Raw genomic sequence first — 112878 nt, forward strand, 5'->3', positions numbered from 1 at the left:
GCTGCGCGCGGCGCCGCTGGCGACCGCCGCGGCCAACGGCGGCGCCGGCTTGCGCGGACCTCCGACCACGCCGATGAACTGCCACAGCACGCCGGCCGCGAGCGCCGCGGCGGCCAGCAGGCCGGCGAGTTTCGCGCCGCGGCGCGCCGGCGCCGCTGCTGCCGCGGGTAGCGATGCGCTTGCAGGCCCGGCGTCGGCCGCAGGCGTGGTCGCGCGCGCAGGCGGAACGTACGTCGGCGGCGGCGTGCCCGGCGGGGTCGAGCGCATCGGCGCGGCGCCCGATGGCGCAGCCGGCGGCCGCGCCGCGGCCAGCTTCTTCGCGAGCTGCGGCGGCGCGGGCGGGTTCATCGGCTCGGTCGGCTGATGGGCCCGGTCCAGCGGCGTCGGCGGCTCGATCGGCGCCGCCGCGGCAGCGCCGCCCGCCACCGTCACGCCGCGCCACGCGCTCGACGGGATCGGCAACTCGCCGTCCAGCGCCGCACGCAGCGCGGCGACGCTCTGCGGCCGGTCCAGCGGGCGCACACCGAGCATCCACGCGACCGTGCTGACGAAGCGCGGCGAGACGCCGGCCACGGCGCGCTGCTCGATCGGTTCGGCATCGGGCTGCACCGCGCGCGCGGTCGCAGGCGCCGGCGGCACGCCGAACAGCAGGTAGTGCAGCACCGCGCCGAGCGCGTAGAGATCGGTCCACGGGCCCTGGCGCATCGTCGCCATCTCGGCGTACTGCTCGATCGGCGCGTAGCTGGGCTTCAGGATCGCGGTCAGCGACTGGCTGCGGTCGCTGATGACGCGCCGCGCGGCGCCGAAGTCGAGCAGGATCGGCGCGCCGCCGCGCGGCAGCAGGATGTTGTCGGGTGCGATGTCGCGATGGAACACGCCTTCGCGGTGCAGCAGCTCGAGCGCGTCGAGCACCGGTGCGAGCACGGCGCGGATCCAGGCCTCGTCGGGCGGTTGCGCCATCGCGCGGCGCGCGTCGCGCAGCGTGCGGCCCTGCAGGTAGGGCATCACCATGTAGGCGGTGCCGTTGTCCTCCCAGAAGCGGTAGACCTTCACCAGCGACGGGTGATCGAAGCGCGCAAGCAGCCGCGCCTCGTTGATGAACGAGCGCAGCCCGGCCGCGTAGGTCTCGGCGAACGCACTCGCGCGCACCGTGACCATCGCACCGGCACCGCGCGCCGCGAGCGCCGCCGGCATGTACTCCTTCAGCGCGACCTGGCGTTCGAGCGAATGGTCCTGCGCGAGGTAGACGATGCCGAAGCCGCCGACACCGAGCACGTGGATGATCTCGAACTCGCCGAAGCGGGTGCCGGCCGGCAGCGCGTCGTGCTCGTTCAGCGCGAGCCCGGCCACAGGCGGTTTCGGCGGATTCGGGTCGGCGCTCATGAAGGGTGCTGCATCTCTTGCGCGCGGCAAGCTTAACGCAGGGCCTGGACGACAGCGGCGGTCTCGGGGCCAAGGCCGGGCGCTTCAGCGCCATGCACCTAAAATCGCTGCTCCCCTCGCCCGAACTTCACCCAGTCCTCCCATGGCAACCATTCTTCAGCACCTGCCCGTCGGCCAGAAGGTCGGCATCGCGTTCTCCGGGGGGCTGGACACCAGCGCCGCGCTGCACTGGATGCGCAACAAGGGCGCGGTTCCCTACGCCTATACCGCGAACCTGGGCCAGCCGGACGAGGCCGACTACGACGAGATCCCGCGCAAGGCGATGGAGTACGGCGCGCAGGCCGCTCGGCTGATCGACTGCCGCTCGCAGCTCGTCGCCGAAGGCATCGCGGCGCTGCAAAGCGGCGCGTTCCACATCTCGACCGGCGGCCTGACCTACTTCAACACGACGCCGCTCGGCCGCGCGGTCACCGGCACGATGCTGGTCGCGGCGATGAAGGACGACGACGTCAACATCTGGGGCGACGGCAGCACCTACAAGGGCAACGACATCGAGCGCTTCTACCGCTACGGTCTGCTCGCGAACCCGGGCCTGAAGATCTACAAGCCCTGGCTCGACCAGCTCTTCATCGACGAGCTCGGCGGCCGCGCCGAGATGTCGGCGTTCATGAGCGCCGCGGGGTTCAAGTACAAGATGTCGGCCGAGAAGGCCTACTCGACCGACTCCAACATGCTCGGCGCAACGCACGAGGCGAAGGACCTCGAGCACCTCAGCAGCGGCATGAAGATCGTGCAGCCGATCATGGGCGTCGCGTTCTGGCGCGACGAGGTCGACGTCAAGCGTGAAGAGGTCACCGTGCGCTTCGAAGAAGGCCACCCGGTCGCGTTGAACGGCATGCGCTTCGCGAGCCCGGTCGAGCTGCTGCTCGAAGCGAATCGCATCGGCGGCCGCCACGGCCTGGGCATGAGCGACCAGATCGAGAACCGCATCATCGAGGCGAAGAGCCGCGGCATCTACGAGGCGCCGGGCCTCGCGCTGCTGTTCATCGCCTACGAGCGGCTCGTGACCGGCATCCACAACGAGGACACGATCGAGCAGTACCGGATGAACGGCCTGAAGCTCGGCCGCCTGCTCTACCAGGGGCGCTGGTTCGACCCGCAGGCGATCATGCTGCGCGAGACCGCGCAGCGCTGGGTCGCCAGCGCGATCACCGGCGAGGTCACGCTCGAGCTGCGCCGCGGCAACGACTACTCGCTGCTGAACACCGAGTCGGCGAACCTGACCTACAAGCCCGAGCGGCTGAGCATGGAGAAGGTCGAAGGCGCGTTCTCGCCGCAGGACCGCATCGGCCAGCTGACGATGCGCAACCTCGACATCGCCGACACGCGCGAGAAGCTCGGCATCTACGCCGGCACCGGGTTGCTCGCCGCGGGCGGCGCGGCCGATCTGCTGCGGGTCGCGAAGCCAGGCGGGCGCTGACGGCCACGTCCGGCACGCGGACATTGACCACCCCGCTCGCGCGTCGAACGCTTGAGCGACACTGCCGAGGTGCCTACCCCCAGCGCCGAACGAGTTGCGTTCCTGCGGGCGACCTGCCTCTGTCTGGCAGCCGCCGTGCTGGGCTTCGCAGCGTTGTCCGGCCTGCTGTTGAAAACAGGCGCGGCGTGGACCCTGCTCGATGCGTTGACCCATCGCAAGGTTGCCTGGCTGGGCATAGGTGCTGTCATGGCGCTGGGCTGGCTGGCGGTCGCCACCCTCGAAGGGGGTGAGACCCTGCGTCGTCGAGTCCTCGGGCTGGGACTCGCCGTACTGGCCGACAGCCTGCTCTTTGCGCCGGTGTTCGCGCGCGTCCACGCCACTGCGCTCGGCCTCGGCGCGGCCATCGGCATGGTGTCCGTGGTGATCGCTGGCGGCGTCGCGTGGGCCGTCTTTGGCCCGCGGCACGCGCCGGTCTGGCTCGACGAAACACTGTCGCTTACCGGGTTGGCGGCGCTGGCGGGGGTTGTCGTCGGCGTTGCGCTCGGGCATCCGCCCGGCCCGTGGGCACTTGGCGGGCTGATCGCATTCGGTGCCGCGACCTTGGTGCTGCATGCCGCGCAGTTGCTGCGCCACCTGCCGACCGATCGCCCGGCCGGCGCCGCGCTGAACCTGTTCGCGTCGACGGCGCTGGCGCAGTGGGCGCTGCACGGCCTGCTGCGACTGTTGGCCCGCGCCGCGGGCCGTTAGACTCGACGGATGCGTTCATCGACGCCCCTGCTGAAGAACGTTCTCGCCCGCGCCGGGCTCGGCAGGGTGTCGACACGCGCCGTGCTCGGGCATCTGGCGGCGCGCACCCTGCTCGCGCTGGCGTTCCTCTTCGCGCAGGAGACGGCGGCGCTGCACTGGCTGTCGCATGCGATCGAAGCGACGCATGCAAAGGCCGGCAATGGTTCGGCGCCCGCCGACCATTGTGATGAGTGCCTGACGCTCGGCGCGCTCGGCGCCGCTGCGACCGGCCACGCCGCCGCGCCGCCGATCGCGGGCGCGCAACACGCGCTGCTCGCGCTGCCCGACGCGACGTCCTCGCCGGCCGCGCTGCGGCTCGCGTTCCAGTCCCGAGCCCCACCGATCCTGAGCTGAGCCCCGTTCGCGCGAGCGCGGTGCCTCTGGGCACGCGCTCGCCCTTCCCGCTCTTCGATCAGGATCATCCATGTTCAAGTTGACCGTCCTGGCCAGCGCCGCCGCGCTGGCTTTGTCCTCCGGCGCGCCGGCGCGCGCCGCCGATGCGCTCGTCGCGCAAGCCGCGCCGCCCTCCCCCGCTTCGTCGGCCAGCGCCCCCGCAGCCGCCACCGCCCAACTCAAGCGCGTCGAGGTCACCGGCGCGCGCCTCGACGCGGCGCGCAGCTCGCTCTCGCCCGAGACCGGCAGCACGGTCTATCGCTTCGACAAGAACGACATCGCGAAGCTGCCGCTCGGCGATGCGACCCCGCTGAACCAGGTGCTGCTGCGCGCCCCCGGCGTCGTCGGCGATTCGTACGGCCAGCTGCACGTGCGCGGCGACCACGGCAACCTGCAGTACCGCATCAACGGCGTCGTGATCCCCGAATCGATCAGCGGCTTCGGGCAGGCGCTGGACACGCGCTTCGCCGACAACATCAACGTGCTCACCGGCGCGCTGCCGGCGCAGTACGGCTACCGCACCGCCGGTGTGGTCGACATCCGCACCAGGGGCCACGAAGAGGCCCCTTCGGGACCCCAGAGCGCAGGTCTCACGAACGCCGGCAGCGTCGACCTCGTGCTGGGCGGCCGCGGCCACCGCGAGACGAGCCTGAACATCGGCGGCACGGCCGGCGATCTGCAGTACTTCGTCACCGGCTCGTACCTGCAGAACCAGATCGGCATCGAGAACCCGACGCCGGCGAAGAACGCGATCCACGACGACACGCACCAGGGCAAGGGCTTCGCCTACCTGAGCTACCTGCTCGGCGACGACAGCCGCGTCAACCTGATGCTGGGCACGGCGACCAGCCGGTTCCAGATTCCGAACCTGCCGGGCGAAACCCCGAGCTTCGCGCTCGCCGGCGTCACGCCGCCGGATTCGACGAATCTCGACGCGAACCAGCGCGAGCGCAACAACTTCCAGGTGCTGAGCTTTCAATCGACCCTGGGCGACGGCACCGACTACCAGGTCGCGCTTTTCAACCGCAGCAGCAGCGTGCACTACCGGCCCGATCCGGTCGGCGACCTGGTCTACAACGGCGTGGCCGCCGATGTGACGCGGCGCAACGTCGCGAGCGGCCTGCAGCTCGACGCGAGCCGCCCGCTGGGCGAGCAGCACACGCTGCGCGCCGGGTTGTTCGCGCAGCGCGAGCGCGGCTCGGTGGCGAACGCGTCGACCGTGTTCCCGGCCGATGCCGACGGCAACCCAACCAGCGATGTGCCGCTGACGATCCAGGACGACAGCCGCCTGAACGGCCACCTGTTCGGCGCCTATGTGCAGGACGAATGGCAGCCGACGAAGGCGCTGACGATCAACTACGGCCTGCGCTACGACAAGGTCGACACGGTCGTCGCCGAGTCGCAATGGAGCCCGCGCGTCGGCCTGGTCTACGACCTGAGCCGCGACACACGCGTGCACGCCGGCTACGCGCGCTACTTCACGCCGCCGCCGACCGAGAAGATCGACACCACCTCGGTCGAGAGGTTTCTCGGCACGACGAACGCGCTGCCGTCGGACGCCAACACCGCGGTGCGCTCCGAGCGCTCGAACTACTTCGACCTCGGCATCTCGCACCAGCTGACGCCGCAGATCACGATCGGCGCCGACGCGTACTACCGCCAGGTGCAGCACCTTCAGGACGAAGGCCAGTTCGGCAACGCGCTGATCTACTCGGCCTTCAATTTCGAGAAGGGCAGGATCTTCGGCCTCGAGCTCTCGGGCTCGTACAAGGACGAGCGTCTCTCCGGCTACGCGAACCTGAGCTTCACCGCGGCACGGGGCAAGGGCATCGAAACCGGCCAGTTCAACTTCGACGACGACGAGCTCGCCTACATCCAGAGCCACTGGGTGCACCTCGATCACGAGCAGAAGATCGCGGCGTCTGCCGGCGTCTCATACCGCTTCGGCGACAGCACCGTGGTCGGCGGCGACGTGCTCTACGGCAGCGGCCTGCGGCGCGGCTTCGCGAACACCGAGCACCTGCCGAGCCACGTGCAGGTGAATGCCTCGGTCGCGCGCTCGTTCAATGTCGGCGGCTTCGGCAAGTTCGACCTGCGCGTGTCGGCGCTGAACCTGTTCGACCGCAGCTACGAGCTGCGCGACGGCAGCGGCATCGGGGTCGGCGCGCCGCAGTTCGCGCCGCGGCGCACGCTGTATGTGGCGCTGAGCAAGCCGTTCACGTTCTGAGATCAACGCCCCGGGCGGGGCCATGCAAGAATCTCCGGATGGAGCATTCGGCACGGCATCGGCGCGAGTTTTTCGGCATGGCCGCGTCGGCCTTGCTGGCTGCGCTAGCCATGCAGCCGGCGTTCGCGCTCGAAGCGCCCGCCGGCAAGGTGCTGCTGACCGTCAGCGGGACGCTCGCGAACCCGAACGACAACGGCGCGGCCTCGTTCGACCTGGCGCTGCTGCAGAAGCTGCCGCAGCACAGCTTCTCGACCCGGACGCCCTGGTATGCGCAGCCGCGCAAGTTCACCGGCGTGCCGCTGCGCGATCTGCTCGCGGCGGTCGGCGCGGCACCGGGCGCCGTGCTGAAGGCGGTGGCGCTGAACGACTACCGGGTCGACATCCCGAGCGATGACCTGACCCGCCACGGCGCGATGCTCGCGTACCTGCTCGACGACAAGCCGATGTCGGTGCGCGAGAAGGGCCCGCTGGTGATCATCTACCCGTTCGACGACATGCCCGAGCTGCGCAGCGCCGTGCACTACAGCCGCGCGATCTGGCAGCTTCGAAGCCTCGAACTCCGATGACGAGCACGCGGCCCGCCGACCCTCGGCCGCAGCCGCGCGCGTGGCTGTTCGCGGTGGTCGGCGTGCTGGTGCTGGTGCTGCTCGCCGTCGCGTACGTGCAGTGGCGCCAGTTCAAGCTGCTCGACACCGCGTCGCACTTCCAGAACGACGCGCTCGGCTGGAGCTTCTCGCAGCTCGAGACCGAGCAGCTGCGGCTGCGCAACCAGCTGCAGCTCTATCTCGACGATCCGCAGCAGCATGGCGCCGACAAGGTCCAGCTGCGCTACGACATCTTCGTCAGCCGGGTCGGCCTGGTCGACCACGAGCGCGCCGCCGGCATCATGCGCGACCAGCCGGCCTATGTGCCGGCGATGGCGCAGGTGCGCGCGTTCGTCAAGGCCGCCGACCGCACGCTGGGCGAATCGCCGGCGCGGCCGTTCGACCCCGGCGCCGGCGCCGAACTCGTCGGCCTGCTCGATGCGCTGAACGTGCCGCTGCACGACCTGTCGCTCGGCGCCTCGCACCTGCTCTACCAGCGCGCGACCGAGCGCAACAACGCGGTGCGCCAGCAGAGCCAGCTGAGCATCGCGCTGACCGCGTTCCAGTGCGTGCTGCTGCTCGCGCTCGCGGTGATCGTGCTGCGCCAGCTGCGCGCGTTGACCGAGCGCCGCCGCACGCTCGAGGCGCTCGCCGACAACCTCGGCGCCGCGCGCCAGGATGCCGAGGCCGCGAGCCGCGCGAAGAGCGCGTTCCTCGCCAACATGAGCCACGAGATCCGCACGCCGTTCCACGGCATGCTCGGCATGATGTCGCTGCTGCAGGAGGGCGGACTCTCGCCGCAGCAGGCCGTCTACCTCGACACCGCGCGCGAGTCGGCGCACCACCTGCTGACGATCCTGAACGACATCCTCGACATCTCGCAGCTCGAATCCGGCCGCCTGCACGTCGCGCCGCAGACGATCGACCTGCCGCAGCTGATCGCGCAGGTGGACGCGCTGATGCGCGTCCAGGCGCACGCCAAGGGGCTCGCGCTGCACGTCGACGTGGCGCCCGACGTGCCGCGCTGGGTGCGTGCCGATCCGACACGCGTGAAGCAGATCCTGTTCAACCTGCTCAGCAACGCGCTGAAGTTCACCAGCGCCGGCAAGATCCTGCTCGGCGTCACGATCGGCGCCGGCGGCCGGCTCGATTTCAGCGTCACCGACTCCGGCATCGGCATGGACGAGGCCACGCTCGCCCGCCTGTTCCAGCGCTTCATGCAGGGCGACCAGAGCCCGTCGCGTCGCGCCAGCGGCACCGGCCTGGGTCTCGAGATCTCGCGCGACCTCGCGCGCCTGATGGGCGGCGACATCGCCGTGCACAGCCAGCCGGGCGTGGGCAGCACCTTCGTGGCCTCGCTGCCGCTGCCGTCGGTGAGCGCGCCGATGATCGCATCCGACGACGGCGAGGCGCTGCACGCTGCCGACTTCAAGCCGCTGCGCGTGCTGGTTGCCGAGGATCACGCGGTGAACCGCGCCTACATGGAAGCGGTGCTCGACAAGCTCGGCCACCACGCGGTGTTCGCGGCCGACGGCGATGGCGCGTTGCGCGCGATCGAGGACCAGCCGGCCGGCACCGACTTCGACATCGTGCTGATGGACCTCCACATGCCGGGAATGGACGGCTTCACCGCGGCACGCGCGATCCGCGCGATGGCGCCGCCGCGGGGCCGCGTGCCGATCGTCGCGTTGACGGCCGACGCGTTCCAGGCCTCGCGCCACCTGGCGCGCGAGGCCGGGATGGACGGCTTCCTGACCAAGCCGGCGCACCTGCCGCAGCTGCGCGACGCGCTCGCGCGCTACGGCGGGGGTTCGACCGCACGCGGCCCGGCGGCGCCCGCCGACGCCGAACCCGCCGAACCCGGCTCGCTGCTCGATCTGGCGACCGTCGACGACGTGCGCCAGGCGCTGTCGCCGGGCAAGTACGCGAACCTGCTCGCGAACTTCCTGGACGGCCAGGCGAGCGCGATCGGCGAGTTGCGCAACGCGCTGCACGGCCACAGCCGCGCCGAGCTGCGCAGCCGCGCGCATGCGCTGAAAGGCGCGGCGCTCAGCCTCGGGCTGCGCGGCCTCGGGCAGATCGCGGGTCAGCTGCAGGAGAAGGCGCCCGACGCACCGGCCGCGGAACTGGCGGCGCTGATCGATGCACTCGCGCGGCAGGTCGACGCGAGCGCGGCCGAATGCGGCGAACGCGCGCTGCTGACCGGCGTCACACCACCAGCGGCTCGGGCTCCAGCCTGATCCCGAAGCGGCCGTAGACGCTTTCCTGGATCGCGCCGGCGAGCAGCATCACCTCGGAGCCGATCGCGCCGCCGCGGTTCACCAGCACCAGCGCCTGCCGTTCGTAGACACCGGCCTGGCCAACGCTCTTGCCCTTCCAGCCGCAGGCATCGATCATCCAGCCGGCCGCGAGCTTGACGCTGCCATCGGGCAACGGGTAGTGCACGATCTCCGGGTCGCGGCCGATGATGTCGCGGCATTGCTCGGGCGTGACGACCGGGTTCTTGAAGAAGCTGCCCGCGTTGCCGAGCACGGCCGGGTCGGGCAGCTTCGCGCGCCGGATCGCACAGATCCAGTCAGCCACCTGCTGCGGGCTCGGCGCGTGATTGCCGGTCTCCGCCATCCTGCGTTCCAGATCGAGGTAGCCAAGCACCGGGCGCCACGGCTTGGGCAGGCAAAAGCGCACGCGCGTGATCACGGTGCGGTTCGCGAGCGAATGCTTGAACACGCTGTCGCGGTAGCCGAACGCGCAGAGGTCGGCACGCAGTGTGACGGTGCGGCCGGTGACCAGATCGACCGCGTCCAGCGACTCGAAGCGATCCTTCAGCTCGACACCGTAGGCACCGATGTTCTGCACCGGCGCCGCGCCGACGGTGCCGGGGATCAGCGCGAGGTTCTCGAGCCCGGGCCAGCCCTGCGCCAGCGTGTGGGCAACGAACTCGTGCCACGGCTCGCCGGCACCGGCCTCGACGATCCAGGCATCGGCGCGCTCTTCGACGAGCCGCATGCCGCGCACCTCGACCTTCAGCACGACCTGCGGCATGTCGCGCGTCAGGATGATGTTGCTGCCGCCACCGAGCACGAACTTCGGCGCCGTGCCCAGCGTCGGGTGATCGACGACGCGGCGCACGTCGGCGTCGCTCGTGATGCGCACCAGCGTGCCGGCCACCGCCGGCAGGCTGAAGCTGTTGTAGGGTTTCAGGCTCACGCCCGTCTCGATTTGCATGCCACAATTTTCGCCTATTGCTCATCGTGAGCACCCGCCTTTTCATCAGGTCACGAACATGCCCAGCTTCGACACCGTCCTCGAACCCAACCTCGTCGAGGTGCGCAACGCCGTCGACCAGACCGCGAAGGAAATCGGCACCCGGTTCGACTTCAAGGGCTCGTCGGCCAAGGTCGAGCTGAAGGAGAAGGAGCTGACGGTCTGGGCCGACAGCGACTTCCAGATCGGCCAGGTGCTCGACATCCTGATCGCCAAGCTGACCAAGCGCAGCGTCGACATCCGCTTTCTCGACCGCAGCGCGAAGATCGAGAAAATCGGCGGCGACAAGGTCAAGCAGCTGATCACCGTGAAGAACGGCATCGACAGCGACACCGCGAAGAAGATCCAGAACTTCGTCAAGCAGAGCAAGATGAAGGTGCAGGCGGCGATCCAGGGCGATGTCGTGCGCGTCACCGGCGCGAAGCGCGACGACCTGCAGGCGGCGATGGCGCTGATCCGCAAGGAGATCGCCGACGCCCCGCTATCGTTCACGAACTTCCGCGACTGACCCGATGAGATTGCTCGCCGCCGCGCTGCTGCTCGCGGCGCCCGCGTTCGCGCAGACCGTCTCGATGAGCGGCAGCCTCGGCGACAAGGCGCTGCTGATCATCGACGGCACGCCGCGCACCGTCGCGGCCGGCGGCACGGTCCAGGGCGTCAAGCTCGTCAGCGTGAGCGGCAGCGATGCGATCGTCGAGGTCAAGGGCAAGCGCATCGCGCTCGCGCTCGGCGGTGCGCAGGTCAACATCGGCGGCGCGAACAGCGACGGCGGCGGCACGCAGATCGTGCTGTCGGCCGGCAGCGGCGGGCACTTCTTCACCGCGGGCTCGATCAACGGCAAGGCGGTGCGCTTCATGGTCGACACCGGCGCGACCTATGTCTCGATGGGCGCCGACGAAGCCGAGCGCCTCGGCATCGACTACCGCAGCGGCCAGCGCGGCATGACGAGCACCGCGAACGGCGCGATGGCCGCCTACAAGGTCTCGCTCGCCTCGGTGCGGATCGGCGACGTGCAGGTCTACAACGTCGACGCGCTGGTCGGCCAGGGGCCGATGAGCCAGGTGCTGCTCGGCAACAGCTTTCTGACGCGCTTCCAGATGAAGCGCGAGAACGACACGCTGACGCTGAGCAAGCGCTACTGAGCCGCGCTGACCACCGCCGGCTTGCGCGCCAGCGCAAACGCGACGACCGCCGCGGCACCGACGCCGGCGAGCACCAGCAGCATCTCGCGGTAGCCCGGCAGCGCCAGCAGCAGCCAGGCCGTGATCAGCGGCGCCGTGGCGCGCGCGAGCAGCGCGATGCCGGTCATCGCGCCGCTGATGCGGCCGACATGCTCGCGGCCGAAGTACTCCGGCACGAGGCCGCCGCGCACGATCGTCACGAGCCCGTTGGCGACGCCGAACAGCAGCGCGAACACGAGCAGCGCCGCGGTCTGATCGGCGAGCGCGAAGATCGCGAGCGAGATCGGCAGACCGGCGAGCACCACCAGCCCGAGCCGGCGCGGCGCGACCCAGCGGCCGAAGCCGAGGTAGGCGAGCCGGCCTGCGACCTGCGCCGGTCCGAACCACACGACCACCGCGAGCGCCTGCGCCTCGCTGCGCCCCTTCGACGCGAACGCCGGCATCATGTGCGCCCACATCGCCGCGGCCGCGAACGAGTACAGCGTGAAGGTGGCGGTCAGCAGCCAGAACGAACGCTCGCGCAGCGCCTCGTGCAAGGTCGCGTCGTTGGCCGCGTCGTCGATCGCGCCAGCCCGCGCACGCACGGCGCGCTTCGGCGTGCCGCGCAGCGCCCAGGCGTGCAGCGGTGCGACGAGCAGCAGCAGGATCGCGCCGATCGTCGCGAGCGCGACGCGCCAGTCGTGATGCGCGATCAACCATGCGACGGCCGGGAACGCCAGCGTGCTCGCGAAGCCGCCGACCAGCGTCAGCGACGTGATGCCCTCGCGGTAGCGCTCGGGAAAGCGCTTCGTCAACACGTTGAAGGCCGGCTCGTACAGCGTCATCGCCATCGAGGCCCCGAGCAGCGCCCATGCGGCATAGAACAGCGCCAGGCCGTCGACCTGCGACCAGAGCAGAAAACCCGCGCCGGCAAGCGCCGCGCCCCAGCTCATCACCGCGCGGCCGCGGCCGGCGTCGATCGCGGCGCCGGTCGCGTAGGTCGCGGCGCCCCAGACCGCCAGGCCGAGCGTGAACGCGCCCATCAGCTGCGGCTTGGTCCAGCCGAAGGCCCGCTGCATCGGCAGCACGAAGGACGAGAAAGCGTAGTAAAGCGCGGCCCAGCACAGCAATTGACCGGCGGCCAGTGCTACAACGGTGGCGCGAAAGCTGGGTGGATTCATCCGAGGGATTATCGGGAGCCACTTTCGCTGTCACGGCTGGGACACGGCAAAAACGCACGGTCGTGCTAAAACACCCGTTGCTTCGAAGACTGGAGACGCTCGATGGATCTGAATTTCACGCCCGAGGAACAGGCCTTTCGCGAACAGATTCGCGCCTGGGTGGCCGAGAACCTGCCGAAGGACATCAGCCACAAGGTCCACAACGCACTGCGCCTGACGAAGGACGATCTGCAGCGCTGGGCGAAGATCCTCGGCGCGAAGGGCTGGCACGGCTGGGCCTGGCCGAAAGAGTTCGGCGGGCCGGGCTGGAACGCGATCCAGAAGCACCTGTTCGAAGAGGAATGCGCGCTCGCCGGCGCGCCGCGGGTCGTGCCGTTCGGGCCGGTGATGGTGGCGCCGGTGATCATGGCGTTCGGCACGCCGGCGCAGCAGCAGCGCTTCCTGCCCGACATCATGAGCGGCAAGGTCTGGTGGAGCCAGGGCTACAGCGAGCCGGGTTCGGGCTCCGACCTCGCGTCGGTGAAGACCAAGGCCGAGCGCAAGGGCGACTACTACCTCGTCAACGGCCAGAAGACCTGGACCACGCTCGGCCAGTACGGCGACTGGATCTTCTGCCTCGTGCGCACCAGCAACGAAGGCAAGCCGCAGACCGGCATCAGCTTCCTGCTGATCGACATGAAGAGCCCCGGCGTCTCGGTGCGGCCGATCATCACGATGGACGGCGAACACGAGGTCAACGAGGTCTGGTTCGACAACGTCGAGGTGCCGGCCGACCAGCTGATCGGCGAGGAGAACAAGGGCTGGACCTACGCCAAGCACCTGCTCGCGCACGAGCGCACCAACATCGCCGACGTGAACCGCGCGAAGCGCGAGCTCGAGCGGCTCAAGCGCATCGCGAAGGCCGAAGGCCTCATGGGTCAAGGCCGCGACGACACGCGCTTCAAAGACGAGATCGCGAAGCTCGAGGTCGACATCGTCGCACTCGAGATGATGGTGCTGCGCGTGCTGTCGGCCGAAAAGGGCGGCAAGCAGGCGCTCGATGTCGCGGGCCTGCTGAAGATCCGCGGCAGTGAGATCCAGCAGCGCTACAGCGAGCTGATGATGCTCGCGGCCGGGCCGTCGGCCGTGCCCTTCATCGCCGAAGCGATGGAGGCCGGCTGGCAGGGCGACTACGTCGGCGCCGCACACGTCGCGCCGCTCGCCGGCACGTACTTCAACATGCGCAAGACGACGATCTACGGCGGCAGCAACGAAGTTCAAAGGAACATCGTCGCGCAGACCGTGCTCGGCTGAACGGAACAAGGAATCGACATGGACTTCGACTTTTCAGACGACCAGCAGATGCTGCGCGAGACGGTTCGCAAGTGGGTCGAGAAAGCCTACACGTTCGAGCGCCGGCGCGCGATCGTGAAGGCCGGCGGCTACTCGAAAGAGGCCTGGAACGAGATGGCCGAGCTCGGCCTGCTGGGCCTGTACGTCGCCGAAGAGAACGGCGGCATGGGCTTCGGCCCGGTCGACGCGATGGTCGTGATGGAAGAGCTCGGTCGCGGCATCGTGGTCGAGCCGTTCGCGGCCGTCGCGCTGGTCGCGACCAGCCTGCTGAACGCCGGCGACGCGCCGTCGACGGCGCTGTGGCTGCAGGGCATCGCCGAGGGCCGCGAGCGCGTCGTGCTCGCGCACCAGGAGCGCGCGGCGCGCTACCGGCTCGCGCATGTCGAGACGAGCGCGAAGAACGTCGGCGGCACCTGGCAGCTGACAGGGCTGAAGAGTGTCGTGCCGGCCGGTGCGCATGCCGGCGCGTTCATCGTGCCGGCGCGCGTCAGCGGCGCGGTCGACGACCCGGCGGGCGTGGCGCTGTTCCTGGTCTCGAAGGGCGAGAGCGGCGTGAACGTGCGCGGCTACCCGACGCAGGACGGCGCCTGCGCGGCCGACCTGACGCTGGTCGACGCCGACGCGATCGAGCTGCTGCCGCCGGGCGTCGCCTTCGGCGCGCTCGAGCACGCGATCGACATCGGCATCGCCGCGCTGTGCGCCGAAGCGGTCGGCGCGATGGAGCAGCTGGTGGCGGTCACGGTCGAGTACATGAACACGCGCAAGCAGTTCGGCGTCGCGATCGGCACCTTCCAGGCGCTGCGCCACCGCATCGCCGACGTCAAGATGCAGCTCGAACTGGCGCGCTCGATGAGCTACTTCGCGAGCCTGAAGCTGAACGAGCCGGCACCGGCCCGGCGCCGCGCGCTCGCGCAGGCGAAGCTGCAGCTCGGGCAATCGATGCGCTTCGTCGGCCAGCAGTGCATCCAGCTGCACGGCGGCATCGGCGTCACCGACGAGTACATCGCGAGCCACTACTTCAAGCGCCTGACGGTGATGGAGATGAGCTACGGCGACACGATGCACCAGCTCGGCGAGGTGTCGGCGCGGATGCAGAACGCCGCAGGTGTTTTTGCTTGACGCACCGCGGGTGTCTTTGCTTGCGCACCGCGGGTGTTTTTGCTTGATGCACGCAGGCGTGTCGGCGTGATGCGCGCGGCGGCGCTGCTGCTCGCGGGCCTGCTGCACGGCGCGCTCGCGCAAGCCGCTGATCCGCTCGTCATCGCGCACCGCGGCGCAAGCGGCTACCTGCCGGAGCACACGCTCGCCGGCTACGAGCTCGCGGTGCGCATGGGCGCCGACTACATCGAGCCCGACCTGCAACTGACGCGCGACGGCGTGCTGATCGCGATCCACGACGACAGCCTCGCGCGCACGACCAACGTCGCCGAACTGTTCGCGCCGCGGAACAGGGACGACAAGAGCAGCGGCTACAAGGTCGCCGACTTCTCGCTCGCCGAGATCAAGACGCTGACCGTGAAGCCGACCGGCACCGGCGCGACCGCCTACCCCGGCTTCACGCCGACGCACGCCGAGCTGCGCGTGCCGACCTTCGACGAAGTGATCGCGCTCGCGAAGGCCCAGAGCGCGGTCGCCGGCCGCACGGTCGGCATCTACCCGGAGGCCAAGCAGGCCGACCCGGGCATGGAAGACAAGATCCTCGCGACGCTCGCGCAGCAGCACTACGCCAGCGCCGCGGACAAGGTCTTCGTCCAGGCGTTCAGCGACACGACCGTGCAGAGCCTCGCCGCGAAGCAGCGCGCGCTCGGCCTGAAGCTGCCGTTGATCCTGCTCGGCCACGCGATCACGCTGCCCGACGGCACCGCGATGATGGCCGCGCCGGCCGGCCGCATGCTGACCTTGCGCGAGGTCGCGGCCTACGCGAACGGCGTCGGCGTCGCGATCGGCAACGCCAGGTACCCGCTGACGAAGAGCTTCGTCGACCAGGCGCACGCCGCCGGTCTGGCCGTGCACGGCTGGACCTTCGCGAAGGCCGATGCCGCCGCCGCTGCCGACGAGTACAAGACCTTCCTGGACATGGGCCTGGACGGCCTGTTCAGCAACTACAGCGACCTGGCCGTGAAGGCTCGCAACGCCTTCGTCGCCGCACGCCGATGACCACGCCCGCAGCCCCGCGCATCGACAGCCTCACCGATGTGCGCGGCCTGCGCGTCGGCCACCACACCGACACGCGGCGCCCGACCGGCTGCACCGTGATCCTGACCCCTGACGGTGCGGTCGCCGGCGTCGATGTGCGCGGCGCGGCGCCGGGCACGCGCGAGACCGAGCTGCTGTCGCCGCTGAACGCGGTCGAGAAGGTGCACGCGGTGCTGCTCGCGGGCGGCAGCGCGTTCGGCCTCGACGCGGCCGGCGGCGTGATGCGCTGGCTCGACGAGCGCGGCTTCGGCGTACCGGTCGGCCCCGCACGGGTGCCGATCGTGCCCGCGGCGATCCTGTTCGACCTGTGGATCGGCGACACCACGATCCGGCCCGATGCGGCCTCGGGCCATGCGGCCTGCGAGGCGGCCAGCGACGCGCCGGTCGTGCAGGGCAATGTCGGCGCCGGCGCCGGCTGCTCGGTCGGCAAGCTCTTCGGCATTGCGCGCGCGATGCGCGGCGGCCTCGGCAGCGCATCGGTCACGGTCGACGGCATCACGGTCGGCGCGCTGGTCGCGGTCAACGCGATCGGCGATGTCGTCGACCCCGCCAGCGGCCGCGTGATCGCCGGCGCGCGCACGGCCGACGGCGGCGCACTGTTCGGCACGATGCAGGGCTTGCTGCGCGGCGAGCTGCCGGCGCCGCTGCAGGTCGGCGCGGCCACGACGCTGGGCATCGTCGCGACCGACGCGGTGCTGACCAAGGCGCAGGCCAACAAGATCGCGCAGATGGCGCACGACGGCTTCGCGCGTGCGATCAACCCGGTGCACACCTTGACCGACGGCGACACGATCTTCGCGCTCGGCACCGGCGCGAGCGGCCGGGCGGCGAACACCACGCTGCTCGGCGCGCTCGCCGCCGAGGTGACCGCGACCGCGATCGTGCGCGCGGTGCGCGCCGCCACCCGGCTCGACACGCCCGGCCTGCCCGCGCTGCCGGCCGCGAACGACCTCTGACGGAGACCTCGCGATGACCCCGAACCTGACCCGCCGCGACATCCTGATCGGCGCCGCCGCGTCCACGCTGCTGGCCGCGTGCGCGACCGGCCCGGCATCGAACGCAGCGCTGCCGCCGATCGTGTTCGTGCACGGCAACGGCGACACCGCCGCGCTGTGGATGGCGACCTTGTGGCGCTTCGAGTCGAACGGCTGGCCGCGCGAGCGGCTGCGCGCGATCGACATCCCCTACCCGCTTGCGCGCGACGACGACACCAAGCCGCAACCCGGCCGCAGTTCGAGCGCCGAGAACATGGCCTATCTCGCCGAGCAGATCGACGGGATGCTGGCGGCGACCGGCGCGCGCCAGCTCGTGCTGATCGCAAGTTCGCGCGGCGGCAACGCGGTGCGCAACTACCTCGCGAATGTCGGCGCGCCGGGATCGGGCGCGAGCAGGGTCTCGCACGCGATCCTCTGTGGCACGCCGAACCATGGCGTCTACGCCGACCCGAAGCGTGGGCCGAACAGCGAATTCAACGGCGCCGGCGCGTTCCTGACCGGGCTGAACAAGCCGCAGGGACCGAACGGCGACGAGGTCACGCCACTCGTCAAGTGGCTGACGATCCGCTCCGACAACAACGACAAGTTCGCGCAGCCCGACGGCGCGTGGATCGGCGCGAAGGGCCTGCCGACGAACGTCGGCTTCGACGGCCCGGCGCTGAAAGGCGCCGAGAACGTCGTGATCGCCGGCATCGACCACCGCGAGACGGCGTTCAGCGCGAAGGCCTTCGAGGCGATGCACCGCTTCATCACCGGCAAGCCGCCGGTCGCGCTCGCGATCCTGCCCGAGGCGGAGGTCGTGCTCGATGGCAAGGTCAGCGGCTACCTCGCCTACGCGGCGCAGGGCGTCGTGCCGACGAACCTGCCGCTGGTCGGCGCGAGCGTCGAGATCTTCGCGACGAACCCGACCACCGGCGAGCGCCTCGGCGCCGCACTGCACCGCCGCACGGTCGGCGCCGACGGGCGCTGGGGCCCGTTCGCGGCCGACGGCCTGGCGCACCATGAATTCGTGATCGTCGCGGCCGGCTACGCGACGACGCACATCTACCGCTCGCCGTTCCCGCGCTCGTCGGCGATCGTGAACCTGCGCGCCGAGAAGGTCCTCGAGGTCGACCAGGACGCCGCGGCGATCGTCGTGATGACGCGACCGAGTGGCTACTTCGGCGTGCCGCGCGACCGGATCAGCCTCGACGGCCAGAGCCCGCCGCCCGGCGTGCCGCGCGGCGTGGCCGGCGTCGCTTCATCGAAGCTGAAGCTGCCCGACGCCGCCGGCCGCGCGGTCGTCGGCGTGTTCAACGACGAGCGCATCGTCGGCCGCACCTGGCCGGTCGCGAACAACGAGCTCAGCCACCTCGAATTGACGTACTGAACCGCGCCGGGCGCCTGCTACCAAAGGCCGGCGAAGAAGGCGTCGGTCGTGAGGCGCGGGTCGGCGGGGTTGGCGGACAACAGACCCGGGGCATGCACCGCCGCGCGATAGGCGCTGTACGCCTTGTAGCTGGCGCGACCGCTGCGGTACGTCTCGTCGCCGTTCGTGCCGCCGAAGATGGCCCAGTCGGTTTCCTTGTCCTGGTTGAACCAGACGATCATCCGTGCCCCGGTGGTCGACGCGGTCGCATAGTTGAACAGTTGCGTGATCCACTGCGACTTCGCGGCGACGTTCACCCCGCCGGGTGTCGATGACGACGACCCGGTCTCGGTGAGGGCCAGCGGTTTCGCGGTCAGGCCACGCAGGCGCGCGGCCATCGGCGCGAACACCTGCTCCGGCGTGCTCCAGGACGACCAGCTCTGGCTCGCGCCCCAGTTGTAGCCGTCGATGCCGATCCAGTCGACATACGCGTCGCCGGGGAAGTAGTCTTCCGCGCGCCCCGCGCCGACGTCCTGGTTGTTCACGGCCCAGATCCATTGCACGGTGCGCGCATCGAGGCCCTTCTGCGAGAAGATGGCTCGAACGCGCTGCCACATCAGGACGTAGGAGCCGGCCGAGGCTCCGCCCCACGGATACCAGTTGCCGTTCATCTCGTGAGCCAGCCGGATGTAGACCCGGCGATCGTCCGCCGTGCTGAGATTGCCGTCGGGCCCACTCACGAACGCCTTCATCCGGTCGGCCCAGGCATTCACATAGGCGTCGTAGTCGCCGCGCGCGATCCGGGCCGTGACATCGCTCGGCGTCGCCGATGGCGAGCACAGGTAAGGCTCCCAGCTGACGACCGGCACGTTGCCGTTCGCCCAGACATTGGGCAGCTGCTGCTTGAAGAGGTTGTCGAGCGTCTTGCTGCGGTTGCACCAGTCGGTGAAGAGGTTCACCACGGCGTGGCCCTTGGCCTGCCAGGCTTCCATCGCATGGACCTGATCCATGTTCCAGCCCTGGTTGCCGTAGTAGACGCCCAGCAGGGCCTGGCCCTGCGCGTGGGCGCCTGCCGCGAATTGAACCGCCACCATCGCGACGGCCGCGCGGACGAGACGGCCGAGGGAGCGGGAGGACAACATGGACATCGCTATTCCTTTTCGTTCGTGCGTTCAGTCCATCAGCTTCGACACGGCCAGCTCGCCGACCTTGCGGCCCAGCGCGGTACCGACCTCGGTCGAGTTGCGGTAGTGCACGCCATCATAGATGCGCGCGTTCGACACTTCCTGCACGAACTCGGCGACGCTGTTCCATGAGCGGGTCGCGCCGGGCAGCGTCGGGCTGGTGCTGATCAGGCGCGGGGCCGGCCCGCTGCCGATCTCGGCCTGCAGCACCGCGCCGTACGCGCCGGCGGTGGAGCAGTGCGCGCACGGGTACTCCGGGTGCATCGGCGTCTCGATGAAGGGCAGCCAGGACGGGTCGCGCTCGGTCGCGTCGTTGCCGTCCTGATCGCCGTTGCGGATGGCCGTGAGCGGGCGCCAGAACTGGTAGGCGTACTTGGCGTCGAAGACGGCGTCGATCGCGTCGACGCCGGCTTGCGCGAACACCGCGAGGAAGCGCGCGTTGCGCGTCACCTCGCGCCCCGGCTGGCCCGAGACCGAACGCGCGAGCGGGAAATAGACCGCCGGGCCGGTGGTGGTCCAGAAGCGTGCGATGTCGGTCTGCTCCGCCGTGCGCCGGCTGCCGGTGCGTGCACCCATGACCTTGATCTCGTTGTAGTCGCGCGCCCATAGCGCGCTGTTCAACTCGGGCGGCGGGCCCGGGCGGAACTGGTCGACGCGGTCGAGCACCCAGCACTGGGTCACCGGTACGGCGTCGCCGCCGATCGGCACGACCGTCGGCAAGTACATGCCGGCGCGCGTGACCGGCCGGTAATAGACCATGTCCGCCGCCTTGACGGCGCGGCGCGCCACCAGCTCGGCGACCGCCTGCTCGCCGACCGCGATGCCGTCCGCCCTGGCCTTGGCATCGGGAATGCCGGCGAGTGCCGTCTGGTACGCCGCCTCGACCGCGGCCTGCTGCGACGGCGCCAGCTTCAGCAGCACGGTGCGGTTGACCGCCGCGACCGCGGCGTCGACCGACGCGCCTGGCGCCGGCTTCAGCGTCTTGCTCGCGGCCGTCGGGTAGCGGCGCGTGATCGCGTTGACGGCGTCGAATACCGCGGTCTGAACCAGCACCAGCGTCGCGCTGCCCGGCGGCCCGGGCTGATGGGCCGCGACGATCTCGCTGGCCTTCAGGCTCCAGTCGGTGACCACATCGGCCCGCGACGCGAACGGCAGCACGGCAAGCAGCGCCATCGGCAGCAGGCGGCACGAGACGACTTGCGAGATGGTGTTCATCGTTCCCTCCCGATCGAAGAATGGTCCCGGCCCTCGCGCCTCCCAGCACGAAGCAGCGTTCGGAGTCTGTTCGCACCGGCGGTGCAAATCAATCGCGTTTCTAGGGGCGGGTGGCACGCAGCGGCCATGCGATTGGCGCGCTGCGGCCATCCGATCGTTCCGCGCGCGCCTAGATTGACTCCCGCCACGACCGCCCGTGTCCCGTGTGTGACGGCGCGGCGATATCGGCACCCCACAACGACAGGAGACATCGACATGCAACGCAGAAACTTCATGCATCGCGCCGTGATCGGCAGCGCCGGTGCCGCAGCGACCCTGGCTGCCACCGGCGCACGCGCGGACGGCCGGCGCCGCGATCGCCCCACGTTCGTCTTCGTGCACGGCGCCTGGCACGGCGGCTGGTGCTGGTCCGAGGTCGTGCGGCTGCTCGCCGAGCGCGGCTACCCGGCCATCGCGATCGATCTGCCCGGACACGGCATCACGGCGCGCTTGCCGCAGGCCTATCTGCAGCAGCCCCAGAATCCTGCGGCTCTCGCGACCGAAGTGTCACCGCTCGCGGCGCTGACCCTGGACGACTACCGTGACCACACGGTGAAGATGTTGCGCGGCCTCGTGGCCGACAGCGACGATCGCGTGATCCTCGTGGGGCACAGCCTGGGCGGCGCCACCCTCAGCGCGGTCGGCGAAGCGGCGCCCGAGCTGGTGAAGCGGCTCGTCTACCTGACGGCGTTCGTGCCCGTCACGTTCAACAACGTGCTGGCCTATCTGCAGCAGCCGAATTTCGCGAGCTCGCAAGTGCCGCCCCTGTTCGCGGCCGATCCCGCGGTCGTGGGCTGCGTCCGCATCAATCACCGCTCGGCCGACCCGGCATATGTCGCAGCCGACAAGAGCGCCTTCTACGGTGATGTGGCCACGCCGGCGTTCCAGGCGGTCGCCAATCTGCTGACGCCGGACGAGCCGATCCAGGCCTTCACGACCCCGGTCGTGGTGACCCCCCAGCGCTGGGGCCGCCTGCCACGGACCTTCATCCGCTGCACCGAGGACCGGGCCATCCCGATCGTCGTGCAGGATCAGATGATCTCGGACGCGGATGGCTTCACGCCCCGAAATCGCTTCCAGCAGAAGACCTTGCACACCAGTCACTCGGCGTTCGTCGCGGCGCCGCAGGCATTGACGGACCTGCTGGTCGATCTCGCTTGAAGCGAGCGCAACGCGTCGGAGCCAGCGTCAAGCAGTCAGTGCGCGACACCCGGCTCGGTTCCGTCCGGGCTTCTCAGCAGGCTGACCACTCCGCCGGCCAATGCGGCCAGCGCCGCGAGCGTCAGGCCCCAGTGCACAGCGCGCGGCGACGGCAGCAGCGCGAACATGAGTCCCATCGACAGGCTGCCGAGCGTCAACCCGGTCAGCCGCGCAGTCCCCTGGGCACCTCCGGCTGCCCCGCTGCGTTCTTTCGGTGCGGCGAGCAGCATGTTCTGGTTGTTGGGCGTCTGAAAGAATCCGAAGCCGAGACCTGCCAGACTCGTGAAGATGGCCATCGGCAGCCGCGGGTCGCCGTGAAGCGGCCAGGCCGCACACAGTGCCAAGCCGATCGCGAGGCACCCTCCCCCGGCGGCGCAAAGCCACGCGGTCGGCACTCGTTTGGCCAGGTGCGCCGACAACGGCGCGGCCACCATCACCGCCAGGGGCCACGGCGTCATCAAGAGACCGGTGGCCATCGCGTCCAGGCCCAGCTCGTGCTGGAAGTAGAACGGCAGCGCCACATAGCCCATCATCTGCCCGGTGAAGCAGCACACCGACGCGACGATCGACACCCGAAACGATCGCACCCGCAGAAGATCCAGCGGGATCAACGGCGCCGCCTTCGGCATCTCGCGCCGCACCAGCAGAACCATGGATGCGGCCGACACGCCGAGCAATGCACCGCCGTACCATGGAGACGACGGCAGCCAATCGCTGCCCAGCACGAAGGCAGCGAACATGATCGCGTTGAGCGCGATGCTCCGCAGGTCGAGGCGACGCCCGGTGCCTTGCGGACGTGGCAACCCGGCACAAGCGACCAGTACCAGCGCGCCGACCGGCAGGTTCACCGCGAAGAGCCACGGCCAGCTCGCGACGGACAGCAAGGCGGCGCCGACAGCCGGCCCGGCCGCTGAGGCGCCTGCGATCGTCAGCGCGTTCCATGCGATCGCCTGACCCAGCAGCCGACGCGGATAGGTGAAGCGCAACAACGCAAGACCCAGTGGCATCACCGCAGCGCTGCCCAGGCCCTGAAGGCATCTTGCGGCCACCAACCAGGACAGCGACGGCGCCAGCGCACACAACACTGACGCCACGGTGAACAGCGCGATACCTGCGGTGAACACACGGCGATAGCCCAGTCTCTCGCCGACAGCGGAAGCGGGCAGCAGGAACATCACGATGGCGAGCTGATAGGCGGTGACGATCCAGACGGTGTCGGCCGGCGCAGCCTGCAACTGCTGCGCAATGCTCGGCAGTGCGACGTTGGCGATCGCACTGTCGAGCACCACCAGCACGATCGCGCCGAGGATCGCGGCGACGGCTGCGTAGCGCCGCGGCAGTGGCAACCCATCAAGCTCTTCGGCCGCGCCGGCTTCGGTGCGGAGAGAGATGGTTGGAGCGTTGGACTCGAGGACAGGTGACAGCATGCGTGGAGGACTGGAGGGCACGCTCGATCGCGCCACATCAGCATAGGTTCACGATGCCCGCCGAAACAGAGCGTGGCGCGCATCTTGTTCCTGCATGCGGCGCCGGCCCCGCGCCTGCGAACCGTGCTAGGTTCAGCACATGCCCACGGACGCTGACCTCAACCTTCTCATTGCGTTGAACGCCCTGCTCTCCGAGGGCAGCGTCTCAAGAGCGGCCGAGCGTTTGGGTCTGAGCGAATCGGCCATGAGCCGCACGCTGGCGCGACTGCGTGAAACGACGGGCGACGAGCTGCTGGTGCGTGCGGGCCGGGCCATGGTTCCCACACCGCGGGCGCTGGCGCTGCGCGACCGAGTCAAGGAGTTGGTCGAGGAGGCAAGTGCTGTGCTTCGGCCGGCCGGTCCCGACCTGAACCTGGGCACGCTCGAGCGGATGTTCACCGTGCGGGCCAACGACGGCTTCACCGAGGCCTTTGCGCATCGGCTCGTGGCACGCACCGCGCGCGAAGCGCCCGGAGTGCGTCTGCGCTTCGCGCCCAAGCCCGACAAGGACGTGCGCCCGTTGCGGGAGGGATTGATCGATCTCGACGTCGGTGTTCTCGGCGAGTCGGGCCCCGAGGTGCGCGTTCAAGCGCTCTACCGCGACCACTTCATCGCCGTCGTGCGACAGGGGCACCCGCTGCTGGCCGAAGGCGAGATCACACCCGAGCGATATGCGGCCTGCGACCATGTGGTCACGTCACGCCGGGGCCGGATCACCGGCCCCGTGGACGACGCGCTGGCCGCCGCTGGGCTGACGCGCAATGTCGCGGTCGTCGTTCCCAGCTTCGGCACCGCGCTGTCGACCGCGGCTGCGACCGACATGGTGGCGCTGATACCCGCGTCGTACTTCGAACACCTGAGAGCAAGCAACGCACTGTGCTCGTTCGAGCTGCCGGTGCCGACCGAACACATCACCATATCGCAGATGTGGCACCCCCGGCTCGATCGAGATCCGGCGCACCGATGGCTGCGCCGTGTCGTGCTCGAGGTGTGCCGGGATCGTCGCGCGAGGGCGTCTTGACATGCGATCGCACCCGCGCCGACAGCACCGGACACGCGCGCGCACAAACTGTGTATGATGCGCATCATGCCAAGATCGAGCCCCAGCGCCAGAGCACTCGCCAAGGAAGCATCGCACGAGCGCATCGTGTCTGCCGCCGCGCGGGCGATTCGTCGCAGCGGCTTCGACGGTACCGGAGTCGCCGACATCATGAAAGAGGCCGGCCTGACCCATGGCGCCTTCTACGCGCACTTCGCGTCGCGCGAAGCCATGTTGGCAGAGGCCGCCGATCGGGCGTGCGCCGAGTCGGCCGCTGCCGCTGCGGGCGCTGTTGCCAGCGTGCCACCCGGGCAGGCTTTGGCATCCATGCTTCGCGCATACCTCTCGCAGGAGCACCTGGCGCAAATCGAGCTGGGATGTCCCCTGGCCGCGCTGGGCTCGGAGACACCGCGCCAGGCACCCGAAGTGCGCCGCGTGACCACCCGGCACATCAAGGAAATGGTCGATCTTCTCGCCCGTCAGTCGCCTGACTGGGGGCGGCCCGATGCCCACGAGCGAGCACTCGTGACCGTTGCCACCATGGTCGGCGCATTGGTGCTGGCTCGCGCAGTCGACGAGCCTGCGTTATCGAAAGCCTTGTGCCAGGCGGCCTTGAAGCACCTCGCTCCCAGCTGACGCTACCGAAACACGCTGCCGCTTTTTCGTCTGTAAATATGATGAACATCATGCGACATTGATCCAGGGCCACGGTCGTCGATGTCAACGCGTGATCGCGTCCACCAAGGAAACCATGAAAGCACTCACCTTCAAACGCTATGGCAAGTCGCCCGAGATCGGGTTCGCCGATGTTCCCCGCCCCACGCTGAAGCCCAACGAACTGCTGGTCCAGGTCCACGCGGCGAGCGTGAACCCGATCGACAACGTGATCCCGACCGGACTCTTCAAGGCGGTCGTGAAGTTCCAACTGCCTGCCACGCTCGGCAGCGATCTGGCCGGTGTGGTGACGGAGGTCGGCAGCCGCGTGACTCGCTTCAAGCCGGGCGATGCCGTCTTCGCCAACATCTTCGACCTGGGTACCGGCTCGATCGCCGAGTTCGCGGCGGTACCGGAGAGCGCCGCCGCGATGAAGCCGGCCAACCTGGATTTCGTGCAGGCGGCGTCGATCCCGATGGTCGGGCTGACCTCGTGGCAGGCGCTGAAGGAACGCGTGAATCTTCGCGCCGGACAGAAGGTGTTCATCCCAGCAGGCTCCGGCGGTGTTGGCACGTTCGCGATCCAGCTGGCAAAGCACCTTGGCGCCAAGGTGGGAACGACCACCAGCACGGGCAACGTCGAGCTGGTGAGCACCCTGGGCGCAGACGAGGTGGTCGACTACAAGAAGCAGGAATTCGAGAAAGTGCTGCGCGGCTACGATGCCGTACTCGGCACTGTCAGGGGTGACGCGATCGAGAAGTCCCTCGGCATCCTCAAGCCGCGGGGCACGCTCGTCTCCCTGGTCGGGCCGCTGGACGTCGCGTTCGCTCGTGCTCGACGGCTCAACTTCGTCCTGACGTTCGTGTTCGCGATGATGAGCCGCAAGATCATGCGCCTGGCGAGAAAGCGAGAGGTCTCTTACTCGTTTCTCTTCGCGCGCCCCGATGGCGATCAACTCGCCGAAATCGGCGAGCTGCTCAGGACGCAGCGCATCCGGCCCGTGATCGACAAGGTGTTTCCGTTCGAGCAAGCAAAGGAAGCGCTGACCTATCTTGCTCAGGGGCGTGCAAAGGGCAAGGTGGTCGTGCAGATGAGATAGCGGCCCACTGAAGGTCCTGAAATCCTGCAGCTGAATTTGTTTGTACCTGTCTTGGAGATTCCCATGAAGATTGAAAACGCTGTTGCCCTCGTCACGGGCGCCAATCGCGGCATCGGCCTGGCATTCGCGCGCGAGTTGCTCGCCCGCGGTGCGCGCAAGGTCTACGCCGGCGCACGCGACGCTGCGGCCATCACCCAATCCGGCGTTCAGCCCTTGCGCCTCGATGTCACCAAGCCGGAAGAGGTGGCGGCTGCCGCAGCGCTGGCTTCGGATGTCACGCTGGTGATCAACAACGCCGGCATTGCCCAACCGGGCGGCTTTCTCGCCGCCGACAGCGAAGACGTCGCGCGACGCATCTTCGAAACCAACTTCTTCGCCATGTTGCGCATGAGCAAGGCCTTCGCGCCGATTCTCAAAGGCAATGGCGGCGGTGCATTTCTCAATGTCCTGTCGGTCGCCTCGTGGGTCAACGGCGGCGAACTGGCCGCGTATTCGGCGAGCAAATCGGCAGCCTGGTCGCTCACCAATGCGCTGCGCAACGAACTGGCGGCACAGAAGACGCAGGTGCTGGCGCTGCACATGGCCTACGTCGACACCGATCTCACGCGCGGGTTCGATGTCCCGAAGTCCAGCCCCGAGGAGATCGTCAGACGTGCGCTCGACGGACTCGAATCGGGCGTCGATGAAGTGCTGGCCGATGAGCTCACCCTGCAGGTCAAGCGCGGGATGACCGCAGCCAGGCCCAGCTACCTTCCGCAGCAGGCGTCAGCGTGACCCAGGTGGCGAACCCGCCGGCGGGCGTGGAGGTGGTCGGCCCGACGGCCGAGCCTTGCCCCGGTGAGATGTACACCGACTCGCAAGGCATGCACCGACTATCCGGCATTGGCCGCCTGATCGGGATGAGCGCGTCGCAGCAATTGAAGGTCAGCTGGAAGGACGTTCCAACGCAGACGGTGTTCCAGTTCCATGCCGACTTCGTGCTCAAGGCGCTTGCGTTCCTTTCGCGCAGACCTGCCGATTCCTTATTCGTCGGAGCGCGGCAACTCTGATCTCCCGCGGCGGGCCCGCAGTTCCTGAGGCGTGCAGCCCGAAAGACGCCGGCAGACGCGAACGAAGTGGGACGGATCGAGAAGCCCGGCACGGCGTCCGATCTCTGCCGTGGTCACGCGATCGAACGCAGGCGACTCGAGCATGCGCCTCGCACATCGGATGCGATGCTGCATCAGGCGGTCGGCGAAGGTCTGCTGCCGCGATGCGAGCGTGCGGTGCAGTGTGCGGACCGAGATGCCGAGCATCGCCGCGATGCCGCTGGCGCAGAGATCGGGCTCGGTGCAGCGGCCGGCCAGCGCCTCGTCGATGCGCGCGGCCAAGTCCCGATTCGTCGGCTGTACGCTGCGCTCGCGATCGAGCGCCAGCGTCAGCAACGAACCCAACTGGTCGGCGACGAGGTGCGCCGGCAGCGCGCCGATCGGCATCGACAGCTGTCGCACATAGGCGCTCAATGCGAAGCCCCAGCCCAGCCCGCCATCGATGCGGCGGCCGAGGTGCGACCGCGGGTCGGGCAGCCAGGTCTCGAGCCACTCGGTCGGCAACTGGATCGAGAAAATGTCGACGGTCTCGGGGAAGTGCAGCTCGTAGCACCGCCGCGAGTCGATCAACGCGAGATCGCCGGGGAGCAGGCGGTCGGCATGCGCACCTTGCTGCGCCACATGGCACGGCGTCGATTCCTTGCACAGCAGGTAGTAGAAGTTCTCTCGACTGCGGGAAATGCCGGTCCGCGTTCGGAAGACATCCTGCGCGCTGCCGCGAACACGGTTGACGCGCAGGCTGTGCAGCGGTGCAGAGAGCAGCTCGCATCCGAAGCGACCCGGGGCCGGCGAGCTGGCCTCCATTTCCAGGAAGCATTCGCAGATGGCGCCGACCCAGTAATCGAGCCGGTTGCGCGGCTCCACCGCGTCCGTGGACCAGCGAAGCAGGTCCGTGGTCGCGGGCAGCGGCGCGGCCGGTGTCGCCATCACATCATCCGGCGTCCGGCTGCACGGCCGGTGCGGCGCTTCGGAAGGGCTCGAGTTGCCCGCAGGCCTCGTCGATGGTCACGAGACGCGGCCAGCGCGCCATGTCGACCTTGAAGCGCCGCGCGCTCTCGATTTGCGGCACCAGGTAGACATCGGCCAGCGTCGGCCGCTCACCGCAGGCGAACGGGCCAGGACGCCCTCTGGCCTCGACCAGAGACTGGAACGCATCGAAGCCGGCACCGATCCAGGTGCCGCACCAGTCGTTCACGGCCGCCTCGTCGGCACCGAAGCGATGGCGCAGCGCCTCCAGGATGCGCCGGTTGTTCACCGGATGGATGTCGCAGCCAACGATCGCGGCAAGCGCGCGGACGTGTGCGCGGTCGTTGGCATCGGAGGGCAGCAACGGCGGATCGGGGTAGCGTTCCTCGAGCCACTCGATGATCGCCGGCGACTGGGTCATCAGCTGCCCGTCGACATCGAGTGCCGGCACCAACTGCTGCGGGTTGATCGCCTTGTACGCGTCGGTCAGGTGCTGCTCGCGCCGCAGGTCGACAGCGGCCTGCTCATAGGCAATGCCTTTGAGGTTCAGCGCGATGCGCAGACGATGCGACGTGCCGCTGCGGAAGAAGCTGTAGAGCTTCATTTCAGTGGTGCCTGCTGTCGGCCCGTCCCGGTCGTTCGTTGGAGCGGCAAAGGCGAGAGCGGCCGGGCCGACGAGGGCTGAGGGTGGGCTTCGCGGCAGGCGGTGCCCGGTGCGGGCGATTTCTGTGGCGACGAGCAGCGCAGGGCCGGGGTCGGCACGCGCGCAGCGCGTGCTTCGTGGTCTGACTCGCCGCGGCTGTCTGAACGCAGCGAACGAAGTGAGCGCAGTGAGTTCGGCGGCGCGACCCCGGACCGAGCAGCGCAGTGCAGTCGGTGCGCAGCACCGACCGCCACAGCATGAGCCCGCACCGGGTGCCGCCTGCCGCGACGCACCGAGCGTCGCATGTGGGCGAACAGCCGCAATGGGCCGAGAGCAGCCACATCCTCATGACTCAATGAGGCAAGGTTCATTTCAGACTCCCAGGTACTGATGGACGATCTCCGGCTGCGACCGCAGCGCATCCGAGTCGCCCTGCCACACGACGCGCCCCTTCTCGATCACAACATGGCGGTCGGCCAGGTGCAACAGACGCCCGACGTTCTTGTCGATCACGATCTGTGCGAGGCCCTCGCGCTTGAGTTCGGCGAGCGTGCGCCAGATCTCGTCGCGGATGACCGGCGCGAGCCCTTCGGTCGCCTCGTCGAGCACGAGCAGCTTCGGGTTCGTCATCAGGGCACGACCGATCGCGAGCATCTGCTGCTCGCCACCCGACAACTGCCAGCCGAGGTTGCTGCGCCGCTCACGCAGTCGCGGAAAGAACGCGTAGACGCGGGCCAGCGTCCAGGCGCGGCCGCTCGCGCCCTTGCCGTCATCGCGCGCCGTCGCGACCAGGTTCTCCTGGACGGTCAGCTCGCTGAAGATCTGCCGGCCTTCGGGGACCAGCGCCAGCCCCTGACGCGCGATGCGGTGCGCAGGCCAACCGCGCGTACGCAGCCCGCCGACCTCGATGTCGCCGGCGCTGCTGGCGAGCATGCCGAACAGGCACTTGATCGTCGTCGATCGCCCCATGCCGTTGCGGCCGAGCAAGGTGACGACCTCGCCGGGCCGGACGTCGAAGGAGATGTCGAACAGCACCTGCGCACGGCCGTAGCCGGCCCGCAGGCCGCGCACCGAAAGATAGGGATGGTCCATCGTGTTGCCTCGCCGTGCTCAGGCTGCCTCTTCGCCGAGGTAGACCGCGCGCACCTCGGGGTGCGCGCGGATCTCGTCCGGGGTGCCGGTGAACATCACGCGGCCATAGACGAGCACGCTGATGCGATCGGCGAGCGCGAACACCGCGTCCATGTCGTGCTCGACCAGCAGGATCGTGTAGCGCCCCTTCAGGCCGCGCAGCAACGCCGTCACCGCAGCCGACTCCTGCACGCTCATGCCGGCCATCGGTTCGTCGAGCAGCAGGAACTTCGGCTGTGCCGCCAGCGCCATCGCGAGCTCGAGCTGGCGCCGCTGGCCGTACGCCAGCTCCCCGGCCAGCGCGTCGGCATGCTTCGCGAGCCCCGCTGCGGCCACGGCCGACTCGGCGGCTCCGCGCGCCGCCACGTCTTCCAGCATCGGCGCCCAGAAGCGCCACGCGTTGCGCTTCGCGGCCAGGGCCGCGAGCACGGCGTTCTCGGCGACCGTGAACTCCTCGAAGATCGACGTGATCTGGTACGAACGCAGCAGGCCCGCGCGTGCGCGCCGGTGCACCGGCAGCGCGCCGATGTCCTGCCCGCCGAAGACGATGCGGCCCTCGTCGGCGGCCAACTCGCCGCTGAGCTGGTTGATCAGCGTCGTCTTGCCGGCACCGTTCGGCCCGATCACGGCGTGCAGCTCGCCGCTGCGGATGTCGAGCGAAACATGGTCCGTGACCAGCAGCGCGCCGTAGCGTTTGACCAGCCCTTCGGTCTGCAGCGCGGCCATCAGGCACCTCCTTCGGAGACGACCGCGGGGTTTGCGGCAGGCCCCGCCTTCGGCCACAAGTCGGCCAGGCCGACGATGCCGCGCCGGCCGACGAGCGCCATCACGACGATCAACGGCCCGAAGATCACCATCCAGTGCTCGGTCAGTCCCTTCAGCACCTCCTCGAGGCCGAGGAACACGAGCGCGCCGATGACCGGGCCGGCCACGGTGCCGATGCCCCCCAGCACGACCATCACGATCAGCTCGCCCGATACCGTCCAGGCCAGCGAACTCGGTGATGCGAACGCATTGAGGTTCGCGAGCAGCAGGCCCGACACCCCGCAGATCGCGCCGGAGATCACGAACGCGACGAGTTGCAGGCGCCGCGCCTCCAGCCCGATCGCGTTGATGCGGCGCGCGTTCTGCCGCGCACCGCGCAGCGCCATGCCGAAGGGCGCGACACGCAGCCTGGCCATCCACCCCGTGACGAGCGCCAGCACGACGAGCGCGGTGGCGTAGAGCGGCAGCGTCGAGCCCAGGTCGAAGCTGCCGAACTGGCTCGTGGCTGCCACCGGCAAGCCGTCGTCGCCGCCGTACTGCTTGAGGCTGACGAGCAGGAAGTAGCCCATCTGCGCGAACGCGAGCGTGATCATGATGAACGCCATGCCCGAGGTGCGCAGGCTGATCCCGCCGACCGCGAGCGAGACGAGGCTTGATGCGCCGACGCACAGCGCCAGATGGGCCCAGCCGCTGGCGATGCCGTGGAACGCCGGCAGCGCGACCGCATAGCTGCCCAGGCCCATGAACAGCGCGTGACCGAAGCTGACCAGCCCGCCGTGGCCGAGCGCCAGGTTCAGCGCCGAGGCGGCGATCGCGTAGATCAGGATGCGTGCGAAGAACGAAATCCAGAACGGTTGCCCGATGGCTGTCGCCACGAACGGCACCGCGGCGAAGCCGGCGAGCAGCAGCAGCGAGAGCAGCGCGGAACCGCGCCAGCGTGAGGTCAGCGAGCTCATCATCATCGACTCCTTCATCAGCCGCGCCGGGCCGGGAACAGGCCGTGCGGACGCAGCGCGAGCACCACGGCCATCAGCAGGTAGACGAGCATCGAGGCCAGCGCCGGGCCGGCGGCATCCGCGACCGAGCGCTCGGCCACCTGCCGCAGCACCAGCGGCAACAGCACGCGGCCGAGGGTGTCGACGACGCCGACGATCAGTGCCGCATACAGCGCGCCGTTCACCGAGCCGATCCCGCCGATCACGATCACGACCAGGGTCGTGATCAGCACCGGCTCGCCCATGCCGGACTGGACCGACAACAGCGGCCCGGCCATCGCGCCGGCCAGGCCGGCCAGCATCGCGCCGACGCCGAACAGCATCGCGTTCAGCAGACCGATGTTGACGCCCAGCGCGCCGACGAGCTGCGGGTTCTGCGCGCCGGCGCGGATCAGCATGCCGACGCGTGTCTTGTGGATCAGCCCGTACGAGCCGACGGCGACGAGCAGGCCCACCGCGATGATCGCGAAGCGGTACGACGGGTAGTTGAAGCCGAACAACTGCACCGTGCCGGCGAGCACCTCGGGCACCTGCACGAAGAGCGGCTGCGGACCCCAGACGAGCCGGACCCCCTCGTTGAAGAACATCACGAGGCCGAAGGTCGCGAGCACATGGTCGAGGTGGTCGCGCCGGTACAGGCGCGAGACGATGCTGACCTCGAGCAACCAGCCCACGACCAGCGCCGTGCCCATCGCCGCGAGCACCGCGAGCGCGAACGAGCCGACCGCTGCGTAGGTGAGTGCCGCGGCGTAGGCACCGACCATGTACAGCGAGCCGTGCGCCAGGTTCACGAAGCTCATGATCCCGAACACCAGCGTCAGCCCGGCAGCCAGCAGGAACAGCAGCACGCCGTACTGCAAGCCGTTGAGCAGCTGAACGAGCAGCAGAGCGGCGCTCATGGCCGGGTCCTCAAGGCAGCTTGCACAGCGCCGCGTACGAGTCGGCGTGTGCGGGCAGCGGTGTGCCGATCGGCCTGGTCGCGACCTTCCCGCCCGCGCGCACGGTCTCGAAGGCGTAGTAGTTCTGCACCGGCATGTTGTTCTTGCCGAACTGGAACGGGCCGCGCACCGACTTGAATTCGCCGCCTGCCGCCTTCACGCCGGCCGCGAGCTTCTTCGGGTCGCCGGCCGCCTTGCGCAAGCCGAGGTCGAGCACGTTGGCCGCATCGAAGCCCGCGGCCGCATACAGGCTCGGCGTGCGCTTGTACTTCGCCTCGAAGGCCGTGACGAACTTGCGGTTCTCCGGGGTGTCGAGCGAAGCGTCGTACATCGCCGCGCCGATCGCCCCGGCGGCCGTGTCGCCCAGCGAAGGCAGCGTGGTGCCGTCGACGGTGAACACCGAGTACAGCGGCAGCTTGCCGCTCAGGCCCGCCTGGCTCATCTGCTTGACGAAGTTGATGCCCATGCCGCCCGGGTAGAAGACGAACAGCGCATCGGGCTTGGCAGACTGGAGCTGCGCGATCTCGGCCGAGTAGTCGGGCTGGTTGACCTGGGTGTAGACCTCGTCGACGACCTCGCCCTTGTAGTAGCGCTTGAAGCCGGCCAGCATGTCCTTGCCGGCCTGGTAGTTCGGCGCCATCAGGTAGACGCGCTTGATGCCGCGGTCCTGCGCAAACTTGCCCATCGCCTCGGCGGCACCGTCGTTCTGCCAGGCCACCGAGAAGATGTTGGCCTTGCACTGGGCGCCGGCGATCGGCGACGGGCCGGCGTTGGTCGCGATCGCCACCACGCCCGACTCGGCGAGCCGCGGCAGGCTGCCCATCAGCACGTTCGAGAACGACAGGCCGACGATGGCGTCTACCTTGTCCTTGTCGATCAGCTTGCGCACGATCTGCTGCCCGACCTCGGGCTTGAGCTGGTCGTCCTCTTTCAGGATGCTGGCGGCCTGGCCACCGAGCTTGCCGCCGAGTTGCTCGACGGCGAGCATGAAACCGTCGACCTGGTCCTGGCCGACGAGCGCCTGGGGTCCGGACAGCGGTGCCATCAAGCCGATCGTCGCCGCCGGCGCGGCGAAAGCCGATGTTGCCAGCATGGCGGCGAGCGCCGTGGCGCGAAGGGTGTTTCTGTTCATCGTTGTCTCCTGGAAAAATGTGGGCGAAGCCCTCCTCCGGATGCCGTCGGGCACGGCACCGATGGAAGCGGATCCGCGAAGCTCAGTCGATCTGCAGGTACACGCGCTGCCCGTCGACCTTGACGGGGTAGCTGCGAAGCGCGTCGGTCACCGGCGCGCAACTCGGCATGCCGTTGCGCACGTCGAACTTGCCCTGGTGCAAAGGGCATTCGATCTCGTGGCCATCGAGGAAGCCGTCGCACAGGCGCGCCTGGCCGTGCGTGCAGGTGTTGTCGGTCGCGTAGACCGCGTCGCCGACGGTGTAGAGCGCGATGTCGCGGCCCGCGACGACGACGCCGATGACGTCGTCGGTGGGGAGTTCGTCGGCCGACAGTGCGTCGACCCAGTTGGTGGTGATGCTCATCGATGGCCTCAGATCGGGTAGATGATCGAGTTGGGGATCATTTCGCTGTCGTAGATGCACTCGCGCGACGCGAACTTGAGCCCCGCGGGCGTGCGCACCACCGTGTCGAGGTAGCGGCCGACGTTGAAGACCGTCGACGCGTCCGACAGCTTGGTGCGGAACACCGCGTAGTTCGCCTCGCACCGGAAACTGGCACCCTCTGCGCTGCGCACGACCGGCGTGCCGACGATGTGCCGCTGGTAGTAGGGATCGTGGAACAGCGTTTCCTTGATGCCGTAGATCCTGTCCTTCAGCATGCCCTTGCTGGTGAACGACAGCGTCGCGAGCGGGAAGCCGCGCTCGTGGTTCTCGCGCGGCTGGAGCCGGTACACGCACTGCTCGGTGAAGAACTCGGGCCAGAGATCCCAGTCGCCGGAGTCGACCGCGCTGGCGTAGTCGGCGTAGAGCTGCGTCAGTGCCAGCCAGTCCTCGAAGTTCAGGTTCGTGCTCACGCTCAGGCCTCCATCACATCGCGCCAGTAGCGGTACATGCCGCGGATCAGCGTCTCGGTGACCATGTGCTCGGTGTCTTCGACCTCACGCCCGCCGAGTTCGGCCAGCGTGCGGTGGAAGGGCTTGGACTCGAAGGCCTGCTGCGAGAACTCGATCACCTCGCCGTCGTCGGCCGAGACGAAGCCCGCCGGGCCGAACAGGTTGGCCTGGCGGAGGCGCCGCTGCGTCATCTCTTCGGTGTCGTCGTCGAAGCCGAAGTGCGTCCAGACGAAGTCGAAGCTGCCGTGCCCGTTCGGCTGGATGTGGCGTGTCGAGACGCTGTTGACCTGCTGCTGCAGGATCACGCTCGGGAAGATCGTCGTCATCACCGCAGTCGGGCCGCCCCACCAGGGCTCGGGCACGATGTCGAGGAAGCTCGGGTCGTTGAGCTGCATGCTTTCCTTGAAGCTCGACACCTGCGTGACCTGGTCGGACTTGCCGGCCGTGCCGCGCGTCGAGATCATCGCCGCGTGGCGGTGCTTCTCGTCCATGCGCAGCTGCGACTTGTTGTCGGCGCGCCAGAGGCCGAAGGTCACGAACCAGGTGTGCAGCAGCCCCGGGTGATACGGATCCTTGATGTTCTCCTGCATCAGCTTCCAGTTGCCCGGAATGCGCTGGCGGTTGTAGCCGAGGATCGTCAGCTTGCGCCCATTGAACAGGCGATCGAAGTAGCCGAGGATCGTTGGCCCGAGGAAGTCCTCGAGCGGTTCGACATCGGGGTCGAACGAGGCGAAGACGACGCCGCCGCGCGTGGCGACCTTCAGCTTGGTCAAGCCGTGCTCGCTGGTCTTGAAGTCGGCCGGCATGCCACCGTGCACCTGCCCGTCCTGCTTCACGCCGCGCCGGAACGGCACGCCCTGCAGGTCGCCCTTGAGCGTGTAGCTCCACTGGTGGTAGGGGCAGACGAACTCCTTGCGATTGCCGTGGCGCTCGCGGCAGAAGCGCATGCCGCGGTGCGCGCAGACGTTCTCGACGACGCTGATGCCGCCCTCGGCGTCGCGGGTCATGATGACCGAGCGTTCGCCGACCACGGTGCGCTTGAAGTCGCCCGGCATCGGTACCTCGGCTTCGAGCCCGACGTAGCACCAGTGGTTCTTGTAGAAGAAGCGCTCGAGCTCGCGCTTGTAGAGCTCGTCGCTGGTGTAGGTCAGGAACGGGATGCGCGAGGTTCCTTCGCTTTCCCAGTGCGCTTCGGTCGGAAACACGGTCGACGTGTCGCTCATGCTGGTCTCCTGCTTGTGGATGGGAACGACCGCATCAGCCCTCGACGCTGACCTCGATCTCGCCCAGGCCTGCGATCGCGCCGCGCATGACGTCGCCCGCCACGACCGCGTTCACGCCCTCGGGGGTCCCGGTCATGATGATGTCGCCGGGTTCCAGCGTCTCGTACTCGGACAGGTAGGCGATGCACTCGGACACCGACCAGATCAGCTTGGCGATGTCGGACGACTGGCGTGGCTGGCCATTGACGGTCAGTGTGATCGCCGCAGCCGATGGGTGGCCGATGTCATCGGCGCGGTGCAGCGGCCCGACCGGCGCGGACAGCGCAAAGGACTTGCCGAACTCCCACGGCCGGCCCTTGTCGCGCGCTTCGAGCTGCAGGTCGCGCCGGGTCATGTCCAGCCCGACCGCGTAGCCGTAAACGTGCTTCAGTGCGTCGGCGATCGCGATGTCGCGGCCGCCGGTGCCGAGCGCGACGACGAGCTCGATCTCGTGGTGGTAGTTCTTCGTCTTCGGCGGGTAGGGCACGCTGGTCGGGTTGGTCGCATTCACGACGGCGTTGGCCGGCTTCATGAAGAAGAACGGCGGCTCGCGGTCCGGGTCCTTGCCCATCTCGCGGGCGTGGGCGGCGTAGTTGCGGCCGACGCAGAAGACGCGGTTGACCGGGAACTGTTCATCCCGTCCGGCGACGCCGAGGGTGTGAAGCGGCGGGGCCGCGATGGCAAGTTTCATGGGGGTGGTCCTGGGGGATGAGTGATCAAAGGCGCTGCTCGCGCATGGCCATCAAAGGCGCTGCTCGCGCATGGCCATCAAAGGCGCTGCTCGCGCCACAGGCCGAGCGCCTGCTGCACGGGGCGGTCGGAGAAGCTGAAGAACAAGGCGTCGCGGTCGGCGCGCAACTGCAGCGTTTGCCACGACGGCACGACGAAGACGTCGTTCTCCTGGACGCGCCAGGTCGCTTCGCCGACCTTCGCCTCGCCGCCGCCTTCGAGGCACACGACCACCGTGCCGTCGGTCGAACGCAGCGGCTTCGTCTCGAAGCCGGCCGGCAGCCACTGTGCGAACGCGCCGATCGTCGGCATCGGCGACGCACCGGTGGCGGGATTCACGTAGCGCAGCTTGAAGCCGTGGTGAGCGTCCGGCGTGCCGTGTGCGATCGCCCGCAGCGAGGCGCGGGTGCGCTCGAACGGGTAGACGAACACCCGCGTCGGGTCGGCCGGCTTCGGCGCGTAGTCGATCGGCACCATGTTCGCGCCGTAGCGCGCGAGCGCGTCGCCTTCGGGCCGCAGCGGCTGCTGCGACGACTGCCCGCTCTTCTCGGAAAAGCCGGCGTCGAGGAAGCGCACGATCGGGATGTCGAGCCCGTCGAGCCACACGACCGGCTCGTCCCCGAGGTTGCCATGGTCGTGCCAGGTCCAGGCCGGCGTGATGATGAAGTCGCCTCGGCGCATCGTCGTGCGCTCACCGTCGACCGCCGTGTACGCGCCTTCGCCGTCGAGCACCAGCCGCAGCGCCGACTGCGTGTGGCGGTGGGCGGGTGCCACCTCGCCGGGCAGGATCAATTGCAGCCCGGCATACAGCGACTGCGTGATGCACGACTGGCCCCGCAGGCCGGGGTTCTCGAGGATCAGCACGCGGCGCTCGGCCTCCTCGGCACTGATCAGGCGGCCGGCCTCGAGCACCTGCCCGCGCAGTTCGGCGTAGCGCCAGATCGCCGCTTGCACGGGCGACTGCGGCTGGGTCGGGACGAGTGCGTGCAGCACCTCCCACAGCGGCGTCATGTGGTTCGCGCCGATGCGCTCGTAGTAGGCGGCGCGTTCACTGGTGTACCTTCGCGCTGCGCGCTCCGGTATGAGCCCTTCGGGCGGCCGGGCGGGCTCATGCAGCGCGTCGGGGGCAAGCTTGGCGGTGGGCATGGAGCGCTCCATCAGGTCGGTTGGGTGTAGAAGGCGTCGGCATAGATGCGCGCCGGGGCGATGCCCTTCTGGCGTGCGAGCACGGTGGCGGCTTCGACCATCGGCGGCGAGCCGCACAGGTAGGCGCGCCAGCCGTCGAGATCGCCCAGGTCGTGTTCGATCACCTCGGTGACCAGGCCACAGCGCTGCCCGCGCGGATCGCCGCCGGACGTGACGACGACGTGCAGCTTGAACGCCGGGTGTCTGCGCTCGAGCTCGGCCAGCCACTCGAGGCCATACACATCGCGCGGCGAGCGCACGCCGAAATACAGGTGGACCGGGTTCGGCATGCCCTGCGCGACGGCGCCGCGCAGGATCGACAGGATCGGTGCCAGCCCGGTGCCGCCCGCGACGCACAGCACCGGACCTTCGTGCCTGCGGCGCAGATACGCACTGCCCAGCGGCCCGCTGACGCGGACGGCGTCACCGGGCTTCAGCTCGTTGGCAACATAGCCCGACACGCGCCCGCCGGGCACGACGCGGACATGGAACTCCAGGGTCGCATCTGCCGCCACGCCCGCCATCGAGTACGGCCGGATGTGCTCGGGCGTGAACTGAAGTTGCGCGTACTGGCCCGGCGAGAACTCGAGCGGCTTGGCCGGCTTCAGCACGACCCGCTTGATGTCGTGCGTCAAGGTCTCGACCGCCTGCACGGTCGCCTTGATGATGCGCGCCGGGTGCACGACGATCTCGTCCGGCTCGGGGATCTCGATCGTGCACGGCTCGGTCAGGAAGGTCTGGCAGGCGAGCACGTAGGAGTCGTGGCCATCGAGCGGGTTCTGCTGCGCGCCGCCCGAGTCGAGCACATCGCCTGCGACCACCCGACACCGGCAGGTGCCGCATCGCCCCGCCATGCAGCTGTACGACATCGGCACCTGCGCGTTGCGCAGCGCATCGAGCAGGTTCGCGCCGGGCTCGACCTCGATGACCTTCTGCAACGGTTGGATCAGCACTTCCATGTCGGCAATGTTCGGTGTCGGCGCCCGATCAGCCAATGGGATTTCAGATATAAGTCGTATCACTCAAAGTGATACGCATAGGAATCCGGGACGAGCGATGGAACTGCACGAACTCGATCTGAACCTGCTCGTCGTCTTCAACCAGCTGCTGATCGAGCGGCGCGTGTCGAAGGTGGCTGACAACCTCGGTGTTTCGCAGCCTGCGGTGAGCAACTCGCTCGCCAAGCTGCGCAAGCTGCTGGGCGACGAATTGTTCCTGCGCACGCCGAAGGGCATGGAGCCCACGCCCTACGCGGACCAGCTCGCCGAATCGGTGAGCTACGCGCTGGCAATGATCCACAGCGGCGTCAATCAGCGCACCAGCTTCGAGCCGTCGAGTGCGAATCGCTCGTTCACGATCGGCATGACTGACATCGGCGAGATCTACTTCCTGCCGGCCCTCGTCGATCGGCTGCGGCGCGATGCACCCGGCGTGACCCTCAGCACCGTACGCAACACGATGGTCAACCTGCGCGATGAGCTGGAGGCCGGCAAGGTCGACATCGCGATGGGCCTGCTGCCGCAGCTCAAGGCCGGGTTCTTCCAGCGCCGCCTCTTCATGCAAAGCTATGTGTGTCTGATGCGGCGCGGTCACCGGCTCGACAAGCGAAAGATCTCGCGCGCGGAGTTCTCGGCCGCCGAGCACCTGGTGGTCGTCTCGGCGGGCACCGGGCACGGCAAGGTGGACGAGTTGCTCCAGCGCAGCGGCGTCGAGCGCACGGTTCGCCTGACCGTGCCCCACTACGTGAGCGTCGGCCACATCCTTCAGGGTTCGGACCTGATCGCGACCGTGCCCGAACGTCTCGCGGATCGGCTGCTCGGCCCCTTCGGTCTCGCGAAGGTTCCGCATCCGGCAAAGCTGCCGGATATCGCGATCAATGTCTTCTGGCACGCGAAGTACCACCGCGCGCCGGCCAACCGCTGGCTGCGGGGGGTGCTTTTCGAGCTCTTCAGCGACGGGACGTCGGGCGCATCGGGAGCGTGACCGGCGATCGCGCGGCGAGTTCTCTCAGTCGCTCGCTCCAGCCATGCGAAGGCCGTCAGATTTGCAAGCGTCCTTTCAAAGCCTCGCCACAAATTAAAGAATGCTTTAGTATGCCGGTCGACCATCCAAGATCACTTTCATACGATGCGCTCCACCGGCACCTACGTCACCACCACCACGCTCGGTGAGGCGGTGCGCGCCTTCGTGCCGCGTTCCCTGCCGCCGGCCCGCCCGGTGCTGACCCCCGAATCCTGCGAGGCCGGCGCGCGCGCCGCCGAGCTGGCGCTGGCGCGGTTGTCGGGCGTGTCGGGCCTGGTGCCTTCGGTGGAGTGGCTGCTGTACAGCGCCATCCGCAAGGAGGCACTGCTCACTTCGCAGATCGAAGGCACGCAGGCCACGCTGACGGATCTGTTCGACGACGAGGCCGGCCTGACAGTGGCGAACACCGACGACGTGGAGGAGGTCAGCAACTACCTGCGCGCCTTTCGTCTGGTGCGCGAGAACCTGCACAAACCGCGCGGCCTGCCGCTTTCGGTGCGCCTGCTCTGCGACGCCCACCGCCTGTTGCTGGCCGGCGCCCGCGGCGCGGGCAAGCAGCCCGGCGAGCTGCGCCGCTCGCAGAACTGGATCGGCGGTACGCGGCCCGGCAAGGCGGTGTTCGTGCCGCCGCCGCCCGAGCGTGTGCCGGCGCTGCTCGGCGATCTGGAGCACTACATCCACCAGACCGCGCCCAAGCTTCCCGCGTTGGTGCGGGTGGCACTGGTGCACGCGCAGTTCGAGACCATCCACCCGTTCCTGGACGGCAACGGCCGCATCGGCCGCCTGCTGATCGCCGCCCTGCTGGAGCAATGGGGCCTGCTGCCCGAACCCCTGATGTACCTCAGCGGATACCTCAAGCGGCACCAGCGCGAGTACTACCGGCTGCTCTCGGCGGTGCGCACCGATGGTGACTGGGAGGCCTGGGTTGCCTTCTTCCTCGAGGCCGTCGAAGCCGCGGCCACCGAGGCCGAGCGCGCCATCGTGGCCATCGCCAGCCTGGTGGCAGCCGATCGCCGCCGCCTGCTGGCGGCGCCGCGTGTCGGCGCGGTGGCGCTGCGGCTGTTCGAGCTGCTGCCCGTGATGCCGCGCTTCACCATCGAACAGGTGCGCCAGAAGCTGGAGACCACCTTTCCCACCGCCACGGCGGCCGTGAAGCTGCTGGAAGAGACAGGCATCGTGACCGAACTGACCGGGCAGAAGAAGAACCGGAGCTTCAGCTACCGGGCCTACGTGGAACTGCTGGCGCGCTGACCGGCCGTCTACCTGACCCCGACCCCCCTCAACACCACCGCCTGCACGTTCGCGACCGTCTGCTCGAAGAACGCCGGATCGGCCAGCGTCTTGCCGGTCAGCGCCTGCACCTGCACCGCGAAGTCGGCGTAGTGCTGGGTCGTGGCCCAGATCATGAAGATCAGGTGCTCGGGGTCGACCTGCGCGAGCCGGCCCGCGGCGATCCAGTCGCGGATCACGGCCGACTTGCGCTCGACGATGCCGCGCAGCTCGCGGTCCAGCTCGTCGCGCAGCAACGGCGCGCCCTGGATCATCTCGAGGCAGAACAGGCGCGAGGCGTCCGGGCTGTCGCGCGAGACGACGAGCTTGCGGCGGATGTAGTCGGCGATCGCCTGCTGCGGGTCCTGCTCGGCGCTGAACTCTCGCAGCGGCGCGAGCCAGACCTCGAGCAGATCACGCAACACGCAGATGTACAGCTCCTCCTTGGTCGCGAAGTAGTACAGCAGGTTGCTTTTCGACACGCCGGCGCGCGCCGCAACCTGGTCGACGCTGGTGCCGTGCAGGCCGAAGCGCGAGAACAGGCCCAGTGCCGCCTGCAGCACCGCGTCGCGCTTGTTCTGGGGCGGCGCAGCGCCGGCTTTCTTGGTCACTCGGGGGCCTCTCGGACGGGCGGTTTGAGGGCAAGTCTCCCATCATGGATCGGTGTTTGTCCATATGGTCAAACTGGCACGCAGGTTGCATGCTCGGCGACGATGGACGCGCGCCGCTTATCGGTGCATAAACACGGAACTCGTCGAACCCTACAGGAGCACGCCATGGCTGAGATCAAGATCAACGGCGACCGTTTGTGGGCCAGCCTGATGGAGATGGCCAAGATCGGTGCGACGCCCAAGGGCGGCGTCTGCCGCCTGACGCTGACCGACCTCGACAAGCAGGGCCGCGACCTGTTCGTCCAGTGGTGCAAGGAGGCCGGCTGCACGGTCAAGATCGACCAGATGGGCAACCTCTTCGCGCGCCGCCCGGGCCGCAACAACAGCCTCGCACCGGTGGGCACCGGCAGCCACCTCGACAGCCAGCCGACCGGCGGCCGCTTCGACGGCGTCTACGGCGTGCTCGCCGGGCTCGAGGTGATCCGCACGCTGAACGACCACGGCATCGAGACCGAGCGACCGGTCGAGGCCTCGGTCTGGACCAACGAGGAAGGCTCGCGCTTTGCGCCGGCGATGGTCGGCTCGGGCGTCTACGCGGGCGTGTTCTCGCTCGAGTACGGCCACTCGCGCACCGATCAGCAGGGCAAGACGATCGGCGAGGAGCTCGCGCGCATCGGCTATCTCGGCAGCGAGCCCATGGGCAACCGCCCGGTGCATGCGTTCTTCGAGACGCACATCGAGCAGGGGCCGATCCTCGAACACGAGGGCCAGACGATCGGCGTCGTCACCGATGCACAGGGCCAGCGCTGGTACGAGCTGGTGCTGACAGGGCAGGACTCGCACGCGGGTCCGACGCCGATGCCGGTGCGCAAGGACGCGCTGCTCGGCGCCGCGAAGGTGATCCAGCTCGTCAACGAGATCGGCCTCGCGCATGCGCCGCTCGCGGTGTCGACGGTCGGGATGCTCAACGTCTTCCCGAACTCGCGCAACGTGATCCCGGGCAAGGTGTTCCTGACGGTCGACTTCCGCTGCCCCGACAACGACGAGCTGCTGAAGATGGACGCCGAGCTGAAGGCCGGCGTCGCGAAGATCGCCGCGGCGGGCAAGCTCGAGCACGACCTGAAGCAGATCTTCCAGTACGACTGCGTGCACTTCGACGAGAGCTGCGTCGAGATGGTCCGCGCCGGTGCGCAGCGCCTGGGCTACAGCACGCGCGACATCGTCTCGGGCGCCGGCCACGACGCCTGCTACATGTCCACGGTGACGCCGACCGCGATGGTCTTCGTGCCCTGCATCGGCGGCATCAGCCACAACGAGATCGAGGACGCGAAACCCGAATGGATCGAGGCCGGCGGCAACGTGCTGTTCCAGGCGATGCTCGCGAAGGCGAACGAGCTGCCGGAGGTGTTCAGGTCGAACGCGACCGAGGCCTTGGCGTAGTGCGCGGGCTACTTCCTGTCAATCTTCTGTGGAGTCATTCGACATGAGCGTTCTGATCAGGGGCGGCACCGTCATCAATGCCGAGGGCAGCATCAAGGCCGATGTGCTGACCGAGGGCGGCCGGATCAAAGCGGTCGGACCCGATATCCAGGCGCCGGCCGGCTGCACGATCGTCGACGCCGGCGGCGCCTTCGTGATGCCCGGCGGCATCGACCCGCACACGCACATGGAGCTGCCCTTCATGGGCACGGTCACGAAGGACGACTTCTACACCGGCACCTCGGCGGGCGTCTCGGGCGGCACGACGATGATCATCGACTTCGTGATCCCGGATCCGAAGCAGCGCCTGATGGACGCGTGGAAGAACTGGAACGGCTGGGCCGAGAAGTCGGCGGCCGACTACAGCTTCCACGTCGCGGTCACGTGGTGGGATCAGAGCGTGCACGACGACATGGGCACGCTGGTGCGCGAGCACGGCGTGAACAGCTTCAAGCACTTCATGGCCTACAAGAACGCGATCATGGCCGACGACGAGGTGCTGGTGAACAGCTTCACGCGCGCGCTCGAGCTCGGCGCGCTGCCGACCGTGCACGCCGAGAACGGCGAGCTCGTGTTCCAGATGCAGAAGCGCCTGGTCGAGCAGGGCATCACCGGGCCCGAGGGGCACCCGCTGTCGCGCCCACCGGCGGTCGAGGCCGAGGCCGCCGAACGCGCGATCCGCATCGCCGAGGTGCTGGGCACGCCGCTCTACATCGTGCACGTCTCGAGCGAAGATTCGGTCAACGCGATCATCCGCGCGCGCAGCCACGGCCAGCGCGTCTACGGCGAGGCGCTCGCCGGGCACCTGACGATCGACGAGTCGGTCTACCGCAACCCCGACTGGAACATCGCCGCGGCCCACGTGATGAGCCCGCCGTTCCGCGCCAAGCACCACCAGGACGCGCTCTGGGGCGCGCTGGCCGCCGGGCACCTGCACACGACCGCGACCGATCACTGCGCGTTCTGCAACGAACAGAAGGGCGCGGGCCGCGACAACTTCGCGAAGATCCCGAACGGCTGCGCGGGCGTCGAAGACCGCCTGTCGGTGCTGTGGGAGGCCGGCGTCAACACCGGCCGCCTGACGCCGAACGAGTTCGTGCGCGTCACGTCGACGAACGCCGCGCAGATCTTCAACCTGTACCCGCGCAAGGGCGCGATCGCGGTCGGCAGCGATGCCGACCTCGTCGTCTGGGACCCGGCCGCGACCAAGACGATCACGACCGCCGGCAGCATCAGCAAGGTCGGCTACAACGTGTTCGAGGGCCGCCAGGTCACCGGCCTTGCGAAGGTCACGCTGTCGCGCGGCAAGATCGTCTGGATCGACGGCGACCTGCGCACCGAGCGCGGTGCCGGCCGCTACGTGAAGCGCCCGGCCTTCGCGCCGGTGTTCGATGCGCTGAAGCGCCAGGCGGCGCTGCACGCGCCGCAGTCGGTCGTCCGCCCCGCCTGATCCCGCAAGGACCCTCTCGATGCCCCAACCCGACGTCAAGGCCGGCCGCCTGTCCGCGTGCCAGTACACCGACAACTTCAGCGATGCCCACCCTCCCCTGAGCTCGGTGCAGGCGCTGATCGAAGCCGAGCGCTGCTACTACTGCTTCGATGCGCCGTGCGTGAACGCCTGCCCGACCGGCATCGACATCCCGTCGTTCATCCGCCGCATCGGCGAAGACAACCTGCGCGGCGCGGCCAAGGCGATCCTCGAGGCGAACGTGTTCGGCGGCATGTGCGCGCGCGTCTGCCCGACCGAGGTGCTGTGCGAACAGGCCTGCGTGCGCAACACGAACGAGGACAAGCCGGTCGAGATCGGCATGCTGCAGCGCCACGCGACCGACGACTACTTCGCGTCGTCGTCGACCGGCGCGCCGCTGTTCACGCGCGGGCTGCCTACGGCCAAGCGCATCGCGGTCGTCGGCGCCGGCCCGGCCGGCCTGGCCTGTGCGCACCGCCTCGCGATGCTCGGTCATGACGTGACCGTGTTCGAGGCCAGGCCCAAGCCCGGCGGCCTGAACGAGTACGGCCTGGCGACCTACAAGACCGCCGGCAACTTCGCACAGCGAGAGATCGACTGGCTGCTGTCGATCGGCGGCATCGCGCTGCGCTGCGGGCAGGCGATCGGCGAGCAGGTGCTGCTCGCCGAGCTGAGCACGCAGTACGACGCGGTGTTCCTCGGCCTGGGCCTGGCCGGCGTCAACGCGCTCGGCCTCGCCGGCGAAGCAGGCCCCGGGGTGGGCAACGCGGTCGAGTTCATCGCCGGGCTGCGCCAGGCGAGCGACTACGCGGCGCTGCCGGTCGGCCGGCGCGTCGTCGTGATCGGCGGCGGCATGACCGCGGTCGACGCCGCGGTGCAATCGAAGAAGCTCGGCGCGCAGGAGGTCACGATCGTCTACCGCCGCGACCAGCAGCGCATGCCGGCCTCGAAGTATGAGCAGGACTGGGCCCGGCTGAACGGCGTGACGATCCGCGAATGGAGCGTGCCGAAGGCGCTCGACGTGAGCGGCGGCCAGCTCGAGGGCATCAGCTTCGCCGAGGTGCGCGAGGTCGGCGGCAAGCTCGAGGCGACCGGCAAGCACTGGCGCGTCGAGGCCGACACCGTGCTGAAGGCGATCGGCCAGACGCTGGTGCTCGCCGACCCGCAGCTCGCGACGCTCGCGCTGCGCGGCGGCCGCATCGCCGTCGACAACGAAGGCCGCACGTCGCTCTGGAATGTCTGGGCCGGCGGCGACTGCACCCACGGCGGGCAGGACCTGACCGTCGAAGCGGTCGAGCACGGCAAGATCGCCGCGCACTCGATCGACCGCGCGCTCGGGATGCTGCGCGACGACGCACCCTTCACCCGCGTGCGCAAGAGCGTCGCCGCCTGAAACCCGGAACCCCAACATCATGGCCAACCTCGCCACCACCTTCGCGGGCATCCGCAGCCCGAACCCGTTCTGGCTCGCCTCGGCGCCGCCGACCGACAAGGAGTACAACGTCGTCCGCGCCTTCGAAGCCGGCTGGGGCGGCGTGGTCTGGAAGACGCTGGGCGAGGCCGGGCCGCCGGTCGTCAATGTCAACGGCCCGCGCTACGCGGCGCTGTATTCGCAGGACCGCCGGCTGATCGGCTTCAACAACATCGAACTGATCACCGACCGGCCGCTCGAGGTGAACCTCGACGAGATCGCCCGCGTGAAGCGCAACTGGCCCGACCGCGCGGTCGTCGTCTCGATCATGGTGCCCTGCGAAGAGAATGCCTGGCGCGCGATCCTGCCGCGCGTCGAAGACACCGGCTGCGACGGCATCGAGCTGAACTTCGGCTGCCCGCACGGCATGAGCGAACGCGGCATGGGCTCGGCGGTCGGCCAGGTGCCCGAGTACATCGAGATGGTCACGCGCTGGTGCAAGCAGTACACGCGGCTGCCGGTGATCGTGAAGCTGACGCCCAACATCGCCGACATCAAGCCGCCGGCGCTCGCCGCGCACCGCGGCGGCGCCGATGCGGTCTCGCTGATCAACACGATCAACTCGGTGATGGGCGTCGACCTCGATTCGCTGCTGATCTACCCGAACACCGGCGGCACCGGCTCGCACGGCGGCTACTGCGGCCCGGCCGTCAAGCCGATCGCGCAGAACATGGTCGCCGAGATCGCGCGCACGCCCGAGATGGCCTACCTGCCGATCTCGGGCATCGGCGGCATCACGAACTGGAAAGACGCGGCCGAGTTCATCGCGCTGGGCTGCGGCAACGTGCAGGTCTGCACCGCCGCGATGACCTACGGCTTCAGGATCGTGCAGGACATGTGCGACGGCCTCTCGCAGTACATGGACCGCAAGGGCTTCCACAACATCGACGCATTCCGCGGCCGCGCCGTGCCGTCGATCGTCGACTGGAACCAGCTGAACCTGAACCACGTCGAGAAGGCGAGCATCGACCAGGATCTGTGCATCCAGTGCGGCCGCTGCCACGTCGTCTGCGAAGACACCTCGCACCAGGCGATCACCGCGACGAAAGACGGCAAGCGCCACTTCGAGGTGATGGACGACGAATGCGTCGGCTGCAACCTGTGCGTCTCGGTCTGCCCCGTCCCCGAGTGCATCACGATGCATGCGCTGCAGCCCGGCCAGACCGACCCGCGTACCGGACAATGGGTGAGTGGCGAATACGCCAACTGGACCACGCACCCGAACAACCCGGCGCGTGTGGCCTGACCCGCCACCCGCAGAACCGTCATCACGCGAGCCCGCCCTTTGTCCGCTCTCCCCGCATCCACCGCGTCGTCGTCCACCGTCGAAGTCCAGGGCGTCTCGGTCGTCTACCCCGCGAAAGAACACACCGTCACCGCGCTCGACAACGTCAGCCTGAGCATCGACGACGGCGAGTTCATCTCGCTGATCGGCCCGTCGGGCTGCGGCAAGACGACGCTGCTGCGCGTGATCGCCGATCTCGAGCAGGTCAGCTCCGGCATCGTGCGCGTCAACGGGCTATCGACGCGCGATGCGCGGCTCGCGCGCGCCTACGGCTACGTGTTCCAGGCGCCGGCGCTGTTCCCGTGGCGCAGCGTGCTCGCGAACGTCTGCCTGCCGCTCGAGATCCACGGCCTGGACAAGGCCAAGGCCCGCGCCGTCGCGCTCGAGCACCTCGAGCGCGTTGGGCTCAAGGGCTTCGAGGCCAAGTACCCGTGGCAGCTCTCCGGCGGCATGCAGCAGCGCGTCTCGATCGCGCGCGCGCTCGGCTTCGAGCCGCGGCTGCTGATGATGGACGAGCCCTTCGGCGCGCTCGACGAGATCACGCGTGACCGCCTGAACGAGCAGCTGCTGCGGTTGTGGGAACGGGAGAAGCGCACCGTCGTGTTCGTCACGCACTCGATTCCCGAGGCGGTGTTTCTGTCGTCGCGCATCGTCGTGATGTCGCCGCGCCCGGGGCGCATCGTCGACGTGATCGAGTCCGGCCTGCCGGCCGACCGCACGCTGGAGATTCGCGACACGCCGGAGTTCGCCGAGATTTCGCACCGCGTGCGCATGTCGCTGCAGGGCGGGCATGGCGGCCACTGACGCGCTTGCCAAGCGCGGCGGCCATCTCGGCGCGTTCTGGTTCCGTGTCGGGCCGGTGCTCGCGGTGCTGGGCATCGTGCTCGTGCTCTGGTATGCGCTGGCCGTCTGGCTGAACGCGGCGCAGGTGATCGAGCGCACGCTCTCGGCGCAACCGGGCTGGGGCGCGCTCGACCTGATGCGCCTGACCCTGTCGATGGACCGCCCGGTGTTGCCCGCGCCGCACCAGATCGCGCTCGACCTCGTCGATTCGATCTTCGGCTGGCCGCTCGATTCGCCGCGCAACCTGCTCTATCACGCCGCCGTCACCAGCTCGGCGACGCTGCTCGGCTTCGTGATGGGCACGCTGCTCGGCGCGGCGCTGGCGGTGGCGATCGTCCACTCGCGCACGCTCGATCGCAGCCTGTTCCCGTGGATCATCGCGTCGCAGACCGTGCCGGTGCTCGCGATCGCGCCGATCGTCATCGTGATCCTCGGCAGCATGGGGATGAGCGGCGTGCTCCCGAAGGCCGTGATCTCGATGTACCTGTGCTTCTTCCCGGTCGCCGTCGCGCTCGTCAAGGGGCTGCGCTCGCCGGGCGTGATCGAGATGGAGCTGTTGCATACCTACGCGGCCTCCCGGCAGCAGACCTTCTGGAAGCTGCGCGTGCCGGCGTCGCTGCCGTTCCTGTTCCCGTCGCTGCGCGTGGGCATCGCGGCCGGGCTGGTTGGCGCGATCGTCGGCGAGCTGCCGACCGGCGCGCAGGCCGGCCTCGGCGCGCGCCTGCTGACCGGCTCGTACTACGGCAACACGGTGCAGATCTGGTCGGCGCTGGTGATGTCGGCGCTGCTCGGCCTGGTGCTGACCGGGCTGGTCGCGCTCGCCGAACGCGCGCTGACGCCGGGAGGCCGCCAATGATCGCGCTGCTGCGCAGCCAGTGGCTCGCGGTGCTCGCGGCCTTGTTCGCCGCGCTGTCGTTCGTGCTGCCGCTGGGTATCGCGGCGAACGGGCAGGCGCTGCGCTGGCCCAGCGTCGCGCCGTCGTTCGTGTTCGCCTGCTGCGGGTTGTTCACCGCGCTGCTCGCGGTCGTCCGGCCGCCACAGCAGCCGTGGCCGGTGCTCGGCTTCGCGCTGTGCAGCGCGCTCGCGGCACTGGCGCCGCTGATCCTGCTGGCGAACGATGTCGCCGCCGTGCTCGATGCCATCGGCTGGCGCGCCGGCTTCTGGCTGTATGCGCTCGCGCTCGCGCTGCTCGCGCTCACCAGCGTGCGGCGCCTGGCCGCGCTCGACACGCAGGGCGCGTTCGGTGCCCGCGCGGCGCAGTACGGCACGCCGCTGCTGTTCGGCGCCTGGGTGCTGGTGTTCTGGCAGTTGCTGACGCGCGCGTTCGAGGTGCCGCAGGTGCTGCTGCCCGCGCCCAGCGCGGTCTGGCACGCGCTGCTCGCCGGCATCGGCGTGCTCGCTGGCGACTTCGAGCAGACGGTGCTGCATTCGGTGCTGATCGGCCTCGTCGCCGGCTGCGCGCTCGGCTTCGCGACCGGCGTGCTGATCGACCGCAGCCCGTTCCTGCAGCGCGGCCTGCTGCCGCTCGCCGCGCTCGCGAGCACGGTGCCGCTGATCGGCATCGCGCCGATCATGGTGATGTGGTTCGGCTTCGACTGGCACTCGAAGGCCGCGGTCGTCGTCGTGATGACCTTCTTCCCGATGCTCGTCAACACGCTCGCCGGGCTGGCCGAGTCGGGCCACATGGAACGCGACCTGATGCGCTCGTACGGCGCGAGCACCTGGCGGACCCTCTGGTCCTTGCGCCTGCCGGTCGCGCTGCCGTTCGTGTTCAACGCGCTGAAGGTCAACTCGACGCTGGCGATGATCGGCGCGATCGTCGCCGAGTTCTTCGGCTCGCCGACCGCCGGCCTGGGCTTTCGCATCTCGACCGAGGCCGCGCGGCTCAACATGGGCCTGGTGTGGGCCGCGATCGGCGTCGCCGCACTGGCCGGCTCGCTGCTGTACGGCCTGCTCGGGCTGATCGAGCGCCGCGTGACCTTCTGGCACCCTTCGATCCGCAGTCATGTCTAAGGCCCCCCAGGAAATGTCTTCGACATTCCCACCCCAGGGTCAAGCAAAGTGGCAAAGCCACATTTGCTCGAGAGTTCCATTGAGTTCCAATCCACGCTGTTCCTTCCCCACGCCGCAAGGCACAACCTGACGGAGTTCCCCCGATGCGCAAGACGACTCTTCTGCTCTCGATGATGCTGGCCGCGACGACCGCCGGCGCGGCCGACAAGGTCACCGTGCAACTGAAGTGGCTGCCGCAGGCGCAGTTCGCCGGCTACTACGTCGCCGCGGCGAAGGGCTTCTACAAGGAGGCTGATCTCGACGTGACGATCAAGCCGGGCGGCCCCGACATCGCGCCGGCGCAGGTGCTCGCCGCGAAGGGCGCCGACCTGACGGTCGACTGGATGCCCAGTGCGCTCGCGGCGCGCGAGGCCGGCGTTCCGATGGTCAATGTCGCGCAGATCTTCAACCGCTCCGGGATGATGCTGACCTGCAAGAAGGCCAGCGGCGTGACGACCGCGAAAGACTTCAAGGGCAAGACGCTCGGCGTCTGGTTCGGCGGCAACGAGTACCCGTTCCTGTCGTGGATGGGCACGCTGGGCCTGAAGACCGGCGGCGCGAACCCCGACGTGAAGGTGCTCAAGCAGGGCTTCAACGTCGACCCGCTGCTGCAGAACCAGGCCGCGTGCATCTCGACGATGATCTACAACGAGTACTGGCAGGTGATCGACGCCGGCGTGAAGCCGGCCGACCTGGTGACCTTCCCGTATGAAGACCAGGGCGTCGCGACGCTCGAAGACGGCCTGTACGCACGCGAGCCCGACCTGAAAGACGCGGCCTATGTCGCGAAGCTCGCGAAGTTCGTGAAGGCCTCGATCAAGGGCTGGGAATACGCGCTGAAGAACCAGGACGAAGCGGTCAAGATCGTGCTCGCCGCCGATGCTTCCGGCGGCTCGACCGCCGCGGTGCAGAAGCGCCAGCTCGAGAACGTCGCGAAGCTGATCACGACCGCCGGCACGCCGAAGATGGGCGTGCTCGACCCGGCGGCGTACCAGCGCACGGTCAAGGTGCTGCTCGCCGGCGGCAGCGACCCGGTGATCAAGAAAGACCCGGGCACCAGCGCGTGGACGCACGCGGTGACCGACAAGGCGATGGCGGCGAAGTAGGCGCCACGACGCACCAGCACGGCGCCGCGGCGGTCATCGATCGCCGCGGCGCCGCTCGTTCATGAAGCTCTCCCAGGTTCTGTTTTCCCAAGGCTTCGGCGCGCGCCGCGAATGCGAGGGCCTGATCCTCGGCGGCCACGTCACGCTCGAAGGTCAGGTCTGCGACGACCCGTTCCGCGAGGTCGACGCGCAGGGCCTGGTCTTCGGCGTGCGCGGCGTGCTGTGGCCGTACCGCGCGAAGGCGCTGGTGCTGCTGCACAAGCCGACCGGCTACGAGTGCTCGCAAAAGCCCAAGCACCACCCGAGCGTGATGAGCCTGCTGCCGCTGCCGCTGCGCGTGCGCGGGCTGCAGCCGGTCGGCCGGCTCGACGAAGACACCACCGGCCTGCTGCTGATGACCGACGACGGCGCGCTGATCCACCGCCTGACCTCGCCGAAGAAGCATGTGCCGAAGGTCTACGAGATCGGGACCGTCGACCCGGTCGCGCCGAAGCAGGTCGATGCGCTGCTGCACGGCGTCGTGCTGCACGACGATCCACTGCCGGTGCGCGCGGCCGCCTGCGAGCAGACCGGCGAGCGCGCGCTGCGCATGACCTTGCTCGAAGGCAAGTACCACCAGGTCAAGCGCATGGTCGCCGCAGCCGGCAACACCGTGACCGCGCTGCACCGCAGTTCGTACGGCGTGCTCGCGCTGCCCGCCGATCTGGGACCCGGCGAATGGCGCTGGCTCGCCGGGCCGGAGGCGGTGCTCGGCCCGGCGAGTTAGACCCGTCAGGCCGCGAAGCGCAAGGCGGCGCGGGCCTTCGCCTTCGCGGCTTCTTCGTCCCGATCGCGCGGCGGCGCGTGGGTCTCGAGCGCGGCCAGCAGCGTGCCGGCGCTGGCCGCGATCTCGTCGACCGCGCGCTCGAACGCTGCCTCGTTCGCCTTCGACGGCTTGTGGAAGCCGCTCAGCTTGCGCACGAACTGCAGCGCCGCGGCGCGGATCTCTTCCGCCGTCACCGGCGGCTCGAAGTTGTGAAGCGTCTTGATGCTGCGGCACATGGGCATGTCCTCCGCGAATCGTGGATTCCGTCAGTGCGCCTTGCTGCGCGGCTTGCTCGTGACGCCGGGCGTGTGGAACACGACCTGTTCGGCGTGCAGCTCGGCATCGGCCGGCGACAGCAGCTCCTTGCGCATCATCACCGCGACCGTCGCCGGGTTGACCTTGCCGTCCGGGTGCGCGGCGGCCTCAACCATTGCGCGGTAGATGCCGCTCGGCAGCACCATCGCGAGCTCCAGACTCAGCTCGTTCGCCATGTCGTAGTCATCGGGCGCCGAGTTCTTGTCGAGCGTGCCGGCGAGCACCAGGTAGCGCGCGACCTTCTCGGTCAGGTCGAGCTTTTCGCGGGCGGGAAAGTCTTTCATTCGATGTCTCCAGGAACACAGTCAAGCCCGCGAGCGTACAGGAGCGAGGCGCCCGATCGCGTCGAACACCCGCGCCGCCGCCCACGCATCGTTCGCGGCATAGAGCAGCTGGCTCTCGCTGAGCTGGCGCGCGGCCCAGTTCGAGGTGCTGGCCTTGCCAGATTTCATGAAGCGCCGCTCGAACAGGATCGCCACCGCGGTCTTCACGCCGATGTCCTTGCGATAGCCGCGGGCGCGGAACAGGTGGTTCAGGTCGATCACGCCGAAGGCCTCGACGCCGAGCTTGGCGCGGATGCGCCGGATGTCGTCGCCCAGCCCGAAGCCGACCTTCTGCGCGCGGTGCGATTCGAGCAGGCCGCTGAGCGCGGCACGGCAGGCCGGGTCGTGCAGCTGGAAGATCCAGGCCCGGTCGAGCGTCGCGAGCTGCACGATGTGCGGCCCGTCGGAGACCTCGCCTTTCGCGAAGGTCGGCTTCGATTCGGTGTCGAAGCCGAGTACGGTCGCGCCCGCCAGCGCGGCGATCGCGCGCTCGGCCTGCGCGCCGGTCGCGACCAGCTCGATCGCGGTCAGCGGCAGGCGCTCGAACGGGTCGAGCGCGGCGACCTGTTCCTTGTCCGGCATGAACGGGCCGGGGTTCATCACACCACCGCCGCGCTGCGGCGAAAGCTCACGACCTGCGGCGGCGGCTCGCTGGCCCGCGCCCGCAGCTGGCCGCAGCCGCCGTCGACCTCTTGCCCGGCCGACTGGCGCAGCTTGGTCAGCACGCCGCGCGCATGCAGCGCGCGCGCGATCGCCTGCGCGCGCGCGTGCGGCGGGCGCCTGAAGTCCAGCCCCTCGACGCTGTTGTACGGGATCATGTTGAGCAGCGCGTACTTGCCGCGCAGCAGTTCGACGATGCCGTCGAGCTCTTCGTCGGTGTCGTTGATGCCTTCGAGCAGCGTCCACTGGTACTGGATCGGGTAGCCGCTCGACCGCGCGTAACGCTCGCCCTGCTCGACCAGCTCGGCCGGCGCGATGCGCGGCGCGCGCGGCAGCAGCTGCGCGCGCAGCTCGGCGCGGCTCGAGTGCAGCGACAGTGCGAGCGCCGGCTTCACGTGCATGCGCGGCAGGCGCTCGAACACGCGCAGGTCGCCGACGGTCGAGAACACCAGGTTCTTGTGGCCGATGCCGCCCGCGGTGCCGAGCAGCTCGATCGCCTCGACCACGTTGTCGAGGTTGTGCGCCGGCTCGCCCATGCCCATGAACACGACCTTGCGCACGCGGCGGCGCGCCCGCGCGAGCACGACCTGGGCGACGATCTCGGCGCTGCCGAGCTGGCGCAGCAGCCCGTCGCGGCCGGTCATGCAGAACACGCAGCCGACAGCGCAGCCGAGCTGCGTCGACACGCACAGCCCGTCGCGCGGCAGCAGCACGCTCTCGACCGTCTGCCCGTCGGCGAGCGCGACGAGCAGGCGCGCCGAGCCGTCTTCGGCCGGGTGCTCGGAGCGCAGCTGCGCGAGCGCCGCGAGCTCGTCGACCAGCGCCGGCAGCATCGCGCGCACGCCGAGCGGCAGAAAATCCTCGGGCTTGCGCTTGCCGCTCGCCTGCGGCAGCGCGCAGGCCCACAGCCGCAGCACGCGGTGCTCGTGGGCCGGCCCGGCACCGTGGGCGCGCAGGCGTTCGCGAATGGTTTCGATGCGCATCGGCGCGAGTTTAGGGGCTCGCGGCAAAGCCCTGCGGCGGGTTTGCCATCGGCCGACGCGGCTGCTACGCTGGCCGCAAACAGAACAGAACAAATCCACCGGAGACCTTCTTGCAACCCAGCCAACGAAGTTTCGCGAGGGCCGGCCTCGCGCTTGTCGGTGCGCTCGCCGGCGACCTCGCATCCGCCCAGGCCGAACCGACGAAGCTGCTCCGCCTCGCGCCGGTCGTCGTGACCGCGACGCGCATCGACACGCCGTCGTTCGACGTGCCCGCATCGATCGACCGCGTCGACGGCGACGCGGCGCGCGACGCCCGGCTGCAGGTCAACATCTCGGATGCGCTGGCCAGCGTGCCCGGCCTGCTCGCGCGCGACCGCCAGAACTACGCGCAGGACGTGCAGATCTCGGTGCGCGGCTTCGGCGCCCGCTCGAGTTTCGGCATCCGCGGCGTGCGGCTGTATGTCGACGGCATTCCTGCGACGCTGCCCGATGGCCAGGGGCAGATCACGAACGTCGATCTCGGGTCGGTCGGCCGCTTCGAGGTGCTGCGCGGGCCGTTCTCGGCGCTGTACGGCAATTCGGCGGGCGGCGTGATCCAGGTGTTCACCGAGGAGCCGAGCGAGACCCCGACGCTGGGCTTCGGCGTCGCGGCCGGCAGCGACGACGCGCTGCGCATCAGCACCAAGCTGAGCGCTCGCAGCGGCGCGTTCGGCGTGGTCGCGAGCGCGAGCCGCTTCACGACCGACGGCTACCGCGATCACAGCGCGGCCGAGCGGCGCATCGGCAACCTGAAGCTGAACTGGGAGCCCGACGACGCGAGCCGGTTCACGCTGATCGCGAACAGCGTCTCGCTGCCGAAGGCACAAGACCCGCTGGGTCTGACGCGCCCGCAGTTCGAGGCGAACCCGCGCGGGGTCGATCCGGTGGCGATCAGCTTCGACACACGCAAGACCGTCGACCAGACGCAGGCCGGGCTGATCTACGAGCGCCGCGTCGACGGCGCCAACTCGCTGCGCGCGATGGTCTACGGCGGCCGCCGCGAGACCGAGCAGTTCCAGGCGATCCCGGTCGGGCCGCAGGCGAATCCGCTGCACCCGGGCGGCGTGATCTCGCTGGCGCGCGACTACAGCGGCGCCGACCTGCGCTGGACCTGGAAGACCGCGCTCGCCGACCAAGCCTTCTCGCTCGTCGGCGGGCTCGCCCACGACCGGTTGCGCGAGCACCGGCAGGGCCTGCAGAACTTCGTCGGCACGACGCTCGGCGTCGAGGGCGCGTTGCGGCGCGACGAGATCAACGAGGTCACGAACCTCGACCCGTACCTGCAGGTCTCGTGGCAGCCGGCGCCGCGCTGGACCGTGAACGCCGGCGTGCGCCACAGCCAGGTTCGCTTCCGGTCGAGCGACCGCTACATCGTCGGCACGAACCCCGACGACAGCGGCGGCGCCGACTACAGCGCGACCCTGCCGGTGCTCGGCGTGATGTTCGCGATCGACGATTCGCTGCATCTGTACGCGACCGCGGGGCGCGGCTTCGAGACGCCGACGCTGAATGAGCTCGCCTACCGACCGGGCGGCGCGACCGGCCTGAACTTCGGCCTGAAGCCGGCGCGCAGCGACAGCGTCGAGCTCGGCGCGAAGTGGCGCAGCGCCGCGGCGGGCGAGTGGCGCGCGGCGGTGTTCCGCACCGCAACGCACGACGAGATCGCGACGCTCGCGAACGCCGGCGGGCGCGCGACCTTCCAGAACGCCGGCGCGACGCGGCGCAGCGGGCTCGAACTCGCATGGTCCGCCACCCTCGTCGGCGCGCTCGAGGCGCAGGCCTCGGCCACCTGGCTGGACGCGCACTACCGCGATGCGTTCGCCGGCGCGCGCATCCCCGGCATCGCGCGTTCGGCGCTGTTCGCAGCGCTCGGCTGGCGGCCGCCGCAGGGCTGGCGCGCCGGCGTCGAGCTGCGGGCGCTCAGCCGCGTGATGGTCAACGACGCGAACAGCGACGCCGCCGCCGGCTACGCATTGCTCGGCGCCCATGCCGGCTACCTCTGGCGCGCCGGCCGCTGGGAGCTGAGCGGCTTCGTGCGCGGCGACAACCTGGCCGATCGCCACGTCATCGGCTCGGTGATCGTCAACGAGGCCAACAGCCGCTACTTCGAGCCCGCGCCGGGGCGCACCTGGCTGGTCGGCGCGAACGCACAACTGACTTTCTAAGCACCCCCAGGAAATGTCTTCGACATTCCCGCCCCCAGGGGTCAAGCAAAGTGGCAAAGCCACATTTGCTTGAGACCGGCGGCCGTGCGGGGCGCCGCGCGGCCGCGGCGGACCTGCATCCGATAATGCCGCACCTATGCAAGTGTTTCGCGGCTTCCATCACCCCGGCATCGCGCCCGCCTGCGCGCTCACGATCGGCAGTTTCGACGGCGTGCACCGCGGCCACCAGGCGATGCTGGCGCTGCTGATCTCGGAGGCGAAGCACCGCGGGCTGCCCTCCTGCGCCATGACCTTCGAGCCGCATCCGCGCGACTACTTCGCGGCCCGCGCCGGCCAGCCCGACGCCGCGCCAGCGCGCATCGCGACCTTGCGCGACAAGCTCGGCGAGCTCGAGCGCTGCGGCATCGAGCAGACGGTCGTGCTGCGCTTCGATGCGCGCTTCGCCGCGCAATCGCCGCAGGCCTTCGTCGACGACGTGCTGGTGCGCGGCCTGGGCACGAGGTACGTGCTGGTCGGCGACGACTTCCGCTACGGCGCGAAACGCGCCGGCGACTACGCGACGCTCGACGCGGCCGGCCAGGCGGCCGGCTTCGATGTCGCGCGCATGAACAGCTACGAGGTGCACGGCCTGCGCGTGTCGAGTTCGGCGGTGCGCGAGGCGCTCGCCGATGGCGACATGGCGCGCGTCGCGACGCTGCTCGGCCGGCCCTACAGCATCAGCGGCCACGTCGTGCACGGCCGCAAGCTCGGCCGCAACCTCGGCGCGAGCGCGCCCGGCGGCAGCGACGGCTTTCGCACGCTGAACCTGCGCTTCAGCCACCCGAAGCCGGCCGCGGCCGGCATCTTCGCGGTGCGCGTGCACGGGCTGGGCGCGCAGGCGCTGGGCGGCGTCGCGAGCCTGGGCAAGCGCCCGACCGTCGACGACAGCGGCCGCGTGCTGCTCGAGACCTACTGCCTCGACTGGCCGCCCGCGCTCGGCCCCGAAGGGGGCTACGGTAAACTCGTGCGCGTGGAACTGCTGCACAAACTTCGCGACGAAGCCCGCTACGACGGGCTCGCCGCGCTGACCGCCGCGATCGCGAAAGACGTCGCCGATGCGCGCGCCTTCCTCGCGGCGCATGCGGCGGAGCAGCGCCAGACCAGCCGCGATCGAATTATTTGACCGGCTGCCGCGGTTCGCCGCCGCACGCCTCGATTCATTGAAGCGCACCCGCGCCGTGCGGGTTTCATCTTCATCCGCGGCCCGCACCGGGCACGGAACAGCATCCACCGAGTCGCACCATGTCGAACGACAACAAGACCGATTACCGATCCACGCTGAACCTGCCCGACACGCCCTTCCCGATGCGCGGCGATCTGCCCAAGCGCGAGCCGGGCTGGGTCAAGGAATGGACCGACCGCGGCGTCTACCAGCGTCTGCGCGACGCCCGCGTCGGCAAGCCGCGCTTCGTGCTGCACGACGGCCCGCCGTATGCGAACGGCGTGCTGCACGTCGGCCACGCCGCGAACAAGATCCTCAAGGACATGATCGTCAAGGCGCGCCAGCTCAAGGGCCTGGATGCGCGCTACACGCCGGGCTGGGACTGCCACGGCCTGCCGATCGAGAACCAGATCGAGAAGACCTTCGGCCGCAAGCTCGAACGTGCCGAGGTGCAGGCCAAGAGCCGCGCCTATGCGACCGAGCAGATCGCGCAGCAGATGGCCGACTTCAAGCGCGTCGGCGTGCTTGGCGACTGGGACCACCCGTACCGCACGATGGACTTCGGCAACGAGGCGAACGAGATCCGCGTGCTGAAAAAGCTGATCGAGCGCGGCTTCGTCTACCGCGGGCTGAAGCCGGTGTACTGGTGCTTCGACTGCCATTCGTCGCTGGCCGAGTTCGAGATCGAGTACGCCGACAAGAAGTCGCAGACCGTCGATGTGGCGTTTCTCGCCGCCGAGCCGGCCAGGCTCGCGGCGGCGTTCGGGCTGCCGGCGCTCGCGAAAGATGCGTTCGCGCTGATCTGGACCACGACCGCGTGGACGATCCCGGCGAACCAGGCGCTCAACGTCGGCCCGGCGATCGAGTACGCGCTGGTCGACACCGAGCGCGGCCTGCTGGTGCTCGCGCGTGCGCTGGTCGAGAAGTGCCTGGCACGCTACGACCTCGACGGCACCGTGATCGCGACGACGACCGGCGCGCAGCTCGAAGGCCTGAACTTCCATCACCCGCTCGCGCACGTCGACCCGGGCTACGACCGCGTCGCGCCGATCTACACGGCCGACTACGCGACCGCCGACGACGGCACCGGCATCGTCCACTCGTCGCCGGCCTACGGCATCGAGGACTTCAACTCCTGCCGAGCGCACGGGCTGGCCGTCGACGACATCCTGAACCCGGTGCAGGGCAACGGCCACTACGAGGCCGACCTGCCGCTGTTCGGCGGGCTCGACATCTGGAAGGCGGCACCGCTGGTCGCCGATGCGCTGCGCGATGCCGGGCGCCTCTTCGCGACGGCCAGCCTGGTGCACAGCTACCCGCATTGCTGGCGCCACAAGACGCCGGTGATCTACCGCGCCGCGGCGCAGTGGTTCGTGCGCATGGACGAAGGCGTCGGGGTGTTCGCCAAGGAGCCGCCGGCGCAGACCCTGCGCCAGACCGCGCTGGCCGCGATCGAGGAGACGAAGTTCTACCCCGAGAACGGCAAGGCGCGGCTGCACGACATGATCGCGAACCGGCCCGACTGGTGCATCAGCCGCCAGCGCAACTGGGGCGTGCCGCTGCCGTTCTTCCTGCACAAGGAGACCGGCGAGCTGCACCCGGACACGATGGCGCTGATCGACCGCGCGGCGGATGTCGTCCAGCAAGGCGGCGTCGAGGCCTGGTCGAAGCTGAGCGCCGCCGACGTGCTCGGCGCCGAAGCAGCCGACTACACGAAGAGCAACGACATCCTCGATGTCTGGTTCGACTCGGGCTCGACCTTCTTCCATGTGCTCAACGAGAAGGTCGGCAGCCACCCGGGCACGACGACCGAGAACGGCCCCGAGGCCGACCTCTACCTCGAGGGCCACGACCAGCACCGCGGCTGGTTCCACTCGTCGCTGCTGATCGCCTGCGCGACCGAAGGCCACGCGCCGTACCGCGGCCTGCTGACGCACGGCTTCACGGTCGACGGCGCGGGCCGCAAGATGAGCAAGAGCCTGGGCAACTACATGCCGCTGGCCGAATCGGCGCAAAAGTACGGCGGCGAGATCCTGCGCCTGTGGTGCGCCGCGACCGACTACTCGGGCGACCTGGGCATCGACGCGAAGATTCTCGCGCGCGTCGTCGATGCCTACCGCCGCATCCGCAACACGCTGCGCTTCCTGCTCGCCAACACGAGCGACTTCGATGCCGCGCAGGACGCGCTGCCGCTCGGCGAGCTGCTCGAGATCGACCGCTGGATGCTGGCGCGCGCGAAGCAGTTCCAGGACGAGGTGCTCGCGCACTACGAGGTCTACGAGTTCCACCCGGTGGTCGCGAAGCTGCAGGTCTTCTGCAGCGAGGATCTCGGCGCGTTCTACCTCGACGTGCTGAAGGATCGCCTGTACACGACCGCGCCCAAAAGCGCCGCGCGGCGCTCGGCGCAGACCGCGCTGTGGCACCTGACGCACGCGATGCTGCGCTGGATGGCGCCGTTCCTGAGCTTCACGGCCGAAGAGGCGTGGCAGCTCTTCGCGCCCGCGGCTTCGGCATCGGAGAAGCCGGACTCGATCTTCGTCGAGACCTACAGCGACACCAGCGCCTGGGGCGGCGACGAGCTGCTCGCGAAGTGGGCGCGCATCCGCGCGATCCGCGATGTCGCGAACAAGGAGATCGAAGCGGTGCGCACGGCCGGCGCGCTGGGCTCGTCGCTGCAGGCCGATCTCGTGATCGGCGCGAACCCGGCCGACCACGCGCTGCTTGCGTCGCTCGGCGATGACCTGCGCTTCGTCACGATCACCTCGAAGGCGCTGCTGCAGAGCGCGGCCGAGCTGCAGGTCGAGGTCACGCCGTCGAGCTCGACCAAGTGCGAGCGCTGCTGGCACTACCGCGACGATGTCGGCGCCGATGCGGCGCATCCAACGATCTGCGGGCGCTGCGTCGACAACCTGTTCGGTGCCGGCGAAGCGCGCCGCATCGCCTGAAGAACGAGACCATGGCCTCGAACAAATCCGGCAGCTCGCTGCTGCCCTGGCTCGGCGTTGCCGCGATCGTCGTGCTGCTCGACCAGATCACGAAGGCGCTGATCCTGCGCACGATGGCGATCGGCGACAGCCACACGATCACCTCGTTCTTCAACATCGTGCACTGGCGCAACACCGGCGCGGCGTTCTCGTTCCTGCACGCGTCGTCGGGCTGGCAGCGCTGGATGTTCGTCGGCCTCGCGGCGCTCGCAGCCGTCTTCATCGTCTGGATGCTGCGCCGGCACGGCGGCCAGCGCCTGTTCGCGACGGCGCTCGCGCTGATCCTCGGCGGCGCCGTCGGCAACCTGATCGACCGCCTGCTGCACGGCTCGGTGGTCGACTTCGTCCAGGTGCACTGGAACGATCTCGCGTTCCCGGCGTTCAACGTCGCCGACAGCGCGATCACCGTCGGCGCGGGGCTGCTGATCCTCGACGAGTTGCTGCGCGTGCGCCGCGGCTGATGGAGCCCCTCGCCCGCGGAATACCGCGGGCGATCCCCCGAGAGGATCGGGCCTTGCTTGGGGCGGCCCGGCGCGGCGGCCCGCGCGCTACGGGATCAGGATGCTGCTGCCCGTGGTCTGGCGCGCCTCGAGGTCGCGGTGCGCCTGCGCCACGTCGGCCAGCGCATAGCGCTGCGCGATGTGGATCTTGACCTGGCCACCGGCGACGACCGCGAACAGCTCGTCGGCCATCGCCTGCGTCGCCTCGCGCGTCGCGATGTGCGTGAACAGCGTCTGGCGGGTCAGGTACAGAGAACCCTTCGGCCCGAGCATGCCCGGCGCGAACGGTGGCACCACGCCCGAGGCGTTGCCGAAGCTCGCCATCAGGCCGAACGGGCGCAGGCAATCCAGCGACTTGTCCCACGTGTCCTTGCCGACCGAGTCGTAGACCACCTTGACGCCCTTGCCGCCGGTGATCTCCTTGACGCGCGCGGCGAAGTCTTCGGTGCGGTAGTTGATCGCGAAGGCCGCGCCGTTCGCCTTCGCGAGCGCGCATTTCTCGTCCGAGCCGGCGGTGCCGATCAGCTGCAGGCCGAGCGCCCTCGCCCACTGGCACGCGATCAGGCCGACGCCGCCGGCCGCGGCGTGGAACAGCACGAAGTCGCCGGGCTGCAGGCCTTCGACCGGCAGCGTCTTGCGCAGCAGGTACTGCGCGGTCAGGCCCTTCAGCATCATCGCCGCGCCGGTCTCGAACGAGATCGCATCGGGCAGCCTGACGACCGTCTTCGCCGGCATCACGCGCAGCGCGCAGTACGCGCCCGGCGGGTTGCCCGCGTAGGCCGCGCGATCGCCGGCCTTCAGGTGGGTCACGCCAGCGCCGACCGCGTCGACGACGCCGGCGGCCTCCATGCCGAGCGACAGCGGCATCGGGAACGGGTAGACGCCCGACCGCTGGTACACGTCGATGAAGTTCAGCCCGCAGGCATGGTGGCGGATGCGGATCTCGCCCGGGCCGGGCTCGCCGACCGGCAGGTCGACGAGGTGCATCGCCTCGGGGCCGCCGTGCTGTTCGATGCGGACGGTGCGGCTGGTCTGGGTGCTCATGCGGGTCTCCGTGGGCTCTTTGAGGAAACGCCTATCGTGCCAGCATCGCCCCCTTCTTGCTGACGACGCCCAGCCCCAGGCTCGGCGGCCAGCGCAGCGGCCCGAACCACGCGCCGGCCATGATCGCGCAGGAATTGACCACGCCGTAGACGACCAGCGCCGCGGCCTGTGCCGCGAACACGCCGACGAGACCGAAGCCGGCCGCCAGCGCGAACCACCCGCCCAGCCCGGCCACCAGCAGCCGCGCGACGTTGCCCCAGACCGGCCACACCAGGCGCCCCGCACCCTGCGACGCGAAGTACAGCGCGAGCGCGAAGCCGAAGCAGCCGTATACCGGCCCGACCGCGCGCAGGTACAGAGTGCCGGCCGCGAGCATCGAAGCGTCCTGCCCGAACAGCGCAAGCCACGCGTGCGGCCATGCGCAGGCCGCCAGGCCGATCAGTTCGGTCAGCGCCGCGGCCATCGCGGCGCCGATCCACGCGGCGCGCAGCGCGCGCTCGCGCTGGCCCGCGCCGATGCAGGTGCCGACCATCGCGACCAGCGGCGCGCCGAGGCCGAACACCAGCGGCACCAGCAGATACTCGAGCCGCGACGCGGTGCCGTAGCCGGCGATCGCCGCCGGGCCGAAACCGCCGACCTGCGCGGTCGCGATGCCGATCGCCAGGTTCGTCGCGACGGTCGAGATCGTGCCGACCAGCCCGACCTTCAGGATGTCGGCGAACAGTGCCCAACGCAGTTGCAGGCTGGCCCACGACGGCTTCAACAGGCTGTGCTTCGATGCCAGGTAGAGCGCGAGCGCGATGCAGCCGAGCGCGTAGTAGCTCAGGAGCGCGAGCGCGCCGCCGGCGATGCCCAGCCCGGCCCAGCCGCCGAAGCCGAAGATGAAGCCCTGCGACATCGGCACCAGCAGCAGCGTGCCGACGATCGTGACGTTCGCCGGCACGCGCATGTTGCCGGTGCCGCGGATCAGCGCCGCCATCGAATTGAAGAGCCAGACCAGCACGGCGCCGGCGAAGACCCAGTTGGAGTAGGTCAACGCCGCCGCCAGCGATGCATCGCGGCCGCCCATGCGCGCGTAGAGCGCGGCGCCGCCGAGCCACAGCGCGAGCGTGAACGCGAGCCCGAAGCCGAGCGCGATCAGCAGCGCGTGGCCGACCAGTGCGTTCGCATCGTCGCGCCGGCGCGCACCGAGCGCCCGCGCGACCGCCGACGCGATGCCGCCGCCCATCGCGCCGGCCGAGGTCATCTGCATCAGCATCACGAGCGGGAAGACCAGCGCCATGCCGGTCAGCGCGTCGGTGCCGAGCTTGCCGACGAAGTAGGTCTCGATCAGCCCGGCCGACGCCTGCGCGACCATCACCAGCATGTTCGGCGCGCCCAGCCGCAGCAGGGTGCGCACGATCGGGCCTTCGAGCAGCAGGCGCGTGCGCGGATCCAGCGCGCCGGCCGGCGCGGTAGCGCCTGGTGCCGCGGGCCCGGCCATCAGTGCGCCGCTTCGCCGAGGTACACGCCGCGCTCGGCCGCGAGACCTTGCCGCACCTGCCGGCTCAGGTCGTCGGCCAGCACTTCTTCTCGACCCGCCTCGACCGCGGCGAGCACTTGAGCGACGACGTCCTTCGGGCTCGCCTTCGGCGCGTCCAGGCCCTTGGTCATGTCGGTGTCCATGAAGCCGACGTGCACGCCGACGACCTGCGTCCCCTGCGCGCGCAGCTCGTTGCGCAGGCCGTTCGTCAAAGACCAGGCCGCCGACTTCGAGGCGCTGTAGGTCGCGGCGCCGGTCAGGTTCAGCCAGCTCAGCACCGACAGCACATTGACGATCGCGCGGCCGGCGGCGAGCAAGGCTTCGACAAAGGCTTGTCCGAGGCCGCGACTGGCACCGGTGACGAGGACCACGGCGTTCTGAATCTTCATGAGCGAGCTTTCGGTCAGGGGTGGAACAAGGGACACAATATGATGATCGTCATACTCTTGCGTGAGCGGCGACCGATCGATGGGCGGAGCGCGCTTCGGCGCGTCGGGTCAGTCGAGTGCGCGCTGGATCAGCGCCTTCGCGGCGTTGCGCACGTCCTTCGACACGCGCTTGTCGCCGCTCGCGCGCGACAGCACCATCGCGCCGACCAGGCAGCTCATGACCGCGAGCGCCTTCTCGTGCTGGCCCGGCGCGCCCCACTCGGGCAACTGGCGCTCGACCAGGTCGACCATGTCCTTCAGGCGGCGCGCGCAGACCTGGCGCACCTCGGGCGCCTGGCGCGGCATCTCGGTGCCGAGCGCGGCCAGCGAGCAGCCGGTCTCGGGCGCCTCGACGTGCGCGTCGGACAGGTAGGCATCGACAAAGGCACGCAGCGCGTCTTCGGGCGCGGCGCGGTCGGTGACCTTGCGCATGCGCTCCATCGACTGCGCGCCGGCGCGGTCGGCCGCCTCGGCGAGCAACTGCGTGCGCGAATCGAAGTGCGCGTAGAAGCCGCCGTGGGTCAGGCCGGCCTCTTTCATGATGTCGGCCACGCCGGTGCCGGCGTAGCCGCTGCGCCGGATCGCGGTGGCGGCGGCCGCGACGATGCGATCGTGGCTGAGTTCCTTGCGGCTGGATTCGTGCGTCATGGCGATGGCGTCTCGCGGCGAGAAATATGACGCCAATCATATACACGTCGCCAAAGCCCCGATCGAATGCGGGACACTGTAGCGACCATGAAGCGCCTGACCACGGCCCCCAACCTCGCGCTCGCCACGCTGTGGGCCGACCTGCTGACGCACGCCGGCGTGCCGACCAGCGTGCAGCGCCAGTACGCCAGCAGCATCGCCGGCGAGGTGCCGCCGGACCAGACGCTGCCCGAGTTGTGGGTGATGGATGACTATCAGTTCGAACGCGCCCGCGCCTTGCTGCACGAACTGCGCAACCCGCAGCCGCGGCGCTGGGTGTGCACCAACTGCAATGAACTGATCGAAGGGCCGTTCGAGCAGTGCTGGAACTGCGGCGCGGCGATGCCTGCGTAGGCGACGACCGGTCGCCGCGGATCGGATCAGCCGGGCAAGGCGGCGAGGTGCCGCTGCAGCGCTTCGATCTCGTTGCGCAATTCGTAGGACAGACCGCGCCGGCCGCCGCGGTCATCGGTCAGCAGCGCCTGCAGCGCGCGTTCGCAACGCGGCCGATCGAACCATGCCGCGGCGATCTGGTTCGCCAGGCGCGGGAACTTGTCGGCCAGGTGATGCGGTTGCAGTGCGGCCGGCAGGCGCAGCATCCAGTCGATCGTCGCACCGGCCAACGCGCGGTCCGTCGGCACCGGCGGACGGCGGCGACTCGCCCATTCGGCCGGATCATTCGGCCTGGCCGATTCCGCGGCCCACTCCAGCGAGGTGTTGTCGAGCGTCTCGCGAGCGGACGCGAAGTCCGTCAGTTCGAACTCGAAGCCGGCGTCTGGCGGGGGCAGGCGATTGACGGGCACGGGACTCATGGCTTGATCGTCAATGCAGGGCCACGTGCCCTGGAAGGTTGCGTGTCGGCTTGATCATCTTCTCAACCGCGACGCGTGTCCACTGGGGAAGCCACGGAGGCCAGTGAACAAGATCACGCGCCACAGGGCTTGCCCGCCTGCTCAAATCGCCGGTACATGCTCCTCGGCAGAAGACCCTGGCCTTTCGGTTTCGAACACCACCTCGACGTGCATCATCGACTTGACCGCACGGCCGTCGAGCTGGCCCGGACGGAACGGGGCATCGTAGAAGACCTGCCGGACCGCGTTGTTCACCTCGACTGGAAGGTCGGACGCGTCGACGCGAACGCGCACCACGATGCCCGCCGCATCGATGAAGACTGTGAGCGAAGCCTTTCCGCTGCGCCGGCTGGCCTCCATCTCCTTCTGCGGCAAGACAACTCTCGTGAGCGGTGACGGCCGTATCGACAATCGTCTCGCATCCACATACTCATCATTGCCGCGCGTTGGCTCCGGCCGCTCAGACTCGGCTCCATCGCGCCGCACGCCATCCCGCGCGGTCGGCACGGGCTCGGTCATGCCCATGCGATCGGCGGCCCGGTTCTCCGCCGACTGATCTCTCCGAGCGACGGGTGCCGAACGACCGTCCACCAGCTGAACGACAAGGCCCGTACCCATCTGTCGATCCGGCACCCCAACCGATTGCGGCCCGACGAGCGTCAACCAGGCGAGTCCATGAAGCGTCAGCGCCGCAGTGATCGCGGCCAGCAGGCGCGGATGCCTCCGCAACATGCTCACCCCGGCTTCACGAGGCCCCGCCACCATGCGTCACTCCAGCAATTCGCGCCAATACGCGCGTGAGCGGTTGGTCGGCACATTCGGGTTTATCGTGGGCCCGCCTGGACTCAACGGATTGTCGGTCGTGAACAGATACCTCTTGCCGTCGATCTCGACGACGCCAGCAACGTTGGATGGCAGGAACCCACCACCGGGCGCGATGTCGCTGTTGACGGTCAGCGAAGTCGTCCCCGTCGCAGTCGTATCGAAGAAGATGTCGTAGCGCGTCGCGATTCCCAAGCTTGCGCTGCACGTCGAGTTCGACAGGTCGGGCTTGTTCGTGCCGAACAGGATGTGGCCGGCGACGACGATCGGCGCATTGACAACCTTCTCGCCGCTCGGGACGACGACCCCACCCACCACTCTGGTGAATTGAAGTGCCCATCCAGTCGCGGTGGCCGGCACCGCCGCGCCGCTCGTCACATCGACGAAATTCGCGCTCGCACAACTGGTGCCGAACGTCACACCGCACGTGTCGTAGATACCGAGATCCGACCCGACCAAGCCGACGTTCGTGTCCTTCAGCATGTAGAAGCGATTGACCACGTTTTGAGCGGCATTGGTCTGAAGCGGATGGTCGCGATCTCCAGTTCCGACAAATACGGCGTCATAAGTTGCCCCCGCGACCGCATCGGCGCCGAAGAGAAGCTTTCGCGTCGTCGCGACGCTTGCGGACGTTCCGTCGCGACTGCCCAGTGCCGCAATCTTCCAGATTCTCCAGTTTGTCGGCGAAGCGTCTCCGATATCGACGCGCCAGACATTGCCGCCGACATCGGTGGCGTAGATACGATCGTAATAGCCGTCGATGTTGCGATCCATCACGAGAAGGTCAGCGGGAATGCTGAAGTCCATTTCGGCGCGAGCCGTGAACACCTTGCCGCTCGGCGGCGTGACGCTGCCGGTCTTGCCGCCGGCCCACACATAGGCGCCCGTGAAGGCATCGACCATGTAGATCGCTCGACCCATCGTGTCACCAACAGGAGGCGGCTCGACGTCCTCGGACGCCGCATCGAAGCCTGCGCCGAAGATCAGCACGGGGTTCGTGTTTGCCGCAATCTTCGCCACTGTCGGGTTCGACCAGGTCTGCCCAAGCTCGCCGAACTCGCCAGCATTGACTATCCGCCACAAGAACTTGGGATTGTTGATGTCCGTCACGTCAAGCGCATAGATGAAGCGACCGCCGCGTCGCGCGCCTATGTACAGGTACGCCTTGGTGATCACACCGGTCGAATCGCGTTCCACGTACGAACCGACCGGGCCGTCGAAGAAGTAGTCTCGCTTGGTGGGTGTCGGAACGCCGACGGCACCGGGATAAGCGACACCGGGACTGTTGTTGTACAGCCGCTTCAACTTGCCGAAGAACTCCGGTGCAACGAATCCCCACTTCTCGACGCCATCGGTCGCAGCCTGGCCGCCCTTGACAGCGCGGAACACACCATCGTTGCCGCCATAGAAGACGTAGACATTGTCAGAGGTCGACGGTGTACCGTAGTTCAGCACCAGCGGCCTCGAATGCAGCACGTCGCCATGAATCGACGCACGCACGTCAGTATCGGCGCTGCCGACCTTGAAGTTGTTCTCGTCCTGCGTGTCCATGCCGCGCACCCAGCGAATCAACGTGGTGCGTCCGCCGCCCAGCGAAGCCGTGATCGTGCCGGTTGCATTGGCAAGCGGCGCTGCCACGTTGTAGGCATACGTGAAGGTGTTGGCATCCACGACCGTGACGATCGCCACGACGTTGTACCCAGTTGGCGTCGCCCCGGCGATCGTGATCGAATCGCCCGTGGTCAGGCCGTGCGCTGTTGATGTCACCGTGGCCGTATTCGAGGTGACCGTGATGGTGCCGGAAGCGGACCCGCCCTGGCCTGTCGCCAGCGTGTACGTGAACGTGTTCGTGGTTGTCGACACGATGGTGACTGCACCGTTGAATCCCGAGGGCGTCGCGCCGGCGATCGTGACCTTCTGTCCAGGCACAAAGCCATGCGCGGCAGACGTCACCGTGGCGGTGGTAGTGACCTTTGATGTGGTCCCCGCTGTGGCTGACTTGGTGCCGCTGTCGGCATACGTGAACGTCGTCAGGCTCGGTACCGTGACTACCGTGAATGTGCCATCGAGTTGCGAAGCCGCACCAGCAATCACCACTTGGTCACCGACACTGAGCCCATGCGCAGCACTGGTCGTCACGGAGCCCGTTCCACCAGACTTGCTGATGGAAGAGATCGACACGCTCGCGCTGGCCGACAGCGCGGTCACGCTCTTGGGCGTGGCGCTGGTGATCGAACTGACCGAGACGGACCCAACGCCCAGCAGCGTATCGGTGATCGCGGCGTTGCTCGTGTCGAACGGCGTCGCCGAAAGATTCGGCTTGTTTGTCGCCGTCGGACAGGTGCCGGTGCAGGTGAACAGCTGGCGCGCAGGCTTCGAGTTGAGGGTTGACGCGTTCGTGTCCCCCACACCTCCGCGACCTCCGTAACCGAGATAAGCCAATCGAAGTTGCTGCGCGGCACCACCCTTCTCCACCCATTCGCCATCGGGAGAATCGAAGGCAAGTCCAGACCCCTTGCTGTCGAAGTACCAGAAACCTCCGGTACTGCCATTCGTCGCGTCCGTCGCTGGCGCCGCAGGGGCATCCGGTGCCAACGCAATATTCTTGCTGGTCCAGAAACTCACGGCGTCTGGCTGCGCGAAACCGGACGCGCTGGAAGCAAGCTGAGCCGGAGTCTCGGAATCGACGAGCGACAAGTTCCCGTTGCTGTCAGCAGCGAACTTGTACTGTTTCAGGTTGCCCATCCAGCGCGGCTTGCCGCCGCCGTCGGGGCGGAACACACCCATGTAGAGCTGGTTCGCGAACGCGCCGGAGTTGTCGGCACTGAGCGGCAGTGTCGACGAAGCGAACACGCTGTTGGTCGCGAGAATGTCGTTGAAGATGCGCGTCAACGCGACCAGCAGACCTGCCGCGTCGGAGGCAGCGTAATAGCCGCCCTTGCCCTGCGTGCCCATACTCTGCAGCAAGGCCGTGTTGTACGGGCCCTGCCCGGTGGTGGCAGGGCCGACCTCCAGCGCGTAGGTCACCGCCGCGAGCGGCGATCGATTCAGCCACCGCGTCCACTCGTCGGCCTCGTTGTTGCGCCCTGCAGTGCCGTCGGGTGGCGCGATCTGGGTCGTGCTGCCACTGGCGCCGACCGCTGCCAGGTTGCTCGTCGCGGTCGACGTGTCGGACGCGTTGTCGGAGAACGGACCGTTGTTGATGAAGATGATGTAGTTCTTCGTGCAACTGTTGGCCACCGGTGGCTTGTAGGTCGGGCCGGCAATGGTCCCGCTCAGGAACGCCAATGGGTCGGCTTTGACCTTGTTGTTGCCCGCGTATGCGTTGACGCCGGCAAAGTAGTTGTAGGCCTCGTTCATCGTGAGACCGCCCTTGCCGCCGTTGCTCTTGTCGCCGTTGATGTCGAGCAGCGAGTAGTAGGAGTTCGCGATGACGCAAGTGCTCCCGGACCCGACCATCTTGAGTAGGCAGTTTCGAGCATCGGTCGCCGCGCCGGTCGAGCTGGTCATCGGCTGGATCGCAAAGCGCACATACCCGCCGTCGTTACCGGTGTTGCCGGTCCCCGACTCGGTGTACATCATGATCCCGAGATTGAATTGCGCCTGCAACGCATTGACGACCGTCGCCAACGCGGTCAACTCGGACGTGAACTTGCTGCCGCTGCCGAAGCTCTGGCTCCAGTTGGCGCTGTTGTCCATCACGATCAGTACGTTCGGTGCGTCGGCGCTGGCCGCACTCGCACTGAAGATGTCGATGTCGTCGGCCATCGCGGAGGCGGCGCCCACCGCGAGCAGCACCGCCATAGCAGCACGTCGAAAGAATCGCTTGTTCACGTGGAACCTCTTTGATGTGATGCGCGTTCAGGCGCTTAGCAACTGGCCGGATCGAACTGCGGCGGGAACACGATCTTGACCCCTTGGGTCACGGACTGCGAGACGCCCGTCTTCGTGTTGGTGGCCGTGGCCGAGACCTCCCACAGCGTGTCCCAGCAATAGAGCGGCGCACGGAACCCGTTCACGCACGCGATCATTCGGGCCGGAATCTGCTGCCGCGCGCTTTTGCACACCGGCACGGTTCGCGTGACGCTGTAGTTGCCCGACGGGTCGTTGTTGATCGAGATGTTCGTCGTCACCGCAGCCGCGGGGGTGGGATAGAAGTTGGCGTACGAACTGACAACGCCTTCGATCGCCTGCTGCGCGGCGGCTCGGGCTTCGTCCTGCGCCTGGGTGTTTCCGGCGATGCGCAGGTTGATCAACCCGGAGTTGATCGCCGACAGGACAAACAAGGTCAAGAGAACCAGCATGATCATGCTGATCGTCAAGGTCGAACCCGTCTGCAGGCGGTGACCAGTTTTCTTCGGGATCTTCATTCTCTGCGTCCTGCCACGTTGTTGATGCGAACGACCTCGTTGTAGGCGTGACGCTTGAATGCGCCGCCGGGCGTGACGCTGACGGGGCCCATCGCGTACGTCTTGCTGTCGACGTAGCCGCCCGTGGCGTCGTTGTTGCGCGACAGGAGGTAGACACGCAGGCCAACAACGTCGGCCCATGCCGCCGCGGTCGTCGGCGGCGTGTCGGTATAGGAGTCGGTGGACCCGTCCCCCGTGGTGTCGAGCCCGTACTGAACCTGCAGGTTCTCGATCCCATCGACGATGGGAGTGACCACGGAACCACCAGGCTTCACGTCGACACGTCTCAGCGTCGGCACCGTATCGGCGCCGGACGCGGTGCAATCGTCCAGGTTGCTGCAGGTCGTGATGTAGTAGATGCGAACGTAGAGCGGCCAGATATCAGCCGCACCCGACGTCGCCGAGGAGAGCGGAAGAGGGCAATGGTTGTTGTTCTTGTGCAAAGTGAAATCGGCCAGCACCGTTCCCACGATGTAGGCGGCTTCACCAGCGCAGCCGCTCACCTGAATGTTGAACTCGTTGGCCGTGATTGCCGCTCCGCCGGAGGTGCTTGTCCCCGCGCGGCGCACGACCAGGACTGCGGTGTTGGGCTTGTAGCCGAGCAGGCAGCCGCTGGGCAACGTCGGGTCTGCGGAGGCCCCCGCGTATCCCTGTATTGCCACGCCGAGCCCATTGCCGTTGGCGCCATTCGTGGTCGAAGCGGTCAGGCACGGGTCGGGAATCGCCGCCGATGTCGGTGCAGTCGACAAAGGACCAAAATATCCAGCATGCGCTATGTCGTCGGCGAGCACGTGCAACGCATAGCGTCCGTTCTCGATCTGTCGACTCGCCTTGTCGATCTCGCCGCGTGCGACGCTGGTGTTCGCGAACATCGTGACCAGTCCCGCCAGGACGATCAGGCCGAGCGCGATCGACACCATCAACTCGACCAGCGTGAAACCCGGCGAGGTCGTCAGCCGCGAGCGCCTCCCTGGCATGCGGATGGGCGACCTTCGATCGGCGAAACGAAGCGCGCGACACCCGAGCTGTGACTTGGTGAGCATGTTCATCACGACAGACCCAGATTTCCGACCAGCAAGACGGTCGTCACGGAACGTCGCAGCCCGAGCGACTCCGTGCCATACGCGCCGCTTCCGCACACCGAAGAGGTAGGCGGGCTCGCAGACGAGGCGAGCCCCTGCCAGACGACCTCGATCAGATACTGCTTCGTCGTTGAGCTGACGGGGCTCACGTCCGTCACGCAGCCGCGCGCACCGATCATGGCGCCGACACTGACACCGCCCGAGACTTCGGCGGCACCCTTCAACGCGGCATCCCATTCGCAGAGGTCGACATCCGCAACGGTCGCTGGCGCAGAACAGTCCTTGGTCGAAGCCGTTCCGAGCGGTACGGTCGTTCCCGTGATGTAAGCCGTCGACGCCATCGGCAAAGAGATCGCGCGATTGGCATTGATCCGGTCGGCCATGTCGCGCAGGAGGATCAGCGCCTGCGTCCTTTGGTACGACTCGGTTTCGCCCACCTGCGCGCGACTCTGCAGGCCCACGAGCCCGAGAAGACCGAGCAGGAGAATCACCAGCGTGACCAGCACCTCGATCATCGAGAAGCCCGATTGCCGGGCCATCGGAGCGGTCGCGCTCATGGGCAACTCCCTGTCTGCGCGGTCGGGCGCCCGCTGAGGCTGATCTGAACGCAGCGCGACGAGACGCCGGCGACCGATACCGACGGCTGGATCTGCAGCTTTGGCGCCGCGGCAGTGGTCAGGCGACCGTCGCTGTTGAAGGTCAGGACGGTCGCGTTGCCGGTCGCGGTGTTGCTCACGGTCAAGTTGGAGATGGCACCCCAGCTTCGCAGCAAATTGCTGGACGCATCCTCGATTCGCCAGCCGGTCGTCCACGCGCCGTCAACCGATTCCCCGGCCTTCACCGTGACGGTCGCGTTGCGCTTGATCGCTTCGCTGCGTGCGTAGCTGAGCGCCGAATAGAGGTCGAACGAAGCCGTCTTGACGCGCTGATTCGCGATCATCTGGCGGAAGGACGGCACGGCCACTCCGAGCAGTACGACCATGACCACGACGGTCACCATCATTTCCACCAGCGTGAAGCCGCGCGACAGGTGCCGATCAACGTGTCGCATCTGGATCACCAGCCATTGACGCCAGCGCGCGTCTTTGCCCCGTTCGACGAAAGCGTCAGCGCGCCGTCACTCGCCTGTCTCGTGCCGGCGATCGGCGTACCTGTCACGGTGAATGAGGGAGGCGTGGCAGCGTTGTCGCACGCGACGCCAAACGTGTAGTTTGCAGTCACCGCGGAAGGCGTGGTAAGCCCCAAGCCCGCCGTCCCCGGCGTGCCGCAAACCGAGGTCGGTGCGTTCGGGAAGTTGCCGTTGTTCGAGGTGGAAGCCACCGGCGCATAGCCGCGCAGATCGAGAAGAATCTGCTGTTCGCGGCTCGCCGCATCGCTCATGAACTGCTGCGCCGCCGACCGATTCGCCTTGCGGATCTGGCCCCAGTAGGCGGGATAGGCCACCGCGGCCAGGACAGCCACGATCGCAACCGTGATCATCAACTCGATGAGGGTGAATCCGCGCGATCGAGGTTTGAATGACATGGTGACCGATGCCGAAGATTGTTCGTCGGTCGGATTAGATCGGAATCAAAACGTGGGCGGAACGCGCCGGCAGGCGGGAACCGACTGGCGGCCGTAGACGCCCGACGAACGGAGAACCGCGGTTCAAACAGTGCCAACAAATTGACAGTTCAGGAACGCGACAACTCTCTTCGCCGGTCCCTGACCTCGGTCGACAACCCACCCGGGCTCAGAACGTCCCCGGATACGCCCCGCCATCCAGCAAGACGTTCTGCCCCGTCAGATACCCCGCCTGCACGCTGCACAGAAACGCGCACACCGCGCCGAACTCCTCGGCATTGCCGAAGCGCCGCGCAGGGATCGCCTGCTCGCGCGCCTTCCAGGCCGCATCGGGATCCTGCCCGACCTTCGCCGCACCGGCGCGCAAGGTCGTGCGCAGGCGCTCGGTGTCGAACGCGCCGGGCAGCAGCCCGTTGATCGTCACGCCCTTGGCCGCGATGCCGCTGCGCGCCAGCCCGGCGACAAAGCCGGTGAGGCCCGAGCGCGCGCCGTTGCTCAGGCCGAGCACGCCGATCGGCGCCTTCACCGCGCCCGAGGTGATATTGACGACGCGGCCATAGCCACGCGCGGCCATCGCATCGACCGTGGCCTTCATCAGTTCGATCGGCGTCAGCATGTTGGCGTCGAGGGCCTTGATCCAGGCCTCGCGGTCCCACTCGCGAAAATCCCCGGGCGGCGGGCCGCCGGCGTTGTTGACGAGGATGTCGACCTGCGGGCACGCCGCGAGCGCCAGGGCGCGGCCCTCGGCGGTCGTGATGTCGCCGGCGACGCTGCGCACCTCGCCGCCTTTCAGCGCACGCAGTTCGGCCGCGGTCGCTTCCAGTGCCTCGGCGCCGCGCGCGGTGATCACGACGTTGACGCCCTCGCGCACCAGCGCGCTCGCGCAGCCCTTGCCGAGGCCCTTGCTCGCCGCGCAGACCAGTGCCCACTTGCCCTTGATGCCCAGATCCATGCCTATCTCCATTTGGCGAGCAGCCAGATGCCCGCGAGTACCAGCAGCGTACCGGCCGCGATCCAGACCGTGAACGGCTCGCCGAGAATCACCACGCCCATCAGGATCGTCGACAGCGGGCCGATCATCCCGGTCTGCGCCGCGAGCGTCGCGCCGATGCGCTCGATCGCCATCATCACCATCAGCACCGGCGCGAAGGTGCACAGCGTCGCGTTCAGCACCGAGAGCCAGATCACCTCGGGCGCGACCGCGAGCGCGCCGATCGGCCGCAGCAGCAGGAACTGCACGATGCAGAACAGGCAGGCGACGGTCGTTGCGAGGCCCGTCAGGCGCAGCGCACCGAGGCGCTTGACCTCCTCGCCGCTGTAGACGAGGTAGATCGCATAGCTCACCGCGCTGGCGAAGACCAGCGCCGCGCCGAGCGCCGCGTTCGATCCCAGCGACGTGAGCTCGTGGCCGAAAACCAAGAGCACGCCGCAGTAGCTGACGCCGAGCGCGATCAGCTGCCGGCGCGTGACCTTGCGCTTGAACAGCAGCACGCCCATCGCCAGCACCAGCGTCGGGTTCAGATACAGGATCAGGCGCTCGAAGCTGGCGGTGATGTAGGCCAGGCCCGCGAAGTCGAGAAAGCTCGCAAGGTAGTAGCCGGTGAAGCCCAGACCGATGACGACGATCCAGTCGCGCTTCGTCAGCGCCGGCTTGCCACGGCCCGCCCACATCGCCAGCAGCATGAACAGCGGCAGCGCGAACAGCATCCGGTAGGTGATCAGCGTGACCGCGTCGACGCCGTGCCGATAGGCCAGCTTGACGATGATCGCCTTGCCGGAGAACGCGATCGCGCCGAGCGACGCGAGCAGGAGGCCCGGCCAGACCGCGCGGGCGGGGACGGCAGCGACGCGGCCTGCCGTGGTGACGGAAGAAGACATTGCGCTGGATTCTACGGAGCGCCTCGCGTTCGCGCAGCGGCGTGCGCCCGAGGCCTTTCGCGCTTCGAGCTCAGGCCGGACGCGGCGGCGCCTTCTCCAGCTGCCAGGTGCTCGCGCCGCGCTGAAAGCCGAGCGATTCGTAAAGGCCGATGGCCACGTCGCCCGGGTCGGCGACGATCACCAGCGTGTCCAGCTTCATCGCGTCGAAGCCGTGCCGGCACACCGCATGGATCAGCGCCGAGCACAGGCCGCGGCGGCGCCAGGCCGGATGCGTCTCGACATGCTGGAAACGGCCGAGCGCCTGGCCCGGCGCGCGGAACAGGCCGCAATCGGCAACCAGGCGTTCGGCGCCGTCGTCGGCGCGCGCGAAGACGCCGAACCAGTGGCCCATCCCTGCCGCTTCCATCGCCTCGTACCGCATCATCTGGCGCTGCCGGAACACGCGGTACTCGGCTGCAGACTCCGAACGATCCGCGTCGCTGGCGACCTGGAGCTCGACGGCCTCGGCTCGCTGCGCGGGCGAGCGCAGCGCGTCGATGCGGAACTCGCCGCGCAACGCGGCGCGCGGCGCTCGCAGCTGATCGCGGTGCATCGTCAGCACGGTCGACGTGTACTGGGTGAACCCGGCCCGGGCAAAGTCGGCCGGCAGATCGAATGCCTCGCCGTGGTCGATGCCGAACGTGATGTGGCGCGACTCGGGCTGCTTCGCCGCGATCTCGGCCTCGAAGCGCGCGAGCCAGGTCGGCGCATCGCCCTCGCGGGGCGCCGCGCCGAACAGCAGGTAGTTGCCCCACCAGTAGGTCGGATTGCCCGGCGTGCGCACGACCATGTGGTCGGCGTGTGCTGTCACTTCGCCGTCGAAGCGCGCAAAGATCAGGTCGGTGCGCCAGCCGAGCGAGCGCGGCTCCATGCTCAGTACGCGACCGCCTGCCCGTCGCGGCGCGGATCGCTCGCGGCCACGTAGCCTTCGACGGCCGGGTCGCCGAGGCGCCAGATGAACTGGCCGGCGCCGAAATCCTGGTAGCTCTCTTCCATCACCTCGACGCGGTGGCCGAGTGCCTGCAGGCCGCTCTGGGTCGCGGGGTTCATCGCGGCCTCGACGTTGATCTCGAGCCCGGCGTTGAAGCGCCAGCGCGGCGCGTCGCACGCGGCCTGCGGATTCTGGCCGTAGCCGAGCATGCGCACGAGTGTCTGCAGGTGCCCTTGCGGCTGCATGTTCGCGCCCATCACGCCGAAGCTCATCACCGCTTCTCTGGCGTCGCCCTCGCCCCGGGTCAGGAACGCCGGGATGATCGTGTGGAACGGCCGCTTGCCCGGCGCGACGAGGTTCGGGCTGCCCTCGACCAGGCTGAACGCGTGACCGCGGTTCTGCATCGCCAGCCCATAGCCCGGCACGACGACGCCGGAGCCGAAGCCCATGTAGTTGCTCTGGATGAAGCTGACCATCATCCCGCTCTCGTCGGCCGCGCTCAGGTAAATGGTGCCGCCCTTGACCGGGTTGCCGTGGCCGAAGTCCTGCGCCCGCTGCATGTCGATCAGCTTCGCGCGCGAGGCGAGGTAGGCCGGGTCGAGCAGCTGCGCGCTCGTCACTTCCATGCTCGCCGGCTCGGCGACGAAGCGGTAGGTGTCGGCGAATGCAAGCTTCATCGCCTCGATCTGCAGGTGCTGCGAGGCGACGCCGTCGACCGGCATCGAGGCGATGTCGAAGTTCTTCACGATGCCCAGCGCGATCAGCGCGGCGATGCCCTGCCCGTTCGGCGGGATCTCGTGCATGCGGTAGCTGGCGCCGTCCGCGCCAGGGTAGTCCATGCCGATCGGCGCGACCCACTCGGGGCGGTAGGCGGCGAAGTCGTCGGCCGTGATCGCGCCGCCGTTCGCACGCGCATGCGCGGCAGCGGCCTGCGCAATCTCGCCGCCGTAGTAGGCCGAGCCCCGGGTCTCGGCGATCAGCCGCAGCGAGCGCGCTGCATCGGCAAAGCAGAACAGCTCGCCGATGTTGGGCGCGCGCCCGCGCGGCATGAAGGCCTGCGCGAAGCCGGGCTGACGCTCGAGCAGCGGCACCGCCGCGGCCCACTTCTGCTGCACGACGACCGGCACCGCGTAGCCGCGCTCGGCGATCTCGATCGCCGGCGCCAGCAGGTCGGCGAACGGCAGCTTGCCGAAGCGCTCGCTCATCGCGACCCAGCCCGCCACCGCGCCGGGCACGGTTGCGCTGTCCCAGCCGCGCATCGGCGGCGTGCGTGCATCGGCACCGTGCTTGCGCGTGAAGTACTCGGGTGTCCAGGCCTGCGGCGCGCGACCGGAGGCGTTCAGGCCGTGCAGGGTCTTGCCGTCCCAGAGCAGGCAGAAGGCGTCCGACCCGAGGCCGTTGCTGACCGGCTCGAGGATCGTCATCGCCGCCGCCGTGGCGATCGCGGCATCGACCGCGTTGCCGCCGTTCTGCAGCATCCGCAGGCCCGCCTGCGCGGCCTGCGGGTGCGAGGTCGAGACGACGTTGCGGCCGAAGATCGGCAGTCGCTGGCTCGGGTAGCCGCGGGTCCAGTCGAAGGAAGCGTGCATCGACTACAGCTCTTCCTGGAAGGTCGCCTCGCGCTTCTTGCTGATCGACGGCAGCATCACGACGACGATCATCAGCACCGCCGCGGCGAGCAGCCCGGCCGACAGCGGGCGCGTGATGAACGCGGTCCAGTCGCCGCGCGACAGCAGCAGCGCGCGGCGCAGGTTCTCCTCCATCATCGGCCCGAGGATGAATCCGAGCAGCAACGGGGCGCCCTCGCAGCTGAGCTTGTGGAACGCGTAGCCGATGAGCGCGAAGAGCGCGGTCAGGTAGACGTCGAAGGTGTTGTTGTTCAGCGTGTAGACGCCGATGCAGCAGAACAGCGTGATGGCCGGAAACAGGAACTTGTACGGCACGGTCAAGAGCTTGATCCAGATGCCGATCAGCGGCAGGTTCAGGATCACCAGCATCGCATTGCCGACCCACATCGAGGCGATCAGGCCCCAGAACAGCTGCGGATTGCTCGTCATCACCTGCGGGCCGGGCTGGATGCCCTTGATCGTCATCGCGCCGACCATCAGCGCCATCACCGCGTTCGGCGGGATGCCCAGGGTCAGCATCGGGATGAACGAGGTCTGCGCGCCGGCGTTGTTGGCCGACTCGGGGCCCGCGACGCCGCGGATGTTGCCCTTGCCGAAGGGCACGTCGCCGGGGCGCCCCTTCATCTTCTTCTCGAGCGTGTAGGCCGCGAACGAGGCCAGCAGCGCGCCGCCGCCCGGCAGCACGCCCAGGATCGAGCCGAGCGCGGTGCCGCGCATCACGGCGGGCCAGGCGTCGTGGAAGTCCTGCTTGGTCGGCCACAGGCCCTTCACGTCTTTCGTGAAGACCTCGCGGTGCTCGGCGGGCTGGCCGAGGTTGGAGATGATCTCGCCGAAGCCGAACACGCCCATCGCGATCACGACGAAACCGATGCCGTCGGTCAGTTCGGGGATGTCGAAGCTGTAGCGCGCGGTGCCCGAGATCACGTCGGTGTTGATCTGCGCCAGCAGCAGGCCGAGGATGATCATCGCGATCGCCTTGATCAGCGAGCCCGATGCCAGCACGACGGCGCCGATCAGGCCCAGCACCATCAGCGAGAAGTACTCGGCCGGGCCGAACTTGAACGCGAGCTCGGTCAGCGGCGGCGCGAATGCCGCGATGATGACCGTGCCCACGCAACCCGCGAAGAACGAGCCGAGCCCGGCGGCGGCGAGCGCCGAACCCGCGCGCCCCTTGCGCGCCATCGCGTAGCCGTCGATCGCCGTGACGACCGACGACGATTCGCCCGGCACGTTGATCAGGATCGCGGTGGTCGAGCCGCCGTATTGCGCGCCGTAGTAGATGCCGGCGAGCATGATCAGCGCCGGCGTCGCGTCGAGCGCGTAGATCGAGGGCAGCAGCATCGCGATCGTCGCGACCGGCCCGAGGCCGGGCAGCACGCCGATCAGCGTGCCGAGCACGCAGCCGAAGAACGCATAGAGCAGGTTCTGCAGCGTGAAGGCGACGCCGAAACCGAGCGCGAGGTTGTGCAGGAGATCCATGTTGGAGGGGGTCCGGTAGGCGGTTCGGTGCGGCTCAGCCGCCCATGAAGGCAGGCTTCAGCGGGATCGTCAGGTTCAGGCCCCAGATGAAGATCACCCAGGAGCCGGCAGTCAACACGATGCTGTTGGCGATCACGCCCTTCCAGCTGAACTCGTCGCCGGCGAAGCTGACCATCACGATCAGCAACGGGATGGTCATGAACATCCCGAGGCGCGGCAGTGCGAGACCGAACACGGCGATCGACACGACGATCACGGTCAGCGGCCGCCAGGCGATGTGCCCGATCGGATCCCCGCCCTCGGTCTCGATGGTCAGCGACTTGAACAGCACGATCGCCCCGAGGATCGCCATCAGTACCGACAGGATCAGCGGGAAGTAACCTGCCCCCGGTTTGGCCGAGCTGCCCATCGAATAGTTGGTCGCGCCAACGGCGAAGGTCACGCCGACGACGATGAACATCAGCCCCGAAACGAAATCGCGTTGACTCTTGACTTTCACGTTTGCTCCGTGCCTTTGGTTGCGGCAGATTCTAGGCACCCGCCCCGGGACGGGCGGATGTGGTTTACGCGTACCGGCCGCGGCGCCAAACCGTGCTTCAACTTTCCCAGGCCGGCGTCGCGCGCAACACCTCGTCGAGCGTCGTCACGCCTTCGGCGACCTTCATCGCGCCGGCCAGGCGCAGCGGGCGCAGGCCGTCGGCAAGCGACTGCTGGCGCAGCTTCGCCGCATCGGTCACCGGGTGGATCGCGGCGCGCGCCGCGTCGCCGATCATCAGCAACTCGTAGAGTCCGGCGCGGCCGCGATAGCCGGTCATGCGGCACTCGAGGCAACCGACCGGCTTGTACGGCTTGACGGCGCCGGAGAGCCGCCACGGCTTGACGATCTCGTCGAGTTTCTCGCGCGTGACGCCATCGTCGGGCTGCTTGCAGCTCGCGCACAGCGTGCGCACCAGGCGCTGCGCGAGCACGCCGATCACCGTCGAGCCGATCAGGTACGGCGCAACGCCGAGGTCGATCAGCCGCGTCACCGCCGAGGCCGAGTCGTTGGTGTGCAAGGTGCTGAACACGAGGTGGCCGGTGAGCGCGGCCTGGATCGCCATCTCGGCGGTCTCGAGATCGCGGATCTCGCCGACCATGATGATGTCCGGGTCCTGGCGCATCAGCGCGCGCAGGCCCTCGGCGAAGTTCAGATCGATCGCCGGCTGCACCTGGGTCTGGTTCAGTGCCGGCTGGATCATCTCGATCGGGTCTTCGATCGTGCAGACGTTGACCTCGTCGGTGGCGAGGCGCCGCAGCGTCGAATACAGGGTCGTCGTCTTGCCCGAGCCGGTCGGCCCGGTCAGCAGGATGATGCCGTGCGGTTGCGTGACGAGCGCCTCCCAGCGCTTGCCGTCGTGGCTGCCGAACCCGAGTGCGTCGATCGACTTGACGGTCGTGTCGGGGTCGAAGATGCGCATCACCATCTTCTCGCCGAACGCGGTCGGCAGGGTCGAGAGCCGCATCTCGACCTCGTCGCCCGACGGGTTGCGCGTCTTGATGCGGCCGTCGAGCGGACGACGCTTCTCGACCACGTCCATGCGGCCGAGCAGCTTGATGCGCGCGATCATCGCGTTCATCACGCCGGGCGGCAGCTGGTACACGGTGTGCATCACGCCGTCGATCCGAAAACGAATCACGCTGCGCTCGCGGCGCGGCTCCAGATGGATGTCGGAGGCGCGCTGGTCGAACGCGTACTGCCAGAGCCAGTCGACGACCTGCACGACACCCTGGTCGTTCGCATCGAGCTGCTTGTTCGTCTTGCCGAGCTCGACGAGCTGCTCGAAGCTCGCCAGCGCCGAGGTCTCGCCGGTCTTGATCGCGTTGCGCACCGAGCGCGACAGCGTGTAGAACTCGGTCGTGTAGCGCGCCAGCTCGGGCGGACTCGCGACGACGAGCTTCACGGTCTTGCGGGCATGCGCCTCGATCTCGGGCACCCAGCTCAGGTCGAGGGGCTCGCAGGTCGCGATCGTGACCTCGGCGAGGCCGACCGTCAGCGGCAACGCGCGGCGCCGCTCGGCATAGGTGATCGACATGATCTCGGCGACGCGGCCGACATCGACGCGCAGCGGATCGATGCGCAGGTACGGCAGGCCGCAGCGGCCGGCGAGCCATTCGGTCAGCGCCTCGATGTCGAGCGGCCTGGTCGTGCCCTGCCGCACCAGGTTGACGCTCGCGATGCGCACCAGCGGGTGCTGCGCGCTCTGCCCGCCGGCGAAACGGCGTGCGGTCTGGTCGGCGTCTTCGGCGCTGATCAGGCCATCCTCGCGCAGCCATTGCAGCAGCGGGCGCCACTCCAGCTTGCCGGCGTGGGGAGAGAGGCTAACGGCGGGCTTGGCGGGAGCAGCTTTCATGCGCACGGGGGTGTCTCTAAGGTTCGACCGCTTCGGCGGCAGCCGGCGCCAGCGGCCGGATCATGCGAAGCCATTTCTTCGCCGGCAGCTTGAACCGGCGCTCGATGTTATCCGCGCGCCGCAGCAGCGCGGCGCGATCCGGCATCGGCGTGTGCTTGCAGGCCACGACGATGCTGTTGCCCTCCTTCGTCGGCCGCAAGGCCCAGACCTGCGCCTCGCCGAAGGCCGCGGCGATGCGCGCGGCGCTGCGCTCGAAGCTGGCGTCGCGGCCGAACAGGTTCACGGTCATCACGCCACCGTCGACGAGCACACGCTCGCAGTCGCGATAGAAGTCGGCACTGTCGAGCACCGGGCTCGCGGCGTCGTGGTCGTAGAGGTCGACGCACAGCGCCTGCACCGAATCGATGCGCACCGGGTCGGCGACGAACTCCGCGGCGTCCATGTTCAGTACCTCGAAGCGCGCCGAATCGACCGGCAGGTGGAACCAGAGCCGGCAGGCATCGATCACGCTCGGGTTCAGCTCGACGGCAGTGCAGCGCATGCGCAGCGTGCTGTGGCAAAAGCGCGTGATCGCCGCGGCACCGAGACCGAGCTGCACCGCGTGGCCGTGGGTCAGCTCCTCGGCGGGCCGCAGCAGCATCCAGACCATCATGCGCTGGATGTATTCGAGCTCGAGCGCGAGCGATTTGCGGATGCGCATCGCGCCCTGCACCCACGGCGTGCCGAGGTGCAGGTAGCGCACGCCGTCGGCCTCGGAGATCGTCGCGGGTGCGAGTTCGGGTTCGTCGTTCCGGCGGCGCGGATTCTTCATGCGACTCCATGTTCTTCGAAGACGGCGCGCCAGGCCGCGAGCTTGCGCTCGAAACTCCAGCTCGCGTTCGCCGGGCTGGTCGAGGGCAGACGGTGCACCGGCAGGCCGAGCGCGCGCGTCACGCGCATCGCGCGGGCCGATTCGCCGCCGTTGTGGGCGATCGCCTGCAGCTGCGGTGCACGCCGCGTCAGGCTCGCGAGGTCGTTGAGGCGGGCGTTCTCGATCGCACTGTCGAGGCTGCCGATGCGCTCGCAGCTGGCGTAGACATCCCAGATGCCGAGGCCGTGCGCGCGCACGGCGGCGATCCGCTGCGCATAGCTCGCTGCCCTCAGATCGAGCTGCCACAACGCGGCCAGGACCGGCCAGAAGTGATTGCGCGGGTGGCCGTAGTACTGCTGCGCCTGCAGCGACGCGACACCGGGAAAGCTGCCGAGCACGACCAGGCGCGTGTTCGCGTCGACCACCGGCGCCAGGCCTTCGAGGACAAGTTCGCTCACGTGAGGCCCGGCAAGGCCGCTCGAGTGTTCGCCGATGTCAGTTCGGCAAGCGCCGGTAACGACAGCCCGCGCAGATCGGCCAATGTCTGCGCGATGCGCGGCAACTCGGCCGGCTCGTTGCGCGTGCGGGCGCCGGCCGCGCGCTGCGCGGCGGTGCGGTAGAGCCAGTGCGGCGGGATGTCGGGCGCATCGGTCTCGAGCACGAGCGCCTCGGCCGGCAGCGTCTGCGCGAGCCGACGGATCTGCAGCGCGCGCTCGAAGGTCATCGCGCCGCCGAAGCCGAGCTTGAAACCCAGGCCGACGAAGGCCTGCGCCTGCTGCTCGCTGCCGTTGAACGCGTGTGCGATGCCGCCGCGCACCTTGACGGCGCGCAGGTGCTTCAGCAACGTATCGGCCGACTTGCGCACGTGCAGGATCACCGGCAGCTCGAACTCGCGCGCAAGCTCGAGCTGCGCGACGTAAAAGCGCTCCTGGCGCGCCCGGTCCAGCCCTTCGATGAAGTGGTCGAGGCCGATCTCGCCGACCGCGACCAGGCGCGGGTCGGCGCGGTGCGCGGCCAGCATGTCGCGCAGGTGGCGCAGGTCGTCGTCGCCCGCTCGCCCGACGAACAACGGATGGATCCCCAGCGCATAGGCAAAGTCGTGGCGGTGCGCGAGCTGCCGCACCGTGTCGAAGTCGAAGCGTCCGACGGCCGGCAGCACGATCTGCGCGACGCCGGCGGCGCGGGCGCGCGCGACGACCGCGTCGCGGTCGGCGTCGAACTCGCTCGCGTCGAGATGGCAATGGCTGTCGATCCACATGGCCGCGATGATGCACTGCCCCGGCACGGGCCTCGGCACCCCGTTCGCTGTGACAGGTTTTGTGCCGCGTGCTACTGTAGCGACGCGGTGGGGCGAGGGCCTGCTTCGTGCGACTGCCGCGATGGATCGGATCAGACGTTCACCCGGGATCCAGACGATGAAGAAGGCACCGCTCTACAGTCGCTCACGCCCGCTCGCCCGGGCCCCCGACGACGCCGCCGCGGTCGGGGCCGCGGCAACCGAGACGACCGACGGCGCGCCCGCCTCCAGCCGCGTTCCCCCGGCCACGCGCCGCGGGCGCTTCAAGGCGATGCTCGTGCGCCATGAACGGCGCTTGTGGGCCAGCGCCGTGCTGTTGCTGGTCGCCGCCGGGCTGGCACTGAACAGCGGGATGGCACCGCGCACGCCGGCGCTGACGATGGCGCAGATCGACACCGCGATGCGCAAGTCGATCGAGGAGAAACCGCTGGCTTCGCCGGTCGCGGCGGCCTATGACGCGGTGCTGCCGTCGATCGTGCGTGTCGTCGGCCTGATGACCGAGGGCGACGACGGCAGCGACCGCGACGAAAGCAAGGAGGCGAAAGACGCCAAGGACGTCAAAAGCGGCAAGGACGCCAGGCCTGCCCGCACGCCGGTCGAGCGCGGCGTCGGCACCGGCGTTGTCATCATCGACAACGGCACGATCCTGACGAACCTGCACGTGATCAACGGTGCCAAGCGCATCAAGGTCACGTTCATGGACGGCACCGAGTCCGACGCGGTCGTGATCAGCATGCAGCCCGAGAACGATCTCGCGGTGCTGCGCGCGAAGACGATTCCAGACGATCTCGAAGCCGCGACCTTGCGCAGCACCGGCGATCTTTCGCCGGGCGACCAGGTGGCGGCGATCGGCTTTCCGTTCGGCATCGGGCCTTCGGTATCCGCCGGCGTGGTCTCGGGCCTGAAGCGCGAGTTCCGCTCGCCCGAAGGCCGGCAGACGCTGACAAACCTGATCCAGTTCGACGCCGCGGCGAACCCCGGCAACTCGGGCGGGCCGCTGGTCACGATGGACGGCCAGGTCGTCGGCATCGTCACGGCGATCCTGAATCCCTCGCAGCAGCGCACCTTCATCGGCATCGGCTTCGCGGTGCCGATCGAGAACGCGGCCGCGGCCGTGGGCATGCCGCCGTTCTGATTCGAAACTCCAGGGCCTCCCGAATGGACCACAGCGTCAACACCAGCAGCGCACACGCCTCCACGCTGATGGAGCAGATTCTTTACGAGGTCAAGCGCGTCGTCGTCGGGCAGGATCACTTTCTCGAACGCGTGATGGTTGCGGTGCTCGCGCAGGGCCACCTGCTGGTCGAGGGCGTGCCGGGGCTGGCGAAGACGCTGACGGTCAGGACGCTCGCCGCCACCCTGCGCGGCACGTTCAAGCGCATCCAGTTCACGCCCGACCTGGTGCCGGCCGATCTGGTCGGCACGCGCATCTTCAACCCGCGCACCGGCGAGTTCTCGACCTCGCTCGGCCCGGTCTTCACGCACCTGCTGCTGGCCGACGAGATCAACCGCGCGCCCGCCAAGGTGCAGAGCGCGCTGCTCGAGGTGATGCAGGAGCGCCAGGTCACGATCGCCGGCGAGACGCACAAGGTGCCCGAGCCGTTCCTGGTGATGGCGACGCAGAACCCGATCGAGACCGAAGGCACCTACCCGCTGCCCGAGGCGCAGGTCGACCGTTTCATGATGAAGGTGCTGGTCGACTACCCGAGCGAGGAAGAAGAGTTCGTGATCGCGCAGCGCGTGACCGGCGCGGCCACCGTCGTCACGGCCGTCGCCAGCATGGGTCAGCTCGCCGAACTGCAGCAGGAATGCCGCAAGGTGTATGTCGACCCGTCGCTGATGCAGTACGCCGTCAAGCTCGTCAGCGCGACGCGCCGCCCGGACCGCTACGGCCTGGCCGAGCTCGCGAAGTACCTGAGCTACGGCGCGAGCCCGCGCGCGACCATCGGCCTGATCGAGGGCGCGCGCGCGCTGGCCTTCATGCGCGGGCGCGGCTACGCGCTGCCCGAAGACATGACCGGCCTGGTCGGCGACGTGCTGCGCCACCGGCTCGTGCTCTCTTACGAAGCGCTCGCCGACGGCCTGAGCGCCGACGCGATCGTGCAGCGCGTGATGAAGAAGATCCCGGTGCCCGACAAGCCGCTCGAGCCATGACAACCGCCCCGACGAGCCCGACCGCCGAGGCGCTGCTCAGGCGCCTCGAGTGGACGGTCATCCGCCGCCTCGACGGCCTGCTGCAGGGCGACTACCGCACGCTGTGGCGCGGCGCCGGGCTCGATCTGGCGGATCTGCGCGAGTACCAGCACTTCGACGACGTGCGCCACATCGACTGGAACGTGACCGCGCGGCTGCAGCAGCCCTATGTGCGCCAGTTCACCGAAGACCGCGAGCTGACCGCCTGGTTTCTCGTCGACCTGAGCGCGAGCGTCGACTTCGGCTCGAACGAACTCACCAAGCGCACGCTGGCGCGCGAGTTCGTCGGCGTGCTGGCGCGGCTGCTGACGCGTCACGGCAACCGCGTCGGCGCGCTGCTCTATGGCACCGAGGTCGACACCGTGCTGCCGGCCGGCAGCAGCCGGGTGCACGTGCTGAACCTGCTGCAGCGCATGGCCTCGCGGCCCGAACAGAGCCCGACCGGCGCCACCAACCTGCGCGACCTGCTCGCCGCCGCGCATGGCATCGTGCGCCGCCGCAGCACCGTGTTCGTCATCTCCGACTTCATCAGCGCGCCGGGCTGGGAGCAGGCGCTGGCGCAGCTCGCGATGCGCCACGAAGTGACCGCGGTGCGCCTGTTCGATCCGCTCGAGATGGAGCTGCCCGACCTCGGCCTGGTCACGATGCGCGACGCCGAGAGCGGCGAAGAGCTCGTCGTCGACACGCATGACCGCGGTTTCCGCAAGCGCTTCGCGGCGGCCGCGCAGCAGCGCGAGACGGCGCTGCGCGAAGGCCTCGCGCGCGCCGGCGTGGACACCCTCGAACTGTCGACCGACGCCGACCTGATGGACGGAATCCTGCGCTTCGCCGAGTTGCGCAAGCAGCGCAGCCGGCTCGCAAACTGGAGCGGCAGGCCGGGCCGTGCGGATGTCGGCGGGCATCTGTCGGCCTGGGCCGGGGCATCGACATGAGCCTCGCCCGGCCGCCCGTAGAGGCTCATTCCCGCCCGGCGGGACCGGCCGTAGGCCGAAGGGTGCACCAATGAACGATCTCCCGTTCAAGCTGCCGTTGACCTTTTTGTGGCCCGAGATGCTGTGGGGGCTGATCGCGCTGCCGCTGCTCGTGCTGCTGTACGTGTGGCTGCTGCGCCGGCGCAAGAAGAGCGCGCTGCGCTTCGCCAGCCTCGGGCTGGTCAAGCAGGCGATGAGCAAGGGTCTGGCGTGGCGCCGCCATCTGCCGCCGGCGCTGCTGCTGACGGCGATGGCGGCGCTGCTGGTCGCCGTGGGGCGGCCGGCCGCGGTCATCACCTTGCCGTCGGCCGAGAAGACCATCGTGCTGGCGATCGACGTCTCCGGCAGCATGCGCGCGGCCGATGTGCTGCCCGATCGCATGACCGCCGCAAAAGAGGCCGCCAAGGCCTTCGTCGCCGAGCTGCCGCGCAGCGTGCGCATCGCGGTCGTGCAGTTCGCCGGCACCGCCGCGGTCGTGCAGGCGCCCACGCTGAGCCGCGAGGACGTCGTCGCCGCGATCGATCGCTTCCAGCTGCAGCGCGGCACCGCGATCGGCAGCGGCATCGTGCTGTCGCTGGCCACGCTGTTCCCCGACGCCGGCATCGACCTCTCGCAGATCACCGGCCAGCGCGAGATGCCGCCGGCGCCGGGCGACAAGCCGCGCCCACCGTTCACGCCGGTCGCGCCGGGCTCGTACGGCTCGGCCGCGATCATCCTGCTGACCGATGGCCAGCGCACGACCGGCCCCGACCCGGTCGAGGCGGCGAAGATGGCCGCCGACCGCGGCGTGCGCGTCTACACCGTCGGCATCGGCACCAAGGAAGGCGAGACGATCGGCTTCGAGGGCTGGTCGATGCGCGTGCGGCTCGACGAAGACACCTTGAAGAACATCGCGAACCTGACCCGCGCCGACTATTTCTACGCCGGCACCGCGGCCGACCTGAAGCAGGTGTACCAAGGCCTGTCGACCCGACTGATCGTCGAGAAGAAGGAAACCGAGATCAGCGCGCTGTTCGCGGCCGCCGGCGCCTTGCTGGTGGTGCTGGCGGCAGGCTTGTCGGTATGGTGGTTCGGCAGGGTCGCCTGATTCAGCCGAACCGGCCTTGCAGGAACCACGCGAGGCGCGAGCCCGGCACCGGCACGCGCTCCCGGAAGATCCACAACAGCGCGCCATCGGGCAGCTGCGCGATGTAGTAATCGCGCTGGACGAGATCGGCGTCCCACCAGCCGGATTCGATGCGCTCCGGGCCGCTGAGCAATTGCAGCGGCTGGCCATCGAGCAGCGGGCCGCGCTCGCCGAGAAGCTCGCACTCGGCCAGCGCCTCGGGGCGCTGCAGCAGCCAGACCGGGCGCACCAGGTTGCTGCACACGGCGGATGAAACGCGGCGGCCGGCGCTGCCTTGCGCGCGCGCCGGGCGCATCTGCGCGTCGGCCAGGCACCACGCGGTCGCGCGCTCGGGGCGATGGTCTTCACGCGCCTCCAGCCGCAGCACCTGCTCGCGCCCGAGGCGCGCCTGGAGCCGCTCGATCAGGCGGATCAGGCCCTCCTGCTCGCAGGCCGGCGTCGGAAACAGCTCGGTGTTGGGCGGCGCGCGGCGCGCGATGTCTTCGGCGTGCAGGCGCAGTTCCAGCGTCGGTGCGGGCAGCTGCAGTTGCGCCAGCCGTTCGCGCAGCAGCAGCCGCAGGTGGACGCTGTCGCGCGAGGGCTCGGCAAGCGCGATCGTCAGAGCGGTGGTCTCGGCGCCGGGCGCATCGCGGCGCGAGCGCCGCTCGTGCGCCATCACGAGGGTGAAGCGGCGCACGAAAGCGTGCTGCGCCGACAGCCACGCCACCAGTCGCGTCAGCAGCACCGTGGCGCCATGCAGCAGCTGCTCGGTGGTGTCGGCACGGGCGAAGAGTTCGAGCCGGCTCTCGAACGCGGACGGCAGTGCGAGCGGCTCGCGCGGATCGGGGCGGGCGCCGGTCGCGCGATCGAGCTCGCTCAGCACGACCGGGCCGAAGCGGCGCGCGAGGCCGTCGCGCGGCACGCGCTTCAGATCGGTCAGCGTGCGCAGGCCCATGCCCTGCAAAGCCTCCCAATGCACGCGGCCGGGGCCGAGCAGCCAGACCGGGGCACGCTCGAGCGCGCGGCAAGTGGCGGCGAGGTCGGCGCAGTTCAGCCTGGCGTGCACGCGTGCGAGCAGCGCGGCGCCGAGCGCGGTGCTCGCGCTGACGATGTTCAGCCGGTGCCCGAGCGGCACGAGCGCAGCCTGCAGCCGCTGCAGCAAGGCGGGCAGGCCGCCGAAGTAGCGCAGGCTGGCCTGCACTTCGAGCAGCACGGTGTGGGGCGCGGCATCGGGCGCGCCGGTGGCTGCAGCATCGCTGGGCGGCTGGATCACGACCATCGGCGTGAACGCCAGCGCCGCGTGCGCGACCGCGGTCAGCGCCTGCGCATCACGACCCGGATCGGCCAGCCCCAGCGTCAGCTGCGGCGCCAGCGCCAGCGCGGTGGCGCACTTGAAGCCGGGCCTGACACCGAGCGCGCGGGCCGGGGCGTTGACATCAAGGATCGAATGCGTGTCCAGCAGCGCCAGCGGCTGATCGGCGGATTCGTGCGGCAGCGTCGCCGCGAACGATTCGAGCGACAGCTGCGGCAGGTGCAGAGCGATCCAGAGCACGGTGAAGAAGGTTCTGACGATGCGCCATGGATCGCATGCTGCGCTTCAAGCGGCCCGCGAATTGCAATCAGCCGGCGGCGAGGTTGACGAAGGTCGCGGGGTGCAGGCCGATCGGCTGCGTCGACACGGCCGTGGCTGCGCCTGCCGGCTCGAGGCCCGCCTGCGCACGCTGCTGCGCCACCTCGGACAGCACCGGCGGCAGCGCGAGCCGCACCGGCGCATCGAGCGGCGGGCCGCGGCGTTTCAGCACGCGCACCGCGAGCGCATCGGCGCCGCTGGCGCGCAAGGCCAGGCGCAGCGGCGCGGCCGTGGGACGCTGCGCCGCGCTCATCTCGCAGAACACGAAGGCCGGGCCGTCGTGGGCATGGGCGGCCAGCTGCAGCCGGCGCAGGCGCTCGGCCCGCAAGCGCGGCGGCAGCCACGCCAGCACGGCGCCGACATGGCCGCTCTTGAGCGCCTGCTCCAGCGCCCACAGGCTGTCGGTGCCGGGGATCACGCGGGTGCGGGTGTTGACGATCAGCAGTTCCTCGACCTCGAAACCGAGCTGCGCAAGTGCCGTGGCCGACAGCGTGGCGGGCGGATCGAACAGTATCACCAGCCGACCGGCGTTCTGCGTCGCGACCAGGCTGGGCGCGAGCAGACGGATCTCGCCGACGCCCGGATGCGGCAACAGCAATTCGGTCAAGGCCCGGCGCGGCCAGCCGGCGCCGGGCAACTGCGCATCGAGCGCCGCGAAGCCGCTCGTGACCGCCGCATCGCCATGCCGGGCCAGCTGGTGACCGAACCAGAGCGTGGGATGCAGGCTCTCGGGGCGGATCGGCGCCGGGCGGGCGACAGTCGCGGCCTCGGGCAACCCCGAGGTGGGCGCCAGCGCTGGATCGACCACGTGCCTGTACAGTGCTCGCGCGGCGTGCACCGCCGGAAGCGGTGTCGGCGGTGCGAAAGCAGGCAGCGAGTCCATTGAAAGACTGTACGTTTATACAGTTCATTGCGCAAGCTCAGGGATTTCCCAATTGATTGCTTTTGGCAATCATCTGCGGAAGAATCGACCACCATGCTCGACACCCGCATCGAAACCGTCCGCCGCTTCAACCGCTTCTACACGCGCCGCATCGGCGCGTTGCACGAAGGTCTGCTGGACTCGACGTTCACGCTCACCGAATCGCGTCTGCTCTGGGAACTTGCGCACCACGATGCCCTGACCGCGACCGAGCTCGCGCGCGCGCTCGACCTCGATGCCGGCTACCTCAGCCGCCTGCTGACCGGCTTCAAGGAACGCGGACTGATCCAGGGCACGCGCTCGAAAGACGACGCGCGCCAGCAGCACCTGCGCCTGACCCCCGTGGGGAAACGCGCGTTCGCGCCGCTCGACACGCGCTCGCGCGACGACATCGGCGCCTTGCTCGCGACCCTGACCGAAACGCAGCAGCAGCAATTGCTGCAGTCGATGACGGGCATCGAGCAGCTGCTTGGCGAATCGCCGGCACGCGGCGCACCCGCCACGCTGCGCCCGCATCGCCCCGGCGACATCGGCTGGGTGATCTCGCGCCATGGCGCGCTCTATGCCCAGGAGTACGCGTGGGACATCGGCTTCGAGGCGCTCGTGGCGCGCATCGCCGCCGACTTCATCGAGCACTTCGACCCCCAGCGCGAAGCGTGCTGGATCGCCGAGCGCGACGGCGCGCGCCTGGGCAGCATCTTCCTGGTCCAGGCGCGCGACGACAGCACGCGCGCGCCGATCGACGGCACGGCCCAGCTGCGCCTGCTGCTGGTCGAACCCGCGGCACGCGGCCTCGGCCTCGGCCGGCAACTGGTCGACACCTGCACGCGTTTCGCGCGCGAAGCGGGCTATCGGAAGATCATGCTCTGGACCAACGCCAACCTGTTCGCCGCGCGCGCCATCTACCGCCAGGCGGGCTATGTGCCAACGCACAGCGAGTCGCATCACAGCTTCGGCCACGACCTCGTCGGCGAGACCTGGGAGCTCGCGCTGGCATGACGCCGCTGCCCTGCCCCTGCCGGACTCTTGCGACACTCGGCGACGCCCTGCCCTATGAAGCCTGCTGCGGCCGCTACCACGCCGGCCCGCTGCACCTGCTGGCGCCGAGCGCCGAGGCGCTGATGCGCTCGCGCTACAGCGCCTTCGTGCTCGACCGTCTCGACTACCTGATCGCGACCTGGCATGCAAGCACGCGCCCGGCGTCGCTGGCGCCCAATCCGCCGGGGCTGAAGTGGTTGGGTCTGGAATTGCGGCGTCACACGCCGATCGACGCCGACCACGCGACGGTGGAGTTCATCGCCCGCAGCAAGCTCGGCGGCCGCGCCGAGCGCCTGCACGAACTCAGCCGCTTCGTGCGCGAAGAGGGCCGCTGGTACTACGTGGACGGCGACGCGCCCTGAGCGCAGTCTCGGCCCGGCGCTTCCTCAGGCGAATTCCTGCCGCACCGTCGCCGACATCAGCCGGCGGATGATCCAGCCCAGCAACGCGCAGCCGACCAGCGTCATCAGCACGGCCATCACGCGCGCCGCGGTCACGAAGCCGCCGAACACGCCCATCGCCTGCTGCGGGATCGCGACGCTGTTCAGCGTGTTGCTGACCACCGACTGCACGACCTCCTGCTGCAGCCACAGGCCGAGCAGGTTCGCGAAGATCGCCACCACCAGCAGCACGATGAAGCTGCGGCGCGCCCAGTCGAGGCGCATCAGCAGGCCGATCGCCGAAGCGAGCGTGGCCAGCGACATCACCAGGCCGATGCCCACGACCCACGGCAGGTAGCCGATCAGCAGCCCGGTCAGCAACGGCAGGCGCGCGGTCGCCACCTGCAGTCCCGGCATCAACGACGCCACCGCCGCGTTCTGCACCAGTGCCGAGATGCTGGTCAGTGCCGCCAGCACGATGAACACCCAGGCGGTGGCGGTGACGAACAGCGAGCGGGCTCCAACGTTGTAGGTTTGCGGCATGGCAGATCCTTGGCCGGAACAGTGTGGCGCCTGTCCGGTGCAGCGGAGCTCGCGACGACGGGCTCAACGCATGCCGCAATTTTCGGCCGCTCTATGTGACAACACATCCCTCGCATGGGGGTCGCCCCCACGTTCGTCGTTCGGATGTGCGGTGTTCGCCACACTCGCGTGAGCGGATGTGAGTCGCGCGCGCCGCGCTCGCGATCGTCAGTCGAAGCGGACGGCGTAGATCGGCGGCAGATGCGCCTGCACCATCGCCCATCGATCGCCGCCGTCGTCGCTCGCCCACAGGTTGCCGGTCGTGCTCGCCATCAGCAGCCGGCGACCGCTTGCGTCGACAGCCAGGCCGTGGCGATAGACCAGGTCGTAGCAGTGCTCGGCAGGCAACCCGCGGCCCAGCGTCTCGAAGCTGCGCCCGCCATCGCGCGTGCGGTTCACGACCAGCGCGCCGCCGACCGGCACGCGCTGCTGATCGGCCACGCCAGGCACGAACCACGCGGTGTCGGCATCGTCGGGATGCACGGCGGTCGCGAAGCCGAAGCTCGACAGCGGCGCGCCGCGCACCTCCTGCCACGAGCGCGCGTTGTCGCCCGAGCGCCAGACGCCGTTGTGGTGCTGGCACCAGAGCACGTCGGGCTGCGCGACGCAGCGCACAATGCGATGCGGGTCCTGCGTGTTCGGGCTCTCGGCCTGGTCGGGCGGCATGTAGGCCGCGTGCATGCCGTCGGCCTGCAGCCGCCAGCTCGCGCCGTCGTCGGTACTGACCCAGGCGCCGCCACAGCTGATGCCGACCAGCAATTCGCCCGGCCGCGCCGGATGCGGGCAGATCGAGTGGATGCCGGGCACGTCGTAGCCGCCGCCGAACCACTCGGCGCGGCCGGGCTGGTTCCAGAGCGACTCAACCAACCGCCACGACTCGCCGTTGTCGTCCGAACGGAACAGGCCGCCCGGCAGCGTGCCGGCCCACAGCGTGCCGCTTGCCGCACCGGCCTCGAGCGACCAGATCTGCACCAGCTTCCAGGCCACGCCGGCGACCGGCTCGCCGTCGGGCTGCGGCGGGTAGGCGGGCGTCGGCAGCTCGTGCCACGTCGCGCCTGCGTCGTCCGAGGCGTGCAGCTTGACGCCGAAGTGGCCGAGGTTCAGCGCCGCGAGCATCCGCCCGGAGGCCTGCGGCGGCAGCAGCATCGACACCGGCTCGCCGAGAAAGATGACCCGCTCGATCGCCCACGCGCCGCCGCGCTGGCGCATCTCGAACAAGCCCTTGCGGGTCGCGACCCAGGCGCGTTGTCGGTCGATCACGGTCGCCTCCTCGTTGGTTCAGCCGCCCGACAGCGCCTGCATCACATGCACCCGGCTGTCGGGCCGCAGCGGGTCGTCGAGCCTGATGCGCTCGGCGCAGCGTCGGCCGTCGACGAAGGCGACGACGTTGCCGCGCAGGTGCCCCTGGTCGTCGAGCACGTAGCCGCGCAGTCGCGGGTTCAGCGCGAAGGCGGCGTCGAGCGCGGCGCGCAAGGTCTCGACCGGCGCATCGACCTCGGGCGTCTCGGTGAAGCGCCGCAACTGTTGAGTGAAAACGATGCGTGCCATCGGCGCCATGATGCCGCGCGGCTGCGCCACAATCAATCGTGAACGCCCTGCTCAAGACTACGGAGACAACGACATGAACGGTTTGATGATGCAGCAGCCGCTGCTGATCTCGTCGCTGCTGGTGCATGCCGAGCGCCACCACGGCGACCAGGAAGTGGTCTCGCGCCGCACCGAAGGCGACATCCACCGCTGCACCTACCGCGAGCTGGCCGCGCGCTCGCGCCGCATGGCGAATGCGCTCGGCAAGCTCGGCGTCAAGCCCGGCGATCGCGTCGCGACGCTGGCCTGGAACGGCTATCGCCACATGGAGCTGTACTACGCGGTCTCGGGCTCGGGCGCCGTGCTGCACACGCTGAACCCGCGCCTGCACCCGGACCATGTCGTCTACATCGCCGACCACGCCGAAGACCAGGTGCTGTTCTTCGACATGACCTTCCTGCCGCTGATCGAGGCGATCGCCGGGCGCGTCAAGACCGTCAAGGCCTTCGTCGCGATGACCGACCGCGCGCACATGCCCGATCCTTCCAAAGGCGACAGCAAGATCCCGAACCTGCTGTGCTTCGAAGACCTGATCGATGCGAGTGACGACCGCTTCGCATGGCCGGACTTCGACGAGAACCTCGCCTCGTCGCTGTGCTACACCAGCGGCACGACCGGCAACCCGAAGGGCGTGCTGTACAGCCATCGTTCGACCGTGCTGCACACCTTCGCGATCGCGCTGCCCGATGCGCTGAACGTCTCGGCGCGCGACGCGATCCTGCCGGTCGTGCCGATGTTCCACGTCAATGCCTGGGGCCTGCCGTACGCGGCCTGCATGATGGGCGCGAAGCTGGTCTTCCCCGGCGCCGGGCTCGACGGCAAGTCGCTCTACGAGTTGTTCGAGACCGAACGCGTGACGATCTCGGCCGGCGTGCCGACCGTCTGGCAGGGCCTGCTCGCTTACGTCGAGGCCAACGGGCTGAAGTTCTCGACGATGCGCCGCACCGTGATCGGCGGTTCGGCCTGCCCGCCGGCGATGATGAAGGCGTTCGAAGAGAGCTACGGCGTCAACGTGCTGCACGCCTGGGGCATGACCGAGATGAGCCCGGTCGGTACCGCGGCGGTGATCAAGGGCAAGCATGTCGATCAGAGCTCGGAACAGCGCATGGCGGTGCAGAGCACGCAGGGCCGCGTGGTGTACGGCGTCGACATGAAGATCATCGGCCCGGAAGGCGAGAGCCTGCCGTGGGACGGCAAGACCTCCGGCGAGCTGCTGGTGCGCGGGCCGTGGATCATCTCGAAATACTTCAAGGACGAAGGCGGCAACCCGCTGATGGTCGACGAACAAGGGCGCGGCTGGTTCCCGACCGGCGACGTCGCGACGATCGACCCCGATGGCTACATGCACATCACCGATCGCAGCAAGGACGTGATCAAGTCCGGCGGCGAGTGGATCGGCTCGATCGACCTCGAGAACATCGCGATGGCGAACCCGAAGGTCGCGATGGCCGCCTGCATCGCCGCGAAGCACGCCAAGTGGGACGAGCGGCCGCTGCTGATCGTCGTGAAGAAGCCCGGCGTCGAGCTGACGCGTGACGAGCTGCTCGGGTTCTTCGAAGGCCGCATCGCGAAGTGGTGGACACCCGACGATGTCGTCTTCGTCGACGCGATCCCGCTCGGCGCGACCGGCAAGATGCTGAAGAACCGGCTGCGCGAGCAGTACGGCGACAGCCTGCTCAAGAAGGACTGAGCGCGCTTGCATTCCGGCATCGTCTATGCCGCCCTCGCCTTCACCTGGTGGGGGCTGTTCCCGCTGTACTTCCGCATCGTCGCGACGGTGGCGCCGGGCGAAGTGCTGGCGCACCGCATCGTCTGGTGCCTGGTGCTGCTGCTCGGTCTGCTCGGTGCGCGCCGCCAGTGGGGTTGGCTCGGTGCGGTGCTGCGCCGCCCGAAGGTGCTGGGGGCGTTCGCCGCCAGCGCGCTGCTGCTCTCGGCCAACTGGCTGACCTACATCTGGTCGGTCAACAACGGCCACGTGGTGGACGCGAGCCTGGGCTACTTCATCACGCCGCTCGTCAACGTGCTGCTCGGCTACAGCCTGCTGCACGAGCGACCGCGCCGCGCGCAATGGGCCGCGCTGGCGATCGCGGGGGTCGGGGTGTTGTGGCTCACGTTGCAGGCCGGCAAGCTGCCGTGGATCGCGCTGGTGCTGGCCGCGACCTTCGGCTGCTATGGGCTGCTGCGCAAGGTCGCGGTGCTCGGCGCGCTCGAAGGACTGACGCTCGAGACGCTGCTGCTCGCGCCGTTGGCGCTCACGGCGCTCGCGGTCTGGTCCGCGAACGGGCAGTCGAGCTTCCCGGCGCCGGACCTGCTGACCAACCTGTGGCTGGTCGCGCTCGGCCCGATCACCGCGGTGCCGTTGCTGCTGTTCGCCGCGGGCGCGCGGCGCTTGTCGATGACGACGCTCGGCCTGGTGCAGTACATCGGCCCGTCGATCCAGTTCGTGCTCGGCATCTGGATCTTCCGCGAGCCGTTCACGCCGGCACGGCTGATCGGCTTCGGGCTGATCTGGCTCGCGCTCGCGATCTACAGCCTGGACGGTTGGCGCGTCGGGCGGCTCGCCTCGGCGGCGGCCTGAGCGCACGCCTCACCCGACGCGGCGACGCGAATCCGTCCGACAGACGATCGCGAGACGATGGTCCATGTTCGGAAGGCCTGTCGACCATTCATCGGACCCAGGAGTAGCGCACGATGATTCGCAAACTCGCATCCGGCCAGTACCGCCTCTACTCGCGCAACCCCGACGCAAGAACCGGCAAGCGCCGAAATCTCGGCACCTTCGACTCGCTCGAACAGGCGAAACAGCACGAGCGCGAAGTGCAGTACTTCAAGCGCCACGGATAGGTGACTACGCCGCCACCGGCTCCGGCGCCGACGTGCGGATCAGGTGATCGAACGCGCCGAGCGCGGCCTTTGCGCCGTCCCCGGTCGCGATGATGATCTGCTTGAACGGCACGGTCGTCACGTCGCCGGCCGCGAACACGCCCGGCAGCGAGGTCTGGCCGCGCGCATCCACGACGATCTCGCCATGGCGCGACAGCTCCAGCGTGCCCTTCAGCCACTCGGAGTTCGGCACCAGCCCGATCTGCACGAACACGCCCTCGAGCTCGACCTGCCGGGTCTCGCCGCTCGCGCGATCGACGTAGGCCAGGCCGTTGACCTTGCCATCGGCGCCGGTGATCTCGGTCGTCTGCGCCTGCGTGTGAACGACAACGTTCGGCAGGCTCCTCAGCTTGCTGACGAGCACCGCGTCGGCGCGCAGCTGATCGCCGAATTCGAGCAGCGTCACGTGGCCGACGATGCCGGCCAGATCGATCGCCGCCTCGACGCCCGAGTTGCCGCCGCCGATCACGGCGACGCGCTTGCCCTTGAACAGCGGGCCGTCGCAATGCGGGCAGTAGGCGACGCCCTTGTTGCGGTATTCCTTCTCGCCGGGCACGTTGACCTCGCGCCAGCGCGCACCGGTCGACAGGATCACGGTCTTGCTCTGCAGCGTCGCACCGTTCGCCAGCTGCACACCGATCAGGCCGCCGGGGTCCGCGGCCGGGATCAGCTTCTCGGCGCGCTGCAGGTTCAGGATGTCGACGTCGTAGCGCTTCGCGTGCTGCTCCAGCGCCGCAGCGAACTTCGGCCCGTCGGTCTCGAGCACCGAGATGAAGTTCTCGATGCTCATGGTGTCCATCGTCTGGCCGCCGAAACGCTCGGCGAGGATGCCGGTGCGGATGCCCTTGCGCGCCGCGTAGACCGACGCCGCTGCGCCCGCCGGGCCGCCGCCGACGATCAGCACGTCGTAGGCCGCCTTCGCGTCGAGTTTGGCGGCATCGCGTGCCGCGGCACCGGTGTCGAGCTTGGCGACGATCTCTTCGACGTCCATGCGGCCCTGACCGAAGTGTTCGCCATTCAGGAACACCATCGGCACGGCCATGACTTGACGGTCGGCCACTTCTTGCTGATAGAGCCCACCGTCGATCACGACACTCTGCACGCGCGGGTTCAGCACCGCCATCAGGTTCAGCGCCTGCACCACGTCCGGGCAGTTGTGGCAGGTCAGCGACATGTAGGTCTCGAAGCGAAACTCGCCGTCGAGATTCCTGATCTGCTCGACGAGCTCGGCCTCGATCTTCGGCGGGTGCCCGCCGACCTGCAGCAGCGCAAGCACCAGCGAGGTGAACTCGTGCCCCATCGGGATCGCGGCGAAGCGGATGCGCGGCGCCTCGCCGACGCGGTTCAACGTGAACGACGGCTTGCGGGCATCGGTGCCGTCCGCCTTCAGCGTGATCTTGTCGCTCAGCGAGACGATGTCCTGCAGCAGGCCATGCATCTCCCGGGCCGCGGCGCTGTCGTCCAGCGACGCGGTGATCTCGAAAGGCAGCTTCACGCGTTCGAGGTAGGCGCCCAGTTGCGCTTTCAGGTTTGCGTCCAACATCGTGAAGCTCCTTGCTTCATTGAAGAGGCTCGGGCCAGCGCCGGGCCGCCCCAAGCGGCCCGGGCACCCGCCTGGCGGGTGGTGGCGTACTCGCCACCGGGTGCTCAGATCTTGCCGACGAGGTCGAGCGACGGGGTCAGCGTGGCCGCGCCTTCGGTCCACTTCGCCGGGCAGACTTCACCCGGGTGCGCCGCGACGTACTGCGCGGCCTTGACCTTGCGCAGCAGCTCCGACGCATCGCGGCCGATGCCGTTGTCGTGCACTTCCATGACCTTGATGACGCCTTCGGGGTTGATCACGAAGGTGCCGCGCAGCGCCATGCCTTCTTCCTCGATCAGCACCTCGAAGTTGCGCGAGAGCGCTTGCGTCGGGTCGCCGATCAGCGCGTAGTTGACCTTCTTGATCGCGTCCGAGGTGTCGTGCCAGGCCTTGTGCGCGAAGTGGCTGTCGGTCGAGACGCCGTAGAGCTCGACCCCGAGCTTCTTGAACTCGGCGTGGTGATCGGCCAGGTCTTCGAGCTCGGTCGGGCAGACGAAGGTGAAGTCGGCCGGATAGAACATGAAGACAGCCCACTTGCCCTTCAGCGTGTCTTCCGTGACGGGAATGAACTTGCCGCTCTGGTAGGCAGTTGCGGAGAAAGGCTTGACTTGGGTGTTGATCAGGGACATGGGTACTTCCTTCAAGTGGAGGGGTTGGGAATTGCGCTCACCGGCCAATGTTAAGCTATTGATATTAAGCTTTTCATTGAAATAGACTATTCACAAGATAGGCCAACAACGATCTCGGTCGCACGGCGTGTTTCAATCACGGCCTTTTGCCTGCCACCCGTGATGTCCCTGCGACCTTTCCGCTTCACTTCGCTCGCGACTGCCTTGATGCTGTCGCTGCTGCCGTCAGCGCACGCGCAAGACGTGCACGCCGAGTCGCTGCCGACCGCTGGCATGCTGGGCTTCGAGCGGGTAAGCCTGCCTGAGGGCGAGCGCATGGGACTGATCGGGGGCTCGCTGCTGTTCGACATCGACAGCGACTGGGGCATCGGCCCGGGCATCTACAGCGCCGTCACCGGACGTCGCGGCGGCCTGTTCGTCGGCGGCATCGAATTGCAGCGGCGCTGGGGTCTGGGCAAGGGCTTGTCGCTCGCCACCGGCCTCTACGCCGGCGGGGGTGGCGGCGCGTCAGCGCCCGTCGGAAGCGGGCTGATGCTGCGCCCGGCGCTGACACTGTTGAAGGATATCGGGCCGACGTTCCAGCTGGGCCTGTCTTGGTCGTCGGTCAGATTCCCGAGCGGCCAGATCCGCAGCAACCAGGTCGGCCTCATGCTCGGCTGGCGCCAGGAGTTCATGCACCTGAGCGGCTCGGGCACGATTCCGAACTCGTCATTGGCAATGTCCGGCGGCCTGGGCTTCGACCGAATGGGAGTTACGGTTTCGACCTACGGGCTTCGTGACGGCAGCGGGCGGCGCGTGAGCCTCGTCGGTGCGCGAGCCGAGCGCCGCTCGAACATCAATGGCTTCACCTGGGGCATGGAGACGGCGGCAGCGGCCAAGGGCGATGCGGCCGGCTACATGGAGATCCTCGGTAGCGCCACCTTCAGTATCGCGCCCTTCGCATCGGCCCTGCCCTCGTGGCGCGTCGGCGCCCGGCTGAGCGCCGGTGCAGGCGGAGGCGGCGCTGTGCCCACCGGCGGCGGCTTGATCGGCAAGGTGGTCGGCACCATGGAATGGAGCCCCGCGCCCGGCTGGACGCTCGGCGCCGACTACGGCCTCGTGCGCTCGCGCAGCAACAGCTTGCACGCGCGCCAGGCACAAATCTGGTTGGGGATGGATCTGGAGCCCGGGCTGGACGGCCGCGGCATCTCTACCGCCCATGTCGTGCGCACCGAATGGGCCGGCGCATGGCAGCATCACACGCGCATGGTGCGCAGCGACGGCACGCGCCAGCCGCTCGACACGATCGGCCTGAAGCTGAACCGCTACTTCGGTGAGCACGTTTACATCACCGGCCAGGCGCACAGTGCATTCGCGGGCGGTGCGGGCGCGTATTCGGTCGGATTGATCGGGGCAGGCCTGAACGCGAGTCCGGCAGCGTCGATACGGATCGGCGCCGAGGCGCTGGTCGGTGCGGCCGGCGGCGGCGGCGTGGCAAGCGCCGGTGGCGCTGTCACTCAGGGGCTGCTCTGGGCCGCCTGGCAACCCAGCAGCGTGGGCGAACTTCGTCTCGGTTTCGGTGCCACGCGCCCCCTGCACAGCGGCCATGCCGGACCCGTCGCCGAGCTGTCATGGAGCCGCGCTTTCGGCATGGCCGGGGGCTGACCCGCAGGAGCACGTCACCGCAGATCGCCGGCGAGGCTCGCCAGCGTCTCGGGTGGGATCACGACATGCGCCGGGTAGTTCGTGTGGTCGCAGCCGAGCTTCACGCTCGCGCCGGCGCGCACCGCCTCGCGTGCGCCCGGTGCGAACTCGAAGCGCACGAAGTGCACCGCCGAGGTCTTCTCGTCGTTCTCGCGGTCCAGGTCTTCATCGGCGATCGCGTAGGCGCGCGCATGGCCCTCGACCTCGACGAACAGCCGGTCTTCGACGCCGATCAGCCGCGCAAGTTCGCGCTTGCGCTCGTGCACATCGGGGTATTCGATCAGCATCGTCGCCTTCCAGTTCGCGCCGTCGGGCACGAGCGCGGCATAGGCGTCGATCTCGCTCTGGATGCCCTCTTCGTCGAAGATCTTCTCGATGTGCAGCATCTCCTGGATCTGGCGGCGGATCGTCTGCTCGTCCTCGAACTGCAGGCTGATGTGCTCGCCCAGGCGCACGCTGCGCAGCTTGCGGTGCGCGATCAGCGCCGGTTTGCTGCTCTGGCGGACCTTCGCGTAGGCCTCGAGCGACATCAGGCTCTCCGGGGTGATGGCTTTGGTGATCGTCATGCGCCTTACTCCAATCCGTAGGCCATGCGCACCAGGCTCAGCGGGTGCGCGAGCTTCGCAGGCGGCAGCGCGTTGACCGCCATGCCTTGCGCGATGTGATGCCCGGCGAGCGCGCAATCGGAGGCGATGTAGTCGGGCTCGTCCTTGGCCATGGCCTTGAACACCGGCTTGCCGATCTTCATCGCGTTCGGGTGCGTCGCGGTCTTCACGCCGTAGGTTCCGGCATGCCCCGAGCAGCGCTCGACCGTGTTGAGCTGCACCGGCACGCTCTGGCCGATCAGCTTGAAGACCTCTTCGGTCTTGCGGCCGATCTTCTGCACCCGGCCGTGACACGGGATGTGGTAGCTGACCTTGCCGAGCGCGGCCTTGAAGTCGAGCTTCAGCAGGCCGTCTTTGTGGCGCGCCATCAGGTACTCGAACGGGTCGAACATCGCCTCCTGCACCGCGGCCACATCGACATCGCCCGGGAACAGCAGCGGCAGCTCCTGCTTGAACATCAGCGTGCACGACGGGATCGCCGCGACGATCGCCCAGCCCTCGCGCGCATAGCGGGCGAGCAGCGGGATGTTCGCCTCCTTGTGCCTTGCGACGCCGTCGAGATCGCCGAGCTCGAGCTTGGGCATTCCGCAGCAGCTCTCCTTCTCGACGATCGTGTAGTGGATCTCGTTGTGCTTCAGCAGCTTGATCAGATCGAAACCGATGCCGGGCTCGTTGTAGTTGACGAAGCAGGTCGAGAAGATCGCGACCTTGCCCGGCGTGCGTTCGCCGTTCACGACCGGCACGGCCGCGTCGCCGGGGTCCGCGCTCCAGCGAAAGCGCTGCGTCGCGAGCTCGGGCAGCCAGGCATCGGGATGCACGTGCAGGGCCTTGTCGAGCAGCCGGCGCACCGGCTTCGTCCGGTTCAGGGCGTTGACGACCTGCACGACGACCGGGATGCCGGCGAACTGGCCGTGCGTGTCGGTCGACGCGAGCAGCTTCTCGCCGGCGCCGACCTCGCCGTTGCGAAACTTGATCGCCTTCGCGCGCAGCATCGTGTGCGGGAAGTCGAGGTTCCACGGGTGCGGCGGCACGTACGGGCACTTGGTCATGTAGCACAGGTCGCACAGATAGCACTGGTCGACGACGCTCCAGAAATCCGCCTTGGCAACCTCGTGCACCTCGCCGCCGGCCGTGGCGTCGACCAGGTCGAAAAGGGTCGGGAACGACTGGCACAGGCTCACACAGCGCCGGCAGCCGTGGCAGATGTCGAACACGCGCGCCATCTCGGTCTCGCACGCCGCCTGGTCGTAGAACGCCGGGTTCCGCCAGTCGACCGGGTGGCGCGTCGGCGCCTCGAGATTGCCTTCGCGGATCGTCATCGGAGTCTCTTTCTGCAATGAACAAGGGGCACGAGGCCCCCTGTTCGGCGAGCGTCGAACGCTGGATTCAGTCGACCAGCGCGTCGAGCGCCTTCGTGTAGCGGTTCGCGTGCGAGCGCTCGGCCTTCGCGAGCGTCTCGAACCAGTCGGCGATCTCGTCGAAGCCTTCCTCACGGGCGCTCTTCGCCATGCCGGGGTACATGTCGGTGTACTCATGCGTTTCGCCGGCCACCGCAGCCGCGAGGTTCTGGCGGCTCGAGCCGATCGGCAGGCCGGTCGCCGGGTCGCCGACCGCCTCGAGGAACTCGAGGTGGCCGTGCGCGTGCCCGGTCTCGCCCTCGGCGGTGGAGCGGAACAGCGCGGCCACGTCGTTCTGGCCTTCGATGTCGGCCTTGTTTGCGAAGTACAGGTAACGTCGATTCGCCTGCGATTCGCCGGCGAACGCGTCCTTCAGGTTCTGCTCGGTCTTCGATCCCTTCAAGCCCATGTCGGTCTCCGGTTGGTTGAACTGCGACGGCCGTCGAAGCGCTGCGCTTCCAGCGGGCGGCACGGCGCACGCTACCGCGTCGCGCCCGGATCGGCAAATACAAAGCGCCAATGCAATGCATTGAGCCCGGCTATGAAATCGGCCCCGGCGATGCGCACGCGAACACGTGACCGCCGGGGCCGGGGACGCCTCAGCCGCGCCCGCTCAGCCGCGTTGCCTGCGCTTGCGACCGAGAAAGCCGATCACGGCGAGCCCTGCCAGCGTCAGCGCGACGGTCGGCGGCTCCGGGACCGGCGTCACGACATTGGCAGCGCTGGCGACGAAGAAGGTCTCGAATCCGCCGGTCGCATTCGCCGCGCTGGCCGTCAGGCCGACGTGCAAGTCGCTGCTGAAGATCGCTTGCAGCTCGGCTGCCGATGGCGCCGTCAGCGAGAACACGAAGCCCGAGTTGCCGGCACCGGTGAGGGTGTCGGCAAACGCATACGACTGCGGGATCGAGGCACTGAAGACCTGCGCGCCGGCCGCGTCGTAGACACCCAGGGTCAACCCGACGAGGTCGATGCTGTTCAGCAGGTTGCCGGGTTCCAGCGCATTGAAGACGATCCGCAGGTCGGCCGCCGACGCGATGCCGAGTTCGCCGAGGGTGCGCGTCTGCGTCTGCGAACTGCCGTGCTTGGCGTCGCCGCTCGAGGCATCCATCGCGCCGTTCCACCAGACACTGCCGGCCTCGGTGCTCGAACTGCCCGGGCTCTGGATCGTCAGCACCGTGTTCACCGCACCCAGCCCGGTTCCCTGGAAATCGGCCGGCGCGTCCAACATCAGTTGCGCATTGGTCGCGGTGCCGCACATCGTCAGCACCCCCGCCACAACGTGCGAAGCCTTCGGTCGCATGATGTCTCCTCGGATAAGAACGGGAGCCCCATCTTTGAGGAAAGTCTGCAAGGACCGAGTAGGGAAGTTTCGACACCTGCCGTAGGACGGCTGGCGGCGCGGTATCGAGCGCTTACAGCGCGGTCGCTGCGCTCACCTTGACCCGCTGGAAATCAAGAAGCGACTCGGGCGCTTGAAGCACTGGAGCTCGCCTTCGGCTCCTTGGCGCATTCAGCCCTGAACCTGTCGCCGGCGGCGATGATCAATCCGCCGCCGCGCTTTTGCGCATGCCGCGCCCTCATCCGGTCGATGACCAGTCCGCGCATCGTGCGCGCCGCATAGGCGAGGAATTGACCGGGACCCTCGAACGCCAGCGACGGCCGCCGGCTCATGTCGAGCCAGGCCTCGTGGACCACCGTGCTGGTGCCCACCACGCACGCTTCGCGACGCCGATGGCAGGCATGGCACGGACACCCTTCGCCGCTCGCTCAGGCGATCCAGCGGTGTCGGCCTTTTGGCTCGGATTCCGATTTGACAGGCAAGGGAAGCTTTCTCCTCGGGTCGCTCCCGGCATCACACGATCAAGGAACCATCATGCAATACACGATACGGACCCGCACTGCGCGATTCGACGCGGCAGACACGTCGCTCGCCCGCGTGGCCGCGCGCGGCATCACTGCGTTTCGCGCCGCGTGGCGCGGCATCACCGATGCCTTCGCGCACGGGCGGCGCGCACAGAGGCAACGGCGCGAGGTCGAGTGGCTCGACGAACGCACGCTGCGCGATCTCGGACTGGACCGCTCGGAGTGCACGTCATACCTCGCCGAGAGTTCAGGCATGGCGGCGCCGACCCGCCGACGAGTTGCCGCTGTGCGTCAGACACGGCAAGCGTGAGCCCCACCACTTCGGATACGTCGATGCACTTCCTATCAAGCGTCCGCCGCCCCGCGCTGCTGCCTGCCATCGTCCTCGCCGCATGCGGCGGAGGTGGGTACGACAACAGCCCGCCGCCGCAATCCACCCGCGTGCAAGCCGGCTACGTGGCCACGGCTCTGGTCGCCGGGCCGGATGCCTCGGCTCCCGGCCAGCCGAGCCTGCCAAGCGACTCTCGGCTCGTCGACGCTTGGGGCATTGCGATCTCGCCGCGCGCCTTCGCGTGGGTGGCGAACCAGGGAAGCTCGAGCTCCACGCAGTACGACGGCGATGGCGGCTTCGTGCCGCTGATCGTCGAACTCGACGACGGGCGAGCAGGGAAGGCACGACCGACAGGCGTCGTGTTCAACGGCTCGCAGAACTTCGCCATCGCGCGCGACGGCCGCTCCGGCACCTGCAGCTTCATCGTCGTCGGCGCGGCCGGTACGGTGAACTGCTGGGCCCCGGGGGTGAACGCGCTGGACCGTGCGATCCAGGTCTTCGACGGTGCCACGCTCGGCGCCGTGTACACCGGCGCGGCGATCGACACGCGCGGTGTCGCAGTTGCCTTCCTGCTCGCTGCCGATTTCCACAACGCGCGTGTCGACATCTTCGGCGGCGACTTCACGCGCATGGACGCGGCACCCGCGTTCGTCGATCCGGAACTGCCCGCCGACCATGCCCCGTTCGGCATCCAGACGATCGGCGACCGGACCTACGTCGCCTATGCCAAGCGCGATGCGCAAGACCTCGCCGTCAGCGGCGCCGGCCTCGGGCGCGTTGCCGTCTTCGACACCAACGGCCGCCTGCTGAAACGCCTCATCGGTCCGGGCGGTCGCCTGAACGCCCCCTGGGGCATGGCGCAGGCGCCAGCGGACTTCGGCGAATTCAGCAACGCCTTGCTGGTCGCCAATGTCGGCGACGGTCGCATCAACGCCTTCGACATCGAGACGGGCGCCTTTCTCGGCGTGCTGGCGCTGCCGAGCGGCTCGCCGATCGTCATCGACGGGTTGCGGGGCATCGCCTTCGGACAGGGCTTGTTCGACCAGCCGGGCGATGCGGCCTCGCTGTTCTACACCGCAGGCCCGGCGGCAGGACGCCGAGGCGCCTATGGGCGCATCGACAGCCGTTAGCCGCCCGTCGGCGACAACGTCCTGATCCAGCGAATTCGACGCAGGCTGGTCACGGCCGCCGGGGTGCCTTACGGGATCGGATAGGGCGCCTCGTCCGGAGTGTTCAGTGCAATGTCGCGATAGTGCGCGCGCCAGGCATCGGGTGGATAGCTCACCGGGTCGCGCGGGGCCAGGTAGTCGACGATGTCGAAGTGGTTGAGCCTCTGCTGGAGCGCCTCGTTGTCGAGCCGTGCGGTGCCGCGGATGTGCGACATCATTGAACGAAACATCAGCGAGTAGGACCACGGCGCCGACCCGATGCCGTCCAGCCCGACACCAGGAAAATACAGATTGGCGGCATCGAGGCTGCGGAAGATGCAACCGCACCGCGCGGCCAGTGCATCGAGCGTGCGGATCACGTTGATCTTTGGCGACTCGAAGTACGACAGATCGACGCCGTAGCCGGTGCCCCAGAGCAGCAAGTCAGCCTCGACGAGGTGTCCGTCCGACAGTGTCACCGTGCTGCCCGCGATGGCGGCCACGCTGGCGCAATGGCGCTCGATGGCAGCATAGTGTTCGAGCATGCCCTGGCGGCCGGGGATGAGCTGGTCGTGCTGCACGTCGAAGTCACGCGTGGGCATGATCTCGGTGATGCCGAACTTCTCGTAGCGCGATTTCAGGTCGGCGCCGATTGCAGCGCTCTGCTGCTCGACCGTCATCCCAGTAGCCTGCAACCTGGCAAACCCACGGACACTGCCCGCAACGTGCTTGGGCTTGCGCGTCGGCATGAACCAACGCATTCCGCGGTATGCCCAGACCACACGCCGGGCGCCATGTTGAAAACACAGCTCCAGCAGATCGAAGGCCGACGCACCGCCGCCGACCACCAACACGTCGCGACCTGTCAATACAGTCGGGTCCCGAAGGGCACTCGAGTGAAACTCACGCACGGTGCTGGCCGAACGCGAGACGTCTGGGGTCAACGGCGTGTTGTGGGCGCCTGTCGCCGCGACGAGGTGCGCCGCATGCACCGCGCCGCCAGGCGTCGACAGCTCCCAGCCCGATTCACCTTCGCGGGCCAGGTGCACGGGCGCATTCAGCCGGATTCCATCGGCCAGGCCGAACCGCTCGACCCAGGCTTCGATGTTGGCCAGGATATGTGGCTGAGTCGCGCCGTGCAGCGGCAAATCGCCAAGGGTCCAGTCGACTGCACTGATCTGGATGTCCTGCCACGCCGGAAGGTCACGCCACAAGCCGCCGACACGGCCCTGCCTCTCGAGCACGATGGCCTCGAGCCCGGCTCGACGCGCATAGGCCAGCGCCACGACACCGGCCAAGCCGCCGCCGATGATCGCCACGTCAAATCGCTTGCCGGCACGCTTCATGTGACATGCTCACTCCGGGCTTGCAGCCCCATCGATGGGGGCTGCGCGCGTGCGTCGATCACGGCGTCTCCTCTGTCGTGGACGAACCCGGCGGCGCAGTCAGTGTCAGCTGGGCCAGGGCCGCGCGCACCTCGCGCAGCTTGGGCGGCTTGCTCAGCACCCGGTCCACGTGCGCCGGGGCCTCGCCGTCGGCCACCAGCCGCTGCCCCCAGCCGGTGAGCAGGATGACCGGCGTCGCCTTGGCCTTTGCCTTCACCGCGGCGGCCACCGTGCGGCCGTCGACGTGGGGCATGCCCAGGTCAGTGACGACCACGTCGAAGGCCTCGCCAGGCCGGTGGGCGGCGAGGAACGCGTCGATGCCGGCCTGGCCGCCGTTGGCGGTGACGACGACGTGGCCGTCGAGCTCGAGCGTGTCGCACAGCGACTTGAGCATCATCGGGTCGTCGTCGATGGTCAGGATGCGCAGCCGCGACGCAGGAGCTTGCGGCGGCGCGGCCACCGCTGCGGCCGGCTCGATCGCCGGGATCGGGAAACTCAGGCGCACCGTCGTGCCACTGCCGACGACGCTGTCGATGTCGACCTCCGCAGCGTGGCGCTGCGCGACGCCGTACACCATCGCCAGCCCCAGGCCGGTGCCGCGCTCGCCCTTGGTGGTGAAGAAGGGCTCCAGGCATCGGCGCCGCGTGTCTTCGCTCATGCCGACGCCGGTGTCGCTCACTTCGACCACCGCGCAGGAGGCGGCCGATTCCGGGCCGCCCGCGACGGGGCCGCTGCAGCGCGTGCGCAGGGTGAGCGTGCCGCCGTCGGGCATGGCGTCCACGGCGTTGAAGATCAGGTTGATCAGCGCCTCGCGCACTTCGCTCTCGACGCCGAGGATGGCGGGCAGGTCCGGCGCGAGCTCGGTCTCGAGGTCGATCACGATGCCGCGCTGTTGAGGCATGTCGCTCCAGCGGGCGTGCGTGAAGTCCAGCACCTGTTGAACCAGCGAATTCAGGCGCACCCGCGTGGGCTGCAGCTGGGGTTCGCGCTGGCGGTAGAACTCGCGCATGCGGGCGACCGTCGCGGCGACGTCGTCGATGGCGCGCGCGATCGTCACCAGGTAGCCGCGCCCGCGTTCGCTCAGGCTGGGCTCGCGCTCGAGCAGGCTCTCGGTGTACAGCGCCACGGGCGACAGGGCGTTGTTGATGTCGTGGGCGATACCGCTGGCCATCTGGCCGAGCGCGCGCAGCCGCTCCTGCTGCATCACGGCCTGCTGGGTCTGGCGCAGATCGTCGTAGGCCTCCTGCAAGGCGCCGTGCAGTTCGGCCTGCTGGGCCGCGAGCGCGACATGGGTGCTGAGCTGGCGCAGGAATTCGCAGTCGCCGCTGCTGAAGGACTGGGGCAGTTCGCGGGCGACCACCAGGATGCCGAACACGCGGCTCTCGGACTGCAGGGGGGCCGCGACCAGCGCGCGCAGGCCGCCGCGCGCGAGCCGCTGTGGGAACGCGAACGACATCGCCTGCAGGTCGGGCTCATACACCAGCTCGCCGCGCACGGCACGCGACAGGCCGTTCTGATCGATCGCCACGCGTGATTGCTCGCCCAGCCCGAGTTCCGCGGCCAGGGGCTGGCTGTGCGCGCCCACGTGGATGACGGTCAGCACGTCGCCCCCGGCGTCATAGCGGCACACGCATGCGAAGTCCACCCGCAGGCGCTCTTCGAGGCTGCGGATCGCCACCTGGTAAATGCTTTGCAGATCCTGCCGCTCGCCGATCGCGCGGCTGATCTGATCCAGCAGCGTCAGGCGTTCGAGTTGCGCCTGCAGCTTGGTCTCGGTGCGTTCGCGCTCGACGATCTGGTTCTGCAGGTTCTCGGTCGTTCGCTGCAGGTCGGCGTTGGCGATCCGAAGTGAACCCGCGAGCCGCGCTTCCTGCATCCGCCCGTTGATGATCGACGTGAACAGCGTCAGCCCGAGCACGGTCACGGCCGCCGCGCCCACCAGCAGGCTCAGACTCCCGCCCGACAGCACCGCGGCGCTCAGGCAAACCGAGCCTTCGGGGAAGCCGGCCGCTGCCATGCCGGTGTAGTGCATGCCGCTGATGGCGAGGCCCATCACCGCGGCAGCCGCCACCTGGTACGCAAGTTCGCGGCGCTGGCTCACGCGCCGCAGCCAGAAGAAAATCATCAGCGCTGCCGCCGAGGCGATCACCGCAACCGCGGCCGATGCCGCCACCAACATAGCGTCCCAGTCTATGGGCGGCGACATGTCGAGCGCGGCCATGCCGAGGTAGTGCATCGCGCAAATGCCCGCGCCCATTGCCAGCGAGCCGCCGGCCAGGCGCGCCAGCGTCAGCGAACCGCGACTGGCCAGTCCCAATGCAACAACCGACACCGCGACCGCGGCGGCCCATGAGACGAAGGTCAGCAGGTGGGTGTAGCCCAGAGCGATCGGCAGCGAGAATGCGATCATGCCGACGAAGTGCATGGACCAGATTCCGGTGCCCATCGCGATCGACCCGCCGACCCACCAGGTCAGTGCCACGCTGCGGTCCGCCGCGCGCACGCGCTTGGCCAGATCCAGCGCCACATAGGACGCGAGGCTGGCGATCAGCACGGACGCCAGCACCAGCGCAGGATCGTAGCGAGGGGTCAGATACACCATGTCGTTTGCACTTGATGGCCGTGCGCGATGATGCATGAATACCGGCGGCTGCGTTGCGGCCATCGATGGCCACGCTGTGTGATCGGACACGCGCGTTGCCCTGCCCTGTAACAGCCTTTGGTGACGGTCCGGAACCGGAATCTCAAGGATTCGCTCGCTGCGCCGATATCAGGCGCTGCACGGGACGCAGATTCAGGCTCGTCCAAACGTGCAAGAGTTCGATCCGACCCGTGGTTCGCGAGCGTTGAGCACTGCGTATTCGGCTACCGTATCGTCAACAGTCACAGCACGGAAACACAGCTCAGATGGCCGACCTCTATTCCCTGGTGTATGTCTCCACCGCGACTCGGTTCCTCGCCATGGATGATATTGGCCGCCTGCTGGAGAAAGCCCGGCAACGCAACCTCGACCAGGACGTGACCGGCGTCCTTCTGTACTCGGACGGGAACTTCATGCAGTGCCTCGAAGGCCCCGCCGCAAGGCTCGCGCGGGTTTACGAAACCATCAAGGCTGACTCGCTGCACTTCGGAGTCATCGATCTCGTGCGTGAGCCCATCCGGTCGCGAGAGTTCTCGGAGTGGTCGATGGCCTTTCGGGTCGCGGGCGCACTCGGCGCCTCTTCTCCGACGTCCCAGGATGAACTTCTGTCAGAAAGACTGTCGTTGTCCGCCGAGCCGATGTCGCTGTCGCGAGGCTTGCTCGCAAAATTCTGGAGCCGGGGGCGAACTTCGGTGGTTCCCAGCCTGATTGAACTGTCCAAGAATCAGACGCGGCGGACACATCCGGACAGCGTCTCGCCGCGGTCGACGAGCTGAGCGTGTTCAATGCGATTTGCTTGTCGATTCCTTCGGACTCAAGTTGTAAGGCCAAGCTCCTCGAGAGCAGACGCAACCTCCGGTCGCATCTTCCACACCCATGCCTCCCTCGGCCCAGAGCGGTCTTCCGCTTCGGCCAGGGCGCCGATCCAGTCCAAGGTACCGCTCTTGCGCTTGCGCTGCTGCTGAAGGAATGCAGGCAACCGTTCGTACAGGGCCTGCCCGATAGAACCGTACTGAAGATTTGGGGCGTCGAGGCTCGTGTCCTCGGCAGCATCCGCGGCGAGCTCATCCGAATCCTCGCCGATTGTTTCGGAGAGCGCGCTCTCACCCCCGAATTCGTCGACCGCCTCGGCGAGTCCGCGTTCGTCCTCGACATCGTGGGCCGCTACGGCGCGCTCGCTTTCGACGGCCACTTCCGTCAGCTCCGATGCCGTGAGGCTCCGATTGGGCGCCATGTAGTGCGCTCGAAGCATGGCGAGATGGGATTCATTCAGACTCGGCAAGATGCTCCGAAACGCCTCGACGTACTCGGAGACCGAAGGCGCCGCGGGTCGCGAGGTGCTGATTTCCGCGTGGCGACCTTGCCCACGCGAGTGGGACGTGACCATGATGTCGCTGATAGTACGCCTTCGACCGATGTCACCCGCACGATACCCGCGCCGCGCGTTGCAACGGCCGCTCAGCCGCCCGACCCGTTTCCCGTGCCGCATGCGCGGCTGTCCAGCAACTTCTGCAGCGTCGGCGCCAGCGACTTCAGCAACTGGGCCGGCAGCGCGCTGGTGAAACGGTACTTCACCGCGTCGGGCTCGTGCACATAGACCATCACGGTGCCGAAGTAGCGCTGGCCGATCAGGAAGACGAAGGTGGCGGAGCGATCGACGACCCGCGACGAGATCAACTGGCCGGCGCGGCCGAACACATCGAAGCGATGGTCGCCGGTGCCGGTCTTGCCGCCGATCTCGACCAGCGTGCCGTCGCGCCGCGCAAGCGCCCGGTTCAGGCGTTGCGCCGTGCCTGCTTCGACCACGCCGAGCAGCGCACGGCGGACGCTGTCGGCGACCTCGGCAGGCA

The 112878-nt window shown here is 68.7% G+C and carries 110 protein-coding genes (1 of these 110 only partly in view); 48 read left to right on the forward strand and 62 right to left on the reverse strand.

Translation table 11 applies throughout. The features are described from left to right. Positions 1-1383: serine/threonine-protein kinase (locus AC1DTW_RS16150; RefSeq protein WP_477982265.1), on the reverse strand; the 1383-nt coding region annotated here is incomplete at its 3' end. Between the two features lie 142 nt (positions 1384-1525). Here AC1DTW_RS16150 and argG point away from each other — a divergent pair. The 6 genes from argG to AC1DTW_RS16180 all read left to right on the forward strand — a co-directional run bounded on the left by argG (position 1526) and on the right by AC1DTW_RS16180 (position 9093). Further along, complete coding sequence (argG, locus tag AC1DTW_RS16155; RefSeq protein WP_477982266.1) at positions 1526-2863, forward strand: argininosuccinate synthase; 1338 nt, start codon at positions 1526-1528, stop codon at positions 2861-2863. 51 nt (positions 2864-2914) lie between these two features. Further along, the gene (locus AC1DTW_RS16160; RefSeq protein WP_477982267.1) at positions 2915-3610 is read left to right on the forward strand and encodes a hypothetical protein; all 696 of its coding nucleotides are present in this window, start codon (positions 2915-2917) and stop codon (positions 3608-3610) included. Positions 3611-3619: 9 nt separating this feature from the next. Next, positions 3620-4003, forward strand: coding sequence for a hypothetical protein (locus tag AC1DTW_RS16165; protein WP_477982268.1), 384 nt, complete (start codon positions 3620-3622; stop codon positions 4001-4003). A 70-nt stretch (positions 4004-4073) separates the two neighbouring features. Then, positions 4074-6269: a TonB-dependent receptor gene (locus AC1DTW_RS16170; RefSeq protein WP_477982269.1), complete on the forward strand. Its 2196-nt coding sequence runs from the start codon at positions 4074-4076 to the stop codon at positions 6267-6269. Positions 6270-6307: 38 nt separating this feature from the next. Further along, entirely contained in the window at positions 6308-6835 is a 528-nt protein-coding gene (locus AC1DTW_RS16175; protein ID WP_477982270.1) for a putative pterin-binding protein, read from the forward strand. Then, on the forward strand, positions 6832-9093 hold the full coding sequence (locus AC1DTW_RS16180) for an ATP-binding protein (protein ID WP_477982271.1): 2262 nt from the start codon (positions 6832-6834) through the stop codon (positions 9091-9093). Before AC1DTW_RS16175 ends, AC1DTW_RS16180 begins: the two co-directional genes overlap by 4 nt. Here AC1DTW_RS16180 and murB read toward each other — a convergent pair. After that, the gene (murB, locus tag AC1DTW_RS16185) at positions 9062-10078 is read right to left on the reverse strand and encodes a UDP-N-acetylmuramate dehydrogenase (RefSeq protein ID WP_477982272.1); all 1017 of its coding nucleotides are present in this window, start codon (positions 10076-10078) and stop codon (positions 9062-9064) included. The genes AC1DTW_RS16180 and murB overlap by 32 nt on opposite strands. Positions 10079-10136: 58 nt before the next feature. Between murB and AC1DTW_RS16190 the strand changes: the two genes are divergently transcribed. Beyond that, on the forward strand, positions 10137-10625 hold the full coding sequence (locus AC1DTW_RS16190; RefSeq protein WP_477982273.1) for a YajQ family cyclic di-GMP-binding protein: 489 nt from the start codon (positions 10137-10139) through the stop codon (positions 10623-10625). A 4-nt stretch (positions 10626-10629) separates the two neighbouring features. Then, positions 10630-11259: a retropepsin-like aspartic protease family protein gene (locus AC1DTW_RS16195; RefSeq protein WP_477982274.1), complete on the forward strand. Its 630-nt coding sequence runs from the start codon at positions 10630-10632 to the stop codon at positions 11257-11259. On the opposite strand, the gene AC1DTW_RS16200 is transcribed toward AC1DTW_RS16195, so the two are convergent. Beyond that, the gene (locus tag AC1DTW_RS16200) at positions 11253-12458 is read right to left on the reverse strand and encodes an MFS transporter (protein ID WP_477982275.1); all 1206 of its coding nucleotides are present in this window, start codon (positions 12456-12458) and stop codon (positions 11253-11255) included. The genes AC1DTW_RS16195 and AC1DTW_RS16200 overlap by 7 nt on opposite strands. A 102-nt stretch (positions 12459-12560) precedes the next feature. Between AC1DTW_RS16200 and AC1DTW_RS16205 the strand changes: the two genes are divergently transcribed. The 5 genes from AC1DTW_RS16205 to AC1DTW_RS16225 all read left to right on the forward strand — a co-directional run bounded on the left by AC1DTW_RS16205 (position 12561) and on the right by AC1DTW_RS16225 (position 18350). After that, positions 12561-13751 (forward strand): acyl-CoA dehydrogenase family protein, encoded by a 1191-nt coding sequence (locus tag AC1DTW_RS16205; protein ID WP_477982276.1) that lies wholly within the window; start codon positions 12561-12563, stop codon positions 13749-13751. 18 nt (positions 13752-13769) lie between these two features. Next, entirely contained in the window at positions 13770-14909 is a 1140-nt protein-coding gene (locus tag AC1DTW_RS16210) for an acyl-CoA dehydrogenase family protein (RefSeq protein WP_477982277.1), read from the forward strand. A gap of 69 nt (positions 14910-14978) precedes the next feature. Then, complete coding sequence (locus tag AC1DTW_RS16215; RefSeq protein WP_477982414.1) at positions 14979-15947, forward strand: glycerophosphodiester phosphodiesterase family protein; 969 nt, start codon at positions 14979-14981, stop codon at positions 15945-15947. After that, positions 15944-16942: a P1 family peptidase gene (locus tag AC1DTW_RS16220; RefSeq protein ID WP_477982278.1), complete on the forward strand. Its 999-nt coding sequence runs from the start codon at positions 15944-15946 to the stop codon at positions 16940-16942. The genes AC1DTW_RS16215 and AC1DTW_RS16220 overlap by 4 nt, the downstream gene beginning before the upstream one ends. A gap of 13 nt (positions 16943-16955) precedes the next feature. Continuing rightward, on the forward strand, positions 16956-18350 hold the full coding sequence (locus tag AC1DTW_RS16225; protein WP_477982279.1) for an alpha/beta fold hydrolase: 1395 nt from the start codon (positions 16956-16958) through the stop codon (positions 18348-18350). Between the two features lie 17 nt (positions 18351-18367). Here AC1DTW_RS16225 and AC1DTW_RS16230 read toward each other — a convergent pair whose 3' ends face one another. Together AC1DTW_RS16230 and AC1DTW_RS16235 are read right to left on the reverse strand one after the other, a co-directional pair. Next, positions 18368-19477, reverse strand: a complete 1110-nt coding sequence (locus AC1DTW_RS16230; RefSeq protein ID WP_477982280.1) for a glycoside hydrolase family 26 protein — start codon at positions 19475-19477, stop codon at positions 18368-18370. A gap of 24 nt (positions 19478-19501) precedes the next feature. Then, positions 19502-20728 (reverse strand): vanadium-dependent haloperoxidase, encoded by a 1227-nt coding sequence (locus AC1DTW_RS16235; RefSeq protein WP_477982281.1) that lies wholly within the window; start codon positions 20726-20728, stop codon positions 19502-19504. Between the two features lie 126 nt (positions 20729-20854). Between AC1DTW_RS16235 and AC1DTW_RS16240 the strand changes: the two genes are divergently transcribed. After that, positions 20855-21928 carry an alpha/beta hydrolase gene (locus tag AC1DTW_RS16240; protein ID WP_477982282.1) on the forward strand — a complete coding sequence of 358 codons (1074 nt, stop codon included), beginning with the start codon at positions 20855-20857 and terminating at the stop codon, positions 21926-21928. Between the two features lie 35 nt (positions 21929-21963). Here AC1DTW_RS16240 and AC1DTW_RS16245 read toward each other — a convergent pair whose 3' ends face one another. Next, positions 21964-23394, reverse strand: coding sequence for an MFS transporter (locus AC1DTW_RS16245; protein WP_477982284.1), 1431 nt, complete (start codon positions 23392-23394; stop codon positions 21964-21966). Between the two features lie 139 nt (positions 23395-23533). On the opposite strand from AC1DTW_RS16245, the gene AC1DTW_RS16250 reads away from it, so the two are divergent. The 5 genes from AC1DTW_RS16250 to AC1DTW_RS16270 all read left to right on the forward strand — a co-directional run bounded on the left by AC1DTW_RS16250 (position 23534) and on the right by AC1DTW_RS16270 (position 27274). Further along, positions 23534-24454, forward strand: a complete 921-nt coding sequence (locus AC1DTW_RS16250; protein WP_477982286.1) for a LysR family transcriptional regulator — start codon at positions 23534-23536, stop codon at positions 24452-24454. Between the two features lie 54 nt (positions 24455-24508). Beyond that, positions 24509-25108: a TetR/AcrR family transcriptional regulator gene (locus AC1DTW_RS16255; RefSeq protein WP_477982288.1), complete on the forward strand. Its 600-nt coding sequence runs from the start codon at positions 24509-24511 to the stop codon at positions 25106-25108. 115 nt (positions 25109-25223) lie between these two features. Then, entirely contained in the window at positions 25224-26225 is a 1002-nt protein-coding gene (locus tag AC1DTW_RS16260) for an NADP-dependent oxidoreductase (RefSeq protein ID WP_477982289.1), read from the forward strand. Between the two features lie 63 nt (positions 26226-26288). Next, entirely contained in the window at positions 26289-26999 is a 711-nt protein-coding gene (locus AC1DTW_RS16265; protein WP_477982290.1) for an SDR family oxidoreductase, read from the forward strand. Next, positions 26996-27274 carry a hypothetical protein gene (locus AC1DTW_RS16270; protein WP_477982291.1) on the forward strand — a complete coding sequence of 93 codons (279 nt, stop codon included), beginning with the start codon at positions 26996-26998 and terminating at the stop codon, positions 27272-27274. Before AC1DTW_RS16265 ends, AC1DTW_RS16270 begins: the two co-directional genes overlap by 4 nt. Here AC1DTW_RS16270 and AC1DTW_RS16275 read toward each other — a convergent pair. The 13 genes from AC1DTW_RS16275 to AC1DTW_RS16335 all read right to left on the reverse strand — a co-directional run bounded on the left by AC1DTW_RS16275 (position 27248) and on the right by AC1DTW_RS16335 (position 38951). Then, on the reverse strand, positions 27248-28240 hold the full coding sequence (locus AC1DTW_RS16275; RefSeq protein WP_477982292.1) for an AraC-like ligand-binding domain-containing protein: 993 nt from the start codon (positions 28238-28240) through the stop codon (positions 27248-27250). The genes AC1DTW_RS16270 and AC1DTW_RS16275 overlap by 27 nt on opposite strands. Positions 28241-28244: 4 nt before the next feature. Beyond that, positions 28245-28883, reverse strand: coding sequence for a maleylacetoacetate isomerase (gene maiA, locus AC1DTW_RS16280; protein ID WP_477982293.1), 639 nt, complete (start codon positions 28881-28883; stop codon positions 28245-28247). 411 nt (positions 28884-29294) lie between these two features. Beyond that, entirely contained in the window at positions 29295-30014 is a 720-nt protein-coding gene (locus AC1DTW_RS16285) for an ABC transporter ATP-binding protein (RefSeq protein ID WP_477982294.1), read from the reverse strand. A gap of 18 nt (positions 30015-30032) precedes the next feature. Further along, positions 30033-30779: an ABC transporter ATP-binding protein gene (locus AC1DTW_RS16290; RefSeq protein WP_477982295.1), complete on the reverse strand. Its 747-nt coding sequence runs from the start codon at positions 30777-30779 to the stop codon at positions 30033-30035. Next, positions 30779-31777 (reverse strand): branched-chain amino acid ABC transporter permease, encoded by a 999-nt coding sequence (locus AC1DTW_RS16295; protein WP_477982296.1) that lies wholly within the window; start codon positions 31775-31777, stop codon positions 30779-30781. Before AC1DTW_RS16295 ends, AC1DTW_RS16290 begins: the two co-directional genes overlap by 1 nt. Positions 31778-31791: 14 nt before the next feature. Beyond that, positions 31792-32712, reverse strand: coding sequence for a branched-chain amino acid ABC transporter permease (locus tag AC1DTW_RS16300; RefSeq protein WP_477982298.1), 921 nt, complete (start codon positions 32710-32712; stop codon positions 31792-31794). A 10-nt stretch (positions 32713-32722) separates the two neighbouring features. Continuing rightward, positions 32723-33883 (reverse strand): ABC transporter substrate-binding protein, encoded by a 1161-nt coding sequence (locus tag AC1DTW_RS16305; protein ID WP_477982299.1) that lies wholly within the window; start codon positions 33881-33883, stop codon positions 32723-32725. An 82-nt stretch (positions 33884-33965) separates the two neighbouring features. Then, positions 33966-34286 (reverse strand): non-heme iron oxygenase ferredoxin subunit, encoded by a 321-nt coding sequence (locus AC1DTW_RS16310; protein ID WP_477982300.1) that lies wholly within the window; start codon positions 34284-34286, stop codon positions 33966-33968. An 8-nt stretch (positions 34287-34294) separates the two neighbouring features. Continuing rightward, positions 34295-34777 carry an aromatic-ring-hydroxylating dioxygenase subunit beta gene (locus tag AC1DTW_RS16315; RefSeq protein WP_477982301.1) on the reverse strand — a complete coding sequence of 161 codons (483 nt, stop codon included), beginning with the start codon at positions 34775-34777 and terminating at the stop codon, positions 34295-34297. A 2-nt stretch (positions 34778-34779) separates the two neighbouring features. Beyond that, complete coding sequence (locus AC1DTW_RS16320) at positions 34780-36039, reverse strand: aromatic ring-hydroxylating dioxygenase subunit alpha (RefSeq protein ID WP_477982302.1); 1260 nt, start codon at positions 36037-36039, stop codon at positions 34780-34782. 34 nt (positions 36040-36073) lie between these two features. Next, entirely contained in the window at positions 36074-36769 is a 696-nt protein-coding gene (locus AC1DTW_RS16325) for a fumarylacetoacetate hydrolase family protein (RefSeq protein ID WP_477982303.1), read from the reverse strand. A 77-nt stretch (positions 36770-36846) separates the two neighbouring features. Then, positions 36847-37953, reverse strand: coding sequence for a gentisate 1,2-dioxygenase (gene gtdA, locus AC1DTW_RS16330; RefSeq protein ID WP_477982304.1), 1107 nt, complete (start codon positions 37951-37953; stop codon positions 36847-36849). 11 nt (positions 37954-37964) lie between these two features. Continuing rightward, positions 37965-38951 carry a 2Fe-2S iron-sulfur cluster-binding protein gene (locus tag AC1DTW_RS16335; protein WP_477982305.1) on the reverse strand — a complete coding sequence of 329 codons (987 nt, stop codon included), beginning with the start codon at positions 38949-38951 and terminating at the stop codon, positions 37965-37967. A gap of 97 nt (positions 38952-39048) precedes the next feature. Here AC1DTW_RS16335 and AC1DTW_RS16340 point away from each other — a divergent pair, with 97 nt between their 5' ends. Together AC1DTW_RS16340 and AC1DTW_RS16345 are read left to right on the forward strand one after the other, a co-directional pair. Next, positions 39049-39975: a LysR family transcriptional regulator gene (locus AC1DTW_RS16340; RefSeq protein ID WP_477982415.1), complete on the forward strand. Its 927-nt coding sequence runs from the start codon at positions 39049-39051 to the stop codon at positions 39973-39975. 144 nt (positions 39976-40119) lie between these two features. Next, positions 40120-41265, forward strand: a complete 1146-nt coding sequence (locus tag AC1DTW_RS16345) for a Fic family protein (RefSeq protein ID WP_477982306.1) — start codon at positions 40120-40122, stop codon at positions 41263-41265. An 8-nt stretch (positions 41266-41273) separates the two neighbouring features. On the opposite strand, the gene rutR is transcribed toward AC1DTW_RS16345, so the two are convergent. Continuing rightward, positions 41274-41894: an HTH-type transcriptional regulator RutR gene (rutR, locus tag AC1DTW_RS16350; RefSeq protein ID WP_477982307.1), complete on the reverse strand. Its 621-nt coding sequence runs from the start codon at positions 41892-41894 to the stop codon at positions 41274-41276. Positions 41895-42059: 165 nt separating this feature from the next. Here rutR and AC1DTW_RS16355 point away from each other — a divergent pair, with 165 nt between their 5' ends. From AC1DTW_RS16355 to AC1DTW_RS16395, 9 genes are all read left to right on the forward strand, one after another. Continuing rightward, positions 42060-43334, forward strand: a complete 1275-nt coding sequence (locus tag AC1DTW_RS16355; protein ID WP_477982308.1) for a Zn-dependent hydrolase — start codon at positions 42060-42062, stop codon at positions 43332-43334. Between the two features lie 43 nt (positions 43335-43377). Continuing rightward, a complete protein-coding gene (gene hydA, locus AC1DTW_RS16360) occupies positions 43378-44823 on the forward strand; it encodes a dihydropyrimidinase (RefSeq protein WP_477982309.1) in 1446 nt (481 codons plus the stop codon). Positions 44824-44842: 19 nt separating this feature from the next. After that, a complete protein-coding gene (locus AC1DTW_RS16365; protein ID WP_477982310.1) occupies positions 44843-46234 on the forward strand; it encodes an NAD(P)-dependent oxidoreductase in 1392 nt (463 codons plus the stop codon). 19 nt (positions 46235-46253) lie between these two features. Next, entirely contained in the window at positions 46254-47558 is a 1305-nt protein-coding gene (gene preA / locus AC1DTW_RS16370) for an NAD-dependent dihydropyrimidine dehydrogenase subunit PreA (protein WP_477982311.1), read from the forward strand. A 39-nt stretch (positions 47559-47597) separates the two neighbouring features. Continuing rightward, the gene (locus AC1DTW_RS16375) at positions 47598-48401 is read left to right on the forward strand and encodes an ABC transporter ATP-binding protein (RefSeq protein ID WP_477982312.1); all 804 of its coding nucleotides are present in this window, start codon (positions 47598-47600) and stop codon (positions 48399-48401) included. Further along, positions 48388-49296 (forward strand): ABC transporter permease, encoded by a 909-nt coding sequence (locus tag AC1DTW_RS16380; RefSeq protein WP_477982313.1) that lies wholly within the window; start codon positions 48388-48390, stop codon positions 49294-49296. The genes AC1DTW_RS16375 and AC1DTW_RS16380 overlap by 14 nt, the downstream gene beginning before the upstream one ends. Next, entirely contained in the window at positions 49293-50453 is a 1161-nt protein-coding gene (locus tag AC1DTW_RS16385; protein WP_477982315.1) for an ABC transporter permease, read from the forward strand. Before AC1DTW_RS16380 ends, AC1DTW_RS16385 begins: the two co-directional genes overlap by 4 nt. A 143-nt stretch (positions 50454-50596) precedes the next feature. Beyond that, complete coding sequence (locus tag AC1DTW_RS16390) at positions 50597-51598, forward strand: ABC transporter substrate-binding protein (protein ID WP_477982316.1); 1002 nt, start codon at positions 50597-50599, stop codon at positions 51596-51598. A 61-nt stretch (positions 51599-51659) separates the two neighbouring features. Then, positions 51660-52364, forward strand: coding sequence for a pseudouridine synthase (locus AC1DTW_RS16395; protein ID WP_477982317.1), 705 nt, complete (start codon positions 51660-51662; stop codon positions 52362-52364). 5 nt (positions 52365-52369) lie between these two features. Here AC1DTW_RS16395 and AC1DTW_RS16400 read toward each other — a convergent pair whose 3' ends face one another. Genes AC1DTW_RS16400 through AC1DTW_RS16415 form a run of 4 tightly spaced genes read right to left on the reverse strand, consistent with a single transcriptional unit; the run spans position 52370 to position 54684 of the window. Continuing rightward, positions 52370-52639, reverse strand: a complete 270-nt coding sequence (locus AC1DTW_RS16400) for a DUF2277 domain-containing protein (RefSeq protein WP_477982318.1) — start codon at positions 52637-52639, stop codon at positions 52370-52372. A gap of 30 nt (positions 52640-52669) precedes the next feature. Continuing rightward, the gene (locus tag AC1DTW_RS16405) at positions 52670-53002 is read right to left on the reverse strand and encodes a hypothetical protein (RefSeq protein WP_477982319.1); all 333 of its coding nucleotides are present in this window, start codon (positions 53000-53002) and stop codon (positions 52670-52672) included. Positions 53003-53023: 21 nt separating this feature from the next. Continuing rightward, positions 53024-53641 carry a 3'-5' exonuclease gene (locus AC1DTW_RS16410; protein WP_477982320.1) on the reverse strand — a complete coding sequence of 206 codons (618 nt, stop codon included), beginning with the start codon at positions 53639-53641 and terminating at the stop codon, positions 53024-53026. Further along, on the reverse strand, positions 53641-54684 hold the full coding sequence (locus AC1DTW_RS16415; protein WP_477982321.1) for an RNA methyltransferase: 1044 nt from the start codon (positions 54682-54684) through the stop codon (positions 53641-53643). Before AC1DTW_RS16415 ends, AC1DTW_RS16410 begins: the two co-directional genes overlap by 1 nt. A 110-nt stretch (positions 54685-54794) precedes the next feature. Between AC1DTW_RS16415 and AC1DTW_RS16420 the strand changes: the two genes are divergently transcribed. The 4 genes from AC1DTW_RS16420 to lspA all read left to right on the forward strand — a co-directional run bounded on the left by AC1DTW_RS16420 (position 54795) and on the right by lspA (position 61534). Beyond that, positions 54795-56888: a TonB-dependent receptor family protein gene (locus tag AC1DTW_RS16420; protein WP_477982323.1), complete on the forward strand. Its 2094-nt coding sequence runs from the start codon at positions 54795-54797 to the stop codon at positions 56886-56888. Positions 56889-57024: 136 nt separating this feature from the next. Then, complete coding sequence (locus AC1DTW_RS16425) at positions 57025-58050, forward strand: bifunctional riboflavin kinase/FAD synthetase (protein ID WP_477982324.1); 1026 nt, start codon at positions 57025-57027, stop codon at positions 58048-58050. A 119-nt stretch (positions 58051-58169) separates the two neighbouring features. Next, entirely contained in the window at positions 58170-61034 is a 2865-nt protein-coding gene (ileS, locus tag AC1DTW_RS16430; RefSeq protein ID WP_477982325.1) for an isoleucine--tRNA ligase, read from the forward strand. Positions 61035-61045: 11 nt separating this feature from the next. Then, positions 61046-61534, forward strand: coding sequence for a signal peptidase II (gene lspA / locus AC1DTW_RS16435; protein WP_477982327.1), 489 nt, complete (start codon positions 61046-61048; stop codon positions 61532-61534). Positions 61535-61621: 87 nt separating this feature from the next. On the opposite strand, the gene AC1DTW_RS16440 is transcribed toward lspA, so the two are convergent. From AC1DTW_RS16440 to AC1DTW_RS16455, 4 genes are all read right to left on the reverse strand, one after another. Next, positions 61622-62617, reverse strand: a complete 996-nt coding sequence (locus AC1DTW_RS16440; RefSeq protein ID WP_477982328.1) for a quinone oxidoreductase family protein — start codon at positions 62615-62617, stop codon at positions 61622-61624. A 31-nt stretch (positions 62618-62648) separates the two neighbouring features. Beyond that, positions 62649-64100 carry an MATE family efflux transporter gene (locus AC1DTW_RS16445; protein WP_477982330.1) on the reverse strand — a complete coding sequence of 484 codons (1452 nt, stop codon included), beginning with the start codon at positions 64098-64100 and terminating at the stop codon, positions 62649-62651. Then, positions 64100-64528 (reverse strand): SDR family NAD(P)-dependent oxidoreductase, encoded by a 429-nt coding sequence (locus AC1DTW_RS16450; protein ID WP_477982331.1) that lies wholly within the window; start codon positions 64526-64528, stop codon positions 64100-64102. Before AC1DTW_RS16450 ends, AC1DTW_RS16445 begins: the two co-directional genes overlap by 1 nt. A gap of 108 nt (positions 64529-64636) precedes the next feature. Further along, a complete protein-coding gene (locus tag AC1DTW_RS16455) occupies positions 64637-65215 on the reverse strand; it encodes a TetR/AcrR family transcriptional regulator (RefSeq protein WP_477982332.1) in 579 nt (192 codons plus the stop codon). A gap of 87 nt (positions 65216-65302) precedes the next feature. Here AC1DTW_RS16455 and AC1DTW_RS16460 point away from each other — a divergent pair, with 87 nt between their 5' ends. Beyond that, positions 65303-65608: a putative signal transducing protein gene (locus tag AC1DTW_RS16460; protein WP_477982337.1), complete on the forward strand. Its 306-nt coding sequence runs from the start codon at positions 65303-65305 to the stop codon at positions 65606-65608. A gap of 26 nt (positions 65609-65634) precedes the next feature. On the opposite strand, the gene AC1DTW_RS16465 is transcribed toward AC1DTW_RS16460, so the two are convergent. The 18 genes from AC1DTW_RS16465 to AC1DTW_RS16550 form a co-directional block, all read right to left on the reverse strand. Then, positions 65635-66066 carry a hypothetical protein gene (locus AC1DTW_RS16465; protein ID WP_477982339.1) on the reverse strand — a complete coding sequence of 144 codons (432 nt, stop codon included), beginning with the start codon at positions 66064-66066 and terminating at the stop codon, positions 65635-65637. 141 nt (positions 66067-66207) lie between these two features. After that, a complete protein-coding gene (locus AC1DTW_RS16470) occupies positions 66208-66870 on the reverse strand; it encodes an energy transducer TonB (protein WP_477982340.1) in 663 nt (220 codons plus the stop codon). Positions 66871-66873: 3 nt separating this feature from the next. After that, complete coding sequence (locus AC1DTW_RS16475) at positions 66874-70761, reverse strand: pilus assembly protein (protein ID WP_477982342.1); 3888 nt, start codon at positions 70759-70761, stop codon at positions 66874-66876. Positions 70762-70796: 35 nt separating this feature from the next. Then, on the reverse strand, positions 70797-71297 hold the full coding sequence (locus AC1DTW_RS16480; protein ID WP_477982343.1) for a pilus assembly PilX family protein: 501 nt from the start codon (positions 71295-71297) through the stop codon (positions 70797-70799). Beyond that, the gene (locus tag AC1DTW_RS16485; RefSeq protein ID WP_477982344.1) at positions 71294-72385 is read right to left on the reverse strand and encodes a PilW family protein; all 1092 of its coding nucleotides are present in this window, start codon (positions 72383-72385) and stop codon (positions 71294-71296) included. The genes AC1DTW_RS16480 and AC1DTW_RS16485 overlap by 4 nt, the downstream gene beginning before the upstream one ends. After that, positions 72385-72975, reverse strand: coding sequence for a type IV pilus modification protein PilV (pilV, locus tag AC1DTW_RS16490; RefSeq protein WP_477982345.1), 591 nt, complete (start codon positions 72973-72975; stop codon positions 72385-72387). The genes AC1DTW_RS16485 and pilV overlap by 1 nt, the downstream gene beginning before the upstream one ends. Continuing rightward, positions 72972-73469 carry a GspH/FimT family pseudopilin gene (locus AC1DTW_RS16495; protein ID WP_477982346.1) on the reverse strand — a complete coding sequence of 166 codons (498 nt, stop codon included), beginning with the start codon at positions 73467-73469 and terminating at the stop codon, positions 72972-72974. The genes pilV and AC1DTW_RS16495 overlap by 4 nt, the downstream gene beginning before the upstream one ends. 5 nt (positions 73470-73474) lie before the next feature. Then, positions 73475-73942: a type IV pilin protein gene (locus AC1DTW_RS16500; RefSeq protein WP_477982347.1), complete on the reverse strand. Its 468-nt coding sequence runs from the start codon at positions 73940-73942 to the stop codon at positions 73475-73477. Between the two features lie 208 nt (positions 73943-74150). Then, entirely contained in the window at positions 74151-74933 is a 783-nt protein-coding gene (locus AC1DTW_RS16505) for an SDR family oxidoreductase (RefSeq protein WP_477982348.1), read from the reverse strand. 2 nt (positions 74934-74935) lie between these two features. Further along, positions 74936-75859, reverse strand: a complete 924-nt coding sequence (locus tag AC1DTW_RS16510; RefSeq protein ID WP_477982349.1) for a DMT family transporter — start codon at positions 75857-75859, stop codon at positions 74936-74938. Positions 75860-75929: 70 nt separating this feature from the next. Continuing rightward, the gene (locus AC1DTW_RS16515; RefSeq protein ID WP_477982351.1) at positions 75930-76769 is read right to left on the reverse strand and encodes a GNAT family N-acetyltransferase; all 840 of its coding nucleotides are present in this window, start codon (positions 76767-76769) and stop codon (positions 75930-75932) included. 2 nt (positions 76770-76771) lie between these two features. Then, the gene (locus tag AC1DTW_RS16520) at positions 76772-78418 is read right to left on the reverse strand and encodes a gamma-glutamyltransferase family protein (protein WP_477982352.1); all 1647 of its coding nucleotides are present in this window, start codon (positions 78416-78418) and stop codon (positions 76772-76774) included. A 3-nt stretch (positions 78419-78421) separates the two neighbouring features. Then, on the reverse strand, positions 78422-79936 hold the full coding sequence (locus AC1DTW_RS16525; protein WP_477982353.1) for a tripartite tricarboxylate transporter permease: 1515 nt from the start codon (positions 79934-79936) through the stop codon (positions 78422-78424). A gap of 34 nt (positions 79937-79970) precedes the next feature. Continuing rightward, a complete protein-coding gene (locus AC1DTW_RS16530; protein ID WP_477982354.1) occupies positions 79971-80435 on the reverse strand; it encodes a tripartite tricarboxylate transporter TctB family protein in 465 nt (154 codons plus the stop codon). A gap of 97 nt (positions 80436-80532) precedes the next feature. Continuing rightward, on the reverse strand, positions 80533-82326 hold the full coding sequence (locus AC1DTW_RS16535) for a GspE/PulE family protein (protein ID WP_477982355.1): 1794 nt from the start codon (positions 82324-82326) through the stop codon (positions 80533-80535). Positions 82327-82342: 16 nt separating this feature from the next. Next, positions 82343-83137 carry a class I SAM-dependent methyltransferase gene (locus AC1DTW_RS16540; protein ID WP_477982356.1) on the reverse strand — a complete coding sequence of 265 codons (795 nt, stop codon included), beginning with the start codon at positions 83135-83137 and terminating at the stop codon, positions 82343-82345. Beyond that, positions 83134-83634 carry a DNA-deoxyinosine glycosylase gene (locus tag AC1DTW_RS16545; protein ID WP_477982357.1) on the reverse strand — a complete coding sequence of 167 codons (501 nt, stop codon included), beginning with the start codon at positions 83632-83634 and terminating at the stop codon, positions 83134-83136. Before AC1DTW_RS16545 ends, AC1DTW_RS16540 begins: the two co-directional genes overlap by 4 nt. After that, positions 83631-84434 carry a TatD family hydrolase gene (locus tag AC1DTW_RS16550; protein WP_477982358.1) on the reverse strand — a complete coding sequence of 268 codons (804 nt, stop codon included), beginning with the start codon at positions 84432-84434 and terminating at the stop codon, positions 83631-83633. Before AC1DTW_RS16550 ends, AC1DTW_RS16545 begins: the two co-directional genes overlap by 4 nt. A gap of 157 nt (positions 84435-84591) precedes the next feature. Here AC1DTW_RS16550 and AC1DTW_RS16555 point away from each other — a divergent pair, with 157 nt between their 5' ends. From AC1DTW_RS16555 to AC1DTW_RS16570, 4 genes are all read left to right on the forward strand, one after another. Further along, complete coding sequence (locus tag AC1DTW_RS16555; protein WP_477982359.1) at positions 84592-85608, forward strand: S1C family serine protease; 1017 nt, start codon at positions 84592-84594, stop codon at positions 85606-85608. A 23-nt stretch (positions 85609-85631) separates the two neighbouring features. Further along, positions 85632-86627 (forward strand): AAA family ATPase, encoded by a 996-nt coding sequence (locus AC1DTW_RS16560; RefSeq protein WP_477982361.1) that lies wholly within the window; start codon positions 85632-85634, stop codon positions 86625-86627. Then, complete coding sequence (locus AC1DTW_RS16565; protein WP_477982362.1) at positions 86624-87598, forward strand: DUF58 domain-containing protein; 975 nt, start codon at positions 86624-86626, stop codon at positions 87596-87598. Before AC1DTW_RS16560 ends, AC1DTW_RS16565 begins: the two co-directional genes overlap by 4 nt. Positions 87599-87668: 70 nt before the next feature. Continuing rightward, positions 87669-88724, forward strand: coding sequence for a VWA domain-containing protein (locus AC1DTW_RS16570; protein ID WP_477982363.1), 1056 nt, complete (start codon positions 87669-87671; stop codon positions 88722-88724). Between the two features lies 1 nt (position 88725). Here the strand turns inward: AC1DTW_RS16570 and AC1DTW_RS16575 are convergent, their stop codons facing one another. Both AC1DTW_RS16575 and imuA read right to left on the reverse strand, forming a co-directional pair. After that, the gene (locus AC1DTW_RS16575; RefSeq protein WP_477982364.1) at positions 88726-90294 is read right to left on the reverse strand and encodes a Y-family DNA polymerase; all 1569 of its coding nucleotides are present in this window, start codon (positions 90292-90294) and stop codon (positions 88726-88728) included. A gap of 67 nt (positions 90295-90361) precedes the next feature. Then, the gene (imuA, locus tag AC1DTW_RS16580; RefSeq protein ID WP_477982365.1) at positions 90362-91180 is read right to left on the reverse strand and encodes a translesion DNA synthesis-associated protein ImuA; all 819 of its coding nucleotides are present in this window, start codon (positions 91178-91180) and stop codon (positions 90362-90364) included. Between the two features lie 168 nt (positions 91181-91348). On the opposite strand from imuA, the gene AC1DTW_RS16585 reads away from it, so the two are divergent. After that, on the forward strand, positions 91349-92293 hold the full coding sequence (locus AC1DTW_RS16585; RefSeq protein WP_477982366.1) for a bifunctional helix-turn-helix transcriptional regulator/GNAT family N-acetyltransferase: 945 nt from the start codon (positions 91349-91351) through the stop codon (positions 92291-92293). After that, positions 92290-92694 (forward strand): YchJ family protein, encoded by a 405-nt coding sequence (locus AC1DTW_RS16590; protein ID WP_477982367.1) that lies wholly within the window; start codon positions 92290-92292, stop codon positions 92692-92694. Before AC1DTW_RS16585 ends, AC1DTW_RS16590 begins: the two co-directional genes overlap by 4 nt. Before the next feature lie 24 nt (positions 92695-92718). Here the strand turns inward: AC1DTW_RS16590 and AC1DTW_RS16595 are convergent, their stop codons facing one another. The 3 genes from AC1DTW_RS16595 to AC1DTW_RS16605 all read right to left on the reverse strand — a co-directional run bounded on the left by AC1DTW_RS16595 (position 92719) and on the right by AC1DTW_RS16605 (position 94842). Further along, positions 92719-93255, reverse strand: coding sequence for a hypothetical protein (locus AC1DTW_RS16595; RefSeq protein WP_477982368.1), 537 nt, complete (start codon positions 93253-93255; stop codon positions 92719-92721). A gap of 207 nt (positions 93256-93462) precedes the next feature. Then, positions 93463-94503, reverse strand: coding sequence for a WD40/YVTN/BNR-like repeat-containing protein (locus AC1DTW_RS16600; RefSeq protein WP_477982416.1), 1041 nt, complete (start codon positions 94501-94503; stop codon positions 93463-93465). A 69-nt stretch (positions 94504-94572) separates the two neighbouring features. Next, complete coding sequence (locus tag AC1DTW_RS16605) at positions 94573-94842, reverse strand: MoaD/ThiS family protein (protein WP_477982369.1); 270 nt, start codon at positions 94840-94842, stop codon at positions 94573-94575. 73 nt (positions 94843-94915) lie between these two features. On the opposite strand from AC1DTW_RS16605, the gene AC1DTW_RS16610 reads away from it, so the two are divergent. From AC1DTW_RS16610 to AC1DTW_RS16620, 3 genes are all read left to right on the forward strand, one after another. Next, positions 94916-96571: a 3-(methylthio)propionyl-CoA ligase gene (locus AC1DTW_RS16610; RefSeq protein ID WP_477982371.1), complete on the forward strand. Its 1656-nt coding sequence runs from the start codon at positions 94916-94918 to the stop codon at positions 96569-96571. A 6-nt stretch (positions 96572-96577) separates the two neighbouring features. Further along, positions 96578-97459 (forward strand): EamA family transporter RarD, encoded by an 882-nt coding sequence (gene rarD, locus AC1DTW_RS16615; RefSeq protein ID WP_477982372.1) that lies wholly within the window; start codon positions 96578-96580, stop codon positions 97457-97459. A 113-nt stretch (positions 97460-97572) separates the two neighbouring features. Further along, a complete protein-coding gene (locus tag AC1DTW_RS16620) occupies positions 97573-97725 on the forward strand; it encodes a hypothetical protein (protein ID WP_477982373.1) in 153 nt (50 codons plus the stop codon). Between the two features lie 4 nt (positions 97726-97729). On the opposite strand, the gene ahpF is transcribed toward AC1DTW_RS16620, so the two are convergent. Both ahpF and ahpC read right to left on the reverse strand, forming a co-directional pair. Next, the gene (ahpF, locus tag AC1DTW_RS16625) at positions 97730-99307 is read right to left on the reverse strand and encodes an alkyl hydroperoxide reductase subunit F (RefSeq protein ID WP_477982374.1); all 1578 of its coding nucleotides are present in this window, start codon (positions 99305-99307) and stop codon (positions 97730-97732) included. A gap of 104 nt (positions 99308-99411) precedes the next feature. Next, a complete protein-coding gene (gene ahpC / locus AC1DTW_RS16630) occupies positions 99412-99975 on the reverse strand; it encodes an alkyl hydroperoxide reductase subunit C (protein WP_477982375.1) in 564 nt (187 codons plus the stop codon). Between the two features lie 204 nt (positions 99976-100179). On the opposite strand from ahpC, the gene AC1DTW_RS16635 reads away from it, so the two are divergent. Continuing rightward, positions 100180-101619 (forward strand): hypothetical protein, encoded by a 1440-nt coding sequence (locus tag AC1DTW_RS16635; RefSeq protein ID WP_477982376.1) that lies wholly within the window; start codon positions 100180-100182, stop codon positions 101617-101619. Between the two features lie 14 nt (positions 101620-101633). Here AC1DTW_RS16635 and AC1DTW_RS16640 read toward each other — a convergent pair whose 3' ends face one another. The 5 genes from AC1DTW_RS16640 to AC1DTW_RS16660 form a co-directional block, all read right to left on the reverse strand. Further along, positions 101634-102224 (reverse strand): DUF3501 family protein, encoded by a 591-nt coding sequence (locus AC1DTW_RS16640; RefSeq protein WP_477982377.1) that lies wholly within the window; start codon positions 102222-102224, stop codon positions 101634-101636. 5 nt (positions 102225-102229) lie between these two features. Next, positions 102230-103582 (reverse strand): (Fe-S)-binding protein, encoded by a 1353-nt coding sequence (locus AC1DTW_RS16645; RefSeq protein ID WP_477982378.1) that lies wholly within the window; start codon positions 103580-103582, stop codon positions 102230-102232. 67 nt (positions 103583-103649) lie between these two features. Next, the gene (locus AC1DTW_RS16650; protein ID WP_477908359.1) at positions 103650-104069 is read right to left on the reverse strand and encodes a rubrerythrin family protein; all 420 of its coding nucleotides are present in this window, start codon (positions 104067-104069) and stop codon (positions 103650-103652) included. A 204-nt stretch (positions 104070-104273) separates the two neighbouring features. Continuing rightward, positions 104274-104960, reverse strand: a complete 687-nt coding sequence (locus AC1DTW_RS16655; RefSeq protein WP_477982379.1) for a PEP-CTERM sorting domain-containing protein — start codon at positions 104958-104960, stop codon at positions 104274-104276. Positions 104961-105112: 152 nt separating this feature from the next. Next, complete coding sequence (locus AC1DTW_RS16660; RefSeq protein ID WP_477982380.1) at positions 105113-105370, reverse strand: ECF-type sigma factor; 258 nt, start codon at positions 105368-105370, stop codon at positions 105113-105115. A 163-nt stretch (positions 105371-105533) separates the two neighbouring features. On the opposite strand from AC1DTW_RS16660, the gene AC1DTW_RS16665 reads away from it, so the two are divergent. Then, positions 105534-105833, forward strand: a complete 300-nt coding sequence (locus tag AC1DTW_RS16665) for a YjiS-like domain-containing protein (RefSeq protein ID WP_477982418.1) — start codon at positions 105534-105536, stop codon at positions 105831-105833. A gap of 23 nt (positions 105834-105856) precedes the next feature. Beyond that, entirely contained in the window at positions 105857-106984 is a 1128-nt protein-coding gene (locus AC1DTW_RS16670; RefSeq protein ID WP_477982381.1) for a TIGR03118 family protein, read from the forward strand. Positions 106985-107052: 68 nt separating this feature from the next. Here AC1DTW_RS16670 and AC1DTW_RS16675 read toward each other — a convergent pair whose 3' ends face one another. Both AC1DTW_RS16675 and AC1DTW_RS16680 read right to left on the reverse strand, forming a co-directional pair. Continuing rightward, positions 107053-108348 (reverse strand): NAD(P)-binding domain-containing protein, encoded by a 1296-nt coding sequence (locus AC1DTW_RS16675; protein ID WP_477982382.1) that lies wholly within the window; start codon positions 108346-108348, stop codon positions 107053-107055. 58 nt (positions 108349-108406) lie between these two features. After that, positions 108407-110989 carry an MHYT domain-containing protein gene (locus tag AC1DTW_RS16680; RefSeq protein WP_477982383.1) on the reverse strand — a complete coding sequence of 861 codons (2583 nt, stop codon included), beginning with the start codon at positions 110987-110989 and terminating at the stop codon, positions 108407-108409. A 305-nt stretch (positions 110990-111294) separates the two neighbouring features. On the opposite strand from AC1DTW_RS16680, the gene AC1DTW_RS16685 reads away from it, so the two are divergent. Continuing rightward, complete coding sequence (locus AC1DTW_RS16685) at positions 111295-111804, forward strand: BLUF domain-containing protein (protein ID WP_477982384.1); 510 nt, start codon at positions 111295-111297, stop codon at positions 111802-111804. A 38-nt stretch (positions 111805-111842) separates the two neighbouring features. Here AC1DTW_RS16685 and AC1DTW_RS16690 read toward each other — a convergent pair whose 3' ends face one another. Further along, complete coding sequence (locus AC1DTW_RS16690) at positions 111843-112415, reverse strand: hypothetical protein (protein ID WP_477982385.1); 573 nt, start codon at positions 112413-112415, stop codon at positions 111843-111845. Between the two features lie 71 nt (positions 112416-112486). Beyond that, positions 112487-112878 carry the 3' portion of a transglycosylase domain-containing protein gene (locus AC1DTW_RS16695; protein ID WP_477982386.1) on the reverse strand. It continues 2695 nt past the right edge of the window, so 392 of the gene's 3087 nt are visible here — the last part of the coding sequence; its start codon lies beyond the right edge, outside the window; the stop codon is at positions 112487-112489.

Source organism: Rhizobacter sp. P5_A1, from assembly GCF_056400745.1.

Coding starts and splice junctions, on each gene's coding strand:
- argG (WP_477982266.1), top strand. CDS start 1,526: ATGGCAACCATTCTTCAGCACCTGCCCGTCGGCCAGAAGGTCGGCATC.
- AC1DTW_RS16165 (WP_477982268.1), top strand. CDS start 3,620: ATGCGTTCATCGACGCCCCTGCTGAAGAACGTTCTCGCCCGCGCCGGG.
- AC1DTW_RS16170 (WP_477982269.1), top strand. CDS start 4,074: ATGTTCAAGTTGACCGTCCTGGCCAGCGCCGCCGCGCTGGCTTTGTCC.
- AC1DTW_RS16175 (WP_477982270.1), top strand. CDS start 6,308: ATGGAGCATTCGGCACGGCATCGGCGCGAGTTTTTCGGCATGGCCGCG.
- AC1DTW_RS16180 (WP_477982271.1), top strand. CDS start 6,832: ATGACGAGCACGCGGCCCGCCGACCCTCGGCCGCAGCCGCGCGCGTGG.
- murB (WP_477982272.1), bottom strand. CDS start 10,078: ATGCAAATCGAGACGGGCGTGAGCCTGAAACCCTACAACAGCTTCAGC.
- AC1DTW_RS16190 (WP_477982273.1), top strand. CDS start 10,137: ATGCCCAGCTTCGACACCGTCCTCGAACCCAACCTCGTCGAGGTGCGC.
- AC1DTW_RS16195 (WP_477982274.1), top strand. CDS start 10,630: ATGAGATTGCTCGCCGCCGCGCTGCTGCTCGCGGCGCCCGCGTTCGCG.
- AC1DTW_RS16200 (WP_477982275.1), bottom strand. CDS start 12,458: ATGAATCCACCCAGCTTTCGCGCCACCGTTGTAGCACTGGCCGCCGGT.
- AC1DTW_RS16205 (WP_477982276.1), top strand. CDS start 12,561: ATGGATCTGAATTTCACGCCCGAGGAACAGGCCTTTCGCGAACAGATT.
- AC1DTW_RS16210 (WP_477982277.1), top strand. CDS start 13,770: ATGGACTTCGACTTTTCAGACGACCAGCAGATGCTGCGCGAGACGGTT.
- AC1DTW_RS16215 (WP_477982414.1), top strand. CDS start 14,979: ATGCGCGCGGCGGCGCTGCTGCTCGCGGGCCTGCTGCACGGCGCGCTC.
- AC1DTW_RS16220 (WP_477982278.1), top strand. CDS start 15,944: ATGACCACGCCCGCAGCCCCGCGCATCGACAGCCTCACCGATGTGCGC.
- AC1DTW_RS16225 (WP_477982279.1), top strand. CDS start 16,956: ATGACCCCGAACCTGACCCGCCGCGACATCCTGATCGGCGCCGCCGCG.
- AC1DTW_RS16230 (WP_477982280.1), bottom strand. CDS start 19,477: ATGTCCATGTTGTCCTCCCGCTCCCTCGGCCGTCTCGTCCGCGCGGCC.
- AC1DTW_RS16235 (WP_477982281.1), bottom strand. CDS start 20,728: ATGAACACCATCTCGCAAGTCGTCTCGTGCCGCCTGCTGCCGATGGCG.
- AC1DTW_RS16240 (WP_477982282.1), top strand. CDS start 20,855: ATGCGATTGGCGCGCTGCGGCCATCCGATCGTTCCGCGCGCGCCTAGA.
- AC1DTW_RS16245 (WP_477982284.1), bottom strand. CDS start 23,394: ATGCTGTCACCTGTCCTCGAGTCCAACGCTCCAACCATCTCTCTCCGC.
- AC1DTW_RS16250 (WP_477982286.1), top strand. CDS start 23,534: ATGCCCACGGACGCTGACCTCAACCTTCTCATTGCGTTGAACGCCCTG.
- AC1DTW_RS16255 (WP_477982288.1), top strand. CDS start 24,509: ATGATGCGCATCATGCCAAGATCGAGCCCCAGCGCCAGAGCACTCGCC.
- AC1DTW_RS16260 (WP_477982289.1), top strand. CDS start 25,224: ATGAAAGCACTCACCTTCAAACGCTATGGCAAGTCGCCCGAGATCGGG.
- AC1DTW_RS16265 (WP_477982290.1), top strand. CDS start 26,289: ATGAAGATTGAAAACGCTGTTGCCCTCGTCACGGGCGCCAATCGCGGC.
- AC1DTW_RS16275 (WP_477982292.1), bottom strand. CDS start 28,240: ATGGCGACACCGGCCGCGCCGCTGCCCGCGACCACGGACCTGCTTCGC.
- maiA (WP_477982293.1), bottom strand. CDS start 28,883: ATGAAGCTCTACAGCTTCTTCCGCAGCGGCACGTCGCATCGTCTGCGC.
- AC1DTW_RS16285 (WP_477982294.1), bottom strand. CDS start 30,014: ATGGACCATCCCTATCTTTCGGTGCGCGGCCTGCGGGCCGGCTACGGC.
- AC1DTW_RS16290 (WP_477982295.1), bottom strand. CDS start 30,779: ATGGCCGCGCTGCAGACCGAAGGGCTGGTCAAACGCTACGGCGCGCTG.
- AC1DTW_RS16295 (WP_477982296.1), bottom strand. CDS start 31,777: ATGATGAGCTCGCTGACCTCACGCTGGCGCGGTTCCGCGCTGCTCTCG.
- AC1DTW_RS16300 (WP_477982298.1), bottom strand. CDS start 32,712: ATGAGCGCCGCTCTGCTGCTCGTTCAGCTGCTCAACGGCTTGCAGTAC.
- AC1DTW_RS16305 (WP_477982299.1), bottom strand. CDS start 33,883: ATGAACAGAAACACCCTTCGCGCCACGGCGCTCGCCGCCATGCTGGCA.
- AC1DTW_RS16310 (WP_477982300.1), bottom strand. CDS start 34,286: ATGAGCATCACCACCAACTGGGTCGACGCACTGTCGGCCGACGAACTC.
- AC1DTW_RS16320 (WP_477982302.1), bottom strand. CDS start 36,039: ATGAGCGACACGTCGACCGTGTTTCCGACCGAAGCGCACTGGGAAAGC.
- AC1DTW_RS16325 (WP_477982303.1), bottom strand. CDS start 36,769: ATGAAACTTGCCATCGCGGCCCCGCCGCTTCACACCCTCGGCGTCGCC.
- gtdA (WP_477982304.1), bottom strand. CDS start 37,953: ATGCCCACCGCCAAGCTTGCCCCCGACGCGCTGCATGAGCCCGCCCGG.
- AC1DTW_RS16335 (WP_477982305.1), bottom strand. CDS start 38,951: ATGGAAGTGCTGATCCAACCGTTGCAGAAGGTCATCGAGGTCGAGCCC.
- AC1DTW_RS16340 (WP_477982415.1), top strand. CDS start 39,049: ATGGAACTGCACGAACTCGATCTGAACCTGCTCGTCGTCTTCAACCAG.
- AC1DTW_RS16345 (WP_477982306.1), top strand. CDS start 40,120: ATGCGCTCCACCGGCACCTACGTCACCACCACCACGCTCGGTGAGGCG.
- AC1DTW_RS16355 (WP_477982308.1), top strand. CDS start 42,060: ATGGCTGAGATCAAGATCAACGGCGACCGTTTGTGGGCCAGCCTGATG.
- hydA (WP_477982309.1), top strand. CDS start 43,378: ATGAGCGTTCTGATCAGGGGCGGCACCGTCATCAATGCCGAGGGCAGC.
- AC1DTW_RS16365 (WP_477982310.1), top strand. CDS start 44,843: ATGCCCCAACCCGACGTCAAGGCCGGCCGCCTGTCCGCGTGCCAGTAC.
- preA (WP_477982311.1), top strand. CDS start 46,254: ATGGCCAACCTCGCCACCACCTTCGCGGGCATCCGCAGCCCGAACCCG.
- AC1DTW_RS16380 (WP_477982313.1), top strand. CDS start 48,388: ATGGCGGCCACTGACGCGCTTGCCAAGCGCGGCGGCCATCTCGGCGCG.
- AC1DTW_RS16385 (WP_477982315.1), top strand. CDS start 49,293: ATGATCGCGCTGCTGCGCAGCCAGTGGCTCGCGGTGCTCGCGGCCTTG.
- AC1DTW_RS16390 (WP_477982316.1), top strand. CDS start 50,597: ATGCGCAAGACGACTCTTCTGCTCTCGATGATGCTGGCCGCGACGACC.
- AC1DTW_RS16395 (WP_477982317.1), top strand. CDS start 51,660: ATGAAGCTCTCCCAGGTTCTGTTTTCCCAAGGCTTCGGCGCGCGCCGC.
- AC1DTW_RS16400 (WP_477982318.1), bottom strand. CDS start 52,639: ATGTGCCGCAGCATCAAGACGCTTCACAACTTCGAGCCGCCGGTGACG.
- AC1DTW_RS16405 (WP_477982319.1), bottom strand. CDS start 53,002: ATGAAAGACTTTCCCGCCCGCGAAAAGCTCGACCTGACCGAGAAGGTC.
- AC1DTW_RS16410 (WP_477982320.1), bottom strand. CDS start 53,641: ATGAACCCCGGCCCGTTCATGCCGGACAAGGAACAGGTCGCCGCGCTC.
- AC1DTW_RS16415 (WP_477982321.1), bottom strand. CDS start 54,684: ATGCGCATCGAAACCATTCGCGAACGCCTGCGCGCCCACGGTGCCGGG.
- AC1DTW_RS16425 (WP_477982324.1), top strand. CDS start 57,025: ATGCAAGTGTTTCGCGGCTTCCATCACCCCGGCATCGCGCCCGCCTGC.
- ileS (WP_477982325.1), top strand. CDS start 58,170: ATGTCGAACGACAACAAGACCGATTACCGATCCACGCTGAACCTGCCC.
- lspA (WP_477982327.1), top strand. CDS start 61,046: ATGGCCTCGAACAAATCCGGCAGCTCGCTGCTGCCCTGGCTCGGCGTT.
- AC1DTW_RS16440 (WP_477982328.1), bottom strand. CDS start 62,617: ATGAGCACCCAGACCAGCCGCACCGTCCGCATCGAACAGCACGGCGGC.
- AC1DTW_RS16445 (WP_477982330.1), bottom strand. CDS start 64,100: ATGGCCGGGCCCGCGGCACCAGGCGCTACCGCGCCGGCCGGCGCGCTG.
- AC1DTW_RS16450 (WP_477982331.1), bottom strand. CDS start 64,528: ATGAAGATTCAGAACGCCGTGGTCCTCGTCACCGGTGCCAGTCGCGGC.
- AC1DTW_RS16455 (WP_477982332.1), bottom strand. CDS start 65,215: ATGACGCACGAATCCAGCCGCAAGGAACTCAGCCACGATCGCATCGTC.
- AC1DTW_RS16460 (WP_477982337.1), top strand. CDS start 65,303: ATGAAGCGCCTGACCACGGCCCCCAACCTCGCGCTCGCCACGCTGTGG.
- AC1DTW_RS16465 (WP_477982339.1), bottom strand. CDS start 66,066: ATGAGTCCCGTGCCCGTCAATCGCCTGCCCCCGCCAGACGCCGGCTTC.
- AC1DTW_RS16470 (WP_477982340.1), bottom strand. CDS start 66,870: ATGGTGGCGGGGCCTCGTGAAGCCGGGGTGAGCATGTTGCGGAGGCAT.
- AC1DTW_RS16480 (WP_477982343.1), bottom strand. CDS start 71,297: ATGAAGATCCCGAAGAAAACTGGTCACCGCCTGCAGACGGGTTCGACC.
- AC1DTW_RS16485 (WP_477982344.1), bottom strand. CDS start 72,385: ATGAACATGCTCACCAAGTCACAGCTCGGGTGTCGCGCGCTTCGTTTC.
- pilV (WP_477982345.1), bottom strand. CDS start 72,975: ATGAGCGCGACCGCTCCGATGGCCCGGCAATCGGGCTTCTCGATGATC.
- AC1DTW_RS16495 (WP_477982346.1), bottom strand. CDS start 73,469: ATGCGACACGTTGATCGGCACCTGTCGCGCGGCTTCACGCTGGTGGAA.
- AC1DTW_RS16500 (WP_477982347.1), bottom strand. CDS start 73,942: ATGTCATTCAAACCTCGATCGCGCGGATTCACCCTCATCGAGTTGATG.
- AC1DTW_RS16505 (WP_477982348.1), bottom strand. CDS start 74,933: ATGGATCTGGGCATCAAGGGCAAGTGGGCACTGGTCTGCGCGGCGAGC.
- AC1DTW_RS16510 (WP_477982349.1), bottom strand. CDS start 75,859: ATGTCTTCTTCCGTCACCACGGCAGGCCGCGTCGCTGCCGTCCCCGCC.
- AC1DTW_RS16515 (WP_477982351.1), bottom strand. CDS start 76,769: ATGGAGCCGCGCTCGCTCGGCTGGCGCACCGACCTGATCTTTGCGCGC.
- AC1DTW_RS16520 (WP_477982352.1), bottom strand. CDS start 78,418: ATGCACGCTTCCTTCGACTGGACCCGCGGCTACCCGAGCCAGCGACTG.
- AC1DTW_RS16525 (WP_477982353.1), bottom strand. CDS start 79,936: ATGGATCTCCTGCACAACCTCGCGCTCGGTTTCGGCGTCGCCTTCACG.
- AC1DTW_RS16535 (WP_477982355.1), bottom strand. CDS start 82,326: ATGAAAGCTGCTCCCGCCAAGCCCGCCGTTAGCCTCTCTCCCCACGCC.
- AC1DTW_RS16540 (WP_477982356.1), bottom strand. CDS start 83,137: ATGAAGAATCCGCGCCGCCGGAACGACGAACCCGAACTCGCACCCGCG.
- AC1DTW_RS16550 (WP_477982358.1), bottom strand. CDS start 84,434: ATGTGGATCGACAGCCATTGCCATCTCGACGCGAGCGAGTTCGACGCC.
- AC1DTW_RS16555 (WP_477982359.1), top strand. CDS start 84,592: ATGAAGAAGGCACCGCTCTACAGTCGCTCACGCCCGCTCGCCCGGGCC.
- AC1DTW_RS16560 (WP_477982361.1), top strand. CDS start 85,632: ATGGACCACAGCGTCAACACCAGCAGCGCACACGCCTCCACGCTGATG.
- AC1DTW_RS16565 (WP_477982362.1), top strand. CDS start 86,624: ATGACAACCGCCCCGACGAGCCCGACCGCCGAGGCGCTGCTCAGGCGC.
- AC1DTW_RS16570 (WP_477982363.1), top strand. CDS start 87,669: ATGAACGATCTCCCGTTCAAGCTGCCGTTGACCTTTTTGTGGCCCGAG.
- AC1DTW_RS16585 (WP_477982366.1), top strand. CDS start 91,349: ATGCTCGACACCCGCATCGAAACCGTCCGCCGCTTCAACCGCTTCTAC.
- AC1DTW_RS16590 (WP_477982367.1), top strand. CDS start 92,290: ATGACGCCGCTGCCCTGCCCCTGCCGGACTCTTGCGACACTCGGCGAC.
- AC1DTW_RS16595 (WP_477982368.1), bottom strand. CDS start 93,255: ATGCCGCAAACCTACAACGTTGGAGCCCGCTCGCTGTTCGTCACCGCC.
- AC1DTW_RS16600 (WP_477982416.1), bottom strand. CDS start 94,503: ATGCGCCAGCGCGGCGGCGCGTGGGCGATCGAGCGGGTCATCTTTCTC.
- AC1DTW_RS16605 (WP_477982369.1), bottom strand. CDS start 94,842: ATGGCACGCATCGTTTTCACTCAACAGTTGCGGCGCTTCACCGAGACG.
- AC1DTW_RS16610 (WP_477982371.1), top strand. CDS start 94,916: ATGAACGGTTTGATGATGCAGCAGCCGCTGCTGATCTCGTCGCTGCTG.
- AC1DTW_RS16620 (WP_477982373.1), top strand. CDS start 97,573: ATGATTCGCAAACTCGCATCCGGCCAGTACCGCCTCTACTCGCGCAAC.
- ahpF (WP_477982374.1), bottom strand. CDS start 99,307: ATGTTGGACGCAAACCTGAAAGCGCAACTGGGCGCCTACCTCGAACGC.
- ahpC (WP_477982375.1), bottom strand. CDS start 99,975: ATGTCCCTGATCAACACCCAAGTCAAGCCTTTCTCCGCAACTGCCTAC.
- AC1DTW_RS16640 (WP_477982377.1), bottom strand. CDS start 102,224: ATGACGATCACCAAAGCCATCACCCCGGAGAGCCTGATGTCGCTCGAG.
- AC1DTW_RS16645 (WP_477982378.1), bottom strand. CDS start 103,582: ATGACGATCCGCGAAGGCAATCTCGAGGCGCCGACGCGCCACCCGGTC.
- AC1DTW_RS16650 (WP_477908359.1), bottom strand. CDS start 104,069: ATGGGCTTGAAGGGATCGAAGACCGAGCAGAACCTGAAGGACGCGTTC.
- AC1DTW_RS16655 (WP_477982379.1), bottom strand. CDS start 104,960: ATGCGACCGAAGGCTTCGCACGTTGTGGCGGGGGTGCTGACGATGTGC.
- AC1DTW_RS16665 (WP_477982418.1), top strand. CDS start 105,534: ATGCAATACACGATACGGACCCGCACTGCGCGATTCGACGCGGCAGAC.
- AC1DTW_RS16670 (WP_477982381.1), top strand. CDS start 105,857: ATGCACTTCCTATCAAGCGTCCGCCGCCCCGCGCTGCTGCCTGCCATC.
- AC1DTW_RS16675 (WP_477982382.1), bottom strand. CDS start 108,348: ATGAAGCGTGCCGGCAAGCGATTTGACGTGGCGATCATCGGCGGCGGC.
- AC1DTW_RS16680 (WP_477982383.1), bottom strand. CDS start 110,989: ATGGTGTATCTGACCCCTCGCTACGATCCTGCGCTGGTGCTGGCGTCC.
- AC1DTW_RS16685 (WP_477982384.1), top strand. CDS start 111,295: ATGGCCGACCTCTATTCCCTGGTGTATGTCTCCACCGCGACTCGGTTC.
- AC1DTW_RS16690 (WP_477982385.1), bottom strand. CDS start 112,415: ATGGTCACGTCCCACTCGCGTGGGCAAGGTCGCCACGCGGAAATCAGC.